The organism is Verrucosispora sp. WMMD573 (assembly GCF_027497175.1).
Classification (GTDB): domain Bacteria; phylum Actinomycetota; class Actinomycetes; order Mycobacteriales; family Micromonosporaceae; genus Micromonospora.
The window spans coordinates 514,619-629,961 of sequence record NZ_CP114901.1 but is presented as its reverse complement, the minus strand read 5'-3'; the positions used below and the strand labels follow the sequence as shown (position 1 = coordinate 629,961).

The 115,343-nt window shown below is 71.3% G+C and carries 97 protein-coding genes and 4 pseudogenes (2 of these 101 running past the window's edge); 58 read left to right on the top strand and 43 right to left on the bottom strand.

What is annotated here, in order from left to right:
* The 3 genes and pseudogenes from O7601_RS02885 to thiC all read left to right on the top strand — a co-directional run.
* A pseudogene (locus tag O7601_RS02885) lies at positions 1-442 on the top strand (thiamine phosphate synthase); its annotated part reaches 251 nt to the left of the window's first position; the annotation flags it as partial.
* 257 nt (positions 443-699) lie between these two features.
* The gene (thiD, locus tag O7601_RS02880; RefSeq protein ID WP_281564747.1) at positions 700-1,488 is read left to right on the top strand and encodes a bifunctional hydroxymethylpyrimidine kinase/phosphomethylpyrimidine kinase; all 789 of its coding nucleotides are present in this window, start codon (positions 700-702) and stop codon (positions 1,486-1,488) included.
* Between the two features lie 14 nt (positions 1,489-1,502).
* Positions 1,503-3,095, top strand: coding sequence for a phosphomethylpyrimidine synthase ThiC (gene thiC, locus O7601_RS02875; protein ID WP_281564746.1), 1,593 nt, complete (start codon positions 1,503-1,505; stop codon positions 3,093-3,095).
* A gap of 156 nt (positions 3,096-3,251) precedes the next feature.
* Here the strand turns inward: thiC and O7601_RS02870 are convergent, their stop codons facing one another.
* The 4 genes from O7601_RS02870 to O7601_RS02855 form a co-directional block, all read right to left on the bottom strand.
* Positions 3,252-5,327, bottom strand: coding sequence for a hypothetical protein (locus O7601_RS02870; RefSeq protein ID WP_281564745.1), 2,076 nt, complete (start codon positions 5,325-5,327; stop codon positions 3,252-3,254).
* A 78-nt stretch (positions 5,328-5,405) separates the two neighbouring features.
* Positions 5,406-5,735, bottom strand: a complete 330-nt coding sequence (locus O7601_RS02865) for a cupin (protein ID WP_281564744.1) — start codon at positions 5,733-5,735, stop codon at positions 5,406-5,408.
* Positions 5,732-6,682: an LLM class F420-dependent oxidoreductase gene (locus O7601_RS02860; protein ID WP_281564743.1), complete on the bottom strand. Its 951-nt coding sequence runs from the start codon at positions 6,680-6,682 to the stop codon at positions 5,732-5,734. The genes O7601_RS02865 and O7601_RS02860 overlap by 4 nt, the downstream gene beginning before the upstream one ends.
* Positions 6,683-6,684: 2 nt before the next feature.
* Complete coding sequence (locus O7601_RS02855) at positions 6,685-7,470, bottom strand: ABC transporter ATP-binding protein (RefSeq protein WP_281564742.1); 786 nt, start codon at positions 7,468-7,470, stop codon at positions 6,685-6,687.
* 267 nt (positions 7,471-7,737) lie between these two features.
* Between O7601_RS02855 and O7601_RS02850 the strand changes: the two genes are divergently transcribed.
* The gene (locus O7601_RS02850; RefSeq protein ID WP_281564741.1) at positions 7,738-8,763 is read left to right on the top strand and encodes an ABC transporter substrate-binding protein; all 1,026 of its coding nucleotides are present in this window, start codon (positions 7,738-7,740) and stop codon (positions 8,761-8,763) included.
* A gap of 98 nt (positions 8,764-8,861) precedes the next feature.
* Positions 8,862-9,722 carry an ABC transporter permease gene (locus tag O7601_RS02845; protein WP_281564740.1) on the top strand — a complete coding sequence of 287 codons (861 nt, stop codon included), beginning with the start codon at positions 8,862-8,864 and terminating at the stop codon, positions 9,720-9,722.
* 16 nt (positions 9,723-9,738) lie between these two features.
* Here the strand turns inward: O7601_RS02845 and O7601_RS02840 are convergent, their stop codons facing one another.
* Positions 9,739-10,920 (bottom strand): ABC transporter substrate-binding protein, encoded by a 1,182-nt coding sequence (locus O7601_RS02840; protein WP_281564739.1) that lies wholly within the window; start codon positions 10,918-10,920, stop codon positions 9,739-9,741.
* A 445-nt stretch (positions 10,921-11,365) separates the two neighbouring features.
* Here O7601_RS02840 and O7601_RS02835 point away from each other — a divergent pair, with 445 nt between their 5' ends.
* From O7601_RS02835 to O7601_RS02820, 4 genes are read left to right on the top strand one after another with little or no spacing between them, the layout of a single operon-like run.
* Positions 11,366-14,461 (top strand): sensor histidine kinase, encoded by a 3,096-nt coding sequence (locus O7601_RS02835; protein ID WP_281564738.1) that lies wholly within the window; start codon positions 11,366-11,368, stop codon positions 14,459-14,461.
* Positions 14,458-14,865, top strand: coding sequence for a roadblock/LC7 domain-containing protein (locus O7601_RS02830; protein WP_099849649.1), 408 nt, complete (start codon positions 14,458-14,460; stop codon positions 14,863-14,865). The genes O7601_RS02835 and O7601_RS02830 overlap by 4 nt, the downstream gene beginning before the upstream one ends.
* Before the next feature lie 42 nt (positions 14,866-14,907).
* Complete coding sequence (locus tag O7601_RS02825; protein ID WP_099849651.1) at positions 14,908-15,270, top strand: DUF742 domain-containing protein; 363 nt, start codon at positions 14,908-14,910, stop codon at positions 15,268-15,270.
* Positions 15,251-15,874: an ATP/GTP-binding protein gene (locus tag O7601_RS02820; RefSeq protein WP_093403661.1), complete on the top strand. Its 624-nt coding sequence runs from the start codon at positions 15,251-15,253 to the stop codon at positions 15,872-15,874. The genes O7601_RS02825 and O7601_RS02820 overlap by 20 nt, the downstream gene beginning before the upstream one ends.
* A gap of 209 nt (positions 15,875-16,083) precedes the next feature.
* On the opposite strand, the gene O7601_RS02815 is transcribed toward O7601_RS02820, so the two are convergent.
* The 5 genes from O7601_RS02815 to O7601_RS02795 are packed head-to-tail and all read right to left on the bottom strand — an operon-like array spanning position 16,084 to position 23,645.
* Positions 16,084-17,172: a uroporphyrinogen-III synthase gene (locus O7601_RS02815; RefSeq protein WP_281564737.1), complete on the bottom strand. Its 1,089-nt coding sequence runs from the start codon at positions 17,170-17,172 to the stop codon at positions 16,084-16,086.
* Entirely contained in the window at positions 17,172-17,519 is a 348-nt protein-coding gene (gene nirD / locus O7601_RS02810; RefSeq protein ID WP_093411477.1) for a nitrite reductase small subunit NirD, read from the bottom strand. The genes O7601_RS02815 and nirD overlap by 1 nt, the downstream gene beginning before the upstream one ends.
* Positions 17,516-20,038, bottom strand: coding sequence for a nitrite reductase large subunit NirB (gene nirB, locus O7601_RS02805; RefSeq protein ID WP_281564736.1), 2,523 nt, complete (start codon positions 20,036-20,038; stop codon positions 17,516-17,518). Before nirB ends, nirD begins: the two co-directional genes overlap by 4 nt.
* Positions 20,035-21,480, bottom strand: coding sequence for an FAD-dependent oxidoreductase (locus O7601_RS02800; protein WP_281564735.1), 1,446 nt, complete (start codon positions 21,478-21,480; stop codon positions 20,035-20,037). Before O7601_RS02800 ends, nirB begins: the two co-directional genes overlap by 4 nt.
* Positions 21,477-23,645: a molybdopterin oxidoreductase family protein gene (locus O7601_RS02795; RefSeq protein WP_281564734.1), complete on the bottom strand. Its 2,169-nt coding sequence runs from the start codon at positions 23,643-23,645 to the stop codon at positions 21,477-21,479. The genes O7601_RS02800 and O7601_RS02795 overlap by 4 nt, the downstream gene beginning before the upstream one ends.
* 215 nt (positions 23,646-23,860) lie before the next feature.
* Between O7601_RS02795 and O7601_RS02790 the strand changes: the two genes are divergently transcribed.
* The 7 genes from O7601_RS02790 (at position 23,861) to O7601_RS02760 (ending at position 29,714) form a co-directional block, all read left to right on the top strand.
* Positions 23,861-24,118, top strand: a complete 258-nt coding sequence (locus tag O7601_RS02790; protein WP_093411463.1) for a DUF6364 family protein — start codon at positions 23,861-23,863, stop codon at positions 24,116-24,118.
* On the top strand, positions 24,096-24,401 hold the full coding sequence (locus O7601_RS02785) for a type II toxin-antitoxin system PemK/MazF family toxin (RefSeq protein ID WP_281564733.1): 306 nt from the start codon (positions 24,096-24,098) through the stop codon (positions 24,399-24,401). Before O7601_RS02790 ends, O7601_RS02785 begins: the two co-directional genes overlap by 23 nt.
* Before the next feature lie 107 nt (positions 24,402-24,508).
* Positions 24,509-25,876: a nitrate/nitrite transporter gene (locus O7601_RS02780; protein WP_281564732.1), complete on the top strand. Its 1,368-nt coding sequence runs from the start codon at positions 24,509-24,511 to the stop codon at positions 25,874-25,876.
* 208 nt (positions 25,877-26,084) lie between these two features.
* Complete coding sequence (gene rplM / locus O7601_RS02775; protein ID WP_093411456.1) at positions 26,085-26,528, top strand: 50S ribosomal protein L13; 444 nt, start codon at positions 26,085-26,087, stop codon at positions 26,526-26,528.
* 20 nt (positions 26,529-26,548) lie between these two features.
* Entirely contained in the window at positions 26,549-27,013 is a 465-nt protein-coding gene (rpsI, locus tag O7601_RS02770) for a 30S ribosomal protein S9 (protein WP_018784602.1), read from the top strand.
* A 134-nt stretch (positions 27,014-27,147) separates the two neighbouring features.
* A complete protein-coding gene (gene glmM, locus O7601_RS02765; protein WP_281564731.1) occupies positions 27,148-28,500 on the top strand; it encodes a phosphoglucosamine mutase in 1,353 nt (450 codons plus the stop codon).
* A gap of 113 nt (positions 28,501-28,613) precedes the next feature.
* Complete coding sequence (locus O7601_RS02760) at positions 28,614-29,714, top strand: hypothetical protein (RefSeq protein WP_281564730.1); 1,101 nt, start codon at positions 28,614-28,616, stop codon at positions 29,712-29,714.
* A gap of 11 nt (positions 29,715-29,725) precedes the next feature.
* On the opposite strand, the gene O7601_RS02755 is transcribed toward O7601_RS02760, so the two are convergent.
* Positions 29,726-30,919 carry a pyridoxal phosphate-dependent aminotransferase gene (locus tag O7601_RS02755; RefSeq protein ID WP_281564729.1) on the bottom strand — a complete coding sequence of 398 codons (1,194 nt, stop codon included), beginning with the start codon at positions 30,917-30,919 and terminating at the stop codon, positions 29,726-29,728.
* Between the two features lie 156 nt (positions 30,920-31,075).
* Here O7601_RS02755 and glmS point away from each other — a divergent pair, with 156 nt between their 5' ends.
* Positions 31,076-32,989: a glutamine--fructose-6-phosphate transaminase (isomerizing) gene (gene glmS, locus O7601_RS02750; RefSeq protein ID WP_281564728.1), complete on the top strand. Its 1,914-nt coding sequence runs from the start codon at positions 31,076-31,078 to the stop codon at positions 32,987-32,989.
* Between the two features lie 45 nt (positions 32,990-33,034).
* Here the strand turns inward: glmS and O7601_RS02745 are convergent, their stop codons facing one another.
* Positions 33,035-34,633 (bottom strand): alpha/beta hydrolase, encoded by a 1,599-nt coding sequence (locus O7601_RS02745; RefSeq protein ID WP_281564727.1) that lies wholly within the window; start codon positions 34,631-34,633, stop codon positions 33,035-33,037.
* Entirely contained in the window at positions 34,630-34,929 is a 300-nt protein-coding gene (locus O7601_RS02740) for a type VII secretion target (RefSeq protein ID WP_281564726.1), read from the bottom strand. Before O7601_RS02740 ends, O7601_RS02745 begins: the two co-directional genes overlap by 4 nt.
* 192 nt (positions 34,930-35,121) lie before the next feature.
* On the opposite strand from O7601_RS02740, the gene O7601_RS02735 reads away from it, so the two are divergent.
* From O7601_RS02735 to O7601_RS02690, 10 genes are all read left to right on the top strand, one after another.
* Positions 35,122-36,591, top strand: coding sequence for an NAD(P)H-hydrate dehydratase (locus tag O7601_RS02735; protein ID WP_281564725.1), 1,470 nt, complete (start codon positions 35,122-35,124; stop codon positions 36,589-36,591).
* Between the two features lie 41 nt (positions 36,592-36,632).
* Entirely contained in the window at positions 36,633-37,751 is a 1,119-nt protein-coding gene (gene alr / locus O7601_RS02730; RefSeq protein WP_281564724.1) for an alanine racemase, read from the top strand.
* Positions 37,748-38,851, top strand: a complete 1,104-nt coding sequence (locus tag O7601_RS02725; RefSeq protein WP_281564723.1) for an alpha/beta hydrolase — start codon at positions 37,748-37,750, stop codon at positions 38,849-38,851. The genes alr and O7601_RS02725 overlap by 4 nt, the downstream gene beginning before the upstream one ends.
* The gene (gene tsaE, locus O7601_RS02720; protein WP_281564722.1) at positions 38,848-39,327 is read left to right on the top strand and encodes a tRNA (adenosine(37)-N6)-threonylcarbamoyltransferase complex ATPase subunit type 1 TsaE; all 480 of its coding nucleotides are present in this window, start codon (positions 38,848-38,850) and stop codon (positions 39,325-39,327) included. Before O7601_RS02725 ends, tsaE begins: the two co-directional genes overlap by 4 nt.
* A 60-nt stretch (positions 39,328-39,387) precedes the next feature.
* A complete protein-coding gene (gene ung / locus O7601_RS02715; protein WP_281564721.1) occupies positions 39,388-40,089 on the top strand; it encodes a uracil-DNA glycosylase in 702 nt (233 codons plus the stop codon).
* Positions 40,090-40,456: 367 nt separating this feature from the next.
* The gene (locus O7601_RS02710; RefSeq protein WP_281564720.1) at positions 40,457-41,548 is read left to right on the top strand and encodes a glycoside hydrolase family 11 protein; all 1,092 of its coding nucleotides are present in this window, start codon (positions 40,457-40,459) and stop codon (positions 41,546-41,548) included.
* Positions 41,549-41,678: 130 nt separating this feature from the next.
* On the top strand, positions 41,679-42,356 hold the full coding sequence (tsaB, locus tag O7601_RS02705; RefSeq protein ID WP_281564719.1) for a tRNA (adenosine(37)-N6)-threonylcarbamoyltransferase complex dimerization subunit type 1 TsaB: 678 nt from the start codon (positions 41,679-41,681) through the stop codon (positions 42,354-42,356).
* Between the two features lie 22 nt (positions 42,357-42,378).
* Positions 42,379-42,831: a ribosomal protein S18-alanine N-acetyltransferase gene (gene rimI / locus O7601_RS02700; protein ID WP_281564718.1), complete on the top strand. Its 453-nt coding sequence runs from the start codon at positions 42,379-42,381 to the stop codon at positions 42,829-42,831.
* Positions 42,832-42,839: 8 nt separating this feature from the next.
* Positions 42,840-43,886: a tRNA (adenosine(37)-N6)-threonylcarbamoyltransferase complex transferase subunit TsaD gene (gene tsaD / locus O7601_RS02695; RefSeq protein ID WP_281564717.1), complete on the top strand. Its 1,047-nt coding sequence runs from the start codon at positions 42,840-42,842 to the stop codon at positions 43,884-43,886.
* Between the two features lie 10 nt (positions 43,887-43,896).
* Complete coding sequence (locus tag O7601_RS02690) at positions 43,897-44,151, top strand: hypothetical protein (RefSeq protein ID WP_281564716.1); 255 nt, start codon at positions 43,897-43,899, stop codon at positions 44,149-44,151.
* A gap of 49 nt (positions 44,152-44,200) precedes the next feature.
* Here the strand turns inward: O7601_RS02690 and O7601_RS02685 are convergent, their stop codons facing one another.
* The 7 genes from O7601_RS02685 to ybaK all read right to left on the bottom strand — a co-directional run bounded on the left by O7601_RS02685 (position 44,201) and on the right by ybaK (position 51,947).
* Positions 44,201-45,874: a copper resistance protein CopC gene (locus O7601_RS02685; protein ID WP_281564715.1), complete on the bottom strand. Its 1,674-nt coding sequence runs from the start codon at positions 45,872-45,874 to the stop codon at positions 44,201-44,203.
* 18 nt (positions 45,875-45,892) lie between these two features.
* A complete protein-coding gene (locus O7601_RS02680; RefSeq protein WP_281564714.1) occupies positions 45,893-46,630 on the bottom strand; it encodes a DUF4142 domain-containing protein in 738 nt (245 codons plus the stop codon).
* Between the two features lie 143 nt (positions 46,631-46,773).
* On the bottom strand, positions 46,774-47,955 hold the full coding sequence (locus O7601_RS02675) for an ROK family transcriptional regulator (RefSeq protein WP_093404906.1): 1,182 nt from the start codon (positions 47,953-47,955) through the stop codon (positions 46,774-46,776).
* Positions 47,956-47,983: 28 nt separating this feature from the next.
* Positions 47,984-49,243 carry an ABC transporter permease gene (locus O7601_RS02670; protein ID WP_281564713.1) on the bottom strand — a complete coding sequence of 420 codons (1,260 nt, stop codon included), beginning with the start codon at positions 49,241-49,243 and terminating at the stop codon, positions 47,984-47,986.
* Complete coding sequence (locus O7601_RS02665) at positions 49,240-50,058, bottom strand: ATP-binding cassette domain-containing protein (RefSeq protein ID WP_281564712.1); 819 nt, start codon at positions 50,056-50,058, stop codon at positions 49,240-49,242. The genes O7601_RS02670 and O7601_RS02665 overlap by 4 nt, the downstream gene beginning before the upstream one ends.
* A gap of 103 nt (positions 50,059-50,161) precedes the next feature.
* On the bottom strand, positions 50,162-51,256 hold the full coding sequence (locus O7601_RS02660) for a substrate-binding domain-containing protein (protein WP_281564711.1): 1,095 nt from the start codon (positions 51,254-51,256) through the stop codon (positions 50,162-50,164).
* A 211-nt stretch (positions 51,257-51,467) separates the two neighbouring features.
* Complete coding sequence (gene ybaK, locus O7601_RS02655) at positions 51,468-51,947, bottom strand: Cys-tRNA(Pro) deacylase (RefSeq protein WP_281564710.1); 480 nt, start codon at positions 51,945-51,947, stop codon at positions 51,468-51,470.
* 279 nt (positions 51,948-52,226) lie between these two features.
* Between ybaK and O7601_RS02650 the strand changes: the two genes are divergently transcribed.
* Positions 52,227-53,411: a methyltransferase domain-containing protein gene (locus O7601_RS02650; RefSeq protein ID WP_281564709.1), complete on the top strand. Its 1,185-nt coding sequence runs from the start codon at positions 52,227-52,229 to the stop codon at positions 53,409-53,411.
* Positions 53,412-53,624: 213 nt separating this feature from the next.
* Here the strand turns inward: O7601_RS02650 and O7601_RS02645 are convergent, their stop codons facing one another.
* Positions 53,625-53,816, bottom strand: coding sequence for a DUF397 domain-containing protein (locus O7601_RS02645; RefSeq protein ID WP_281564708.1), 192 nt, complete (start codon positions 53,814-53,816; stop codon positions 53,625-53,627).
* Complete coding sequence (locus O7601_RS02640; protein ID WP_281564707.1) at positions 53,807-54,607, bottom strand: helix-turn-helix transcriptional regulator; 801 nt, start codon at positions 54,605-54,607, stop codon at positions 53,807-53,809. The genes O7601_RS02645 and O7601_RS02640 overlap by 10 nt, the downstream gene beginning before the upstream one ends.
* 360 nt (positions 54,608-54,967) lie before the next feature.
* Here O7601_RS02640 and groES point away from each other — a divergent pair, with 360 nt between their 5' ends.
* The 3 genes from groES (at position 54,968) to O7601_RS02625 (ending at position 58,940) form a co-directional block, all read left to right on the top strand.
* Positions 54,968-55,282 (top strand): co-chaperone GroES, encoded by a 315-nt coding sequence (gene groES / locus O7601_RS02635; protein WP_089155197.1) that lies wholly within the window; start codon positions 54,968-54,970, stop codon positions 55,280-55,282.
* Between the two features lie 72 nt (positions 55,283-55,354).
* Positions 55,355-57,004 carry a chaperonin GroEL gene (groL, locus tag O7601_RS02630; RefSeq protein ID WP_281564706.1) on the top strand — a complete coding sequence of 550 codons (1,650 nt, stop codon included), beginning with the start codon at positions 55,355-55,357 and terminating at the stop codon, positions 57,002-57,004.
* Between the two features lie 220 nt (positions 57,005-57,224).
* Positions 57,225-58,940: a sulfite oxidase gene (locus O7601_RS02625; protein WP_281564705.1), complete on the top strand. Its 1,716-nt coding sequence runs from the start codon at positions 57,225-57,227 to the stop codon at positions 58,938-58,940.
* A 215-nt stretch (positions 58,941-59,155) separates the two neighbouring features.
* Here the strand turns inward: O7601_RS02625 and O7601_RS02620 are convergent, their stop codons facing one another.
* Positions 59,156-59,539: a WhiB family transcriptional regulator gene (locus tag O7601_RS02620; RefSeq protein ID WP_093405453.1), complete on the bottom strand. Its 384-nt coding sequence runs from the start codon at positions 59,537-59,539 to the stop codon at positions 59,156-59,158.
* Positions 59,540-59,792: 253 nt separating this feature from the next.
* Between O7601_RS02620 and O7601_RS02615 the strand changes: the two genes are divergently transcribed.
* Positions 59,793-60,593 carry a helix-turn-helix transcriptional regulator gene (locus tag O7601_RS02615; protein ID WP_281564704.1) on the top strand — a complete coding sequence of 267 codons (801 nt, stop codon included), beginning with the start codon at positions 59,793-59,795 and terminating at the stop codon, positions 60,591-60,593.
* A 189-nt stretch (positions 60,594-60,782) separates the two neighbouring features.
* On the opposite strand, the gene O7601_RS02610 is transcribed toward O7601_RS02615, so the two are convergent.
* Complete coding sequence (locus O7601_RS02610; protein ID WP_281564703.1) at positions 60,783-61,193, bottom strand: DUF5319 family protein; 411 nt, start codon at positions 61,191-61,193, stop codon at positions 60,783-60,785.
* 194 nt (positions 61,194-61,387) lie between these two features.
* Here O7601_RS02610 and guaB point away from each other — a divergent pair, with 194 nt between their 5' ends.
* The 4 genes from guaB (at position 61,388) to O7601_RS02590 (ending at position 67,424) form a co-directional block, all read left to right on the top strand.
* Positions 61,388-62,950, top strand: a complete 1,563-nt coding sequence (gene guaB / locus O7601_RS02605; RefSeq protein ID WP_281564702.1) for an IMP dehydrogenase — start codon at positions 61,388-61,390, stop codon at positions 62,948-62,950.
* 64 nt (positions 62,951-63,014) lie between these two features.
* Entirely contained in the window at positions 63,015-64,133 is a 1,119-nt protein-coding gene (locus tag O7601_RS02600) for a GuaB3 family IMP dehydrogenase-related protein (RefSeq protein WP_281564701.1), read from the top strand.
* A 190-nt stretch (positions 64,134-64,323) separates the two neighbouring features.
* A complete protein-coding gene (locus O7601_RS02595) occupies positions 64,324-65,688 on the top strand; it encodes a M1 family metallopeptidase (RefSeq protein ID WP_281566771.1) in 1,365 nt (454 codons plus the stop codon).
* A 266-nt stretch (positions 65,689-65,954) separates the two neighbouring features.
* Positions 65,955-67,424: a M1 family metallopeptidase gene (locus O7601_RS02590; RefSeq protein WP_281564700.1), complete on the top strand. Its 1,470-nt coding sequence runs from the start codon at positions 65,955-65,957 to the stop codon at positions 67,422-67,424.
* Between the two features lie 51 nt (positions 67,425-67,475).
* Here the strand turns inward: O7601_RS02590 and O7601_RS02585 are convergent, their stop codons facing one another.
* Positions 67,476-68,588: an LCP family protein gene (locus O7601_RS02585; protein WP_281564699.1), complete on the bottom strand. Its 1,113-nt coding sequence runs from the start codon at positions 68,586-68,588 to the stop codon at positions 67,476-67,478.
* Positions 68,589-68,865: 277 nt separating this feature from the next.
* Here O7601_RS02585 and O7601_RS02580 point away from each other — a divergent pair, with 277 nt between their 5' ends.
* Entirely contained in the window at positions 68,866-70,551 is a 1,686-nt protein-coding gene (locus tag O7601_RS02580) for a GMC family oxidoreductase (protein WP_281564698.1), read from the top strand.
* 207 nt (positions 70,552-70,758) lie between these two features.
* Positions 70,759-72,315: a glutamine-hydrolyzing GMP synthase gene (guaA, locus tag O7601_RS02575; protein ID WP_281564697.1), complete on the top strand. Its 1,557-nt coding sequence runs from the start codon at positions 70,759-70,761 to the stop codon at positions 72,313-72,315.
* Between the two features lie 246 nt (positions 72,316-72,561).
* Here guaA and O7601_RS02570 read toward each other — a convergent pair.
* A pseudogene (locus tag O7601_RS02570) lies at positions 72,562-72,903 on the bottom strand (PspC domain-containing protein); the annotation flags it as partial.
* Between the two features lie 144 nt (positions 72,904-73,047).
* On the opposite strand from O7601_RS02570, the gene O7601_RS02565 reads away from it, so the two are divergent.
* From O7601_RS02565 to O7601_RS02555, 3 genes are all read left to right on the top strand, one after another.
* A complete protein-coding gene (locus O7601_RS02565; RefSeq protein ID WP_281564696.1) occupies positions 73,048-73,995 on the top strand; it encodes an NUDIX hydrolase in 948 nt (315 codons plus the stop codon).
* 168 nt (positions 73,996-74,163) lie between these two features.
* The gene (locus O7601_RS02560; RefSeq protein ID WP_281564695.1) at positions 74,164-75,090 is read left to right on the top strand and encodes an NUDIX domain-containing protein; all 927 of its coding nucleotides are present in this window, start codon (positions 74,164-74,166) and stop codon (positions 75,088-75,090) included.
* 361 nt (positions 75,091-75,451) lie between these two features.
* Entirely contained in the window at positions 75,452-76,399 is a 948-nt protein-coding gene (locus tag O7601_RS02555; RefSeq protein WP_281566770.1) for a CDP-alcohol phosphatidyltransferase family protein, read from the top strand.
* A gap of 193 nt (positions 76,400-76,592) precedes the next feature.
* On the opposite strand, the gene O7601_RS02550 is transcribed toward O7601_RS02555, so the two are convergent.
* From O7601_RS02550 to O7601_RS02540, 3 genes and pseudogenes are all read right to left on the bottom strand, one after another.
* On the bottom strand, positions 76,593-77,840 hold the full coding sequence (locus O7601_RS02550; RefSeq protein ID WP_281564694.1) for a phosphatidylserine decarboxylase: 1,248 nt from the start codon (positions 77,838-77,840) through the stop codon (positions 76,593-76,595).
* A gap of 404 nt (positions 77,841-78,244) precedes the next feature.
* A pseudogene (locus O7601_RS29445) lies at positions 78,245-78,454 on the bottom strand (hypothetical protein); the annotation flags it as partial.
* Positions 78,451-80,157, bottom strand: a complete 1,707-nt coding sequence (locus tag O7601_RS02540; protein ID WP_281564692.1) for a PspC domain-containing protein — start codon at positions 80,155-80,157, stop codon at positions 78,451-78,453. The pseudogene O7601_RS29445 and the gene O7601_RS02540, both read right to left, overlap by 4 nt.
* 172 nt (positions 80,158-80,329) lie before the next feature.
* Here O7601_RS02540 and O7601_RS02535 point away from each other — a divergent pair, with 172 nt between their 5' ends.
* From O7601_RS02535 to O7601_RS02500, 8 genes are all read left to right on the top strand, one after another.
* Positions 80,330-81,595: an ATP-binding protein gene (locus tag O7601_RS02535; protein WP_281566769.1), complete on the top strand. Its 1,266-nt coding sequence runs from the start codon at positions 80,330-80,332 to the stop codon at positions 81,593-81,595.
* Positions 81,595-82,281 carry a response regulator transcription factor gene (locus O7601_RS02530; RefSeq protein WP_281566768.1) on the top strand — a complete coding sequence of 229 codons (687 nt, stop codon included), beginning with the start codon at positions 81,595-81,597 and terminating at the stop codon, positions 82,279-82,281. The genes O7601_RS02535 and O7601_RS02530 overlap by 1 nt, the downstream gene beginning before the upstream one ends.
* A gap of 177 nt (positions 82,282-82,458) precedes the next feature.
* The gene (locus tag O7601_RS02525; protein ID WP_281564691.1) at positions 82,459-83,643 is read left to right on the top strand and encodes a thioester domain-containing protein; all 1,185 of its coding nucleotides are present in this window, start codon (positions 82,459-82,461) and stop codon (positions 83,641-83,643) included.
* Positions 83,644-84,066: 423 nt separating this feature from the next.
* Positions 84,067-85,701, top strand: a complete 1,635-nt coding sequence (locus tag O7601_RS02520; protein WP_281564690.1) for an ABC transporter substrate-binding protein — start codon at positions 84,067-84,069, stop codon at positions 85,699-85,701.
* A 100-nt stretch (positions 85,702-85,801) separates the two neighbouring features.
* A complete protein-coding gene (locus O7601_RS02515) occupies positions 85,802-86,812 on the top strand; it encodes an ABC transporter permease (RefSeq protein ID WP_281564689.1) in 1,011 nt (336 codons plus the stop codon).
* Positions 86,813-86,884: 72 nt separating this feature from the next.
* Positions 86,885-87,820 (top strand): ABC transporter permease, encoded by a 936-nt coding sequence (locus O7601_RS02510; RefSeq protein ID WP_281564688.1) that lies wholly within the window; start codon positions 86,885-86,887, stop codon positions 87,818-87,820.
* A gap of 165 nt (positions 87,821-87,985) precedes the next feature.
* Complete coding sequence (locus tag O7601_RS02505) at positions 87,986-89,023, top strand: ABC transporter ATP-binding protein (protein WP_281564687.1); 1,038 nt, start codon at positions 87,986-87,988, stop codon at positions 89,021-89,023.
* The gene (locus O7601_RS02500; RefSeq protein ID WP_281564686.1) at positions 89,016-90,026 is read left to right on the top strand and encodes a dipeptide ABC transporter ATP-binding protein; all 1,011 of its coding nucleotides are present in this window, start codon (positions 89,016-89,018) and stop codon (positions 90,024-90,026) included. Before O7601_RS02505 ends, O7601_RS02500 begins: the two co-directional genes overlap by 8 nt.
* A gap of 245 nt (positions 90,027-90,271) precedes the next feature.
* On the opposite strand, the gene O7601_RS02495 is transcribed toward O7601_RS02500, so the two are convergent.
* Positions 90,272-90,631: a chorismate mutase gene (locus O7601_RS02495; RefSeq protein ID WP_281564685.1), complete on the bottom strand. Its 360-nt coding sequence runs from the start codon at positions 90,629-90,631 to the stop codon at positions 90,272-90,274.
* Positions 90,632-90,964: 333 nt separating this feature from the next.
* Here O7601_RS02495 and pcrA point away from each other — a divergent pair, with 333 nt between their 5' ends.
* Positions 90,965-93,367: a DNA helicase PcrA gene (pcrA, locus tag O7601_RS02490; RefSeq protein ID WP_281564684.1), complete on the top strand. Its 2,403-nt coding sequence runs from the start codon at positions 90,965-90,967 to the stop codon at positions 93,365-93,367.
* Positions 93,368-93,386: 19 nt separating this feature from the next.
* Here the strand turns inward: pcrA and O7601_RS02485 are convergent, their stop codons facing one another.
* Both O7601_RS02485 and O7601_RS02480 read right to left on the bottom strand, forming a co-directional pair.
* On the bottom strand, positions 93,387-94,163 hold the full coding sequence (locus O7601_RS02485; protein WP_281564683.1) for a peptidoglycan DD-metalloendopeptidase family protein: 777 nt from the start codon (positions 94,161-94,163) through the stop codon (positions 93,387-93,389).
* Positions 94,164-94,440: 277 nt separating this feature from the next.
* On the bottom strand, positions 94,441-95,154 hold the full coding sequence (locus tag O7601_RS02480; protein ID WP_281564682.1) for a M23 family metallopeptidase: 714 nt from the start codon (positions 95,152-95,154) through the stop codon (positions 94,441-94,443).
* A gap of 471 nt (positions 95,155-95,625) precedes the next feature.
* On the opposite strand from O7601_RS02480, the gene O7601_RS02475 reads away from it, so the two are divergent.
* The 3 genes from O7601_RS02475 (at position 95,626) to sucD (ending at position 98,599) form a co-directional block, all read left to right on the top strand.
* Entirely contained in the window at positions 95,626-96,030 is a 405-nt protein-coding gene (locus O7601_RS02475; RefSeq protein ID WP_281564681.1) for a cobalamin B12-binding domain-containing protein, read from the top strand.
* Between the two features lie 499 nt (positions 96,031-96,529).
* Complete coding sequence (sucC, locus tag O7601_RS02470; protein ID WP_281564680.1) at positions 96,530-97,708, top strand: ADP-forming succinate--CoA ligase subunit beta; 1,179 nt, start codon at positions 96,530-96,532, stop codon at positions 97,706-97,708.
* A gap of 3 nt (positions 97,709-97,711) precedes the next feature.
* Positions 97,712-98,599 carry a succinate--CoA ligase subunit alpha gene (sucD, locus tag O7601_RS02465; protein ID WP_281564679.1) on the top strand — a complete coding sequence of 296 codons (888 nt, stop codon included), beginning with the start codon at positions 97,712-97,714 and terminating at the stop codon, positions 98,597-98,599.
* Positions 98,600-98,639: 40 nt separating this feature from the next.
* Here sucD and O7601_RS02460 read toward each other — a convergent pair whose 3' ends face one another.
* On the bottom strand, positions 98,640-98,900 hold the full coding sequence (locus tag O7601_RS02460) for a DUF4190 domain-containing protein (RefSeq protein ID WP_281564678.1): 261 nt from the start codon (positions 98,898-98,900) through the stop codon (positions 98,640-98,642).
* A gap of 177 nt (positions 98,901-99,077) precedes the next feature.
* On the opposite strand from O7601_RS02460, the gene O7601_RS02455 reads away from it, so the two are divergent.
* A complete protein-coding gene (locus tag O7601_RS02455) occupies positions 99,078-100,367 on the top strand; it encodes a DUF6350 family protein (RefSeq protein WP_281564677.1) in 1,290 nt (429 codons plus the stop codon).
* A gap of 262 nt (positions 100,368-100,629) precedes the next feature.
* On the opposite strand, the gene O7601_RS02450 is transcribed toward O7601_RS02455, so the two are convergent.
* A complete protein-coding gene (locus O7601_RS02450; RefSeq protein WP_281564676.1) occupies positions 100,630-101,340 on the bottom strand; it encodes a DUF4190 domain-containing protein in 711 nt (236 codons plus the stop codon).
* Between the two features lie 7 nt (positions 101,341-101,347).
* Complete coding sequence (locus O7601_RS02445) at positions 101,348-101,647, bottom strand: CD225/dispanin family protein (RefSeq protein ID WP_281564675.1); 300 nt, start codon at positions 101,645-101,647, stop codon at positions 101,348-101,350.
* A 155-nt stretch (positions 101,648-101,802) separates the two neighbouring features.
* Here O7601_RS02445 and purN point away from each other — a divergent pair.
* Both purN and purH read left to right on the top strand, forming a co-directional pair.
* Positions 101,803-102,408: pseudogene (gene purN / locus O7601_RS02440) on the top strand (phosphoribosylglycinamide formyltransferase); the annotation flags it as partial.
* Between the two features lie 9 nt (positions 102,409-102,417).
* A complete protein-coding gene (purH, locus tag O7601_RS02435) occupies positions 102,418-103,989 on the top strand; it encodes a bifunctional phosphoribosylaminoimidazolecarboxamide formyltransferase/IMP cyclohydrolase (protein WP_281566767.1) in 1,572 nt (523 codons plus the stop codon).
* Between the two features lie 94 nt (positions 103,990-104,083).
* On the opposite strand, the gene O7601_RS02430 is transcribed toward purH, so the two are convergent.
* The 7 genes from O7601_RS02430 to O7601_RS02400 form a co-directional block, all read right to left on the bottom strand.
* Positions 104,084-106,453 carry an EAL domain-containing protein gene (locus tag O7601_RS02430; RefSeq protein ID WP_281564674.1) on the bottom strand — a complete coding sequence of 790 codons (2,370 nt, stop codon included), beginning with the start codon at positions 106,451-106,453 and terminating at the stop codon, positions 104,084-104,086.
* Between the two features lie 93 nt (positions 106,454-106,546).
* Positions 106,547-107,575 (bottom strand): dipeptide ABC transporter ATP-binding protein, encoded by a 1,029-nt coding sequence (locus O7601_RS02425; RefSeq protein ID WP_281564673.1) that lies wholly within the window; start codon positions 107,573-107,575, stop codon positions 106,547-106,549.
* Positions 107,559-108,596, bottom strand: a complete 1,038-nt coding sequence (locus tag O7601_RS02420; RefSeq protein WP_281564672.1) for an ABC transporter ATP-binding protein — start codon at positions 108,594-108,596, stop codon at positions 107,559-107,561. The genes O7601_RS02425 and O7601_RS02420 overlap by 17 nt, the downstream gene beginning before the upstream one ends.
* Positions 108,597-108,603: 7 nt before the next feature.
* Positions 108,604-109,560 carry an ABC transporter permease gene (locus O7601_RS02415; protein ID WP_281564671.1) on the bottom strand — a complete coding sequence of 319 codons (957 nt, stop codon included), beginning with the start codon at positions 109,558-109,560 and terminating at the stop codon, positions 108,604-108,606.
* Positions 109,557-109,688 carry a hypothetical protein gene (locus tag O7601_RS02410; protein WP_281564670.1) on the bottom strand — a complete coding sequence of 44 codons (132 nt, stop codon included), beginning with the start codon at positions 109,686-109,688 and terminating at the stop codon, positions 109,557-109,559. The genes O7601_RS02415 and O7601_RS02410 overlap by 4 nt, the downstream gene beginning before the upstream one ends.
* The gene (locus O7601_RS02405) at positions 109,681-110,619 is read right to left on the bottom strand and encodes an ABC transporter permease (RefSeq protein WP_281564669.1); all 939 of its coding nucleotides are present in this window, start codon (positions 110,617-110,619) and stop codon (positions 109,681-109,683) included. Before O7601_RS02405 ends, O7601_RS02410 begins: the two co-directional genes overlap by 8 nt.
* Before the next feature lie 81 nt (positions 110,620-110,700).
* The gene (locus O7601_RS02400; RefSeq protein ID WP_281564668.1) at positions 110,701-112,305 is read right to left on the bottom strand and encodes an ABC transporter substrate-binding protein; all 1,605 of its coding nucleotides are present in this window, start codon (positions 112,303-112,305) and stop codon (positions 110,701-110,703) included.
* Between the two features lie 425 nt (positions 112,306-112,730).
* Between O7601_RS02400 and O7601_RS02395 the strand changes: the two genes are divergently transcribed.
* Positions 112,731-113,591, top strand: coding sequence for a bifunctional methylenetetrahydrofolate dehydrogenase/methenyltetrahydrofolate cyclohydrolase (locus O7601_RS02395; protein WP_281564667.1), 861 nt, complete (start codon positions 112,731-112,733; stop codon positions 113,589-113,591).
* 80 nt (positions 113,592-113,671) lie between these two features.
* Positions 113,672-114,622, top strand: a complete 951-nt coding sequence (locus tag O7601_RS02390; protein WP_281564666.1) for a malate dehydrogenase — start codon at positions 113,672-113,674, stop codon at positions 114,620-114,622.
* A 70-nt stretch (positions 114,623-114,692) separates the two neighbouring features.
* On the opposite strand, the gene O7601_RS02385 is transcribed toward O7601_RS02390, so the two are convergent.
* On the bottom strand, positions 114,693-115,343 hold the 3' portion of the coding sequence (locus tag O7601_RS02385; protein ID WP_281564665.1) for a TetR/AcrR family transcriptional regulator. The gene runs 126 nt beyond the window's last position; 651 of the gene's 777 nt are visible here — the last part of the coding sequence; its start codon lies off the right edge, out of view; the stop codon is at positions 114,693-114,695.

Sequence of the window (115,343 nt, the reverse complement as noted above, 5' to 3'; positions counted from 1 at the left end):
CGGCGTCACCGTCGACGCGCCCGGGGCCGACATCACCGATGCTTGTCCCGGCATCCGGGCCGGTGCTGCCGGAGCCAGCCGGTCGCCGGTCGCGCTGCACCTGTCGGCGGCCGGCCCCTACCCGCCGCCCGCCGCCGACCTGATCGGCCGCTCCTGTCACGACACGGCGGAACTACGCCGCCTCACCACCGAGGACTACGTCACCCTCTCGCCGGTCTTCCCCACCCGGACCAAGCCCGGCTACGGCCCACCCCTGCTTCCCGCAGGGCTGGCCGAGCTGATCAGGCGGAGCCCGGTGCCGGCGCTGGCCCTCGGCGGCATCGAGACCCCCGCCCAGGTACACGCCTGCGTCCAGGCCGGTGCCTGCGGTGTAGCGGTCCTCGGCGCCATCATGCGCGCCCACGAACCAGAACAGACCGCAGCCGCCCTGATCGCCGCCTTCCACGCCACAGCCCCGCCGACCCCCTCAAGCAGGCACGTCCCGGTGGACCCGCCCACGACGGGACCGGAGCCCCCGGCGCAGCACGCCCGGACGACCCTGAGCCCCCCAAGCCGGCACGTTCCGGCGGGGGATGACCACGACGGGGCTGCGGCCGACCGTGCCCACGCAGGGATCAAGCCTGATCGCCCGGAGTGGGCACGGTCGGCCGCAGCCCCCGACCGCAACCACAAGACAACCCCAGCCCAAGAGGAACTGCCGTGACCCCAACCACCGTGCTGACCGTCGCCGGTTCCGACTCCGGTGGCGGTGCCGGCATCCAGGCCGACCTGAAGGTCTTCGCCGCCCTCGGCGCGTACGGCACGAGCGTGCTGACGGCGGTCACCGCGCAGAACACCCGGGGTGTGGACGCGGTACTCCCGCTGCCCCCGCAACTGGTCACCGACCAGCTCGACAGCGTGCTGTCGGACTTCGCGGTGCGGGCGGTGAAGACCGGGATGCTGGGCACCCCGGCCGTGGCGGCCGCGATCGCGGACGCGGCGGCGGCCGGCCGGCTACCGCAGCTGGTCGTCGACCCGGTGCTGGTGGCCACCAGCGGGCACCGGCTCGGCGTGGCGGAGGCGGTGGAGCGGTTGCTGCCGTACGCCCGGGTGGCCACCCCGAACAGCGCGGAGGCCGCCGCGCTGACCGGGGCGGCGGTGACCGACGTGGCGGAGATGACCACGGCGGCGCGGGCCCTGGCGGCCGGTGGACCGGAATGGGTGATCGTCACCGGCGGCGACGTGGACGCCGGTGCGGAGGCGGTGGACGTGCTGCACGGCCCGGATGGGACGACGGTGCTGCGCGCCCCGAGGGTGCCGACCCGGCACACCCACGGCACCGGTTGCTCGTTCTCCGCGGCCGTGACGGTGCGGCTGGCGCTGGGCGATCCGGTGCCGGTGGCGGTCCGGACGGCCAAGGAGTACGTGACCCGGGCGCTGACCGGCGCTCGGGACTGGGAGCTGGGCGCGGGCCGTGGACCGATGGACCACTTCGGTTGGTCCGCCTGATCAGGGAGGCTGTCATGCAGGCACGTCGCAAGGTGTACGTCGAGGGATCACGGCCGGACGTCCGGGTGCCGTTCGCGGAGGTGAAGCTGACCGGGGACAACCCACCGGTGCGGCTCTACGACACCTCCGGACCAGGCTCGGATCCGGAGGTCGGGCTGCCGCCGTTGCGGGGACCGTGGATCGCCGAACGGGCCGACGTGGCGCCGGTACGTGGTGCCGGAACCCCACTGGCCGGCTCGGACGGCAAGCGGCCGACGCAGCTCGCGTACGCCCGTGCCGGTGTCGTCACACCGGAGATGGAGTTCGTGGCGATCCGCGAGGGGTTGGCGCCGGAGTTCGTCCGGGACGAGATCGCGGCGGGGCGGGCCGTGTTGCCGCTCAACATCAACCATCCGGAGTGCGAGCCGGCGATCATCGGCAAGGCGTTCCTGGTCAAGGTCAACGCGAACATCGGCACCTCGGCGGTGACCTCGTCGGTGGCCGAGGAGGTGGAGAAGCTCACCTGGGCCACCCGGTGGGGTGCGGACACGGTGATGGACCTGTCCACCGGCAAGCGGATCCACGAGACGCGCGAGGCGATCGTGCGCAACTCCCCGGTGCCGATCGGCACGGTGCCGATCTACCAGGCGCTGGAGAAGGTCGGCGGTGACCCGGTGCAGCTGAGCTGGGAGGTGTTCCGGGACACCGTGATCGAGCAGGCCGAACAGGGCGTGGACTACATGACGGTGCACGCCGGGGTGCTGCTGCCGTACGTGCCGCTGGCGGTGGACCGGGTGACCGGCATCGTCTCGCGGGGCGGCTCGATCATGGCGGCGTGGTGCCTGGCGCACCACGAGGAGAACTTCCTCTACACCAACTTCCGGGAGCTGTGCGAGATCCTGGCCCGCTACGACGTGACGTTCTCCCTCGGTGACGGCCTGCGGCCCGGCTCGATCGCGGACGCCAACGACGAGGCACAGTTCGCTGAGCTGCGGACGCTCGGCGAGCTGACGAGGGTCGCCTGGGAGTACGACGTCCAGGTGATGATCGAGGGTCCGGGGCACGTGCCGATGCACAAGATCAAGGAGAATGTCGATCTCCAGCAGGAGTGGTGCCACGAGGCGCCCTTCTACACGCTCGGTCCACTGACCACCGACATCGCGCCCGCGTACGACCACATCACCTCGGCCATCGGGGCGGCGATGATCGGCATGTTCGGCACCGCGATGCTCTGTTACGTCACGCCCAAGGAGCACCTCGGACTGCCCGACCGGGACGACGTGAAGGCCGGGGTGATCGCGTACAAGATCGCGGCGCACGCGGCGGACCTGGCGAAGGGACATCCGGGGGCGCAGGCCTGGGACGACGCGTTGTCGAAGGCGCGGTTCGAGTTCCGTTGGGAGGACCAGTTCAACCTCTCGCTGGACCCGGACACCGCGCGGTCGTACCACGACGCGACGCTGCCCGCCGAGCCGGCGAAGACCGCACATTTCTGCTCGATGTGCGGGCCGAAGTTCTGCTCCATGAAGATCACCCAGGATCTGAAGGAGTACGCCGCCCGCGGCATGCAGGACAAGTCCGACGAGTTTGTCGCCTCCGGCGGACGGGTCTACCTGCCGCTGGCCTGACCGCTCCGGGCGGCGAACGGGCGAGACGCCAGTGCTCCAGGTCTGGGTGACATGATCATGTCACCCAGACCTGGAGCGCCCCTACCGCTCTCTGACGGTCACTGAAGGTGAACACGCCGCTCGGGACCGGCGGATCCGGGTGCGCGGGCGGGTGCCTCAGCGTCGGTGGTGCCGCCCCGTCGAACGCAGGGAGCGGCGTGGTCCCTTCGGCGGCGTGGGCTCGTCGTCGTCCAACGGCCGGCTGAGCCCGGCGACCCAGTCGACGTACTCCTCGTCCTGAGCGGGCAGCGGTTCGTCCTGCTCGGTCGCGGCATTCTCGGTGGACCGGGACCTGCCGCGTCGGAACAGCCCACGTCGGCTCTTCTCCGCTTCGCCGTCCGGCTGGACGTCCTCGGCCCGGGCCGCAGGCGGCTTCGTGAAGGCGGCCGTAAGGTCACGGGCGGTGGCCGCCGGCTCGATGGAGACCTCCGGGGTCTCCGGCAGAGCCGCGGTGATGCCGGATGATTCGGGCGTAGCGGGCTCGGCCGGCGTGCGACCGAGGTCGGGCAGCGCGAGTCGTTGCCGAGGCTGCGGTGCCGCCTCGGGTGACACCTCCGCCGCCGGGTCTCCGGCACCATCCGCCGGGGCCGGGGCCGGGGCCGGGGCCGGGGCCGGGGCCGGGGCCGGCGGTGCCATCGCTGTCGTGGTCGGCGGGTCCGCTGAGAGGGCCGGCGTGCGGGGGGTGCGGGCGCGGCGGGGCGTCGGAGTCTTCCCGGTGGGAACAGCCGGGGCATCGGCCTCCGCCGTGGCCGGTGCCGGCCGGGGCAGGTCGCTGCCGTCGCCCACCGGGGCCGGGTCGGTGGCCGCCTCGGACTGCCCGGCCGTCTCCCGCACCCCCGCTTCGCGATCCGGCTCCCGCTCGCTCCGCTCGCCGCTGTCTTCGCTGTCGACGGAGCGTGCCGCGTCGTCGGTGCGTACGTCGTCCCGGGACCGTTCGCCGTCGCCGTCGCCGTCGCCGTCGGTCGGCGCGGCTGCCGGTGATGCGGTGACGGCGACGGCCTGGCCGGGGACAGCCGCGTCGCCGGCTACGGACGTGGTCGCGGCGGCGGACGGATCGGTGTGTGCGACCGGCCAGTGCCAGTGCGGCGGTGAGCCGTCGGAGGCGGCGGCCCGAAAACCGTCGTCGGGGCGGTTACCACCGGTCAGGTGGTCGGGCTCGGTGCCGCTGTCGACGGTGACCGGGTGCGTCGAGGTGGGCGTCGCGCCGGTCGAGTCCCCGGTCGACGTGGCAAGCGTTGGGGGCGACGGCAACGGTTGGAGGATGGCGGTCGGCTCGATGACGGTCCCGCTGGTGGGCGTGGCCTCCCCGCTGGTGGGCGTGGCCGCCCGGTGGGTGAGCCGGCCGGTGAGCGGCCAGGGCAGTAGGGCTGCCGCAGCCGAACCGAGCGCGCCGACCAGCACCGCGATCAGCGCCGCGTAGTAGGGGGTCAACTGGTACCGGTCGCCCGTGTCACCCGGGCCGGCGGCCAGATAGGCGAACGCCACCAGCACCGGTCCGGCGACCCCGCTGGGCCCACTGACCAGCGGAGGATGTCCTCGCCACCGGGCCGCCGCCGCGGTCGCCGCGCCGGCCAGCAGGGTGACCATCGGCAGGATCAGCAGCGCCAGTTGCTGTGCGGTGCCGGCGGCGAGCCAGGCCGGCTCCAGCACGCCGAGGCGCACCGGGGTCAGCGGGCCGCTCGCTCCCAGCGACGGCAGCACGGACAGTAACGCCAGTAGCCAGACCGCTGCGGCCACCGCTGCCATGTTCCAGGCGAAGGGCGGCCGGACCAGCACGGCCAGCGCGGCACCGGCACCGACCACCGCGCCGAGTCCGGCACAGATGGCCACGGCCCAGACCGGATCGACCGAGATGAGCTCGGCGTTACGGGCCGGCTGCATGCACAGCGGCGCCACGACCGTGGCGCCCAGCGCGGCGCTGCCCGCCACGGCCAGTTGCCGTGGGGCGCCGGTGAGCTGCCCGCCGTGGCGGGCCAGGCGCTCGGTGAGCACGGCACCGATCACGGCGGCGTTCGTGGCGAACCAGCCGGCCCAGACGAGCTGAGCTGGCCACTGGTTGATGCTCGCGCCGGTGAAGCTTCCGGTGAGTCGGACGATGCCGAAGCCGAAGGCGAGGCCGAGCTGACCGGCGCCGGCCAGCAGGCTGACGCCGAACGCGGTGAACAGTAGTCGGCTCGATGTCCGATGGGCCATGACCGGCACGTTACGGTCCGTCGCCACCGATCGCCACCGGCACGCCGTGGACGAACGTACGACCTGCTCGCGGCGGGTCTACTTGAGCTCGACCAGCCGGGCCAGGTATGTCGTGTCGCCGACGTTGGTGAGCATATGCACGGCGCCCGGATCGCGATAGACCACCCCGCCGGTCGGCTCGTCGGCGTCGATCCGCGCACCGTCGATCGTCTGCACGACGTTCTTGGCGCCCTGGACGGCCACCACGAGATAGGGGTGTTCATGGCGGTGCAACGGCTGACCCTCACCGGGCTCCAGCCGGATGTGCCAGACCCGGACCCGGTCGTTCTCGAAGACGATCTCCTGCCCGACCGGACCGAGCGTCGGCTCGGCGTCCGGCGCGGCAACGTCGGGTGGTGTCTCGGTCATCGGGTTCCGTCCAGTCGGGGGAGCACCTCGGCAGCGATCAGTTCCAGGTGGTCCAGGTCGGTGAGATCGATCAGGCGTAGATGTACCCGGGTGGCGCCGATCGCCGCGAACTCGCCGATCCGATCGACCAGTTGCTGCGGTGAGCCGACCACCGGGTCCTCGGGCGGTAGAGCACTCTTGACGTGCAGCGGGGCCGCTCGCCGGCGAGCCTCGCTGTCGGTACGCCCGATCGCCACCACGATGCCGGCGGAGAGCGTCAACGGCCGACGCCCGGTGCCGGGGCGGTCGATCCGCTGACTGGCCTCCTGGACCCGCTCGTACGCCTCGCGGGCCTGTTCGACGCTGGTGAAGGGGATGTTGAACTCGTCGGCGTACCGGGCGGCGAGCTCCGGGGTGCGCTTGGGGCCCCGGCCTCCGACGATCACCGGAGGGCCGGGGGTCTGCACCGGTTTGGGCAGGGCCGGTGATTCGGTGAGCCGGTAGTGGTCGCCGACGTAGCTGAAAGTCCCGCCGGACGGGGTGCGCCAGAGGCCGGTGATCACTTCGAGCTGTTCGGCGAGGCGGTCGAAGCGTTCGTTGGTGCTGGGAAACGGGATGCCGTACGAGACGTGCTCCCGCGCGTACCAACCGGCGCCGATGCCCAACTCGACCCGCCCACCACTCATCTGGTCGACCTGGGCCACCATCACCGCCAGCGGACCGGGTAGCCGGAACGTCGCCGAGGTGACCAACGTGCCCAGCCGGATCCGGCTGGTCTCCCGGGCGAGCGCCGCCAGGGTCAGCCAGGCGTCGGTCGGGCCGGGTAGGGCGGGTTCGTCCCCCATGGACTGGTAGTGGTCGGCCCGGAGGAAGGCGTCGAAGCCGCCCTGCTCGGCGAGCCGGGCGAAGCGGAGCTGATCGTCGTAGCTGGCACCCCGGTGCGGCTCCGTGAAGACGGCCACCCGCATGCTTATCGTCCCTCCGTACCGGCCGCCGCTGGCTGGTCGCGCTCCATCAGTAGTTCGTGCAGGTCGGCACTGACCTCGGCGACCTCGGCCAGGTGGGCGTTACGGCCCAGGGTGCGAGGGCGGGGAATAGTCACCTCGACGACCTTGCGGACGCGGCCGGGGCGCGGGCTGAGCACCACCACCCGGTCGGCGAGCAGCACCGCCTCGTCGATGGAGTGGGTGACGAAGACCACCGTCGCGCCGCTGCGCATGTGCACCCGCTGAAGTTCGCCGGCGAGTTCCTCGCGGGTGAGCGCGTCGAGCGCGGAGAAGGGTTCGTCCATCAGCATGACCCGGGGTTCGCCGATCAATGACCGGCACAGCGAGACCCGCTGCTGCATGCCGCCGGACAGCTCGTGCGGCAGCCGCTTCTCGAAGCCGGACAACCCGGCCACGTCGAGCAGGTCCCGGGCCCGGTCACGGTGTGCGGCCCGCTTCCAGCCGAAGACCTCCACCGGCAGCAGGACGTTGTCCAGCACGGTCCGCCACGGCAGCAGGGCCGGCCGCTGGAACAGCATGGCGATGTCCCGGCGCGGTCCGGTGACCGGCTTGCCGGCGACGGTGACCGCACCGGAGGTGACCGGGATCAGACCGGAGATCAGCCGCAGCAAAGTGGACTTGCCGCAACCGGAGCGGCCGAGCACCGCGACGAACTCACCCTCGGCAACGTCAAGGTCGATGCCCCGCAACGCCTCGACCCGACCGGCGCGGCCGTCGAAGGTGCGCGACACCTCGGAGAGTCGGATCATCGCCGACGGGCCTCCCCTGAGTGGAAAGTCAGGAACCGGCAAAGGCTACCGGCCTGGGTCCCGTATCGCACCGTCCGGGGTGGACATCACTTTGTATCCGTTCCGCAACCCGGTACGCCTGGCGTCGCAAAGGTGGGGTTCTCGTACGCTGTGCCCGCGAGAGTCCCCCTCGATACGCGGTGTCGGCTTCCATCCGGCTGCCGGTGCCGCCCCGACAACTCCCTTCCGGCGGCCCGACGCCCCGGTTGGAAAGGACAAGGTGCACTGATGAGAAGGCTGACCCGTACGGTCGCCGCGGCCACGATGGCCTCCGCGCTCGCCCTGGTCTCCGCGTGCAGCAGCGGCTCGGACGACGCTGACGGCAACGACGTCGGATCGTCCCTGGAGCAGGTGACCTACCTCACCTCGTTCGGCAACTTCGGGCGCGACTCCTACGCCTGGGTGGCCAAGGAGAAGGGCTACTTCAAGGACGCCGGCTTCGACGTCGAGATCAAGCCGGGGCAGGGCACCGGCGCCGTGATCCAGACGGTCGTCGGTGGTCAGGCGCAGTTCGGCCCGATCGACCTGACCGGTGGGCTGCTCCAGCTCGGCAACGGTGACGCCAAGGACTTCGTCGCGGTGGCCGCCATCCAGCAGCGCACCATGGCGGCCATCGCCACCGTCGACGACAAGGGCATCACCACCCCGAAGGACCTGGAGGGCAAGACTCTCGCCGACACCCCCGGCTCGGTGGTCCGCAACCTCTTCCCGACGTACGCGCGGATGGCCGGCATCGACTACACCAAGGTGAAGTGGGTCAACGGCGAGGCGCAGACCCTGATGGGCACGCTGGCCTCCGGTTCCGTAGACGGCATCGGACAGTTCGTGGTCGGCCAGCCGACCATCGAGGCGGTCACCAAGAAGAAGGCCGTCCTGCTGCCCTACAGCAACGTGATGCAGGACCTCTACGGCAACGTGCTGATCACCTCCAAGCAGTACGCCAGCGAGAAGCCGGAGCAGGTCAAGCGGTTCACCGAGGCGCTGCTCAAGGGCCTGGAGTACGCCCTGGCCAACCCGCAGGAAGCGGCCGAGATCCTGGCCAAGAACGCCGAGGCGGTCGTGCCCGCCGCTGCCGCCGCGGAGCTGCAGCTGATGGCCGGCTACGTCCGCTCCAGCAACTCCGGCACCGCGCTGGGCACGCTGGACAGCGGCCGGGTCGCCAAGAGCATCGCGATCCTGCGCGGTGCCGGCGCCCTGAAGTCGGACCTCACCCCCGACCAGATCATCGACTTCAACCTGGCGCCGAAGGCCTGAGCCGCTCGGTACCGCACGGAGTACGCCGCACCGCGTCGCCGGTGCGGCGTGCTCTGCTCCCCGCTCCCCAGCACGCGCCGAACCCGCAGGAGGAACCGATGACCGACGTCCGTCCACGGCAGCCGGAGGCGACGCTCACCCCCGAGCAGTCCCCGGCCGAACCGCAGGGCCGACGGTGGCGAGCGGGCGGCCTGCGCTCGGGTACGACGGCCACCCTGCTACCGGCCGCTGGGCTGCTGGTCGCGTTCGGTCTCTGGTGGCTGGTGGCCCGGCTGGAGCTGATCCACCCGGCCGCCCTGCCGCCGCCCGGTGACGTGCTCACGGCGTTCTCCGACCGGCCAGCCCGGCTGCTGGAACACACCGTCGCCACCACCGGTGAGATCCTGCTCGGTTTCGCCCTCTCCGCGGTGGCCGGGGTGCTGATCGGTCTGGCGCTGGCGGCCTCCCGGACGGTCGAGCGGATGTTCACCCCGCTGCTGGTCGCGGTCAACGCCGTGCCGAAGATCACCCTGGGCCCGCTGCTGGTGGTGGCGCTCGGTTGGGGTCAGAAGCCGATCCTCACGATGGTCTTCCTGCTCTGCTTCTTCCCGATCGTGCTGTCCACCGCCACCGGTCTGACCACCACGCCGGCCGAACTGGCCGAACTGGCCCGATCCTGGAACGCCTCCCGTTGGCAGACGTTCCGCAAGGTCCGCTTTCCGGCCGCGCTCCCACAGATCTTCGTGGGGCTGAAGGTCGCCATGCCGCTGGCCGCGATCGGTGCGGTGATCGGTGAGTTCCAGGCCGGTGAGGGGGGCCTCGGCTACGTGATCCAGCAGTACGCCGGCATCGGTGACACCGCCACCGCCTGGGCCGCGATCATCCTCGTCGCCCTGGTCAGCATCCTGCTCTACGCCGCGCTGGTTCTCGTCGAGCGGCGCAGCCTGCCCTGGCTGCGGGAAACCACCTCCAGCCGCTGACCGGCCCCGACTCCCCTCAGCTCGCCAGGCGCCAGCGGCCGTTGCGGGCGATCAGAGTCGTCAGCGCCTGGGGCATCAGCCCGGAGTGGTTGTCCGGCGTCATCCGGATCGGACCGGACAGACCATCCATCTGGGACGTCTCCAGCACGTCGCGGAGGCGGTCCCGGTCGACCTCGCCGCTCGGTCCGCCGGCCCGCAACTCCGCGTCGGCGATCAGCTGGATCGCGTCCGCGGCGAACGAGGCGGAGCCGTGGTAGCCGCCGTACCGGGCGGTGTAGTCCTGGAACCACTGACGGCGCGCGGCCTTCGCCGGGGTGGTCGCGATGACGTCATCGATCACCATCGTCTGGGTGAATACCAGGGTGGCCCGTTCCGCCGACCTCGCGGCCGAGCCGAGGAACAGGTCGCCCGCAGCGGAGGCGTCGAAGAACAGGGAGCCGGTGTAGTCGGCCCGCTTGACCGCACTGGAGGCGAGCATCGCCTGCTCCGGCGGGGTCCAGATGACCACGGCGTCGGGGTCGGCCGCGGCCAACCTGCCGGCCTGCCCGTCCAACTCCGTGTCGGTGCCGCGGGCGGACGCCTCGGCCAGCACCTGGATGCCGACCTTGCCGAACTCGCGACGCAGGGCGGTGGCGCCCTCCTGGCCGTAGGCGTCGTCGCTGCGCAGGAGGCCGACCGTGTCGATGTTGCGGCGGCGCAGTTCGACGGTGAGCGCCGCCGCGTTGTCGTCGGCGTTGGGGGCCAGTTTGAACATGTAACGGCGTTCCGCTACCGGGTTCACCACGGCGCCGGCCGCCGCGAGCGCGATGGTCGGCATCCGGTTCTCATTGACCGTACGCACCGCACCGACCGCACATTCGTTGCAGCCGCCCATGACGATGGCGGTGACCCGCTTGTCGTTGCTGAAGTCGACGATGTTCCGCAGTGACTCACTGGCGTCGGAGCGGTTGTCCTTCAACAATAGTTCGACCGTACGGCCGTTGAGTGCTCCCGAGGCGTTCAACTGATCGCGCTTCAGTTCCAGGGCCTGCCGGTACGCCTTGCCGACCCCGGCCGCAGCACCGGACAGTTCCAGGTCGGCGGCGATCACAATCGGGCTCGTGTCCTGTGCCTCTGCGCCGAACTGACAGCCGGCGAGGGTGGTGGCGAGCAGGGTCGACACGAGCGCCGTGGCGGTCGTGGAGCGGAAGGGGGTCAACTCGGTCCTCCTGATGCGGCACGGGCGGGGCCCGGTCACCGGCGGCTCATCCGTCCTCTGTGGATAATGAGACGGCTCTGCCGTACCGTGTGCGCGAAGCCTGCAAAACCTTGCCAATGCCGGGCGCTGTGGTCAAGCGGGCCAGCGAAGGCGTTTCGGGACACCGATCCCACATGTTGGTGTAACCAGATGTTTTCAAATGCTCACTGTGGCGAGTCATATGGCCACTCTGGAGTTACATGCCCTGTTCAGGGGCGCTGTGGAAATGTAGGTATTAGTTGACCGGATCACGGGTTGCGTGCCGTCCGACCGTTTCCTGCCCTCCTGCGGCTTCCCAAACACGATCTCGTCTGATGAAATCGCGGCCGTGCCGCGCGTGGCGCCGGCCGTCGCTCCGCGCACGGGTCGGCGGTCATGGCGGGAAGAAATCGACGGAGGCGATGTCGTGAGCACCGGACCGACGACCCTGCCCGCCCGTGGTGACGCCGCGCAGAAAGACGGCGGTTGGCTGCCCCGGCTGCGTGACGCCCGGATCCGGTCCAAGCTGGCGCTGATCCTGGTCGTGCCCGTGGCGGCGGTCATCGCGCTGGCCACGGTTCGCCTGGTTTCCGTCGGTGAGGGCGCCTACGACGCGAGTCAGTCCCGCGCACTCACGGCGCTGTCCATCGACGTCTCCGCGCTGACCAACGACCTGCACGCCGAACGAATGGCGGCGGCGGCCTACCTCGCCGCACCGCAACAGCGGGCCGACGCGTACAACCTGCGGGTCCGCGAGACCCAGCAGCGAATCGACGAGTACCGCGCGGAGCGGGCTCGGGTCGGCGATGCGCCCGCGGCGGTCCGCGACCGGCTCGCGGCCATCGACGCGCACCTGGACACCCTCGACGGCACCCGCCAGGAGGTGCTCGCCCGCGAGCAGATGGAGGTAGCCGAGGCGGCGCTGCGCTACGGGGTGGTCCTCGACGACCTGGTCGCCTACGGCGACGGGCTGGCCCAGTTGCCCGGCGACGAGGAACTCGGTGACAGCCGCCGGGCGGTCGCCGCCTTCGCCCGGGCGAAGGCGGCCGTCGCCGAGGAGGAGGCGGTCACCTTCACGGCACTCACTGGTGGCCGACTGGACAATGAGCAGTTCTCCGCCTTCGTGGCCACCCTCACCGGGCAGCAGGAGGCGCTGGTGGCCTTCTCGCTCGCGGCCGATCCGGTGCAGCGTGCACTGGTCGAGAGCACCGTGTCCGGTGACGCGGTGGTGCTGGCCGACCGGATCGCGACCGACATCAGCCGGTCGGTCAACCAGCGTGCGCCGTTCACCGCGCAGGAAGCCACGGCGGCGATCGGCGCGGTCAACGAGCTGATGCGGTGGGCCGAGATCGAGCTGCAGAACCGCCTGCTCGCCCAGGCGGAGCAGGCCCGCTCCGACGTCATCCGGCAGGCCGTCGTGGAGACCACGCTGGTGCTGCTCACCCTGATCATCGCGGTGACCCTGGCCGTGGTGCTGGCCCGCTCGCTGAACCACTCGCTGCGTCGGCTGCGGGAGGGCGCCCTCTCCGTGGCGAACCACGACCTGCCGGAGGCGGTGCGTCGGCTACAGGGGATGGGCAACGTCAGCGACGGCAGCGTCGACGAGATCGTCCGCGAGGTACGCGACCCGATCCAGCTCAGCAACCGCGACGAGGTGGGGCAGGTCGCCTCGGCCTTCAACGTGGTCCACCGGGAGGCGGTCCGGGTCGCGGCCGAACAGGCGGCCCTGCGGACCAGCGTCTCCGCGATGTTCCTGAACCTGGCCCGACGCAGTCAGACCCTGGTCGACCGCATGATCGGCGAGCTGGACGCGATCGAGCGCGGCGAGGAGGATCCGAAGCGGCTTGCACAGCTCTTCGAGCTCGACCACCTCGCCACCCGGATGCGCCGCAACGACGAGAACCTGCTCGTGCTGGCCGGGGCGGACTCGGCCGTACCGCGCCGCGACGACGCCCTGCTGGTGGACGTGCTGCGGGCGGCACAGTCCGAGGTGGAGCTCTACAACCGGATCGAGTTCGGCACGGTCGACACCGACGTGTCCGTGGCGGCCCACGCGGTCAACGACGTGGTGCGGCTGGTGGCCGAGCTGCTCGACAACGCCACCCGTTTCTCGCCGCCCAACACCACGGTGGTGGCCGACGGGCGGCGGATCCGGGACTACGTGCTCATTCAGATCGAGGACCGCGGTCTCGGCCTCTCCGACGAGCAGCTGGACTCACTCAACCGGCGGCTCGCCGCACCTTCCGCCGTCGACGTGGCGGCGTTCCGCCTGATGGGTCTGGCGGTGGTCAGCCGGCTGGCGTCCCGCTACGGCATCCGGGTCGAGCTGCGGCGTAACGTCGAGGGCGGCACCGTCGCGCAGATCACCCTGCCCGCCGCCACCGTGGTGCTGCCCAGCCTGCGTGGTCGCGACCAGGCGATCATCCGACCCCGGCAGCCGCTCGCGGTCGAGCAGACCCCGCTCGCGTCGGTCGGTGGCGGCGACCCGGCGGGCGTCACGGGGCGCGGCAACACCGCAACCCTTGTCGACCGGTGGCACAACGGCACCGACTCCGGCACGCCCTGGCCGGGTACGCAGACCGCCCCCGCCGACCCGCCGCCGACCCGTACGCCGCCGCCGGCGTTCAACGGATTCAACGCGGGTACGCCGACGGTCGCGCAGCCCACCCTTGATCCGCTACCGCACCGAGGTGCCGGTGACCACGGGCAGCATGCTCAACCCGGCCTGCCGGTGGGACCGGTCGCGGGTGCGGGCGGCACCACGTCGGCGGGATTCGCCCCGGCCGCCGGTCAGCAGCCCGGCGGCGGCGACTTCGACGGCTCCGGATTCCGTGGGCTGGGCGCCAGCCTGGCCGCCACCGCACCGCCCCCGACGCGGCCGATCACCGTGCCACCCGAGCAGTCCTCCGAGGCGCCGATCTTCCGGGAGATGGAGGCCGTCTGGTTCCGGTCGCACGGCAACGACGTCACCACGATCTTCAGCCGGCCGCAGTTCGACGAGCCGGCTCCGCAGGCGGCCGCCAGTCCACCGGCGGCTCCTGTCGAGCCGAGCAGGGGACGCAGCCCGTTGCCAACGCGCACGCCGGGCGCGGCCGCCGCCGCGACACCCGCGCCGCCACCGTCGTACACTTCCTCGTCCGTCAGCACGGCTGGTCCGGTGCCGAGCGCGCCGCCGACCCCGCCCGCGCCGCCACCGCCGTCCACGCCACCGCCGTCCACCCGGCCCGAAACCGGCCCCTCGGAGGATGACGCCTGGCGCACGGCGGCCGACGAGGGCTGGTCACGGGCCAGCCAGGCGGCCGAGCCCACCCCCTCCGGTAAAACCCGGTCGGGGTTGCCCAAGCGGGTGCCCCAGGCACAGCTCGTGCCCGGTGGCATCGAGCCTCGCGGCGGGCGTGAGCACGGCCGCCGGACCCCCGACGAAGTACGCGGTCTGCTGTCGGCGTATCACCGTGGCGTCCAACGTGGTCGGACGGCCGGCGCCAGTCAGATCAGCACCTCGACCAAGGAGACGAGCCGATGAACAGGCCAGCGGCCATACAGGACATGGGTTGGCTGCTCAGCAACTTCGCCGACAGCGTGGCAGGCATCGCCCACGTGGTGGCGGTGTCCGCGGACGGGCTGTTGCTCGCCTCCTCCCGGGACCTGCCGACGGACCGGGCGGATCAGCTCGCCGCGATCACCTCCGGCGTGGTGAGCCTGACCGAGGGCGCCGCGCGGATGTTCAGCGCTGGCGGGGTGTTGCAGACAGTAATCGAAATGGACAGTGGCTACCTGTTCCTGATGTCCATCAGTGACGGGTCGTCGATGGCGGTGCTCGCGGCGCGTAGCTGCGACGTCGGCCAGGTGGGCTACGAGATGGCGCTGCTGGTGGAACGGGTCGGTGCGGCGCTGGTGCCGCTGCCCCGGGACGCGGTGCGGTCGTAACGGGTGCTTCGGACCGGCGGAAGGCAGGGGAGGTGATCGCGGATGGATCGGCAGCGTGACCCACGGGGTGCGCTGGTTCGGCCGTACGCGGTCACCCGGGGCCGGACCGAGCCGTTGCAGGACATCGCCCTGGAGGCGGTGTTGGTGGCCAGTCCCACCCAGATCGCCGAATCACGTTTCGCCGGGCACGACAAGCATCGCATCGCCATGGTCTGCGAGGGCCGGCCCGAATCGCTGGCGGAAATCGCCGCGTACACCCGGCTACCGCTGGGTGTCGCCCGGGTGCTGGTCGCCGACATGGTGGCCGAGGGCCTGCTGACGCTACAGACGGCCGCTCCCGCCACAGGTTACGAGGAGCGGATGGAAATGCTGGGAAGGGTGCTGAGTGGACTTCGCGAGCTATGACCCCGCCGGGGCCCGCCAGAGCCGGGGAATCATCTCCGCGAAGATCGTCGTCGCGGGTGGCTTCGGTGTTGGCAAGACCACGCTGGTCGGTGCGATCTCCGAGATCACACCGCTGACCACCGAGGCGGTGATGACCTCGGCCGGCGTCGGCATCGACGATCCGTCCAAGGTGCCGGGCAAGGAGACCACCACGGTCGCCATGGACTTCGGCCGGATCACCATGGCACAGGATCTGATCCTGTACCTCTTCGGTACGCCTGGGCAGACCCGGTTCTGGTTCATGTGGGACGAGATCATCCGAGGCGCGGTGGGCGCTGCGGTGCTGGTGGACACCCGCCGGATCACCGACGCGTTCGCCCCGCTGGACTACTTCGAGAACCGTAACCTGCCGTACGTGGTCGCGCTCAACCGGTTCGACGGCGCGCCGCAGTACGAACTGGACGAGGTGCGCGAGGCCCTGGCCATCTCACCGGACGTGCCGTTGGTGATGACCGACGCGCGGCAGCGTGACTCGGTCAAACGGGTCCTGGTGACCGTCGTCGAGCACGCCATGGCCCGACTTCAGGCCGAGCACGACCGCGGTTTCCCGACCCCGGTCGGTTAGGCCCTGTGTCGAAGTCCCTGGCCGGCCTACGGCGGGTCCAGGCGACGGCCGGCCGCGTTGGGGATTGGTCCGGATACAACATCGGTATCCGGACCAATCCCCGCCTTGCCGGACCGCCGCCTGGACTCCGCCTCGGCTCGACCGAGGACTTCGACACAGGGCCTAGGCCCTGTGTCCCGCCGGCCCGGTGACCGCCGGGCCGGCGGGGTTCAGTCGACGCGGAGGCGGTAGCCCCGTTTGACCACCGTCTGCACGACGCGTGGCGCCTTCAGGCCGGCCCGTAGCCGGGCCACCGCCATCTCCACCGCGTGCTCGTCGGCGCCGCGCGGCAGCGTCCGCAACAGGGCGGTACGCGACAGCACCCGGCCCGGCGTCTGCGCCAGCGCCCGCAGCACCGCCATCGGCGCCGGGGCCAGCGGACGCAACTCGCCGTCGACCACCGCGGCGTGGCCGCGCAGGGTGAGCAGGTGTCCGGCGACCTTGATGGTCACCGTGCGGCGGGGCAACTCGTCGACGATGGTGCGGACCAGCGCGCCGAGGCGGGCCCGGGTCGGCGCGCTCACCGGCACCCCGCGCCGGAGCAGCGGCTCGGCGGTCACCTGCCCGACGCAACTGGCCAGCACGTCACTGCGCAGCGCGTCCAGCACCGCGTCCGTGCGGTCGCCGGCGGCCCGCAGCAGCGCCTCCACCGCCGGTGCCGAGGTGAAGGTGACCGCGTCGACCAGCCGCCCCGCCACCAGGTCGACCAGTCGGTGCAGCGGCGCGGGGTCGGTCGGTGGGGCCCAGCGGTAGACCGGGACCTCGATGACCGTGGCGCCGGCCTCCTCCAGCGCGCGGGTGCACTCGGGTTGTCGCTCACCGTGCAGCTGCATGGCGATCACCTGACCCGACACGCCCCGCTGGCGCAGGTGATCGACCACCTCGTCGCAGCTCTCCGAGGCGGGCGACCACTGGTCGAACAGGCCGGCAGCGCGGATCGCCCCACGCGCCTTGGGCCCCCGGGCCACCACGTACGCGTCACCGAGGACGCCGCGCAGCGGCTCGGCGAGCCCCCAGCCCTCGGCTGCCTCCAGCCAACCGCGCATCCCGATGCCGGTGTTGGCCATCAGGATGTCGGGCGGCCGTTCCAGGCAGGCACGAGTGGCCTCGCGTAACTCGGTGTCGTCCGCGAGCGGCACGATCCGCAGGGCGGGAGCGAGCACCACCCGCGCCCCCCGCCGTTGGAGCAGCGCGGCGAGCTCGTCCCGCCGCCGGTCGGCGGTCACCCCGATGGTGAAGCCGGCCAGTTCCTCGCGCATCAGCCCTCCTGTCGCAGCCGCACCTCGACCATGCCGTTGTGGCAACGGATCTGGTGCCGAGCGACCGAAACGCCCGGCAGGTCGAGACAATCCCCCGTGCGCAGGTCGTACACCTGCTTGTGCAGCGGCGACGCGACCGTCGGCACCTCGCCCCGGCTGCCCACGATGCCGCGGGAGAGGACGTACGCCCCGGAGACCGGGTCGAGGTTGTCGATCGCGTACAGCCCGTCCGCGGTCCGGAAGATCGCCACCTGCACCCCGGCGACCAGGGCGGCGACGCCCCGGTCCCGGTCCAGGCGATCCAGCGGGCAGACGGTGACCCAGCTCAGTGTCGTCGCGGCGGTCATCGACGCACCTCCGGCAGGCCGAGCGCGACCGGTTGGCGGCCCTGCGCGCCGGACGGATGGCCGCCGACGGGTACCGGTTGTCCGCGTTCGGTGACGAAGGTGATCGACGGGTCGGGGACCTCCGGCGCGTTGACGAACGAGGTGAACCGGCGCAGCCGGTCCGCGTCGGCCAGGACGTCGCGCCACTCGTCCGAGTACGACACCACGTGCCGGGCCATCGCGGCGTCGAGTTCCTCGCAGAGGCCGAGCGAGTCGTCCACGATCACCGCCCGGAGGTGGTCCAGGCCACCGTCCATCGCCTCGATCCAGGCGGCGGTGCGTTGCAGCCGGTCGGCGGTGCGGATGTAGTACATCAGGAACCTGTCGATCAGCGTGACCAGCGCCTCGGTGGACAGGTCGGTGGCGAACAGATCGGCATGCCGGGGCCGGAAACCACCGTTGCCGCCGACGTAGAGGTTCCATCCGGTTTCCGTGGCGATCACACCGAAGTCCTTGCTGCGGGCCTCGGCGCATTCCCGGGCGCAGCCGGAGACCGCAGATTTGATCTTGTGTGGGGCGCGAAGGCCCCGGTAGCGCAGCTCCAGGGCGACGGCCAGGCCGACCGAGTCCTGTACGCCGTAGCGGCACCAGGTGGAGCCGACGCAGGACTTCACGGTACGCAGCGCCTTGCCGTACGCGTGCCCGGACTCGAACCCGGCGTCCACCAGCCGACGCCAGATCTGCGGTAGCTGGTCGACCCGGGCGCCGAACAGGTCGATCCGCTGCCCGCCCGTGATCTTCGTGTAGAGGTTGAAGTCGCGGGCCACCTCGCCGATGACGATCAGCTTCTCCGGGGTGATCTCCCCGCCCGGAATCCGGGGCACCACCGAGTAGCTGCCGTCGCGTTGCAGGTTCGCCAGGAAGTGGTCGTTGGTGTCCTGCAACGAGGCCTGCTCGCCGTCGAGGATGTGGCCGTTGCCGAGCGAGGCGAGAATCGAGGCGACGACCGGTTTGCAGATGTCGCAGCCCCGCCCTTGGCCGTGCTCGGCGATCAGCCGGGAGAACGTCCGGATGCCGCGTACCCGGATGATGTCGAACAGCTCCTGCCGGCTGACGTCGAAGTGCTCGCACAGCGCCTTCGACTGGACGACGCCGGCCGCGTCGAGCAGCTGCTTCAGCATCGGTACGCAGGAGCCGCAGCTCGTCCCGGCCCGGGTGCACGCCTTGAGGGACGGCACGTCGGCGCAGCCGTCCGCGATCGCCGTGTCGATGTCCGCCCGGGTTACCGCGTTGCAGGAGCAGACCTGGGCGGTCGGGGGCAGGGCACCGGCCGTGGCACCCACCGCCTCGTCGCCGGCCAACAGGGCCAGCGGTGCGGCGGGCAGCGGCCCGCCGACGCTGGCGCGCAGCGTGGGGTAGGCGCTGGCGTCGCCGACCAGCACCCCGCCGAGCAGGGTGGACGCGTCGTCGGAGAGGACCAGTTTGGCGTACACCCGGGCGGCCGGATCGGTCCAGGTGACGTCGAGGCAACCGGGCGTGGCGCCGTGCGCGTCGCCGAACGAGGCGACGTCGACACCGAGCAGCTTGAGCTTGGTGGCGGTGTCCGCGCCGGGGAAGGTCGCCGCGCCGCCGACCAACCGATCGGCCACCACCTCGGCCATCGCGTAGCCGGGGGCGACCAGGCCGTAGCAGGTGCCGTCGACCGCCGCGCACTCGCCGACCGCGTAGATCCGCTCGTCCGTGCTCCGGCAGGCGGCGTCGACCAGGACGCCGCCGCGTGGACCGATGTCGAGTCCGGCCGCCCGGGCCAGCTCGTCGCGGGGTCGGATGCCGGCGGCCACCACCACCAGGTCGGCGTCGAGCACCGCGCCGTCGGCGAGTTCCAGGGCGGCCACCGCCCCGTCCGCGTCGGGTCGTAGCGCGGTGGTCGCCACGCCCAGGTGGCAGGCGACGTCCAGGTCCTCGACGTAGCGCCGGAGCATCGCGCCACCGGCGGTGTCCACCTGCACCGGCATCAGCCGCGGGGCGAACTCCACCACGCTGGTGGTCAGTCCGAGCAGGCGCAGCGCGTTCGCCGCCTCCAGACCGAGCAGCCCTCCGCCGATCACCGCGCCGGTGCGGCGGTCCTTCGCGTACCGGCGGATGGCGGCGAGGTCGTCCAGGGTGCGGTAGACGAAGACGCCGGTCAGGTCCGCTCCCGGCACCGGCGGCACGAACGGGTACGACCCGGTCGCGAGCACCAGGAAGTCGTACGGGTGTTCGCCGGACGTCGTGGTGACCACCCGGCGACTCCGGTCCACGCCGGTGGCCGGCTCGCCGAGGCGCAACTGCACGCCGTCGTGCGCGGTGTGCAGGTTCAGGTCCTGCTCGTCGGCACCGTCGAAGTACGCCGAGAGCCGCACCCGGTCGTACGCCGGCCGGCTCTCCTCGGCGAGCACCGTGACCCGCCACCGCCCCTGGGGGTCGCGGGCCCGCAGCGCGTCCACGAACCGCTGGCCGACCATGCCGTTGCCGATGACGACCACGTTGCCGTCGGTCATCGCCCCACCTCCACGGGATCCGTTCTGGACAACCAGTCGACGATGCCGGCGACCGCGTCGCGGCAGCTGCCGCACCCGGTGCCGGCCCGGGTCCCCGCGACCACGGCGTCGACCGTGCGGGCTCCGTCCCGCCAGCAGCGCACCAGGGCGCCCTTGCTCACCGTGTTGCACTGGCAGACAGTGGCCGCGTCCGGCATCAGCGCCGGTGACGCGGCCGGTGCCGCGACCGCCCCGCCGACGGCCCGGCCGAGCAGCAGCGCCCGCCGGTCGGTCGGCACCGGGTGGCCACGGTCGAACAGTTGGATCACGGTGCCCACCGAGGGGTTGTCGCCGAGCAGGATCGCGGCGGCCAACCGATCGTCGTAAATGCGCAACCGGGCGTACGTCCCCCGGGCCGGGTCGGCGAAGGTCAGCTCCTCGCCGGGGCCGTCCGTGGGGTCGCCCATCGCGGCGAGATCGATGCCGGCCGCCTTGAGCCGGGTGACCACCGGTCGCGGCCGGTACCGGGCCTGCGGGTCCTGCCCGGTCACCAACTGGGCCACCACCCGGGCCTGTGCCCAGGCCGGCGCCACCAGCCCGGTGAGCGTGCCGTCGTGCTGAGCGCAGTCGCCGATCGCGGAGATGCGCTGGTCGCTGGTGCGTAGCCGGTCGTCGACCAGCACCCCCCGTTCCACGGCCAGGCCGGCTGCGCTGGCGAGGACGGTGTCGGGGCGTACGCCGCAGGCGAGCACCAGCAGGTCGGCGTCGAGCGACCGACCGTCGGACAACTCCAGCCGCACTCCCGCGGTGTCGGCGCGTAGCGCGGTCGGCTCCACCGCCAGGTGGGTGGTCACCCCGAGATCGGCGAGCGTACCGGCGAGCATCGCACCGGCGGCCGGGTCGAGCTGACGGTCCATCAGGTACGGCACCCGGTGCACCACGCCCACGTCGAGCCCGCGTAGCGCCAGCCCCCGGGCCGCCTCCAGGCCGAGCAGCCCGCCGCCGAGCACCAGGGCGCGCCGGGCGGTACCGGCGAGGGCGAGGATGCGTCGGCAGTCGTCCAGGGTGCGGAACGGGATCACCCGCTCCGGCAGGCGCTTCGGGTCGAGCCCGGGCAGGGCGGGCACCACCGCCCGGCTGCCGGTGGCGAGGACCAGGTGGTCGTAGGGGATCCGGTCGCCGTCGTCGGTGCGGACCAGCCCGGCGACGCGGTCGATGCCGCTGACCGTCACGCCGGTACGCAGGTCGACACCGCGCCCGGCGACCTCCGCCAGTTCCACCTCCGGCTCGCCGATCTTGCCGGTGAGCAGAGTGGACAGCATGATCCGGTTGTACGCGGGATGCGGTTCCGCACCGAGCACGGTGACCTTCAGGTCCTCGCCCCGGGCGTGCAGTTCCGCCGCCACCCGGGCGCCGGCCATCCCGTTACCGACCACCACGATCCGCTCGCTGTGCCCGGTCATGCCTTCTCCACCCGTACCGCGCAGATCTTGAATTCCGGCATCCCGGAGACCGGGTCGACGGCGTCGTTGGTGACGGAGTTCGCCCGCGCCCGCCCACCCCAGTGGAACGGCGCGAAGACGGTGTCCGGCCGGATGCCCGGGCTCAGCCGGGCCGGTGCCTGGAACTGGCCGCGCCGGGAGAGCACGCGTACCGGCTCGCCGTCGGCGACGCCCAGCCGCTCGGCGAGATCCGGATGCAACTCCACGAACGCCTCGGGGGCGGCCCGGCGCAGCGCGGCCACCCGGCGCGTCTGGGTGCCGGACTGGTACTGGGCGAGCACCCGGCCGGTGGTGAAGTGCAGCGGGTAGTCGGCGCAGACCTCCTCGGCCGCGGGCCGATGCTCCACCGGGTGGAACCGGGCCAGCCCGTCGGCGGTGGCGAAGCGGTCGGTGAAGAGTCGGGGGGAGTCGGGCCCGTCGTCGTCGGGACACGGCCAGAAGACGCCGTCCGCGGCGTCGATCCGGTCCCAGCTGATCCCGGCGTAGTCGGCGATGCCGCCGGCCGAGGCCCGGCGCAGCTCGGCGAAGACCAGGCCCGGGTCCGCCGCCTGCGCTTCGCTCGGTCGTGGGGTCGTGGTCGAGTCGGTGCCGTTCGCCGGCACCGCGCGGAGCGGAGGTGTTCCTCGCATCCGGGCCGAGAGGGCGGCCAGGATCTCCAGGTCGGTGCGGACACCCGCCGGAGGCGGACGGAGCGCCCGCCGGCGCAGCACCCGCCCTTCCAGATTGGTCATCGTGCCGTCCTCCTCGGCCCACTGGGCCGTGGGCAGCACCACGTCGGCCAACACCGCCGTTTCGGAGAGCAGGAAGTCGGCGACGACCAGCAGGTCCAGGTCGCGCAGGCGGCCCTCGACCCGGGCGGCGCGGGGCGCGGAGACCACCGGGTTCGAGCCGAACACCAGCAGCGCCCGTGGCCCCTGGTCGGTGCCGAGCGAGTCGAGCAGCTGGTATGCCGGCACGCCCGGTCCGGGCAACTCGTCGGCCGGCACTCCCCAGACCCGTGCGACGTGGGCCCGGGCCTCCAGGTCGTCGATCTTGCGGTACCCGGGGAGCTGGTCGGCCTTCTGCCCGTGCTCCCGGCCACCCTGCCCATTGCCCTGCCCGGTCAGGCAGCCGTATCCGGAGCCGGGGCGGCCGGGCAGTCCGAGCGCGAGGGCGAGGTTGACGAAGCCGGTGACGGTGTCGACGCCCTTGGCGTGCTGTTCGGCGCCGCGTGCGGTGAGGATGATCGCCCGTTCGGCGGTGCCGAGGGCTCGCGCGGTCTCCTCCAGGTCGGCCACGGGCACGCCGGAGAGCGCTTCGGCGCGGGCGGGCCACCAGCCCGCCACGGTGCGTCGCACGGCGGTGAAACCGGTGGTACGGGCGGCGACGTAGTCACCGTCGACGTACCCCTCGGTCAGGGCGATGTGCAGCAGCGCGCTGGCCACCGCAAGGTCGGTGCCGGGCAGCGGTTGCAGGTGCAGGTCGGCCTGCCGGGTGGTGGCGGTCACCCGTGGGTCGACCACGATCAGCTTGCCGCCCCGCTCCCGTTGCTCGGTCAACCAGCGCACCAGCGGCGGCATGGTCTCCGCCGGGTTCGCGCCGACCAGCAGCAGAGTGTCTGCCTGACCCAGGTCGGACAGCGGGAACGGCAGCCCCCGGTCAACCCCGAAGGCGCGCATGCCGGCGGCCGCGGCCGAGGACATGCAGAACCGTCCGTTGTAGTCGATGTGCCGGGTGCCCAGCGCCACCCGCGCGAACCGGCCCAACGCGTACGCCTTCTCGTTGGTGAGACCGCCCCCGCCGAAGACGGCGACCGCGTCGCGGCCGTGCCTCTCCTGCACGTCGCGAAGACCTGTGGTGATCCGGTCCAGCGCGGCCTCCCAGGTGGCCGGGCGCAGCTCGCCGGTGGCCGGGTCGCGGAGCAGGGGAGTGGTCAATCGTTCGGGATGGCTGAGCAACTCGGCCGAGGTCCAGCCCTTCTGGCAGAGGCCGCCCCGGTTGGTGGGGAACTGGCGAGGTAGCACGCTTACCGCGTCGTCCTCCTCGCGCAGGACCATCCCGCACTGGAGGGCGCAGTACGGGCAGTGGGTCGCCACCTCCCGGGGCTCGCGCCCCGGTCGCGTCGCCGGCCGTGCACCGTCTGTCATGTCGGCAAAGCGTGCCGTTGGGCAGTTTCCGGTCCGCGTCCCGTTTGTTTCGGTCCTGTCAAGAGCCGCTCACACCGCACCTCGGCTGAGGGACGACTCGCGAGGTTCACAATGTGGAACAGCAATCCTGATATGTGGGAGATCGAGATGGCCGTGGCTGTCGCGCGCGGATTGCCGGGATGACTGGAAGTCATACCTGCGGGTAGTCTGCCGGTATGACAGCCAAGGTGACTCTGTCGTTCGCCGACGAGACGATCGCGGATGCCCGGCGGTTCGCCAAGCAGGAGGGGCTCTCGCTCTCCGCCTGGATGGACCAGGCGGCCCGGGAGAAGGCGCTGCGCGAGGTCTTCGCCGCGCATGCCGCCGCGGTCGGGCGGGCCGGGCTGGATCTGGAATCGGCCTCGCTGGCCGATGCCCAGGAGGTAGGCATGGTCGACGATCTGCTCTTCGGTGGTCCGCCACGTGCTGCGTAGGAGCGAGGTCTGGCGGATCGAGGGTGCCCGGGAACGCCTCGGCCTGGTGATCAGTTCCGATGTCTACAACTCGACGGCGGTGCCCATCGTGATCGTGGCCGAGGTGGTGGAGGCAGCGCTGCTGCGCGATTCACCACTTGCGGTGTCGATGGGGGACCGGGTGGTGATGCCCGACCGGATATCCTCGCCGATGAAGAAGTGGTTCACCGAATGCGTGGACGTCGCCGACGCGGAGACGATGCGGCGGGTGGACCGGGCGTTGCGCATCCTTCAGCAGCTCTGAGCCGACACATTCCTCACCGTCGCCGTCGAACCGTGGTGCGATCCACGTTGCCGAGCCGACCCGAACGGCGAACGCCGCGGTAACGGCAGCTCCCTAACTTCTGCGGCATGACCACCACGAGCGAGCAGCCGACGGTAATCGAAGAGGAGAGCCTGGATCGCCGACCAGGTCGGTGGATCGGGCACTGGGCACCGGAGGATCCCGCCTTCTGGCAGCGGATCGGCCGCGGTGTCGCCCGACGCAACCTCATCTGGTCGATCTTCGCCGAGCACATCGGCTTCTCGGTGTGGCTGCTCTGGAGCATCGTCGTCGTCCGGCTCGGCGACTCCGGATGGCAGCTCACCACCAGCCAGGCGCTCTGGCTGACCGCCGTACCCAGCGGAGTCGGCGCCCTGCTGCGGCTGCCGTACACCTTCGCCGTGCCGGTCTTCGGCGGCCGCAACTGGACGGTCATCTCCGCGTTGCTGCTGATCGTGCCCTGTGCCGGACTGGCCTGGGCGGTCGAGCACCCGGAGATCGGATTCGTGTCGCTGCTGCTGATCGCCGCCACGGCGGGGTTCGGTGGCGGCAACTTCGCCTCCAGCATGGCCAACATCTCCTTCTTCTATCCGGAGCGGGAGAAGGGATGGGCGTTGGGGCTCAATGCCGCCGGCGGCAACATCGGGGTGGCCGTCGTGCAGTTCGTGGTGCCCCAGGTGATCGTGCTGGGCGGCGGGCTCGCACTGTCCCGGGCCGGTCTGATGTACATCCCGCTGGCGGTGATCGCCGCCGTCTGCGCGTACCTCTTCATGGACAACCTGGTCGAGGCGAAGGCAGACGTGGGGCCGGTCTGGTCGTCGCTACGGCACCGCGACACCTGGATCATGTCGCTGCTGTACATCGGCACCTTCGGCTCGTTCATCGGCTATTCGGCGGCCTTCCCCACCCTGCTCAACTCGGTGTTCGGTCGGCCGGACGTCGCGCTGGCCTGGGCGTTCCTCGGCGCGGGAGTGGGCTCGCTCTGTCGGCCGTTCGGTGGCCGCCTCTCCGACCTCGTCGGTGGGGCCCGGGTCACGGTGGCCAGCTTCGTGCTGATGGCGGTCGGTGCCCTGGGCGCGCTCTGGTCGGTGGAGCGGCGCAGCATGGGCCTGTTCTTCGTGGCCTTCCTGCTGCTCTTCGTGGCCACCGGCGTCGGCAACGGCTCGACCTACCGGATGATCAGCAGAATCTTCCAGATCAAGGGCGAGGAGCGCGGCGGTGCGCCGGAGGTGATGCTGGCGATGCGGAGGCAGGCCGCCGGTGCCCTGGGCATCATCTCCGCGGTCGGTGCCTTCGGCGGTTTCCTGGTGCCGATCTGTTACGCCTGGGCCCGGTCGACCTACGGAGGCATCCAGCCGGCGTTGCGCTTCTACGTGGGGTTCTTCCTGCTGCTGCTGGTGGTCACCTGGGCGGCGTACCTGCGTCCCGGCAGCCGGATGGCCCGCGCCGGGGTGTGACGGCCGTCATGCAGAACCCGCTCGCCCCGCCGACCGGACCCCGTTTTGACCGGCCGGCGGGGCTGCGGGTATCGTTGCCTGCTGTTGTACGACATCTGTGGGCGTGCCGCCTGAGGTACGCTTGGTCGTTCGTGCGCGCTGGTCCGGCTGGGATGTCCTGGTCACCTCGGCGCGCTACCCCAGACCGACGACGAGACAAGGTAGACCTGTGCGTACGTACAGCCCGAAGCCGGGTGAGATCGAGCGTCAGTGGCACGTCATCGACGCCTCTGATGTCGTGCTGGGCCGCCTGGCCACCCACGCCGCCACGCTGCTGCGGGGCAAGCACAAGCCGACTTTCGCGCCGCACGTCGACACGGGCGACTTTGTCGTCGTCGTGAACGCGGGCAAGGTAGCGCTGACCGGCAACAAGCGCCAGCAGAAGATCGCTTACCGGCACTCCGGTTACCCGGGTGGCCTCAAGCAGGTCGGCTACGAGGAGCTGCTGGCCAAGCGCCCCGAGCGGGCCATCGAGCTGGCGGTGAAGGGGATGCTCCCGCACAACAAGCTCGGCCGTCAGCTGATCAAGAAGCTGAAGGTCTACGCCGGTGCCGAGCACCCGCACGGCGCGCAGCAGCCGGTGCCGTTCGAGATCAAGCAGATCGCGCAGTGAGCGCGGGCGAAGGAAGCAGCATGACCGACATCACCGCCACCGAGGTCGCCCCTGAGGCCACCGAGGCGCCGGCGCCCGTCGCGCGCGCGCCTCGTGGTGACCGCCCGATCCAGACCGTGGGTCGGCGCAAGGAGGCCATCGTCCGGGTGCGCATCGTGCCGGGCACCGGCAAGATCACTTGCAACGGGCGTGACCTGGAGGCGTACTTCCCGAGCAAGGTGCACCAGCAGCTGATCAAGGATCCGCTGGTGACCGCCGAGAAGCCCGAGGCGTTCGACGTCATCGCCAACCTGCGGGGCGGTGGCACCACCGGCCAGGCCGGTGCGCTGCGGCTGGCCATCGCTCGGGCGCTGATCGTCAGCGAGCCCGACGACCGTCCGGCCCTGAAGAAGGCCGGCTTCCTGACCCGGGACGCCCGGGTCAAGGAGAGCAAGAAGTACGGCCTCAAGAAGGCCCGTAAGGCTCCCCAGTACTCGAAGCGCTGATCACCAGCCGCACCTTGTACTTCTGACGGACGGCCGGTCCGCCTCCCCTCGACGGGGAGGTGGGCCGGCCGTTTCCGTCGCCTCACGACAAGGCATTTCTCCTAGTATCGGCAGTTCATCGGAGGTTGGTGGGTATGGGCCGGTTGTTCGGCACGGACGGCGTACGCGGGCGGGCGAACGCCGATCTCACCCCGGAGTTGGCGCTCTCGGTGGCCGTTGCGGCCGCCCACACCCTCGCCGAGTCGGATCGTGGCCGCGCCCCGCTGGCCGTGGTGGGGCGGGACACCCGGGCCAGCGGCGAGATGCTTGAGGCTGCTGTGGTGGCCGGGCTGACCAGCGCGGGGGCGACGGTGATCCGGGTGGGTGTGCTGCCCACTCCGGCGGTGGCGTTCCTCACCGCGGAGGCCAAGGCGGATCTCGGCGTGATGCTGTCGGCCTCGCACAACCCGATGCCGGACAACGGGATCAAGCTGTTCGCGGCCGGCGGGCACAAGCTGCCCGACGAGATCGAGATGCGGATCGAGGCGGCCATCGAGGCCAACGCCACCACCGCCTGGAAGCGTCCGGTCGGCGCGGGAGTGGGCCGGGTGCACGACCTGCTCGATGGCGCTAACCACTACGTGCAGCACGTCGCCGGGACCGCGGCGCACCGCCTCGACGGGATCAAGGTCGTGGTCGACTGTGCCAACGGCGCCGCCGCCGAGGTGGCCCCGGCGGTCTACCGGGAAGCCGGTGCCGAGGTCATCGCGATCAACGCCGAGCCGGACGGGCTCAACATCAACGACGAGTGCGGCTCCAACCACATCGAGGCGCTGCGCCAGGCGGTGGTGGAGCACGGGGCGCTACTCGGCATCGCGCACGACGGTGACGCCGACCGGTGCGTGGCCGTGACCGCCGACGGCGACGAGGTCGACGGCGACCAGGTGATGGCGATCCTGGCGCTGGCCATGCGAGAAGCCGGCACGCTGACCGGGGACACCCTGGTCGCCACCGTGATGAGCAACCTCGGCCTGCGCCTGGCCATGTCCGCGGCGGGCATCCGGCTGGTCGAGACCAAGGTCGGCGATCGGTACGTGCTGGAGGAGCTGCGTGCCTCCGGGCTCGCCCTGGGCGGCGAGCAGAGCGGGCACATCGTGATGCCGGCGTACGCGACCACCGGTGACGGGGTGCTCACCGGGCTGCACCTGATGGCCCGGATGGCGGCCACCGGTCGCTCCCTGGCGGACCTCGCCAGCGTGGTCACCAAGCTTCCCCAGGTGCTGATCAACGTGCCGGTCGGTGACCGCACCGTCGGCGCCGCCGCACCGGCCGTACGCGCCGAGGTCGAGCGGGCCGAGGCCGAGCTGGGCGAGACCGGCCGCGTGCTGCTGCGCCCGTCGGGTACCGAGCCGCTGGTCCGGGTGATGGTCGAGGCGGCCACCGAGCAGCAGGCCCGTGAGGTCGCCGAGCGCATCGCCGACCACGTCCGTACCGCCAGCCCGGCCTGACCCACCCCGCCGGCTGCGATCAGCTCGGCCCGCACCCGCGTCCCCCTACTGTGTAGCGTGCCGTGGGACGATGACCGCCGGCCGCCGTACGGGCGGACGCCACATCTTCGGGGGTGACTGTGTCCCACCCAGGTTCTCCTGGTTCCCTCGGGCCGCCCGCCGGCCAGCTGGCCGAGGCCCCGCCCAGCGCACCACAGAGCTGGATCGGGGCCCACTGGGGTCGCCTGCTCATGATCGTGGTGGCGCTGGGGCTGGCTGTCGGCTCCGTGGCGGCACCGTGGTCCGAGGTGACCCTCAGAGTGCTGGGCCGCACCAGGGGTGACTCGCTCGTCCATCAGGATTCGACCGCCGGGCTCGCGGTCACCGAGATCGACGGTTGGGGATGGGCGTACCTGCTCGTGCTGGTGCCCCTGGTGCTGCTGGCAGTTGCCTCGGCGGTGCTGCCGGGCACCGCGGGGCGGGCCGCAGCCGTCGCGGCGGGCGGCGCGCTGCTGGCCATGTCGACGGTCCTGGTCGGCGCGGCCTACCACCTCTCCTCGGGACCGGACGAGGCCGCTGCCCGCTGGGCCGAGGTGGTCCGCCGGCTGGCGCCGATGCTGGACGGGGACTACGGGTCCATCTCGTACGGCTACGACAGCCCTGGTCTGACGTTCGCGGTGCTCGCCGTCGCGGCCCTCGCCATCGTGGTGCTGACCAGTTGGTGGCCGGGCTCCGGTCGGATCGTCACCGCTGCGGCCGGCTCGTTGGCGCTGCTGGCCGGCCTGGCTCTGCCCTGGTTGACCGTGTACGGCGCAACCGCTGACGAACTGGACCGGCGCAACGTCTGGTGGCCCACCTTCGGCACCGCGTCGGTGCTCACCATGGTCGGCACGCTGGCGCTCGCCGCCCTGACCTGGTGGGCCGCGCTACGCCGCTCGACCCGAGGCCGGCTTCCCCTGCTGCTGATCGCGGTGCCGGCGGCCTGCGCGCTCGTCCTCATGCACGATTACCTCGGTCTGGACCCTGAGGAGTGGCAGGACGCGGCCGAACGTGCCCGCTTCCTGGCGGTCACCGACGACATCCGTGCGGCAGTCGAACTCGCTCAGCTCGCACCCGCGCTCTTCCTCGCGGCGATGGTGCTGGCCTGGTCGGCGGCGCGGCGACGGGCCCGGGCCGCGCGGTCGTCGGTCGTCGCGGCGTCGGCCGACGCCGGGACTGCCCACACCCCGCGCTGACGCCGGGTCGGTCACCGGAACTCGGGCAGCCGGCGCAGCCGGGTCACCGCCTCGGCCAGCACCTCCTGGCGTTTGCAGAAGGCGAACCGGATCAGCCGCCGTCCGGCCTCGGGATCGTCGTAGAAGACCTGGGTGGGCACCGCCACCACGCCGGAGCGCTCGGGCAGCGCACGGCAGAAGTCGACGCCGTCGGTGCCGCCGAGGTCGGTGATGTCGGCGGTGACGAAGTACGTGCCCTCCGTGGCGAACACGTCGAACCCGGCGGCGGTCAGCCCGCTGACCAGTTGGTCACGGCGGGCCTGTAGATCGGCCCGGAAGGCGGTGAAGTAGTCGTCGGGCAGCGCGAGCGCCACAGCCACCGCGGGTTGCAGGGGCCCGGCGTTGACGAAGGTGAGGAACTGCTTGACCCGGAGCACCGCGGACACCAGCGCCGCCGGCCCGCTGGCCCACCCCACCTTCCATCCGGTGCAGGAGAAGGTCTTGCCGGCCGAGGAGATCCGCAGGGTGCGCTGGCGCATCCCGGGCAGCGTGGCCAGCGGCACGTGCCCGCTGACGGCGTCGGTGAAGGCCAGGTGCTCGTACACCTCGTCGGTGACCGCGTACGTGTCGTGCTCCTGGCACAGCTGCGCGACCAGGGCCAGTTCATCCGGGGTGAACACCTTGCCGGTCGGGTTGTGTGGTGAGTTCAGCAGCACCAGCCGGGTACGCGCACCGAACGCGGCCCGCAGTGCCGCCGGGTCGAAGGTGTACCTCCCGTCGGCGTCGGGGCGGAGCGTCACCGGTCGCCGGATCGCACCGGCCAGGGCGATCGAGGCCGCGTACGAGTCGTAGTAGGGCTCGAAGCAGACCACCTCGTCGCCGGGTTCGCAGAGGGCGAGGATGGCCGCGGCGATGGCCTCGGTGGCACCGGCGGTCACCACCACCTCGCCGTCGGGGTCGTACTCCAGCCCCCAGAAGCGGCGCTGGTGCCCGGCCACCGCCGCCCGTAGTTCGGGGATGCCGGGGCCGGGCGGGTACTGGTTGCGGCCGGCGGCCAGGGCCTCCGCCGCAGCGGCGAGCATCTCGGGCGGGCCGTCGGTGTCCGGGAAACCCTGCCCGAGGTTCACCGCCCCGGTACGCGCCGCGAGGGCGGACATCTCGGCGAAGATCGTCGTCCCGAACGGGCGCATCCGGGCCACCAGCGGATCGACATCGCTGCTCGTCACGCCCGTCAGGGTACGGGTGCGACGAGCCGATCCGCCCGGGACCGGATGCGTGCTTTGCGGCACCGATCACCAACATCGCCAGATCGCTCAAATTCAGTGATTGTTTACCCCGCTTTCGAGCAGACATCGTGAGCGGAACTGGTTAGGCTGCGACCCATGTGTGGAATCGTGGGTTACGCCGGCGCCCGACCGGCGCTCGGCATCGTGCTCGACGGCTTGCGGCGGCTGGAGTACCGCGGCTACGACTCGGCGGGCGTCGCCATCGTCTGCGACGGGGTGCTGCTGACCGAGAAGAAGGCCGGCAAGCTGGCCAACCTGGAGAAGGTGCTCTCCGAGCGGGCGGCCGAGGACCCGGCCGGCTGCGGCGCCAGCCCGATCGGCATCGGCGACGGCACCACCGGCATCGGACACACCCGATGGGCCACCCACGGCGGTCCCACCGACCGCAACGCCCACCCGCACCTGTCCCCCGACGGGCGGGTAGCGGTGATCCACAACGGCATCATCGAGAACTTCGCCAAGCTCCGTGCCGAGCTGGAGGACGAGGGCGTCACCTTCACCAGCGACACCGACACCGAGTGCGCGGCCCACCTGCTCTCCGCTGCCCTGACCGACCTGCGCGCGGCGGGCCAGCCGGACGGGCCGCAACTGCTGACCGCGGCGATGCGGGTGGTCTGCCAGCGGCTGGAGGGCGCCTTCACGCTGCTCGCCGTCGACTCGGCGATACCCGGCGCGGTCGTCGGCGCACGCCGCAACTCACCCCTGGTAGTCGGCCGCGGCGACGGTGAGAACTACCTCGCCAGCGACGTGGCCGCGTTCATCGAGCACACCCGGGACGCGGTCGAGCTGGGCCAGGACCAGATCGTACTGATCACCGCCGAGAGCATCGAGATCACCGACTTCGAGGGGCAGCCCGCCAGCGGCAAGGACTTCCACATCGACTGGGACTCCTCGGCGGCCGAGAAGGGCGGCTACGACTGGTTCATGCTCAAGGAGATCGAGGAGCAGCCGCAGGCCGTCGCCGACACGCTGCTCGGCCGGCTGACCGAGAGCGGCGAGATCATGCTCGACGAGGTCCGCCTCAGCGACCAGGACCTGCGTGACGTCGACAAGATTTTCATCGTCGCCTGCGGCACCTCGTACCACGCCGGGATGGTGGCCAAGTACGCCATCGAGCACTGGACCCGGATCCCCTGCGAGGTGGAGCTGGCCAGCGAGTTCCGCTATCGCGATCCGGTGCTGGACCGGTCCACCCTCATCGTGGTGATCTCGCAGTCCGGCGAGACCATGGACACCCTGATGGCGCTGCGGCACGCCAAGGAGCAGAAGGCCCGGGTGCTGGCCGTCTGCAACACCAACGGCTCCACCATCCCCCGGGAGTCCGACGCGGTGCTCTACACCCACGGCGGCCCGGAGATCGCCGTCGCCTCCACCAAGGCGTTTCTCACCCAGGTGATCGCCTGCTACCTGATCGGGCTGCACCTCGCGCAGGTGCGCGGCGTCAAGTACGCCGACGAGGTGGCGGCCGTGGTCGAGCAGCTCCACCGGGTGCCGGACAAGCTGCGCGAACTGCTCGGCCGGATCGAGCCGGTCCGCGAGCTGGCCCGCGAGCTGCGTGCCGAGTCGACGGTGCTGTTCATCGGCCGGCACGTCGGCTACCCGGTGGCGCTGGAGGGTGCGCTCAAGCTCAAGGAGTTGGCGTACATGCACGCCGAGGGCTTCGCCGCGGGCGAGCTGAAGCACGGCCCGATCTCGCTGATCGACACGGGCACCCCGGTGATCTGCATCGTCCCCTCGCCGGTGGGCCGGGGCATGCTGCACGACAAGGTCGTCTCGAACATCCAGGAGGTACGCGCGCGGGGCGCCCGTACCATCGTCATCGCCGAGGAGGGCGACGAATCGGTGGTCCGCTACGCGGATCACCTGATCCAGGTGCCGCGTACGCCGACGCTGCTCGCGCCGCTGGTGACCACCGTGCCGTTGCAGGTGTTCGCGGCCGAGATCGCCGCCGCCCGGGGACACGACGTCGACCAGCCGCGCAACCTCGCCAAGTCCGTCACCGTGGAGTAGCCCGGCGGCCGGCCCCGGCGGTCGACCCGGCCGCCGGGGCCGGCCTCAGCGCCCCAGCATCACCCGCGCCATGCCGTCCAGCGCCGGATTGTCCGGATGCCAGTAGCCGGTGTGGCCGTACCTGCCGCTGGGAAACGTGCGCCCGCCGAAGCCCGGCTCGGCCGGGTCGCGCCCGAACCACCGTTCGTCGCCCGACCCGGTCAGCCAGCCGGCGATCGTGCCGACCGGCGAGACACCGAGCGCCGCCCGCAGGGCCAGCTCTTCCGGTGGGCGGGTCAGCCGGATCACGTCGTCCGGGGCGGTGCTGGCCCAGACCTGCCCGGGTGGCAACCCCAGGTCGGCCGCGTGCGTCACACCGACCCCGGGCGAGCCGACGAAGACCAGCGCGTCGGCGGCGAGGCCATGGTCGCGAGCGGCGGTGCCCACCACCAGCGACCCGTAGCTGTGCCCGAGCACGGTCTGCCGGGCCGGCGGGCCGTCGTGGGTGGCCCGCAGGCCCTCCTGGAACCGGTGCAGCGCCTCTCCGGCCGCGCGGGCCTGCCCGTCCCAGGCCGCCTCGTGCAGGAAGTCCGGGGCGTCGTAATTGAGCCAGAGCACCGCCGAGGTCTGCGCGTCCGGTGCCAGTTCGGCGCCCCGGGCCAGTATCCGCGCCGCCCGGCCCAACTCGCCGGCGGCGTCGTCGAGCCCGGCGGTCATCCCGGGTACATAGGTGAGCACCTCGCCGGCCCGGTCCGGGTTGCCCAGCGCCACCACCGCCCGCCCCTCACCGTCGACCTCCATGCCCAGCAGGTACGCCCGTGGCTGCTGGCCCGACTCCAGCCGGGCGGCGAGTGCGTCCAGGCCGGAGAGCGCGGCCTCGACACCCCGCAGTCCGGCCACTTCCAGCGGGCCACGCGGCACTTGGGCCAGCAACTGCTCCCACCGTTGCGCCAGCGCCGCTCGCCGGGCCGCGAGCAGCATCCGGTTGGCCTGGTCACGGGCATCGGCCGGCACCCCGTCGAGCCGCCCGGTCAGCTCCGGCTCGTGTACCACCAACCAGCGGCGCTCGGCCGGGGTGAGCCCCGCCCACCAGCGCCGCACCAGACCCGGCTCGGCGTCGGACGGCGGCCGGTACGCCGGTGGCCGGGCCGTCCAGCCGGTACCGGCGGCCTCGCTCAGCCGGGCGAGGCGCGTCGCGGCCTCCCCGTCGGCCGTGGCGGCCAGGTCGAGCGCCTCCCGCAGGGCCGTGGCCACCTGGATCACCGTCGCGTCGGCGCGGTCGGACGGCAGCCGGGTGGGATCGGCGCGTACGCCACCCCGGCGGTCGATCAGCACACCGCTGGCGGTGGCCAGGGCCACGGCGGCCGTCAGTCGAGCCCGGGCGGCCACCAACCGGGTGGCGAACTCGGCGAGCACCTGGTCGGTCTCGATCGCGGCCGGCACCAGCGCGACCAGCTCGTCGCGCAGCCCGGTCAGCCGGGCACCGGCCGACTCGGCGGCCCGGCCGGACCAACCGGTGCGCAGGGCGGCGCTGCCGTCGGCGAGCTCACCGGCCCGCCGCTCGGCCACCCCGGCCAGGCTCGCCCAGGCCGATCCGGTGGCCCGCCACGCCGCCGGGTCGACCATGGCGAGCCGGGCGTAACCGACCTGACCTGGTGCGCTCATCGGGGCAGGCCGGAGAGCCGGGCGGCGGCCCTGGCGTCCACCGACTCGTACGCCCCGGCGGCGGCGCGTACCCCGTCGCCGGTCTCCGCGACCCGGGCACCGAGCCGGCCGGACCAGGCGTGCACGGCCGCCTCCAGGCCGGCGAGCGCCCGCGCCGTCGACCATTCGCCCCGGGCCGGTGCGGCCAGCCCTCGCTCGCCGGCCGTCCCGTGCGCCAGCCGGTAGCCGGTGTCACCCAGCGACCGCCCGACCCGGTGCAGCAGTTCCGGCCGTACGGCCAGCTTCTCCTCGGCCATCGTCCCTCCCGTCTGGCGTCGACACGACGCAGACGCTAGGCGGTGGTGGGACCGGCGACGGTGCCCTGTGGACAGCCGGTGGCGGCCGTACCTTCGGTTTGTCCACAGGCGTTGCCGGACGCGTCGCCGACGGCTATCTTGCCGCCGCCGCGCCGGTAGGGTTGGCCGGGTGATCGGGAAACGGGGTGTGGCATGAGGCCGGTCTGGCGGGTCGCGGACGTACGCGCGGCGGAGGCCGCCCTGATGGCCACGGTGCCGCCCGGCACGCTGATGCAACGCGCCGCCGCCGGGCTGGCCCGTCGTGGCGCGTTGCTGCTCGCCGAGCGGGGCGGGGTGTACGCCGCCCCGGTGCTGCTGCTCGTCGGCTCCGGCGACAACGGCGGCGACACCCTGTACGCGGGTGCCCGGCTGGCCCGGCGCGGCGCCGCCGTGTCGGCGTTGCTGCTCACCCCGGATCGGGTGCACGCCGAAGGGCTGGCCGCGCTGCGTGCCGCCGGGGGACGGGTCGTGTCCCGACCGCCGGCCGTGGTCGACCTGGTGCTCGACGGGATCGTCGGCATCGGCGGTCGCGGTGGCCTGCGGGACACCGCCGAGCAGTTGGCGGCGAGTCTGCTGCGGCACTCGGGACGTGACGGCGAGCGGGCGACGGTCGTGGCGGTGGACGTGCCCAGCGGCGTCGCGGTCGACACCGGGGCGGTGCCGTTGACGCCGTCCGGCAGTCCGAACGCGGTGCGCGCCGACGTGACGGTGGCCTTCGGCGCATTGAAGCCGGCCCTGGCGGTCGGCCCCGCCGCCGCGCTGGCCGGCGAGGTGGAGTTGGTCGACATCGGGTTGGTGCCGTGGCTACGCGGCAGCCCCGCGCTGCACGTCGTGGAGTGGTCGGACGTGGCCGACTGGTACCCGAGGCTCGGCCCCGGCTCGGAAAAGTACACCCGAGGTGTGGTCGGCGTGGCCACCGGCTCCGCGACGTACCCGGGTGCGGCGGTGCTCTCCGTCGGCGGCGCGTTGGCCGGCCCGACCGGCCTGGTCCGGTACGCCGGGGGTGCCCGGGACGAGGTGGTCCGCCAGCATGCCTCGGTGATCGCCACCGGCCGGGTGTCCGACGCCGGCCGGGTACAGGCGTGGGTGTGCGGGTCTGGGCTGGGCACCGACGAGCGGGCGGCCACCGAGCTGCGGACCGTGCTCGCCGCCCCGGTGCCGGTGGTGCTGGACGCCGACGCCTTGACCCTGCTGGTCGACGGTTCCCTCGCCGACCAGCTGCGTCGCCGGGACGCGCCGATCGTGGTGACGCCGCACGATCGGGAGTTCACCCGGCTCTGCGGGGAGGAACCGGGCGGCGACCGGGTCGCCGCCACGCTCCGACTGGCCGCCTGGATGAACGCGGTGGTGCTGCTCAAGGGAGATCGGACGGTGGTCGGCACGCCGGATGGACGGGCGTACGTCAATCCGACCGGCACTCCCGCGCTGGCCACCGGTGGCACCGGCGACGTGCTGGCCGGACTGCTCGGTTCGCTGCTCGCGGCCGGCCTACCGGCCGAGCGGGCCGCCGCGGCGGCGGCGTACCTGCACGGGCTGGCCGGCCGGGAAGCGGCCCGGGGCGGCCCGGTGACCGCGCCCGACGTCGCCGTCGCGCTGCGTCCCGTGCTGGCCCGTCTGCCCTGAGTACCTGCCATGGTGATCAGCCTGGAAAGTAGGGTGGGGGCATGTGGCAGGCCGAGGTACGTGTCGACCTAGACGCGATCCGGGAGAACGTGGACCGGCTGCGCGCCGGCACCAGTGCGGAACTGATGGCGGTGGTGAAGGGCGACGGCTACGGCCACGGCATGATTCCGGCCGCCCGAGCCGCGCTCGACGCGGGGGCGGACTGGCTCGGCGTCTGCACCCTGGACGAGGCGTTGACGCTGCGCGCGGCCGGCATCGACGCCCCGATGCTGGCCTGGCTGCTCGCCCCGGGGCTACCGCTGCACACCGGCGTGACCGCCGGCATCGACCTGGGAGTGGCCAGCCTGCCGCAGCTCGACGAGATGCTGGAGGCGAGCCGCACGGCCGGGCGGCCCGCCCGACTGCACCTGAAGATCGACACCGGGCTGGCCCGGGGCGGCGCGACGGTCGCTGACTGGCCGGCTCTGCTCGACGCCGCCGCCAAGGCACAGGCCGACGGGCTGATCGAGGTGGTGGGTGTGTGGAGCCACTTCGTCTACGCGGACCTGCCCGGTCACCCGACCACGGACCGGCAGGTGGCGGTCTTCCACGAGGGGCTGGCCATGGTCGAGCGGGCCGGGCTCCGCCCGCGCTACCGGCACCTGGCCAACTCTGCGGCCACGCTGACCCGGCCGGACACCCACTTCGACCTGGTCCGTCCGGGGCTGGCCGTCTACGGCCTCTCCCCGGTGGCGGGCGAGACGTACGGGCTGCGTCCGGCGATGACCGCCCGTGCCCGGGTGCTGCTGACCAAGCGGGTGCCGGCCGGCGCGGGCGTCTCCTACGGCCACACCTACACGACCGAACGCGAGGCCAACCTGGCCGTGGTGCCGCTCGGCTACGCCGACGGGGTGCCCCGGCACGCCTCGAACTGCGGACCGGTGCAGCTCGGGGGAGCCCGCCGGACCATCTCCGGTCGGGTCTGCATGGACCAGTTCGTGCTCGACTGCGGCGACGATCCGGTGGCCGCCGGCGACGTGGCGACCCTGTTCGGCAGCGGGTCCGAGGGTGAGCCCACCGCCGACGACTGGGCCGAGGCCGTCGGCACCATCAACTACGAGATCGTCACCCGGTTCGGCAGCACCCGGGTCCCGCGCGTCTACGACGGCGACCGGGCATGACCGGTTGGCGCATCCCACGGCCCCGGACCGCCGCCGGGAAGGCCGCCGGTCTGGTCGGTGCGGCGCTGGGGGTGGCCGCCGCCGGGCTGGCCGCCGGGGTCGCCACGGAACGCGCCCTGGTCCGCCGGCTGAAGGCGGACCCCGCCGACCCGTACGCCGAGGAGGTCTTCGGCGACCAGCGGTACGACGAGGCGTACCGGCTGGAGATGCCCGACGGCACCGACATCCACGTCGAGGTGGTCGAGCCGACCCGGCCGGTCGACGGCAACCCGACCGTGCTGCTGGTGCACGGCTTCTGCCTGGACATGGGCACCTTCCACTTCCAGCGCAAACTGCTCGCCGAGCGGGGTGAGCACCGGATCGTCGCGTACGACCAGCCGGGGCACGGCCGGTCGGGGCGGCTGGAGAGCGGCGAATACGACCTGACGGCGCTGGGCCGTACGCTGCGCCGGGTGATCGACGAGGCGGCCCCGGAGGGGCCACTGGTGCTCGTCGGTCACTCGATGGGTGGCATGACCATCATGGCGCTGGCGGAGCTGTACCCGGAAATGTTCGGCGACCGGGTGGTGGGGACCGTGCTGATGGCCACCTCGGGCGGGCTGCTGGCGGAGACGAAGCTGGTCGCGCCCGCCCTGCTGGGCCGGGTCGGTGCGCCGGTGCTCTACATGGCGGGCAATGTCACCCGGTACGGCGGGGCGGTCATCGACCGGGCCCGTCGCTCGACGACGAACGTGGCCTGGTTGCTGACCCGCAGGTACGGCTTCGGCACCCGAGCGCCGAGCCCGGCACTGGTGTCGTACGTGGAGCAGATGAACTCCCGTACCTCCGCCGACACGGTGACCCGCTACCTGCATACCCTGGCGACCCACTCCCGGTTCCCGGCGTTGGCCGCGCTGGCGGACACGCCGGTGCTGGTGATCGTCGGAGACAAGGACATGATCACACCGCTGATCCACTCGGAGGAGATCGTCCGGCGGCTGCCGCACGCCGAGTTCGTCCGGATCCCCGACAGCGGTCACGTGGTGATGCTGGAGCACGCCGACGAGGTGAACGCCGCGTTGCTCCGCTTCCTCGGCACCTGTGGACGGGACGACTCGTGACCGAGGTCGTACTGCCGACGGTCGCGGACACCCACACCTTCGGGCGACGGCTGGCCGGGCTGCTGCGCGCCGGTGATCTGGTGCTGCTCACCGGCCCGCTGGGTGCCGGCAAGACCGCGCTGACCCGGGGAATCGGCGCCGGCCTGGAGGTGCTAGGCGACATCACCTCCCCGACGTTCGTGATCGCCCGGGTGCACCGACCGGACCCGACGAGCGGACGAGGGGTGTCGCTGGTGCACGCCGACGCCTACCGGTTGGGTGACGCGAGCGATCCCCGGGCCGAGATCGACGACCTCGACCTGGACGCTTCGGTCGACGACTCGGTGACCGTGGTCGAGTGGGGTGAAGGACTCGTCGAGCAACTGGCCGACGCCCACCTGCGGGTCCGTCTGCACCGGCACGACGACGACACCCGGACGGCTGAGTTGGAGCCGGTCGGTGGCGACTGGGCGGAGCGCCTATCCGCCCTGGGCTGAGCGCTGTCGTACCCGATACCTACAGTGCCCGCAGACGTTCCGACCGGTGAGAGGTTGCCGATGCCCGACGACGCCCCTGCTCTCGACCTGCTGGCGCTGCTTCCCGACGAGTGGCGGGCGGTGCTCACCCCGCATCTCGATCCAGCCCGCACGGCCGCGCTCAGCGAATTCGTCGCCGGGGAGTACGCTGCCGGCCCGGTCTTCCCGACGGTCGAGGATCTTTTCTCGGCGTACCGGCTCTGCCCGCCGTCGGCCTGCCGGGTGTTGATTCTCGGTCAGGATCCCTACCACCGCGCCGGCCAGGCGCACGGGCTGAGTTTCAGCGTGCGTGAGGGTGTCTCCGTGCCTCCGTCGTTGCGCAACGTCTTCAAGGAACTGGGCGAGGATCTGGGCGTGCCGAGGCCGCCCAGCGGCACCCTCGACGGCTGGGCGGCGCAGGGCGTGCTGCTGCTCAACTCGGTGCTGACCGTGCGCCAGGGCAGCCCCGGGTCACATGCCAACCGGGGCTGGGAGGAGTTCACCGATGCGACCATCCGGGCACTCGACGCGCTGGAGTCGCGGGTGGTGTTCCTGCTCTGGGGCGGGTACGCACGCAGGAAGGCGGCGCTTGTCGGTAACCCGCAGCACGTGGTCCTGGAGGCCGGGCACCCCAGCCCGATGAATCCCCGCGGTTTCCTCGGCAGCCGCCCGTTCAGCGCCGCCAACAAGGCGCTCGCCGACGCCGGCCTGCCGACCATCGATTGGGAGCGCTCGGCCGGCTGAGCCGTGTGCTCCTGCCGCCACGCCGCCCGCACGTACCAGGTGGCGGCATCCACCTGGTTGGTCGGTGAAGCCGGTCGGACGGCATTCCTTGACTGACATCGATCGTTGGATAACGATATCGGAAACATAGATGCCCGCTTACGTCTTCAGTCTGGGGGTCAGTGCCGACGCAAAGTAGCAGTGGAGCACCTATACGACCGACAGTCCGGCAATTCGCACAACCATGGCGCGGCATCGACGCGTGGTGACCGTCCCTTTACCACACGCGCCCCGCCGATTACGTCACACCGCCTCTCGTAAGGAGAAGCACACCACCATGAACGAAATCACCACTCACAGTAAGAGTCGCCGACGCGGTCGCGTCAGGATGCTGGCTGCCGCCGCCTGCGCCGCGGTGTTGGCCACCACCGGCACCGTCGCGATCTCGGCCAGCCCCGCGCAGGCCGAGGCCGACCGGCAGGTCTGCTCGAACACGGAGGGCACCCACAACGGGTTCTTCTTCTCGTTCTGGAAGGACAGTGGCGACGCCTGCATGGTGTTGCGTGAGAACGGTCGCTACACCAGTTCGTGGAGCAGGAGCACCAACAACTGGGTCGGCGGCAAGGGCTGGAACCCGGGAACCCGCCGCACGATCACCTATTCGGGCAGCTACAACCCGGGTAACAACAACAGCTACCTCGCCCTGTACGGCTGGACCCGTAACCCGCTCGTCGAGTACTACGTCGTGGAGAACTTCGGCAGCTACAACCCGAGTAGCGGGGCCACCCGGCTGGGCAGCGTCACCACCGACGGCGGCACCTACGACATCCTGCGCAGCCAGCGGGTCAACCAGCCCTCGATCGACGGCACCGCGACGTTCTACCAGTACTGGAGCGTCCGGCAGCAGAAGCGCAGCAGCGGCACCATCACCACCGCCAACCACTTCGACGCCTGGGCCCGGGTTGGCCTGAACCTCGGCAATCACTACTACCAGATCATGGCTACCGAGGGTTACCAGAGCCAGGGCAGCTCGGACATCACCGTCCGCGAAGGCGGCACCCCCGGCCCTGGCCCGACCACCCCGCCGCCCAGTGGCGGGTCGGGCCAGATGATCGTCGGTCAGCAGTCCGGCCGGTGCCTGGACGTGCCGAACTCCAGCACGAGCAACGGCACCCAGATCCAGTTGTATGACTGCCACGGCGGCTCGAACCAGCGGTTCACCCACACCTCGAGCAGGCAGCTGACGGTGAACGGCAAGTGCCTGGACGTGCCGAACTCCAGCACGAGCAACGGCACCCGGATCCAGTTGTATGACTGCCACAGCGGCGCGAACCAGCAGTGGAACATCAACTCCAACGGCACGATCACCGGAGTGCAGTCGGGGTTGTGCCTCGACGCCGGTGGCAGCGGTAACGGGGCGGTGATCCAGCTGTACAGCTGCTGGGGTGGAGCAAACCAGCAGTGGAGCCGACGCAACTGATCGGTCGTCTCGGGGCCAGGAGGCACGGACCTGGCCCCGTGCCTTCTTGCCAACCACAGCAGAAGTGACCCGGCGGCGATGACGGGCGGGCGTCCAAGGGCCGGAGGCGATGCGGCTAGGCTGGGTCATTGTGCTCGTACTCGTGGTGGACAGCTCGACCCCGGCGGTGACCGCGGCGCTCGTCGAGGTCACCGCGAGTGGCGTCACGACCCGGGCGCACCGGTGCACCGTCGACGCTCGGGCGCACGGCGAACTGCTCGCCCCGCAGATCGACGCGGTGCTCGCCGACGTCGCCGCCCGGCCGGCCGACCTGCACGCGATCGTCGCCGGGGTCGGCCCGGGGCCGTTCACCGGGCTGCGGGTGGGGCTGGTCACCGCCGCCACCATGGCCCAGGTGCTCGACATTCCCGCGTACGCGGTCTGCTCGCTCGACGCGATCGGCCACCCGGCGGCGGCCGGCGAGCCGGTGCTCGCGGCGAGCGACGCGCGGCGCCGGGAAATTTACTGGGCGGTTTACGACGGCGCCGGCCAGCGCCTGGTCGGGCCGGAGGTCGGCGCGCCCGCGGTGGCCGCCGAGCGGGCCCGCGCGCTGGCCGTCACCGTCATGGTCGGCGACGGCGCACACCGGTACGCCGATGCCCTCGGCCTGACGCTGCGACCCGAGCCGCGCTACCCGGACGCGACCGCGCTGGCCACCCTGGCCGCCGAACGGATCCGCACCGGCGTGCCGGGTGATCCGTTGACGCCGCTCTACCTGCGTCGCCCGGACGCGGTGGCGGCGACCGCGCGCAAACCGGTCCTGCCGTGAGCGCCGGGGAAAGTGGTCTTTCGTGAGCGAGGTGCGACTCGGCCGGTTCCGCTGGTGGCATATCGACGAGGTGTTGCCGATCGAGGCGGACCTCTTCGGTGCCGAACAGTGGTCGGCACCGATGTTCTGGAACGAGTTGGCCCACGGACATTTCTACCGGGTCGCGACCGAGGACAAGGGCGCGGTGCTCGGTTACGCCGGGCTCACCGTCGCGCCGCCCGACGAGGCGTGGGTGCAGAACATCGCGGTCCGGCGGGACGCCCAGCGCCGGGGCATCGGCCGGTTGCTGCTGGAGGCGCTGCTCGCCGAGGCCAACCGGGCGGGTGTAGGTACCGTGCTGCTGGAGGTGGCCGCCGACAACGCGCCGGCCCAGCGGCTCTACGCGATGCACGGATTCGAGCCGATCGGCGTGCGGCGCGGCTACTACCAACCGAGCAACACCGACGCGCTGGTGATGCAGCGCACCCGGGACTGAGTAAAGCCATGGCTGACGAACCACTGATCCTCGGCATCGAGACCTCATGCGACGAGACCGGCGTGGGTGTCGTACGCGGCCACACGCTGCTCGCCGACGCGCTCGCGTCCAGCGTGGAGCAGCATGCCCGATTCGGTGGGGTGGTGCCCGAGGTGGCCAGCCGGGCGCACCTGGAGGCCATCGTGCCGACGATGCGGCGGGCACTTGCCGAGGCGGGGGTGACGCTCGCCGACGTGGATGCGATCGCGGTCACCGCCGGGCCGGGCCTGGCCGGGGCCCTGCTGGTCGGGGTGGCCGCCGCCAAGGGGTACGCGATCGCCGCCGAGAAGCCGGTCTACGGCGTCAACCACCTCGCCGCGCACGTCGCGGTGGACACGCTGGAACACGGTCCGCTGCCCGAACCGGCGATCGCGTTGCTGGTCTCCGGTGGTCACTCCTCGCTGCTCATGGTCGACGATCTGGCCCAGGGCGTGACCCCGCTGGGTGCCACCATCGATGATGCGGCAGGCGAGGCGTTCGACAAGGTGGCCCGGCTGCTCGGTCTGCCGTTCCCCGGTGGGCCGTACATCGATCGGGAGGCCCGGGCCGGTGACCCGGCGGCGATCGCCTTCCCGCGTGGGCTGACGGCCGCCAAGGATCTCGTCGCGCACCGCCACGACTTCTCCTTCTCCGGGCTGAAGACCGCGGTGGCGCGGTGGGTGGAGGCCCGCGAGCGGGCCGGCGAGCCGGTTCCGGTCGCGGACGTCGCCGCATCATTCCAGGAGGCCGTCTGCGACGTGCTGGTGAACAAGGCGCTGGACGCCTGCCGTGGCCGGGGTGTGCAGACCCTGGTGATCGGCGGGGGAGTGGCGGCCAACTCACGGTTGCGGGCGATGGCCGAACAGCGGGCCGCCCGGCACGGCATCCGGGTCCGCGTGCCCCGGCCCGGCCTGTGCACGGACAACGGCGCGATGGTGGCGGCCCTCGGCTCGCACCTGGTCGCCTCGGGCGTCGCGCCCAGCCGGCTCGACCTGCCCGCGGATTCGGCCATGCCGCTGACCACGGTCAGCGTCTGAGGAGGACGACGTGATCGTACGGATGTGGGAGGCACGGGCGGAGCCGTACGCGCTCGCTGACCTGATCACCTGGGTCTGTGACAGCGCGCTACCCGAGTTCGAGCACGACCCGCTGCACCTGTCCAGCGAGGTCTTCTCGTCCACCGATCACCGGGTCGTGGTGATCTCCAAATGGCGCAGCAACCCACAGCCGTTGCCCGACCCGCCGGTGATGCTGCTCGCCCGGCAGCCGCACTCCTGGGACTTCACCCAGGTCGACCGCTGAGGCGTCGCCGGGCCGGCCGCCGGTTCGACGGCGGCGTGGAGCGCGCCGATCAGCGGATGGTCACCGTGGTGGTGGCGGTGGAGCGGTCGATCTCGCTGGTCCGGGCGCTGACCCGCAACGTCCAGTCACCAGCGACCGGGAAGTGGATCTCGGCGCTGCCGTGGTGCGGTTCCAGCGCGAACACGTCGACGGTGATCGGCTCGATGCCGGCCTCCGGCAGGGCGGCGGTGACCGTCCACTCCGCCACCGGCAACTCCTTCGCCTGCGGGGTGTAGACGTAGGCGTGCAGGCTGTTCGCGGTGCCGGCGACCGCCGGGTAGATGTCGAACTGCAAGGTGAACAGGTCGGTGGTGAGCGACTGCGCGACACCCTCGCGGTTCACCCCGTCGGCCGCCGTGCCGACGGAACGGCCCGGCGGTGTCTGCACCAGCACCGCCGTCAGCGCCAGCACCACCGCCGTCACGGCGAGTTCCACGCCGGCCGCCCGAGCGATCCAGCGGGGTCGGGCCGCCGCGACCCGCCGCCTGATCAACCGACGTTGCCCGGCCGCCACCGCCAGCACCCCGGCCAGCAGGGCCGCCTTGGCCAGCAGCAGGCGACCGTACGTGCTGCCCCACAGGGCCGAGGGGCGGCCGAGTTCGATCGCGGCCTGGCCGAGCCCGGCGGCGACCAGCCAGGCCACCGCGAGAGTGGCCAACCGGGACCAGGCCGGCAGGATCCGGGCGAGCACCCGCTCGTGGGTGCCCCGGAGCAGAAACACGGTGAGCGCGGACAGTCCACCCAACCAGGCGGTCACCCCGGCGACGTGCAGGGTGCCCAGTGCGATGCTCACCGGCGGCAACGGCGAGGCGACCGGATGCCCGGCCAGTGGCCAGGTGACGAACCCGGCCAGGCCGACCGCCGCCAGTGCCGCAGCGCGTACCCGGCTGGCGACGCCCCGACCGGTCGGCGAGCGCTCACCAGCGCCCCGCATCACCGCCGGCAGCAGGATCGCGGCCAGCCCGACCAGCGCCAGCCGTACGGCCAGCACCACGCCGACGTCGCTGTCCGCCACAGCCCGCAGATCGGCCGGGGAGAGTTGCCCGACCGGCGCACCCACCACCTGAGCTGCCTGCCCGACCCAGGTGCCGAGCGTGCCGATGGCGACCAGGCCGAGCCCGCACAGCGCGGTGGCCGTGGCACCTCGACGGGCGCGACGGCGGGGCCAGATGGTGGCCGCTAGCAGTGGCGGACCGACCGCCAGGAGCAGCCCCAGGTACCCGAGGTACTTCGCGGCCGGTACCAGCACGCCGGCAGGGGACTCGGATTCCGCCAGGGCCGGCTCGGGCGGAGTCGCCGACGGTGCCCCGGCGGCGAAGGTGAAGCTGCCCGCGACCGGGTGGCTGTCCGCCGAGATGACGCGGTAGCTGACCAGGTAGGTGCCGAGTGGACGATCCGAGGGCCGCAGGGCGATCCGGATGGTCCCGTTCCGGACCTCGGGCTCGCCGACGTTGATCCGTTTGCCGTCGGGGGCGAGGACCTGCACCCGGCCGGGAACCACGGTGATGGTCTCGCTGAAGGTCACCAGCACTTCGCGCGGCGCGTACCCGAGCACCTCGTCGCGCTGCGGGGTGGTGGCGACCACCACGGCGTGCGCCGCCGCTGGGCCGGCGGGGCCCAGGGCGGCGCACAGTGCGGTGAGGACCAGCCCGAGCAGGGCAGCGGCTCGGGTACGAACGGTCATCGAATCGGGTGGCGGCCGTCAGCTGCGACGGAACATGCGGTACGTGAGGAAGCCACCGGTGCCGAGAGCGCCGAGGAAGATTGCCCAGATCAGCGTGTTGCTGACGCCGATCTGCGGGCCGGTGTTGGCCTGCGCGGCGGCGAGCAGGCCGTCGTTGCCCGGTGCCGGTAGTGCGGCGGGCGGCAGCTCGGCGTACCGGACCAGGCCGGTGCTCTCCAACATCCGCATGTGGTCACCGACGAACGTGTTGGCCGAGTTGGCCAGGTCGCGGATGACCTCGTTGCGGGTGCTGGCCCGCACCGCGCCGATCACCGGGAAGATCTTGCCGTGGGCGACCCGGAGCCGGGTGACGAAGATCTGGTCGAAGCGGGCGCCACGGGCGTCCTTCATCTCGGTGAGCCAGCCCTGCTGCTCGGCGGTCGGTGCGTTGGGGATGACGGCGCTCAGCTTGTTGGCCGCCTCCACGGTGATCCGGTCAAGCTCCTCGTGCTGCCGGGCGATTTCGGCGCCCACCTCGCGGACCACCTGCGAACTGCCCTTCTCGGCGGCCATCTGCCCGGCCGGCATCTCCCAGAGCCCGGCCAGCCGCACCCCGTCGAGCAGCGCTTGGTCGGCGGCGGCGAGTTGCTGAGCGGCGGGCGCGGCCAGCGCCACACCCGGCAGGACGACGAGGGCTGCGACGATCGTGGTGAGCAGCACCGCCACGCGACGGGACCGGTTGCCCTGCCGGCGACGAGCGGAATCCAGCGGTGCCATGTCTGCGGCGCCTCCTCGGACGAGAACCGATCGTTGAGCGACGGACGTCCGCACCCCGTCGGCCGTCCGCATCCAGGTACGGATTGTTCGGCCAATCAGTTCACCGATTGGCGAAACCGGCTCGCGAAATCTGGAACTGGAGGTCAGTTGACGTCGAGCGGGTCGGCCAGCAACCGGTCGAAGGCGAGTTCGGCCGCGCCGACCAGGGGAGCGTCCTCGCCGAGCTTCGGCGTACGCAGTCGGACATGCTCCAGGCAGGCCGGCAGGCCGTTGGAGTTGAGCCGGCTGCGCACCTGGGCGGCGGCGGCCAGATAGAGATCGCGCATGGTGCCGCCGAAGATGACCATCTCCGGGTTGAAGATGTTGACCAGGTTGGCGACGCCGAAGCCGAGCCAGTCGCCGGCCTGGCGTACCGCGATCTGCGCCTGGGCGTCCCCCCGGTCGGCGGCGTCGAAGACCGCCAGCATCGCCTCCCGGCCCCGGGCGTCGGAGCGACCGGCGGCCCGGAGCAGCCCGTGCTCGCCGATCTCGGTCTCCCAACATCCCCGGTTACCGCACTCGCAGCGGGCCCCGTCGCGGACCACCACCATGTGCCCCACCTCGCCGCTGTAACCGCCGTGCCCGGTCAGCCGTCGGCCCGCGGCGATGATCCCGGCACCGACGCCGACGTCGCCGTAGAGGTAGATGACGTTGTCGCAGCCCGCTGCCGCGCCCCGGGCGTGCTCGGCGAAGGCCGCCACGTCGGCCACGTTCCCGACCGTGACCGGCACGTCGACGCCGAGTTCGGTGCCGAGCGCGGTGCCGATCGGTTCGTCCACCCAACCGGTGGTGGGACCGAGCCGGACGAGGCCGTCGTCGCGGCGGACCATGCCGCAGACCGCCACCCCGGCACCGACGCAGACGGCGTCCTCCGGCATCGCCTGCCGCATCTCCTTGACCGCGCCGGCCAGCAGCGGGGCGGCCTCTGCGGCGGTCAGACCACGTGGCCGGTCCAGCTCCCGGCGGTCGAGCACCGCGCCGCCGAGCCCGACCCGCGCGGCCCGCAGCCGGTCCACCTCGATGCTGTACGCGTACGCGAAGACCCGGTCCGACTCGGGCCGGACGACAAGCGACGGTCGTCCGGCCCGGCCGGTTTCCTTCGGCGCCCCCTCAGTCACCAGGCCGGCCGCGGCGAGGTCGGCGGTGAGCGCGCCGATGGTGCTCCGGTTCAACCCCAGTGCGGTGGTCAGTTCCGCACGTGTGGTGGCACCGTGCACGTGCACGTAGCGCAACAGGGCACCGAGATTCTGTCGACGAATCTCGTCCTGGCTCGGTCCCACGCGCATCGGTTGTGACTACCTTCGGTGCAGCGGATCAGCGGCTGCCGCTGGCGGCGGCTCGTCGGCGCGACAGCGCGTCGACGCTCGCCGCCAGGAGCAGCACCACGCCGGTGACCACGTACTTGACGCCCGAGCTGTAGCCCATCAGGCCCATCCCGTTGTCGATCACCGCGACCACCGCGCCACCGAGCACCGCGTCCAGCACCCGACCCTTGCCGCCGAAGAGGCTGGTGCCACCGATGACGGCCGCGCCCACGGCGTAGAGCAGCACGTTGCTGCCGCCGGTGTTCGGGTCGACCGAGTTGGCCCGGCTGGCGGCGACGATGCCGCCGACAGCGGCCATGGTGGAGCAGATGACGAAGACCGAGATGCGGATCCGGTCCACGTTGATGCCGGCCCGACGGGCGGCCTCCTTGTTGCCGCCGACCGCGTAGATGTGCCGGCCGTAGCTGGTGCGGTGGAGCACGAAGGTCCCGATGATGAGCAGCACGGCGATGATCGGCACCACGATCGGCACGCCCTTGAGCGAGCTGATCAGCACGTTGCGGCTGCGCTCCAGGTTGAGCATGTAGACCGCGAGGCCGAGGATGACAGCCAGCCCGCCGATCCGGGCGAGCACCACCGTCATGGGGTCGGTGACCAGGCCTCGCGCGGCGCGATTGCGGTAGCGGAGCAGCTGGACGGCGGCGTAACCGGCGACGGCCACGGCGGTGAGCGCCCAGCCGAGCAGCGGCGGCAGGTTGCGGTTGGCGATCGCCACCAGCACCGAGTCGCGCACCGAGATGTTGCGGCCCTCCTCCATGAGCAGCAGCACCACGCCCTGGAAGGCCAGGAAGCCGGCCAGGGTGACCACGAAGGAGGGAATGCCGATCTTGGCGACCAGGAGGCCGAGGATCGTACCGATCACCATGCCGGTGAGCACGGCGGCGGCCACCGCGACGTACCAGGGATATCCGAGCACGGTGACCACGTTTGCCAGCACCGCCGCGCAGACGCCGCTGGCGAAGCCGGCCGACAGGTCGATCTCACCCAGCAGCAGAACGAAGACCAGACCCATCGCGATCAGGGTGACCGCCGCGCCCTGGGTGAACAGGTTGGCGAAGTTCCCGGCGCTGAGGAACGAGGGCCGCAGGATCGAGAAGACCGTGCAGAGGACGAGCAGGCCGAGGACGGCGGGCAGGGCGCCGATGTCGCCACCGCGTACCCGTCGCCAGTAGTCGCGGACGTGGCTGCCGACGGAGGGCGTCGACGTGACGGCGGCCGGCCCCTCCTGCTTGACGGCGGTGGTGCTCATGAGACGCCTCCCGTGGTGCTGCCGGCCGGCGCCGCGCCGTTGCCGTTGGTGGCCGGGTCGCCGGTGAGTCCGAGCCCGCCGGAGCGGCCGGCGGTGATCAGCTCGACCACCTGCGCGTGAGTGATGTCGGTGGTCTTCACCTGGGCGACCATCTGGCCGAGGTAGAGCGCGGCGATCCGGTCGGAGACGGCGAAGACGTCGTTCATGTTGTGCGAGATGAGCACGACGGCCAGACCGTTGTCGGCCAGCCGCCGGACCAGTTCCAGCACCTGGGCGGTCTGCGCGACACCGAGCGCGGCGGTCGGCTCGTCCAGGATCACCAGCTTGCTGTTCCAGAGCACGGCCTTGGCGATGGCCACCGTCTGACGCTGGCCGCCGGAGAGGCTGGAGACGAGCTGGCGCAACGACTTGACGGTGCGTACGGAGAGCCCGGCGAGGGTCTCGGCCGCCATCTGTTCCATCGTCGGCTCGTCGAGGACGATGCCGCTGCGCTTCTCGCGGCCGAGGAACATGTTCTGCACGATGTCGAGGTTGTCGCAGAGCGCGAGGTCCTGGTAGACGACCTCGATGCCGAGCGCCGCGGCGTCGCGTGGGCTGTGGATGTTCACCGGCCGGCCGTCGAAGACGAACTGCCCGGCGTCGGTCGGGTAGATGCCGCTGATGCACTTGACCAGGGTCGACTTGCCGGCGCCGTTGTCACCGACGAGCGCGGTGACCTCGCCCGGGTAGGCGGCGAAGGCGACATCGCGTAGGACCTGGACGGGACCGAAACTCTTGTCGATCCCGCGTAGCTCCAGCAGAGGGGTCGCGGACACGGGGTTCTCCTTTGTCACGGAGGGAGATCGGGGCCCGTCCAGCGGCGGCACGCCGCCCGGCACGGGGTTACCGTGCCGGGCGGCGCCGCCTAGGCGGGTGAGGTCAGCTGATGCCCGCTTCGGTGCAGAGCGCGGCGAAGTTGCCGGTGCAGACCTCTTCCTTGGTCACGAAACCGTCGGCGATGACGTCCTTGACGTTCTCCTTGTAGATCGCCTGCGGGGTGAGCAGGACCGACGGCACGTCCCGGCCGCCCTCCGGGTCCTTGACGGTCTGGCCGGTCTCCTTGCGCTCGCCCTTGGCCAGCGCGATGGCCAGCTCGGCGGCGGCGTCGGCTTCCTTCTTGATCGCCTTGTAGACGGTCATGCACTGGTCACCGGCGAGGATGTTCTGCAGGCCCTGCGGGGTGGCGTCCTGGCCGGTCACCGGGACCTTGCCGTTGAGCCGGTTCTTCTTCAGCACCGAGATGGCGGCGTTGCCGAGGCCGTCGTTCGCGGCCAGCACACCGTCGATCTTGCCGCCGGTCTGGGTGAGCATCTGCTCGAAGATCGTGGCGGCCTGGGCGTTGTCCCAGTCCGGCACGGACTGGTCCGGGCCCTTGACGTACTCGTTCGCGTCGAACTTGGGCTTGAGGACCGAGTCGTAGCCGTTCTTGAACAGGGTGGCGTTGTTGTCGGTCGGCGACCCGTTCAGGTACGCCACGACCGGCTTCTCCGCCTTCTGGTCGGTCAGGCACTTGGCCAGGCCCTCGCCCTGGAGGTTGCCGACAGCCTCGTTGTCGAAGCTGACGTAGTACTCCGCCGAGCCGCCGAGGGTGAGGCGGTCGTAGTCGATGGTGGCGACGCCCTGCGACTTGGCCTTGTCGAGAACGGCCTTGCCGGTGCCGGAGTCCAGGTTCACGATCATCAGCGCGGTGACGCCACTCGTGATCATCTGGTCGGCGATGGTCTGGAACGCGGTCTTGTCACCCTGCGCGTTCTGGATGTCGTACTCGACGCCAGCGGCATCGAAGGCGGCCTGGAGGAACTTGCGGTCAGCGCCCTCCCAGCGGGCGGAGGACTTGCTGTCCGGCAGGATCACGCCGATCTTCGGGGTCACGTCGGAGCCGGCCTGGTCGCCGCCGGACTCGTCGCCACAGGCCGTCAGGCTGCCGAGGGCCAGCAGGCCCACGGTGCCGACGGCGAGGAAGCCCTTGCGCATGTGCAGGGTCCTTTCGAGGGTGGGAAGGGTGTCGGTGTTTTGTTTTGTTGTGTCCGGCAACGTATTCCGCGCCACAACGCCAGCACAAGGGTGCGCCGGTCACGAGTTTGTTGTCGGCGGTAACAATTCAGCAACGCCAGCGACACCTCGCCGCCACCGTGCCTGCGACGGCCCTGGTGTCCGGGTCGCCGGTCGGTGGGTACGGGTCGGGTCAGGGGCTGGCGAGCGGGGCGAACCGGGCGTCGGTGAGGGCGGCCAGGTCGGCCGGAGCCAGCTCCACCTGGAGCCCCCGGCGGCCGGCCGAGACGTACACCGTCGGATGCTTCAGGGCGGAGACGTCGAGGACCGTGGGCAGGCGTCGCCGCTGGCCCAGCGGGCTGATCCCGCCGCGTACGTACCCGGTGGCCCGCTCGGCCGTCGCCCGCTCGGCAAGCGTGGCCCGCTTGCCGCCCACGGCCGCCGCCAGCGCCTTGAGGTCGAGATCGCCGGTGACCGGCACCACCGCCACCGTCAGTGCCCCGTCGACCTCGGTGACCAGGGTCTTGAAGACCCGCTCGGGCGTCACCGCGAGCGCGGCGGCGACCAGCGCGCCATAGTTGGGCTCATCAGGCGAGACATCGTACGGATGGGTGCGATGGTCGACCTTCCGCTTGGCCAGCAGCATGGTCGCCGGGGTGCCACGTCCCGCCATGCCCGCCAACGTAGCCCCGGTCCGTTGCCCGAGCCAGCGCCTTCTCATCCGGTGGTTCGGTGCCGGGGCGCCTTCCGGGGCGACCGAAGGCGGGCGACCGGAGGCCCAACATGCCGCAAGTCGCGCCCTCTGGCCGACGTGAGGGCCCAGGATGCCGCAAGTCGCGCCCTCTGGCCGACGTGAGGGCCCAGGATGCCGCAAGTCGCGACCGGCATGCCCGGCGAAAGGCCGGCCTGGGCCTCGGCGGGGCAGGTGGGGGCGGGGCGGAAGAATAGGCGGGTGGATCTGGAGCAGTTCGCCGCGTTGCGTACGCCCGAGGGGTTGGCCGCGCTCGACACGGCAGCCGGGGTGGCCGGCGGTGATCCGCTGGCCGCGGCGGTGGCGCTGCGCTCTGCCGGGGTGCCCGGCGGGCTCGCGGCGGCGGCGCTGACCCAGGCCGAGCTGCGCCGCCGGGCGACCGGCAAGTTCGGGCCGGCGGCGGCCGGCATGTTCTTCACCCGGCCGGGCCTGGAGCAGGCAACCCGGCGGGTCGTCGCCGACCGGCGGGCCCGGCGGCTGCGCGCCGCCGGCGTGCGCACACTTGCCGACCTGGGCTGCGGGCTGGGCGCCGACGCGCTCGCCGCCGCCCGCGCCGGCATCCGGGTGTACGCGGTGGAGGCGGACCCGCTCACCGCTGCGCTGGCCGAGGCGAACGCCCAGGCCGCCGGGCTGGCCGACCTGGTCACCGTCGAGTGCGGCGACGCGACGGCGTTCGACGTGACAGGGGTCGAGGCGGTCTTCTGCGACCCCGCCCGACGCCGAGCCGGCACCGGTCGCCGGATTTTCGACCCGAACTCGTACTCACCGCCGTGGGACTTCGTGACCGGCCTGGCCGGACGGGTGCCGCGCACGGTGGTGAAGGTCGCGCCGGGGATCGATCACGCGCTGATCCCGCCTGGCGCGGAGGCGGAGTGGGTGAGCGTGGACGGCGACCTGGTCGAGGCGGCCCTCTGGTGCGGCGAACTGGCCGATTTCCCCCGCCGCGCGACCGTGCTGACCGGGGAGTCGGTGCACCGGCTCGCGGGGTCGGGCACCCGCGAGGCGCCGGTCGGGGCGGTGCGGCGCTTCGTGTACGACCCCGATCCGGCGGTGGTGCGCGCACACCTGATCGCCGAGCTGGCTGCCGACCTGGACGCCACCCTCGCCGACCCGACCATCGCCTACCTCTACGCCGACACGGCCCAGCGCACGCCGTATGCCCGCTGCCTGGAGGTGACCGACGTGCTGCCGTTCTCCCTCAAGCGGCTGCGGGCGCTGCTGCGGGAACGGCGGGTCGGCCGGGTGGAGATTCTCAAGCGCGGCTCCGCGCTGGAGCCCGAGCGGCTCCGGCGCGACCTGCGGCTAAGCGGCAACCAGCCGGCGAGCCTGGTGCTCACCCGGGTCGCCACCGCCCCGACGGTCCTGGTCTGCCGCCCGGTGGCCTGAACCCCGCCGCGCTGGCCGGGCCGCGGTGCGAGCTGTCATGTGCAGCCGGCGGGCGCGGGTTGCGGCATCCTGGGCTGTCAGCTCGGCGGGAGACCGCGTCATGCCGCAACTCGCGCGTCCCCAGCGCGGGAGGGCGCGCGACTGCATGGCGAGCCCAGCCGGGTGGGGCGGGGCCGGGTCGGCGCAAAGGGGGGAGGGGCGGGTCGGGGTTGGTCAGCGGGTGGGGGCGTGGGGGGCGATGAAGGCGCGCCAGGCGGCGGGGGTGAAGGCGAGCACCGGGCCGGCCGGGTCCTTGCTGTCGCGTACGGCGACCAGGCCGGGCAGGTTGTCGGCGACCTCGACGCAGGCGCCGCCGTTGCTGTTGCTGCGGGAGGACTTGCGCCAGGCGGCGCGGGTCAGGTCCATGACTTCGCCACTTCCTCGATCAGGCGGGCGGACTGCCGGCGCGGCAGCGCCTCACCGGCCACAGTCTCCCAGTGTCGCCCCAGGGCGGCAAGCTCGTTCGGGCTGTCCACGGTGTGCCCCCGGAGCTGGTTGTCCAGGTGGGCCACCTCGGTGCCGTCGGCCAGCCGGGCCAACACGAAGGGACCGTTGAGTCCGATGTACCACGGGGTCTCGGCCGGGACGATCCGCACCTGGATGTGCGGGCGGTCACTGACGGCCAGCAGGTGCTCCAGTTGCTCGCGCATGGTCGCGCGCTCACCGACCTGCCGGCGCAGCGCCTGCTCGTCCAGCACCGCGACGAGCTGCGGTGGCTCCTCGCGGGCGAGCACCTCCTGCCGGGCCATCCGGGCCAGCACCCGCTTCTCGATCTGCTCGTCGGTGAGCGGCGGGCCGGCCCGGAGCATCGCCCGCGCGTACGCCTCGGTCTGGAGCAGGCCCGGCACCACGGCCGGGTCGTACCAGCGCAGCGCGACCGCCTCCCGCTCGATCTCGCCCCACGGCCGGAACCAGTCCGGCTCGGCGTGCAACCGGATCAGCTCCAGCATGCCGACGAAGAGCCCGCCGGTCTCCAGCATCTTGTCGACCCGGGCCAGGTAGTCGGCACTGAGCTGGTTCGGGCCGATCTCCATCGCGCTCACCGCCGAGGTGGAGTAGTTGATCATCTTGCTCAGCTCCTCCTGGCTGAGCCCGCGTACCTTGCGGGCCCGACGCAGCTGGTCGCGCAGGAAACCCAGGGTTGGTACGTCCGCCATCTGTCCGCCCTCCGTGACGTGGTCGCGCCGGAGAGTAAGGGCCGGGCGCTCGGCGGGGAAGTGACTGTCGGCGTGTTGCGGTAAACGCTGGCGAACGACGCCGGAAGAGTGGGTAGAAAGTGGCGGAGGAGCGGCGACACGAGGGCGGCGGATTGGCACTCTCCTTGACGGAGTGCTAGCCGAGGAATAACCTGCGATTAGCACTCTCACCCTGAGGGTGCCAACCTCCGGGCCCTGGTGTCCGGGGGTTGAACGCCAGGCGGACCGGCACCCGCGACGACGGCCCCGCCCGGTGGCATGTGGCAGATTGACGCCGATCGGCATGCCGATCGGCAACGAAACCAAGTACCCCAGGAGGGTATGCCCGTGACTACCGCGACCAAGGTTGCGATCAAGCCGCTCGAGGACCGCATCGTGGTCCAGGCGAACGAGGCCGAGACCACCACCGCCTCGGGCATCGTGATCCCCGACACCGCCAAGGAGAAGCCGCAGGAGGGCACCGTCCTCGCTGTCGGCCCGGGCCGGATCGACGACAAGGGCAACCGCGTGCCGATCGACGTCTCCGTCGGCGACACCGTTCTCTACTCGAAGTACGGCGGCACCGAGGTCAAGTACGCCGGCGAGGAGTACCTGGTGCTCTCCGCCCGCGACGTCCTCGCGGTCATCGAGAAGTAAGACAGACCGATCAGTGTCGTTGCCCCGGTCCGGCTCGCCGGGCCGGGGCAACGTCGCTTCGAAGGGACATTCATGGCGAAGATCCTGAGCTTCTCGGACGACGCCCGGCACCTGCTGGAGCACGGTGTCAACGCGCTCGCTGACGCGGTCAAGGTCACCCTCGGGCCGCGCGGGCGCAACGTCGTCCTCGACAAGAAATTCGGTGCACCGACGATCACCAACGATGGTGTGACCATCGCCAAGGAGATCGAGCTCACCAACCCGTACGAGAACCTCGGCGCGCAGCTGGTCAAGGAGGTGGCGACCAAGACCAACGACGTCGCCGGCGACGGGACCACCACCGCGACCGTGCTCGCCCAGGCCATGGTCCGCGAGGGCCTGCGCAACGTCACCGCGGGCGCCAACCCGGCCGGCCTCAAGCGGGGCATCGACGCCGCCGCCACCAAGGTCTCCGAGGCGCTGCTCGGCAAGGCCGTCGAGGTCTCCGACAAGAAGTCGGTCGCGCACGTCGCGACGATCTCCGCGCAGGACGCCACCATCGGCGAGCTGATCGCCGAGGCGATGGAGAAGGTCGGCCGCGACGGTGTGATCACCGTCGAGGAAGGCTCGGCCCTGCACACCGAGCTGGACGTCACCGAGGGTCTCCAGTTCGACAAGGGCTTCATCTCGCCGAACTTCGTCACCGACGTGGAGTCGCAGGAGTCCGTCCTGGAGGACGCGTACATCCTGATCACCACGCAGAAGATCTCGGCGATCGAGGAGCTGCTGCCGCTGCTGGAGAAGGTTCTCCAGAACAACAAGCCGCTGCTCATCATCGCCGAGGACGTCGAGGGGCAGGCGCTGTCCACCCTGGTGGTCAACGCCATCCGTAAGACCATAAAGGTCTGCGCGGTCAAGGCGCCCGGGTTCGGTGACCGCCGCAAGGCGATGCTCCAGGACATGGCGATCCTCACCGGCGCCGAGCTGGTCGCCCCGGAGCTGGGCTACAAGCTCGACCAGGTCGGCCTGGAGGTGCTGGGCAGCGCCCGGCGCATCGTGGTCGACAAGGAGAACACCACGGTCGTCGAGGGTGGCGGCCAGGCCAGCGAGGTGGCCGACCGGGTCGCGCAGATCCGCAAGGAGATCGAGGCCTCGGACTCCGACTGGGACCGGGAGAAGCTCGCCGAGCGGCTGGCCAAGCTCTCCGGCGGTGTCGCGGTGGTCAAGGTCGGCGCGGCCACCGAGGTCGAGATGAAGGAGCGCAAGCACCGCATCGAGGACGCCATCGCCGCGACCAAGGCCGCTGTCGAGGAGGGTACGGTGCCCGGCGGCGGTGCCGCCCTGGCGCAGATCCTGTCGGTGCTCGACGACGACCTCGGCTTCACCGGCGACGAGAAGGTCGGCGTGTCGATCGTGCGTAAGGCGCTTGTCGAGCCGCTGCGCTGGATCGCCCAGAACGCCGGCCACGACGGCTACGTCGTCGTGCAGAAGGTCGCCGGCAGCGACTGGGGCCACGGCCTCGACGCCGCCGTCGGTGAGTACGTCGACCTGACCAAGGCCGGCATCATCGACCCGGTCAAGGTGACCCGCAACGCGGTCACCAACGCCGCGTCGATCGCCGGTCTGCTGCTCACCACCGAGAGCCTGGTGGTGGAGAAGCCGGCCGAGCCGGAGCCCGCCGCGGGTGGCCACGGCCACTCGCACGGCCACGGTCACAGCCACCAGCACGGCCCCGGCTTCTGAGCCTGCCGTACGCCGGACGTGGGGCGCACCGTCGACGACGGTGCGCCCCACGCGCGTGAGTGGGACGGTCGTGCGCCGGAGCCGGCGGCGGAGGCGGACCCCTCGGGACGTCGGACCCCTCGGGACGTCGGACCCGGTTCCGGGCCGGTGCGCGGTGACGAGAGGTTACGGAACGCCGACGGCGCTACCGGACCGGTGGCCGGTGGGAAACACTGGGCGGGTGAGCAGCACGACACCCCGGTTCGCGGCCCTGGCCGGCATCGCCGCCGCTGCGGCGGCCATCGGCACCGCCGAAGTGGTTGCCGCCCTGACCGGCCCCCGGTCGTCCCCGCTCGTCGCGGTCGGCGGTCTCGTCGTGGACACCGCCCCGGAGCCGGTCAAGCGGTTCGGCATCGAGGTCTTCGGCACGTACGACAAGATCGCCCTACTGGTCGGCACGGCGCTGCTGCTCGGCGGCTTCGCCGCCCTGATCGGCATGCTGGCCGCCCGGCGGCTGACGGTGGGCCTGGCCGGCATCGTCGTCTTCGCCGGGATCGGCGCGGCGGCGGCCCTGACCCGGGCCGGCGCGGACGCCGCCGACGTGCTCCCGTCGCTGCTCGGAGCGGCGGTCGGCGGGGTCGCGCTCTGGGCGTTCGTCGCCGGCCCGCTGGAACTCGACCCCTGGCCGTGGGCCCCACCGACGCCGTCCGGCCCGCCCTCCGTGGCCAATCCCGCCGTGCCCCCCGACCCGGATTCGGCCGGGACCGTCGGGGTCCCCGACGGGACGACGACCGACCCGACCGCGTCGGCCGGCAGTCCGTCGGCCCCGGGAAGCCCGCCGGCCGCCGGTGGCCCATCGGGCCCCGCAGGTCCCGGGCGGCAGGTCGACCCGGACTCGCGGCGGCGGTTCCTCACCGGGGTCGGGACGGTGCTCGGGGTGGCCGCCGTCGGGGGAGTGGCGGGGCGGTGGTTGGCCGGCCGCCAGGGAGTGTCGGCCGCCCGCGAGGCGATCACGCTGCCGGCCCCGGTCGCTGCCGCACCACCGGTGCCGGCCGGTGCCAACTTGTCCGTGCCCGGGCTGGCCAGCTACGTCACGTCGAACCGGAGCTTCTACCGGATCGACACCGCGCTTGTGGTGCCGCAGGTCGATCCGGAGACGTGGCGGCTGCGCATCCACGGCCGGGTCCGCAACCCGGTCACGCTGAGCTACGCCGATCTGCTCGCTCGGCCGATGGTGGAGCGGTACGTGACGCTGGCCTGTGTCTCCAACGAGGTCGGCGGCGACCTGATCGGCAACGCGCGGTGGCTCGGCGTACCGATCCGCGAACTGCTCGACGAGGTGGGGCCGCTGGACGGCGCCGACCAGGTGGTCGGGCGCTCGGTCGACGGTTGGACCTGTGGCACCCCGACCGCCGCGCTGCGGGACGGGCGGGACGCGCTGCTCGCTGTCGGCATGAACGGCGAGCCGCTGCCGGTGCAGCACGGCTTCCCGGTCCGGATGGTGGTGCCGGGCCTGTACGGCTACGTGTCGGCCTGCAAGTGGATCACCGAGATCGAGTTGACCAGTTTCGCCGATTTCGACGCGTACTGGGTGCCCCGGGGGTGGTCGGCGCAGGGGCCGGTGAAGACGCAGTCGCGGATCGACACGCCCCGCCCACGCAACCGCCCGGCCGCCGGCCCGGTCATGGTCGCGGGCGTCGCCTGGGCGCAGCACCGGGGCATCGACCGCGTCGAGGTACGCGTCGACGAAGGGCCCTGGCAGGAGGCCCAACTGGCGCCGACCATCTCGGTGGACACCTGGGTGCAGTGGTCATGGCAGTGGCAGGCGACCCCGGGGGAGCACACCCTCCAGGTCCGGGCGACGGACAGCACCGGCCAGACCCAGACCGCCCAACGGCAGGACGTCGCCCCCGACGGCGCGACCGGCTGGCACTCCGTCACCCTCACCGTCCCCTGACCCCGAGACCCCCACCCCCCACCCCCGCACCGCTTCCCCCCTGCGCCGGTCCCCACCCGCCCGGTTGATCATGAAGTTGTTGTCGCCCCCTCGGCGTGTCGATGACAACAACTTCATGATCAACGGGGCGGGAGTGGTGGGAGTGGGAGTGGTGGGAGTGGGTGGATAGGGTGACGCCGCGTCCGGGGCGGACGCGGCGTCGGTGGTGCGAGTGGTCAGGCGACGTTGCGCTGGATGGGCACCGTCGAACGGTGTGAGCTGCCCAGTCGGGCCTCCAGCCGGTTGATGTCGACGCGGGTCTGGCGACGGTCGGCGAGGTCCTCCCAGCCGACCGCGAGCAGTCGCAGTCGCTCGGACTCGCTGAAGCCGCCCCAGACGCCGTACGGCTCGCGTACCGCCAGGGCGTGCGCGGCGCACTCGGCGCGGACGGGGCAGGCACGGCAGACGGCCTTGGCGGAGGACTCCCGGCGTAGCCGGGACGAGCCCCGCTCGCCGTCGGGGTGGAAGAACTGGGCGCTGTCGCGGCCTCGGCAGGCACCGAGCCGCTGCCAGTCCCAGAGGTCGATGATGGGTCCGGGCAGTCTACGTACGTTCGACATCAGCACCCCTCCTCTCGCGCGGCACCGCGAGACAGCTTGTGGCCGGTTGTCCGGGCGGCGGGCCGCGCAGGCGCACCGTTCCCGGCCTGGCCACTCCCTACCCGGGCGTCCCTCGCCTCACACGTCTTTGATCCAGAACATCCGGCAGATTGCGGCATATGCCCTATCTGTCGGAAAAGTTGGGAGGATTGCCCGGAACCTCCTCCCGACCGGGGCTGGTCATGGTCTGCTCGTCAGCGGAGAGGAGATGCCTGTGCGTACCGTTCTCGTGTGCGTTCGAACGCCGCTCGCGGCGCAGCACCTGACCTCCGCGGCAGCGCGGTTGGGATTGTCGGGTGCCGTCCGGACGGCGGTCTCCGACCCCGAGGTGATGTTGCGGCTGGCTGAACGTCCGGCCGATGTGGTGCTCGCCGACACCGCGCTCACCCGCCCCGACAGCGTCGGCTTCGTCCGTCGGGTGCTGGCCCGCGCTCCGCAGGCCGCCGTCCTGCTGCTCGGCGCCGAGGAGTCCGAGGCGGCGGCGGCGACCATCGGCGCCGGGGCGCGAGGGCTGATCCAGGGGGTCGACCAGGATCTGACCAGCGCCGTCGCCAAAGCGTTGCTGCTGCTCGCCGCGCCCGGACGGACCAACCGGCACCGGATCGCTGACCCCGCCCGGGACGCCGCAGCGGTCGGCAGCCCGGCCCGCCCGGCGCCCGCTGGCCGCACCGGCGGCGATGCGCCCACCGCCTGGCCGGGTACGGACGCGGCGGGCGGTCCGGCGGTCGTGCCGGTGCAGCGGGGCGACGATCCCGCCGAGCCGGGTGCCGAGTCCGAGCCGGGCAAACCCACGTCGACAGCTCGAACCGACCGGTCCGCCATCGGCCTGACCGAGCGGGAGCTACAGGTGCTGCTCGGCATGGCCGAGGGCAAGAGCAACGCCGAGATCGGCCGGGAACTGTTCGTCTCCGAGGACACCGTGAAGACCCACGCCCGGCGGCTGTTCCGCAAGCTCGGTGCCCGCGACCGGGCGCACGCCGTGGCCGCTGGCTTCCGGGCCGGGCTGGTCGCGTAGCAATCCGGCCGGCCCGAGTCCGGCCGAGTTCGCCGGCCCGGACCGGTCTGGCCGAGCGGGCCGGTCTGGCCGAGCGGGCCGGTCTGGCCGAGCGGGCCGGTCTGGCCGAGCGGGCCGGTCTGGCCGAGCGGGCCGGTCTGGCCGAGCGGGCCGGTCTCACCGAGCGGGCCGGTCTGGAAGAACGTGGACTCAGCGGCCCGAGTCGGGCTCGTCCTCGGTGCCTTCGCTGAGGGTGTCGTGCACACCGTCGGCGTAACCCCGCGCGTAGTCCCAGGTGACGTAGTGGTCGGGGTCGGGATCGTAGGCCGGCTCGTGCACCCGTGGGCGCCCGGAGGTGAGCAGGTGCCGAAGGTTTCCCCGGAGCAGGTCCCAGTCGAAGTAGTGCGGCTCCCGGCAGTCCTCACACTCGATGACCAGCCCGCGTACGCCGATCGGCGCGAGCAGTGCCTGGTAGATCTCCAGGTCGGCGAGATCCTCCAGCACGTCCTGGCGCTCGACGTCGGTCAGTGGGTCCAGCGGCGCGTCGTCGTCGGGGGCGTCCAGGTCGGCCGCCGGATCGGTCGGGTCGCCGGTGAACGGGTCGATGGGATCGTCGTGCACCCCCTCACCGTAGTCCCCTGCCACCGCCGACGCGTGTCCCCCGGTCGCGCGAGCCGTTACCGGGGCCAGCGCCGCGCGGTTCAGGGGGTGAAAGCTTCAGTGGGTACGATGAGGCTGACACCCTCGCCCGGCGTTCGCCGGTGCCCCCGTGCCACCTCGCTGAAGCCCGGTTCGAGCAGCTCAGGAGAGCAATCGTGGAGAATTCGCCCCGTACCGACCTTTCCGCCGGCGTCGAGGGTGGCGAGCTGGGCGGCCATCTGCCCGAGCTGCCCGCCGGCTCGGCCAGGGTGGTGCCGCTGGGGCTGACCTTCGACGACGTGCTGCTCCAGCCGGGCGAGTCCGACGTGGTACCGAGCCGGGTGAACACGATCACCCGGCTGACCCGTAACGTCTCGCTCTCCATCCCGCTGCTGTCCAGCGCGATGGACACGGTCACCGAGGCCCGGATGGCGATCGCGATGGCCCGCCAGGGTGGCATCGGCGTGCTGCACCGCAACCTCTCGGTGGAGGACCAGGCGCTCCAGGTCGATCTGGTCAAGCGCTCCGAGTCGGGCATGATCACCAACCCGGTGACCGCGAGCCCGGACGACACCCTGCGCGAGGTCGACCAGCTCTGCGGGCGGTACCGCATCTCGGGCGTGCCGGTGGTGGACGCCCAGGGGCAGCTGGTGGGCATCGTCACCAACCGGGACATGCGCTTCGTCTCCGACCCGGCCCTGCCGGTCCGCGAGATCATGACCAAGGCGCCGCTGGTCACCGCCCGGGTCGGGGTGAGCAAGGACGAGGCGCTCGGCCTGCTGCGCCAGCACAAGGTCGAGAAGCTGCCGATCGTCGACGGCTCGGGCAAGCTGCGCGGGCTGATCACCGTGAAGGACTTCACCAAGAGCGAGCAGTACCCGAGCGCCACCAAGGACGAGGCGGGGCGGCTGCGGGTGGCGGCGGCCATCGGTGTCGGCGAGGACGCATACAAGCGTGCCCGGGCGCTTGTCGACGCCGGCGTCGACGTCATCATCGTGGACACCGCCCACGGCCACCAGCGCGCGGTGCTGGAGATGGTCAGCCGGCTCAAGAAGGACGTGGCCATCGACATCGTCGGCGGCAACGTGGCGACGTACGCCGGGGCGAAGGCCCTCGTCGACGCCGGTGCCGACGGCGTGAAGGTCGGTGTCGGGCCGGGTGCCATCTGCACCACCCGGATCGTGGCGGGCGTGGGCGTTCCGCAGATCACGGCGATCATGGAGGCGACCCGGGCGGCCCGCCCGGCCGGCGTGCCGGTCATCGGTGACGGCGGCATCCAGTACTCCGGCGACATCGCCAAGGCACTTGTCGCCGGCGCGGACACGGTGATGCTCGGCAGCCTGCTGGCCGGCTGCGAGGAGAGCCCCGGTGAGCTGATCTTCGTCAACGGCAAGCAGTTCAAGACGTACCGGGGCATGGGCTCGCTCGGTGCCATGCAGTCCCGTGGGCAGGCCAAGTCGTACTCCAAGGACCGCTACTTCCAGCAGGACGTGACAAGCGACGAGAAGCTGGTCCCGGAGGGCGTCGAGGGCCAGGTGCCGTACCGTGGGCCGTTGGCCCGGGTCGCCCATCAGCTGGTCGGCGGCCTGCGGCTGGCGATGGGGTACGCGGGTGCGGAGAACATCCCCGAGCTGCACCAGCGGGGTCAGCTCATCCGGATCACCGCGGCCGGGCTCAAGGAGAGCCACCCGCACGACATCCAGATGACCGTCGAAGCCCCCAACTACCACACCCGCTGACCCCCGCCCCCCACCCTCGAAGACATCTGGTCCCCCCACCCCCGGAAGACATCTGGAGTGCCCCATGCGTGACGTGGTCGAGATCGGGCTGGGCAAGACCGCGCAGCGCGGCTACCACCTGGACGAGATCGCCATCGTGCCGTCCCGCCGGACGCGGGACGTCGACGACGTCTCCACCGGGTGGCAGCTGGACGCGTACCAGTTCGGCATCCCGTGCGTCGGGCACCCCTCCGACGCGACGATGAGCCCGGCCTCGGCGGTCCGGCTCGGCCAGCTCGGCGGGCTCGGCGTACTCAACGTCGAAGGGCTGTGGACCCGTTACGAGAACCCGAGCAAGGTGCTGGAGGAGCTCGGCGGCCTCGACGAGGACGCCCGCGCCACCAAACGGCTCCAGGAGGTGTACGCCGAGCCGATCCGCCCGGATCTGATCACCGAGCGGGTCCGTGAGCTGCGCGACGGTGGCGGCACCGTGGCGGTGCGCGTATCACCGCAGCACACCCTGGCGCTGGCGCCGGTCATCCTCGACGCGGGCGTCGACATCCTGGTCATCCAGGGCACCATCGTCTCGGCCGAGCACGTCTCGACCACCGACGAGCCGCTCAACCTCAAGGAGTTCATCGCCGACCTCGACCTCCCGGTCATCGTCGGCGGTTGCACCGACTACAAGACGGCCCTGCACCTGATGCGCACCGGCGCCGCCGGCGTGATCATCGGCATCGGCGGGGACGAGTGGTCCACCACCGAGTCGGTGCTCGGCATCCGGGTACCGATGGCCACCGCGATCGCCGACGCCGCCGCAGCGCGGCGCGACTACCTCGACGAGACCGGCGGCCGGTACGTGCACCTCATCGCCGACGGCGACATCCGCACCTCCGGCGACATCGCCAAGGCCCTCGGCTGCGGCGCGGACGCGGTGATGCTGGGCGAGCCGTTGTCGCTGTGCGAGGAGGCGCCGGCCGGTGGGTCCTGGTGGCACTCGGCGGCCAGCCACCCGTCGCTGCCTCGCGGCGCCTTCGAGACCGCCGGTGAGCCCCTCGGCTCGATGGAGCGTCTCCTCTTCGGCCCCGCCGACGAGCCGGACGGCCAGCTCAACCTCTTCGGCGGCCTGCGCCGAGCCATGGCCAAGTGCGGCTACCGCGACCTCAAGGAGTTCCAGAAGGTCGGCCTGATCCTAGACCGCTGACCCCCCGCCCTCCCGCTCCGTCGATCATGCAGTTGTGGCACCCGGTTGGATGGGTAATGCCCGATTCGCCACGTGCCACAACTCCATGATCGACGGAGCGGGCGGCAGTAGGCTCGGGTTGGTGAGCAGCAGGGTTGGCAGGTGGTGGGGGGCCGGTGCGGCGGCGGTGGTCGTTGCCGTGGTGGCGGCGATGGTGCTGGTGGTCGGCGGCATTAGCGACCGGGAGGCGGCGGGACCGGGCGAGTTCCGGGCGGGCAGTGCCGACCTCGGCGACCCGTACGTGCCGGGCAGCGGCAACGGCGGGTACGACGTCGCCCACTACCGGCTCGGGGTGCGCTACGACCCGGCGGACGACCGGCTCACCGGCAGCGCCGAGATCACCGCGACCGCGACCCACGGACTGTCCCGCTTCAACCTGGACCTGTCCGGGTTGAAGGTCGACTCGGTGACCGTGGACGGTGCCTCGGCCGAGCACCGACGGAACGACGATGAACTGGTGGTCACCCCGGCCCGAGGGCTCGACTCCGGCAGCCGGTTCACGGTGGAGGTCGCCTACGGCGGCGTGCCCGAGGCGGACGCCGACGGTGTGCTGGGCAGTGGCGGCTTCCAGCACACCGACGACGGCGCGATCGCCCTCGGCCAACCGCACTCGGCGGCCACCTGGTTCCCGGTCAACGACCATCCGTCGGACAAGGCCACCTACGACCTCGCGGTGACCGTCCCGGACGGGCTCGCCGCGCTCAGCAACGGGGTGCCCGGGGAACGGACCAGCGCCGACGGCTGGACCACCTGGCGCTGGGCCGAGCGCTCACCGATGGCGAGCTACCTCACCACGCTGGTGATCGGCGACTACCGGGTGCAGACCGGCGAGCACGCCGGCCGGCCGATGGTCACCGCCGTGCCGGTTGGACTGCCGGCGACCGGGCCGGCGGCTGCCTCACTGGCCCGCACCGGTGAGATCGCCGACTTCCTGACCACCCGCTTCGGGCCGTACCCCTTCGAGTCGTACGGCGGCGTGGTGGTCTCCGACGGCCGGATCGGGTACGCGCTGGAGACCCAGTCCCGGCCGGTCTACGGACCGGGGTTCTTCCGGGGCGGCGAGCCGAACTACAGCGTGGTCGCCCACGAGTTGGCCCACCAGTGGTTCGGCAACAGTGTGGCGCTGGCCCGCTGGGGTGACATCTGGCTCAACGAGGGCTTCGCCAGCTACGCCGAGTGGCTGTGGGAGGAGCACGACGGCGGGCGCAGCGCCCACCGCAACTTCGAGATCCAGTACGCGGCCACCGACTGGTCCCGGCGCACCCTCGATCCCGGACCCGGTCAGATGTTCAGCACCGCTGTCTACAAGCGCGGGGCGCTGGCCGTGCACGCGCTGCGGCGTACCGTCGGCGATGACGCCTTCTTCGAGATGCTGCGGACGTGGACCAGCGAGCGTCGGGACGGCACGGCCACCACCGCCGACTTCGTCGCCCTGGCCGAGCGGGTCTCCGGGCGTGAGTTGGGCCCGTTCTTCGATGCCTGGCTGACCGGCACCGCCGCACCCGCCCTGCCCTGACGGGCTCAGCCGTCCCAACCATGCCCTGACAGCACCGCCGCACCCGCCCCCAACCCTGCCCTGACAGCACCGCCGCACCCGCCCCCAACCCTGCCCTGACGGGTGCCTCGTCCGCCCGACCAGTGTCGGCCGGCGAACGGCTCGCGGCCACTGCCGGATCGACGTTCTTCCAGTGATCACTTGATCGGTAGGCTGCGGCCTGCGATCGGACGGTCGGTCGCGCGGGCCGACGGTCGGTCGGTCACGTGTCACGGGGAGGACGTGCGATGACAGGTGTGCGGACGCACCTTCGGCGGAGCGTGGCTCTGCTGCTGGTGGGGACGTTGGGGCTGACCGGCTGTGATTCGGCCGCCCCGGAGGAGACAGAGCCGAGCGCGGCAACGCCGAGCGAGTCGGCGACGCCGGCACCGGACTTCCGACCCGGTGCCGCGGGGGCCGGGGATCCGTACTTCCCCAGCTACGGCAACGGCGGCTACGACGTCGCCGGCTACACGGTGAAGGTTCGCTACGACCCGGCGAAGGACCAGTTGAGCGGCGTCACCACGGTCCAGGCCAAGGCAACGGCCGACCTGTCGTCGTTCAACCTCGACCTGGCGCACCTGAAGGTCAGCGCGGTCACGGTGGACGGTGCGCCGGCACAACACCGGCAGGAGAAGAACGAACTGGTCGTCGCTCCGGCCGAGGGGCTGGTGTCCGGCCGGGACTTCACCGCCGAGATCACGTACGCGGGCAAGCCGAAGTCGCTGAAGAACGAGGCGGTCGGTGAGGGTGGCTGGCTGCACACCAGCGACGGCGCGATCGCGCTCGGCCAGCCCGAGTCGGCCAGCACCTGGTTCCCGGTGAACGATCACCCGTCGGACAAGGCCACCTACCGGTTCGAGATCACCGTCCCGAAGGGGCTGACCGCGATCAGCAACGGTGTTCCGGACGGCAAGACCAGCAGCGCCGGCTGGACCACCTGGCGCTGGGCCGAGAACACGCCGATGGCCAGCTACCTGAGCATGGTGGCGATCGGAAAGTTCCGGATCACCGAGGGCAGCCACAAGGGACGGCCGGTGTTCAACGCGGTGACCACGAAGGTCTCCAAGGGCGCAGCGGACGCGTCAATGGCCAAGACCCTCAAGGTGGCCGACTACCTGGAAACCGTCTTCGGCCCGTACCCGGTCGAGGCGTACGGCGGTGTGGTCGTGTCGGACGAGCGGATCCGGTACGCGTTGGAGACGCAGAGCCGGTCGGTCTACTCGGCGGGCTTCTTCCGGCGGGGCGAGAACACCGGCGTCGTCGCGCACGAGGTCGCCCACCAGTGGTTCGGCAACAGTGTGGCGTTGAGCCGGTGGCAGGACATCTGGCTCAACGAGGGTCTCTCGTCGTACGCCGAATGGTTGTGGGCCGAGCACACCGACGAGTTCACCGCGAAGGAGGCGTTCGAGATCCGGATGGCGCGGGTGCCGGCGGAGGTCTGGCGTACGCCGCCGGGCAAGCCGGGGGTGAAGAACATGTTCAGCGAGTCGGTCTACCAGCGCGGTGCGATGACGGTGCACGCGTTGCGGGTGTCCGTGGGCGACAAGGCGTTCTTCGAGATCCTCAAGACCTGGGCGCGGGAGAAGCGTGACGCCAACGGCACCACGGAGGAGTTCGTGGCGCTGGCGGAGCGGATCTCCGGTGAGAAGCTGAAGAAGCTCTTCGACGCCTGGCTCTACGGCAAGAAGAAGCCCGCCACGCCAAAGCGTCTCTAGGTGACCTTCCGCCACCGGGTGAGGCGTTTCATCGCCCGGTGGCGGGTCCGGTCAGCTCTTCACCTTCAGTTTCGGATTGTCGGCCAGGAACGCGTCGACTCTGCCGGCGCGCAGTTCGGTGAGGAAACGGCGGCCGACCGAGGTCAGTTCCTCGCCCCGGTAGGCGCTGCCCCGACCCACCGACGCGCCGGGCAGTCCGACCAGCGTGACCGCCCGCGGCGACAACGAGCCCAGGGCGTACGCGAAGTCCACGATCCGCGGGCCGCCGACGTAGAACAGTGCGTCGCCGAGCGCCGCGACCACCTGTTCGACCCGCTCGGGCTGCCGGGCCAGGTTCGCATCGAGGATCTTTCCGATCAGCGCCCGGATCAGCTGCTGGTGGTGGCGTTGCCGGGCGTAGTCACCACCGGGCAGGTAACGCTGGCGGGCGTAGTCGAGGGCCTGCCAGCCGTTGAGGTGCCGCTCGCCTGGTTCGTAGACCATCTGTGGCCCGATGTAGCCGCCCACCCCCGGGCCCGGCTTCCGGTGCTTGCCGTCGGGTTGCCGGTGCCGCGACACGACCCGCTGGTCGACGCGGATGTCCACGCCACCCAAACTGTCCACCAACTCGTCGAAGCCGCCGAAGGTGAGCACCGCGCCCGCGTCGATGCGCAGGCCGGTGTAGTCGCTTACGGTGCGGCGCAGCAACTCGTACCCCTGGGCGGGGTCGGGCCGCTTGGGACGGTCCGCTACCCGACTGCCGTAGCTCATCGCGTGGGTGAGCTTGGTCCGCCCACCCGGGTAGCCGGCGGGCTTGTAGGCCGGGATGTCCACCACCAGGTCGCGGGGGAGAGAGAAAAGGTACGCCTTGGACAGCCCCGCCGGCACGTGCAGCACGAGTACGGCGTCGGCGTGCGGCTCCCAGTCGGGCACGCTCACCCGGGTGTCCACCCCCACCAGCAGCAGGTTGAGCGGGCCGGTGATGTCGGCGCCCGGTGGCGGACTCGGGCTCGGGGTGGGGCTCGGGCTGGGCGACCCGCTCGGGCCGCCGGTGGCGGCGGTCGGCGTCCGGCGGTCGTCGCTACCGGTACGCGCCACCACCACGCCGATCACCGCGACCACCACCAGCGTGACCAGACCGGCCAGCACAAACGTCAACCGTCTCCGGTCTGCTCCGAGCATCATCCCCCGCCTCCTTAGCGCGTCTGTCGAATCCTGGCCGCCTGCGCCGCCGCCTGCGCCGCCGCCTGCGCCGCCGCCTGCGCCGCCGCCTGCGCCGCCGCCTGCGCCGCCGCCTCGGCTCGACGGAGGACTTCGACACCCGCCCTGGGTCGATATCGGTCCAACGCGTTGAACCGGGCTCATGGTTGCGTCCCGATCGGGCGAGACCGACGTGGTGCGGAGCATGATCGCGTGGAAACAGGGCCTGGCGCGAGATCTACTCACAAGTAATGATGCGTCCATGCGGTACGACGTGGTGGTCATCGGGTCGGGCTTCGGCGGCAGCGTCGCCGCTCTGCGGCTGGCCGAGAAGGGCTACTCGGTCGGCGTACTGGAGGCGGGCCGGCGGTTCGCCGACGACGAGTTCCCACAGACCTCGTGGCGGCTGCGTCGCTTCCTGTGGGCGCCGCGGCTGGGTTGTTTCGGCCTCCAGCGCATCACCCTGCTTCGGGCTGCCCACCGACGAGCCGGCGGCGGCGTGCTGGTGCTCTCCGGAGCCGGCGTCGGTGGAGGCTCGCTGGTGTACGCCAACACTCTCTACGAACCCCTGGACGCCTTCTACGACGACCCGCAGTGGCGGCACCTCACCGACTGGCGGGCCGAACTGGCCCCCCACTACGACCAGGCCAAGCGGATGCTCGGGGTGGCCACGTATCCGATCGCCACGGGGGCGGACCGGGCGATGCGGCGGGTCGCCGAGCGGATGGGAGCGCTGCACACCTTCCATGCCACCCCGGTCGGCGTGCACCTCGGCCGGCCGGGGGAGCGGGTCGCCGACCCGTACTTCGGCGGGGCCGGCCCGGAGCGTACCGGCTGCACCCACTGCGGGGCCTGCATGACCGGCTGCCGCGTCGGCGCGAAGAACACGCTTGTCAAGAACTATCTATGGCTGGCCGAACGGCTCGGCGTCCGGGTGCATCCGCTGACCACGGTGACCTCGGTCCGGCCGGCCGACGGCGGATACCAGGTGCACACCGAGCGCACCGGCGCCTGGCTGCGCCGCAGGTCGCAGGTGATCCACGCCGACCAGGTGGTCTTCGCCGCCGGCGCGCTGGGCACCCAGCGGCTGCTGCACGAAGGACGGGAACGGGGTCACCTGCCCGGCCTCTCGCCCCGGCTCGGCGAGCTGACCAGGACCAACTCGGAGGCGATCCTCGGTGCCTCGGTGCCGCGCCGACGGGCCCGGAAACGCGGCGTCGACTTCACCGAGGGGGTCGCCATCACCAGCTCGTTCCACCCGGATCCGCAGACCCACGTCGAGCCGGTGCGCTACGGCCGGGGCTCGAACGCGATGGGGCTGCTCCAGTCACTGCTTGTCGACGGTGGGCCGCACCGGCTGCGCCGGTGGCTCGGGCAGTTGCTCCGGCAGCCCCGGGTGGCCGCCCGGATGCTCTCCGTCCGACGCTGGTCGGAGCGTACGGTGATCGCCCTGGTGATGCAGTCGACCGACAACTCGCTGACGCTCCGGCTGCGGGGTCGCCGGCTCGTCTCCGGCCCGGGCCACGGCCGCCCCAACCCGACCTGGATCCCGGCCGGCAACGAGGCGGTCCGGTTGCTCGCCGAGGAGATCGACGGTACGCCGGGCGGCGCGCTGACCGAGCCGTTCGACATCCCGGTGACCGCGCACATCCTGGGCGGCGCGGCCATCGGCGCCACCGCCGCCGATGGCGTGATCGACCCCTACCACCGGGTGCACGGCCACCCCGGCCTGCACGTCGTCGACGGTGCCGCCGTCTCTGCCAACCTGGGTGTCAACCCGTCGCTCACCATCACCGCCCAGGCCGAGCGCGCCCTGTCCCTCTGGCCCAACAAGGGCGACCCCGACCCCCGTCCCGCCCCCGGCACCCCCTACCACCGCCTCGCCCCCATCCCTCCCCACCACCCCGCCGTCCCCCCACACGCCCCCGCCACCCTCCACCACCTTTGACAGCGCACACCACACCCCCACACCCCCACACCCCCACACCCCCACACCCCCACACCCCCGCGATCATGCATTTGTGGCACCTCGCAAAGGGCATGGAACGTGGCGAACCAGCTGCCATGACTGCATGATCGGCGCGTGCTGCGGTGGGGCGGGGTGGGCGGGGTGGGGGCGGGGGAGGGGGCGTCACGCTGGGTAGGATTGCCGGCTATGAGCCTGCCGCGTCCTGTCCTCGTGGTCGACTTCGGAGCCCAGTACGCCCAGCTGATCGCCCGCCGGGTACGCGAGGCGAACGTCTACTCCGAGATCGTTCCGCACACCATGCCCGTGGCCGAGATGCTGGCCCGCGACCCCGCCGCGATCATCCTCTCCGGCGGTCCGGCCAGCGTCTACGAGCCGGGTGCCCCGCAGGTCGACGACGGGCTGTTCACCGCTGGCGTGCCGGTCTTCGGCATCTGTTACGGGTTCCAGGCGATGGCCCGCTCCCTCGGCGGCACCGTGGCGCGCACCGGTGGCCGTGAGTACGGTGGCACCCCGCTGCGCCCCCGCCTGCTCGACCCCGGTGTGCTGCTCCGCGACCTGCCGGCCGACCTGCCGGTGTGGATGAGCCACGGCGACTGCGTGACCGAGGCGCCGGAGGGTTTCACGGTGACCGCGGAGTCGGCCGGTGCGCCGGTCGCCGCCTTCGAGGACATGACCGGTCGACGGGCCGGCGTGCAGTTCCACCCGGAGGTGGGGCACACCGCGTACGGGCAGGAGATGCTGACCCGCTTCCTCTACGAGATCGCTGGGATCGAGCCGACCTGGACCGCCGAGAACATCATCGACGAGCAGGTGGCCCGGATCCGCGAGCAGGTCGGCGACAAGGAGGTCATCTGCGGCCTGAGCGGCGGGGTGGATTCAGCGGTCGCCGCCGCGCTGGTGCACAAGGCCGTCGGCGACCAGTTGACCTGCGTCTTCGTCGACCACGGGCTGCTGCGGGCGGGCGAGGCCGAGCAGGTGGAGAAGGACTACGTCGCGGCCACCGGCATCAAGCTGAAGGTGGTCGACGCGGCCGACCGGTTCCTCGGCGCGCTAGCCGGGGTGACCGACCCGGAGCAGAAGCGCAAGATCATCGGGCGGGAGTTCATCCGGGTCTTCGAGGCTGCTGCCCGGGAGATCGCCTCGCACGGTGACGTCGAGTTTCTGGTGCAGGGCACCCTCTACCCGGACGTGGTCGAGTCCGGGGGCGGCACCGGTACCGCCAACATCAAGAGCCACCACAACGTCGGCGGGCTGCCCGAGGATCTGAAGTTCGCCCTGGTCGAGCCGCTGCGCACGCTGTTCAAGGACGAGGTCCGTACGCTCGGCCTCCAGCTCGGGCTGCCCGAGGCGATGGTCTGGCGGCACCCGTTCCCGGGTCCCGGCCTGGCCATCCGGATCATCGGGGCGGTCGACCGGGAGCGGCTCGACGTGCTCCGCCGGGCCGACTTCATTGCCCGCCAGGAACTCAGCGCCGCCGGTCTCGACCGGGACGTCTGGCAGTTCCCGGTGGTGCTGTTGGCCGACGTACGCAGCGTCGGGGTGCAGGGTGACGGGCGCAGCTACGGGCATCCCGTGGTGCTGCGCCCGGTCTCCAGCGAGGACGCGATGACCGCTGACTGGTCCCGGCTGCCCTACGACGTGATCGCCCGGATCTCCACCCGGATCACCAATGAGGTGGCCGAGGTGAACCGGGTGGTGCTGGATGTCACCAGCAAGCCCCCCGGCACCATCGAGTGGGAGTGACGCCGTACCGCTTCGGGGTGTGATGACAGCGCCTCACGCCGGTGGCTGAGGTGCCGGTCGCGGCGCCGGTTCCGGCGTCGTGCCGGTCTCTGACGTGGTATCCGGGCGGGCCGGCGGACCTTCAGGCCGGGCCGGGCCGCTGTCGGCAGGCGTCGACGGCTCGGGTCGTGCCGGCGGAGCGTCGGGGTGCGGGGTCGGCGATGCGGGCGGACTGGTTGCGGGCGGCCAGGTGGTCGGTGCCGCCGGTCCGGCGTGCGGCACCGGACCGGTCGGCCCGGGGAACGGCCAGGCGGGGTGCGGTGTGGTGGCCGGCTGCGGCGGCGTGCCGGCGGGTCCGTGCGGCGCACCGGGCGTCGGGTGCGGCCAGGCAGGTGCGCCGGCCGGCTCCTCGGGCATCAGGAACCACATGATCGGGTACGCGAGCGCGGCGATCCCGCCGGTCACCAGGGTGACGACGGCGAATGCCACCCGGACCAGGGTGGGGTCGACGCCGAAGTAGCGGCCGAGACCGCTGGCCACACCGGCGATCATCCGGTCGGTGGTGGGGCGGCGCAGCTGTCGGTACGGAGCGTGGGGTGTGGAAGTCATGTCTCCACAGTCCTCGTCGCTCAGCGTATCGACCTCGGTGACCGCCCCGATCCCTACCCTGAAGCCCATCTCAGGGGCGAGACATCAGTCAGGAATCCGACTCTTTTCCGCATCGGTAACGGGTGGCGGGGAGAATTTGGCTCCGTGACCACCATGCTGGAGCCGCTGCGCAGGATCGCGGCATACGCAGTCTGTACTGATTCCGTAGACCGAGTGCTGCTGGTCCGCGCATCGGAGCGCTCCGGCACCCCCGGCACGTGGTCCCTGCCCGGCGGGGCGGTCGACCACGGCGAGGACCCGCACCACACCGTCGTCCGTGAGACCGCCGCCGAGACCGGCCTGTCGGTGGCCGTCGCCAGCCTGCACGACGTGCTGGCCGACATGCGGGCACTGCCCGAGCGGGGCATCACCATCCACACCGACCGGTTGGTCTACCGGGTGTCGGTCCGGGGCGGCTCGCTCACCGACCGGGTCGACCGGCCCACCGACCTGGCCCGCTGGTTCACCCGGGAGGAGGCGGCGCGGTTGCCGCTCCGCTCGTTCACCGCCCGCGCGCTCGGGCTGCCCGCCTCGTCGGCGGACATCGTGCCGGACGAGCCGCCGGAGTTCCCCTCCTTCTACGCGGTACCCGGCCCGGACGGGCTGCACCGCGCGCAGCGCTTCGCCGCGTACGCCGTGGTGACCGACCCGGAGGGGCGGGTGCTGCTGACCCGGGTCTCCGACGGCTACCCGGGCGCCGGCTGCTGGCACCTGCCCGGTGGCGGCACCGACTACGGCGAGCAGCCGAGCGCGGCGCTGATCCGGGAGTTGGTCGAGGAGACCGGGCAGACCGGGCGGCTCGTCGGGTTGCTCGGGGTGGCCAGTCACCGGGATGCCGCCTCGCTCGGCCCCGAGGGCTACCCGATCGACTGGCACGGGGTGCGTGCCTTCTACCGAGTGGTGGTGGACCAGCCAGCCCCGCCCACCGTCGGTGACGTCGGCGGCTCCACCTGCGAGGCCCGCTGGTTCGCCCGGGAGGAACTCGGTGCCCTGCCCACCGACCGCCTCACCGAGGTGACCGCCGAAGCCGTCCAAGCCGCCCACCTAACCTGACCCACCCCACCCGCGCCCGCCTGCCCGCCTGCCTGCCCGCGCCTGCCTGCCTGCCCGCGCCGATCATGAAGTTATTGTTCCGACACGCCGCCGGCGAGGGCGATAACTTCATGATCGGCGCGGTTCTGTGGGCGCGGTTTTTGTGGGTGGGGTTTTGTGGGTGGGGGTATGGGGCGGGGGCTTGGGGTTGTGGAGCGGGTGCGGCGGGTGGGGGCGTACGGGGTGGTGCGGGACGCCGGGCGGCGGGTGCTGCTGGTGCGGGGATCCGCGCTGGCGGACTTTCCCGGGGTCTGGTCGCTGCCCGGTGGTGGGCTGGAGCACGCCGAACATCCCGCAGACGCGGTGGTCCGCGAGGTCACCGAGGAGACCGGGCTGACCGTCGAGGTGAGCGGGCTGCGCGCGGTCGTCGCGGACGTGGTGCCGTACCCGGATCTCGGGGTGGCCCTGCACACCGATCGGATGCTGTTCGACGTGACGACGGTCGGCGGACGGCTGGTTGCCGAGCGTGACGGCACCACCGACCTGGCCCGTTGGCTGACCCTGGACGAGGCGGCCGACCTGCCGCTGCTGCCGTTCACCGCCGAAGCGGTCGGTCTGCCGGTCGTTCCGCTGCCGTCCGGTGCCCTGCGCCGTCGAGAACCGTTCCCCGGTCCCGGGGCCAACCGCCGGCAGCGCTTCGGGGCGTACGGGGTGGTCACCGACCCGGACGGACGGGTGCTGCTGACGATGATCGCCGAGGGCTATCCCGGTGCGGGCCGGTGGCACCTCCCCGGCGGGGGCACCGATCACGGCGAACAACCCGTCACCGCGTTGCTACGGGAGCTGGTTGAGGAGTCCGGCCAACTGGGCCGGGTGACCGGGCTGATCGGGGTGGACAACCTGCACAACCCGGCGGCCCTGGGCCCGGAGGGGTACCCCATCGACTGGCACGGCGTCCGGGTCGTCTACCGGGTCGAGGTTGACCTGCCGACCGAACCGGCGGTGACCGAACTGGCCGGTGGCTCCACCGCTCATGCCGCCTGGTTCACCACATCTGAACTGCGGAATCTTCCGCTGACTGAGATCGCCGTGATGGCTCTGGAGGCACCGAGGTGACCTACGGTGGCGGTGCCGGGCTCCTCTTGCCACCGAGCCGGGGCGGACAACCTCCGGTACAGTCGAGGCAGGGCAGGCGTAGAAAACGGGCGAGTGTCCCGGATGGGAATAAGACGGCGGTTCGCGCGGTTAAGGGAGATATAAGTACCGCCGGCAGCTATCGCCATCCCCCACCCCCCTGTGCGATGGTGTACTCCGCAAAACGGCTGCCGGGCCAGGAAGGTCCGGCACGAGACAGCCGGACGCCCGCCACGTGGCGGTAAGCCGATCCGGTGATGGAGGAAGCGTGCCGAGAGCCCCATGGCGCCGGCGTCGTACGACTGACAGCCCGCGTCCCGCAGGGCGAAGCTGGACGGGCCCGCTGCGCCGCAGCGGCACCCTCGCCCGCCAGGTCCTGCTGGTTCGCGTCGGCCGCCGAGGTGCGGAAATGCACGGCGCGACCGACGTGTTGCCCGAGCCCCGCTATCAGGACCGCCCACGTCGCCGATACGGCCTCAGGCGGTCCCACCGCTCCGGGATGGAGACCATCGCCCCGGTCGGCTCGCTGGTCGGCCCGGTCACGGTCAACCCACCCGCCGCGCTGGCTCCGGCGCTTGGCGAGTCGACAGCGACACCGGTACCGCTGCTGCCGGGTGAGCGGACCCCGGCGCGACGGATGAAGTTCGCCCTGGTCAACGCCTGCACTCTGGCCAGCCTGCTGCTCGGCATCAACGCGATCTTCGTCGCCATGCAGGGCGAGGTGCGGCTGGCCGCGTTCCTCCTGATCGCCTGCGTCGCGTTCGACGGCCTGGACGGTGCGTTGGCCCGCAAGCTCGGGGTGTCCAGCCCGTTCGGCGCCCAGATGGACTCGCTGGCCGACATGTGCTCCTTCGGACTCGCCGCGCCCGTGGTGGTCTACGCGTCGCTGGCCGGTTCCGCGCCGACGGCCGCCGCCGCGGTGGCCGCCGCGCTCGTCGCCGCCTGCGCCGCCATCCGGTTGGCGAGGTTCAACGTCTCGCCGAGCGACGGACGGTTCTTCTCGGGCGTACCCACCACCATGGCCGCCGCCGTGCTCGCCCTGATGGTGGTGATCGGTATGCCGGTGCCGGGGGCGGTGCAGATCGCGGGGGTGGCCCTGCTCGCCTTCACCATGGTCAGCAGCTTCCCCTACGCCAAGCTCGCCCGCCTGGTCAAGCTGCCGCCGTGGGTCTGGCTCGCGCCGGTGGTCGGCGCGCTGATCGACGTCCGGCTCACCTTCGGACTGATCGTGGTCGGCTATCTGGTCAGCGGTCCGGTGCTCTGGCTGCGCCAGCGTCGCACCATCGTCTGACCCACTCCACTGCTGAAGAAGGGACGTCGCGGCTTGGCCGCGACGTCCCTTCTTCTTCGCCCCATCTCCGCCAGGCGGCACCCGACTCGCGGCATGTCGCGGCCTCCGGGCGGGCTGAGGGCCCAGGTTGCCGCAACCCGCGTGCGGGCTCACCCGCGTGCGGCCGTGACCCGCGCGCGGTCTCGTATTGGGGTCAGCGCCAGCGGGCGATCACCGTCGATCCACCGATCACCTTGTCGCCCGGGCCGACCAACGGTTCCGCGGCCTCTGCCGGCAGGTAGACGTCGGTACGCGAGCCGAAGCGGATCAGCCCGAACCGTTCGCCCCGGGCCAGCAACGCGCCGATCGGAGCGCGCTGCACGATCCGGCGGGCGATCAGGCCGGTCCGCTGGGCCACCACCACGGTGCCGTGGGTGGTGTCCAGCACCGTGTAGGCGGCCACGTTGTGCTCCGCGTCCGGTTTCATCGCGTTGACGAACCCGCCGTCGGCGACGAAGTAGTCGACCACCTTGCCGGCCACCGGGGAGCGGTTGACGTGCACGTCCAGCACCGACAGGAAGACGGCGATCCGGAGGAACTCGCCGTCGCCGAAGCGCTCGTCGGTCAGGCGCTGCACCGACAACACCTGCCCGTCGGCGGCGGCCACCACGGCCGACGGGTCCTCCGGCACGTCCCGCTGCGGATCCCGGAAGAAGGCCGCCACCGGCGCGGCGGCCAGTGCGGGCAGCAGCCAGAGCTTCGACTTCGGTCGGGCCAGTCGGGCCAGCGCGGCCAGCCCGAGGGCGATGCCGGCGGCGGCGACCCCGTTGGAGTCGATGTGCATGTCTCGGCTGAGCGGCACGCTCGACGGCCGGTACGCGGGCGCGAGCTGCTCCGCCGCAGCGACCTCGGCCGGGGTGAAGCGGAGCCGGTACACGCGTACCGGCGGCTTGTTGAGCAGCACCAGGTCGTTGCCGACGCCGTACAACGCGCCCTGCCGGTCCAACTCGGCGGCGGCGCCGGCGGTCCGGGCGACCGCGGTGGCGACGCTGAGCACCGCGCCGTCGGCCAGGTACTTGGTGAGCGTTCCGATGGTGGTGCGGGCCTCGTCGGCGGTGCCGGTGAACGCTTCGGCGGCGATGACCACCGCGGCGGCCTCCACCTCGGCGAGGCTGTCCACGACCCGGACCCGCTCGGCGACCCAGCGGCCCTGAGCGGTGACGTGCTCCCGCAGCGCCGTGGCGCTGACCCGTTCGGCGGGCACCAGGGTGAGGGTGTCGCCGGGCAGCAGCGCTTCGATCGCCGCGGTCAGCACCGCGGACTCCGGAGCCGCGCCGACCAGCAGGGCGGCCTTCGGTTCGTTGATCCGGGCAAGCTCGGAGACGAGGGTACGGGCGGCGCGCTCGCCGAGGCGGACCGGACCGGATCGGTCGGGCGTACGCACGGCGGGGGACTGGGTCATGTCGAACGGGCTCCTGACGGGTAGAGGCGACTGACGCGATGGCCACCGCCGGCGGCGAGGTCGGCCCGGCCACGGGCGGCCCGCGCGCCGACGACCCTAGGGGTTGCCCTGCGGCGCGGGCCGGCCAGCGCTGGCGGGAGCACACCGGCCAGCATAGGCGGCGAGCGACCGTGCCCGCACAGTCAGGCGTCGCGTCCCCGTCGGCCGGGCGGTGGCGTCTCGTCCGCCCCGCCGAACAGGTCCAGCGTGTGGTCCACCTGCGGATCCGGGTCGGCTGACCGTGCCGAGCTGACCTGGGCCGGCTCGCCCGTCGGGGTGTCGGCACCCGCCGGACCCGGAAGCGGATCGGCGGCGGTCTGCCCAGTGTCCGGTGCAGTGTCGTCCCGGCCGGTGTGGTCAGGGGTGTCGGCCGGTGCGGGCCGAGCGTTGTATCGGCTGGAGCGCAGGGCGCCGATCAGGCCGAGCCCGCCGACCAGGATCAGTCCGCCGGCCAGGAACCAGCCGGCCGGTGGCAGTACCAGACCGAGCACCTGGGCGAGCAGCCACCAGGCGGCGAGGGCGAGAAAGAGCAGCCCGAAGGCGAACGACACCAGGTCGGTGCGGTGGGTCCTCACCGGGTCACCTCCATGTGTCCGGCGTTGACGTGCAGGTTGAGGCGCAGCCTGCCGCCTCCGGCCCCGTCCGGGCCCAGATCGACGATGTCGGTGGACCGGTTGTCCATGCCCTGCGTCCGCTGGCCGAGGACGTCGGCGTCCCCGGCGGTCACCTGGGTCACCGCCGTGACGTCCACGTTCGGCGGCAGCACCACGGTGGCCTCGCCGAAGTTGATGGCGACCGTTATCTCCGTCTCCTGCTGGTCGAAGTCGATCGCCCGCAGGTCCAGCACCGCGTCGCCGAAGCTCTGTTCGTACCGGTTGGCGAGGTCGCGGTGATTCGTCGGCGCCCAGGTGACCGCGCCGTCCACCCCGCGGACCCGGTCGTAGGACTCGACGACAGTGACCACGGCCAGGGCGGCGGCGGTCACCAGCCCGAGCGCGATCAGCCAGCGGGCCCGCCCGAACCAGGTACCCACGAGCAGGCCGAGGCCGATCACCGCGAGTGCCGCGGCGAAGTAGGCCGACGCGCCGATCCCGAAGACGTCCAGCAGGTCGAGCACGCCGACCAGCCCCAACGCGAGAAAGATCAACGAGAAGGTCACCGCGCCCAGGGCGGATCGTTCCCGGGGCTTGCGGGGCGGCTTCGACTTGGGCGGTGGCGGCGGAGCCACCTTCGGCGGCCCGGCGTAAGGGCCGTGCGGGGCGAACGGGGGACGGTAGGTCGGTGCGGTGGCCGGTGGACCCGACGCGGCAGCGCTCGTCGGCCATGCCGACGTCGTCGGCAACTGCATGGTTGGCTCCTCAGGCCCGCCCGGCCCGAAGGGAATGCCCGACGTCGGGGCGGGCGGGTGGAAGGCGGGCGGCGTGACGGTCGTGGTCCGGCCGAATTCCGGGTAGGCGGCCGGCCCGGGATAACTGACCGGCGGCACCGGACCGGATGGCGGGGGTGGACTCGCGCCGACACCGGCGTCCGGCGGTACGGCCGACGCGGGTCGGGCTTCGCGCTGCTGACGGTTCAGCAGCAGCGCACCGCCGACCAGGATGGCCGCGCCGAGCAGGACCGCGCGGAAGGCGTCGGTGACGACGAAGCCGAAGCCCACCGCGACCAACACGCTGAGGACGATCACGGTGACCGGGGACATGCTGGACCGCCCACGGCCCAGCATGGATTCGATGGGCGAGGCGCTGTCGCCCTCGCCCGGGATGATCAGCCAAGCGGCGACGTAGACCAGGATGCCGACGCCGCCGAAGAAGCCCAGGACCGCCAGCAGCACCCGCCAGAGCACGGGGTCGGTGTTGGTGGCTCGGCCGACGGCAGCACAGACGCCCGCCAGGTAGCGGCCCTCGCGTGGCCGGACCAGCCCGTACCGTGAGGTGAAACCGGCGCCGCCGAAGGGACCGCCCGGGCCACCTCCCGGCGGCGGACCGCCCCACCACCCCGGTCCACCGGGTCGGCCCGGCCCGCCCGGCCCCCCCGGCCCGGCGGACGGTGGCGCGGTCTCCCATGCCGTTCCGCCGGTGGGTGGTGGCGCGGCGGCGACGGGTGGCGGTGTGTCGTTCCACGCCGCTCCACCGGTGGGCGCCCGCCCGCCGGCCGGTGCGGCCGGGGCGTCCGCCTCGGCACCGGGGGACTCGGGTACGGCCGGCCCGGTGGCCGCCGGAGGCGTCGGCTCCGGTTCGGTCGGCCCCGGCCGGTGCGGCTGGGCAGCGTCGTCGGTCATGCCTCGATCCTGCTGCGCCCGATGCCCGAGCGGCCTCCGGAGGCGACCCTGACCCCACCCTGAGATCCGGCCCGCCCGAATGTCGGGGGCGTCCCCGTGGTCGGGCGGCCACGCCGCGTGTGACGATCGGAGCGGCGCCGGAAATCCTCGCCTCTCGTCCGGCCCGACCGTCCTGACCAGGGAGCCCGTGATCAGCAGCAGCAGCCAACCACCCCGCCTCTACCGCGCCCCGGAGCATCGGATGGCCGCCGGGGTGGCTGCGGGCATCGCCGAGCATCTCGGAGTTCCGGTGGTCCGGGTCCGGATCGCCTTCATGGTGCTGCTCGGGCTGAGCGGGTTGGGTCTGCTGCTCTATGCCGCCTTCTGGGCGGTCGTGCCGCTGCGACCCGGTGACAACGCCGTACCGGCGCGCCGCGATGTCGGCCAGTTGCTGCCCTTCGTGGCCATCGGGCTCGGCGTGCTGCTGATCCAGGTGATGGTCTTCGACTCGGTCGGCGCGGCCGGCACGGCGGGCTGGTTGGTCGCCATCATCGCGGTCGGCGCCGGCGTGATCTGGCACCAGTCCGCGCCCGAGCGGCGACGGCAGTGGGGCGAGTCGATGCCGGTGCCCTGGCTCGGCGCGGTGATAGAGGAGAGCGACAGGCGAGCTTTCGTGCTGCGCTTCGTCGGGGGCGGGGTGCTGGTCGCGGTCGGCATCATCGGTGTGGCCGCGGTCTACTCCCCGGCGCAGAACCTCGACGCCGTGGTCAACGGAGTGATCTTCGCGTTGGTCGGGCTGGCGGGTGTGGGGGTGGTGGCCGCGCCGGTGCTCTGGCGTACCTGGAACCAGCTCCGCTCGGAGCGCGAGGGGCGCATCCGGGAGCAGGAGCGGGCCGAACTGGCGGCGATGGTGCACGACCAGGTGTTGCACACCCTCGCGTTGATCCAGCGCAACGCCAGCGATGTCAAGACGGTGCAGCGGCTCGCCCGGGGCCAGGAGCGCTCACTGCGTAACTGGCTCTACAAGCCCACCGCGTCACCCACCGAACGCCTCGCCGCCGCGCTGGAACAGGCCGCGGCCGAGGTGGAGGACACCTTCGCGATGACGGTGGAGGCGGTAGTGGTGGGCGACCGGGAAACCGACGAGCGGGTCGGCGCGCTGGTGGCCGCGGCACGCGAGGCGCTGGTGAACGCCGCCCGGCACGCCGGGGTACAGACCGTCTCGCTGTACGCCGAGGTCGAGCCCGAGCAGGTGAGTGTCTTCGTACGGGATCGGGGTGTCGGGTTCGACCCGGATACGGTGGAGGACCATCGGCACGGTGTCCGGGGCTCGATCGTCGGGCGGATGAAACGGCACGGTGGCCGGGCGGAGATCCGCTCCCGGCCTGGAGAGGGGACCGAGGTCCGGTTGATCCTGCCGATCTCCCGGGAGTCGGCCACTGCGGAGAGGGACAAATGATGGCCGAGCAGTCGACACCGCCGGTCGAACCGGAGAGCACCAGGCCCGGACGGCTGCGGGTGTTCCTGGTCGACGACCACGCCATGTTCCGAGCCGGGGTACGCGCCGAACTCGGCGCGCACGTCGAGGTGGTGGGCGAGGCGAGCACGGTGGCCGAGGCGGTCAGCCGGATCGCAGCCACCGGCCCGGACGTGGTCCTGCTCGACGTGCACATGCCCGACGGTGGTGGCCGGGCGGTGCTGGAGGCGATGCGGCGCAGCCATCCCGAGGTCCGATTCCTGGCGCTCAGTGTCTCCGATGCGGCCGAGGATGTGATCGGGCTGATCCGGGCGGGTGCGCGTGGTTACGTCACCAAGACCATCTCGCCGGACGAGTTGGCCGCGGCGATCCGGCGGGTGGCCGACGGCGACGCGGTGTTCAGCCCGCGCCTGGCCGGCTTCGTGCTGGATGCCTTCGCGGCCCGGCCGGACGCTCCGGTCGCCGATCCGGAACTGGACCAGTTGACCAACCGGGAACGCGAGGTGCTGCGGCTGCTCGCCCGGGGGTACGCGTACAAGGAGATCGCCCGGGAGCTGTACATCTCGATCAAGACCGTCGAGACCCACGTCTCCAACGTGCTGCGCAAACTCCAGATGTCCAACCGGTACGAGTTGTCCCGGTGGGCGGCGGACCGGCGCTTGGTATAACCGACCTTCTCGGCATAAGCGGCCAATCAGGCCGCAGGGCGTGACATGTGATCAAGTCGCGGTCAATAATGCCCCTCGCCTTTCCCGCGTGCGGATGCCGCTCATCCCGCGGGAACGGCGACTCCGGCCGCCCGCGCGTACGCGGGTCACTCCCTGCCCGAGAGGTGCACGAAACTCATGATCGGACAACGAGGACGGCGCTGGGCGCGGATCGCGCTCGCCGCCGTCGCCGGCGGCGCGCTGGCGCTCGGTGCCGCCGCACCTGCCGCTGCCGAGGACCCGGCCACCGGCGTGGCGAAGTCGGTGCCGGACAGCACCGTCAAGCTGCTGCTCGACGGCAAGGTCAAGCGGACCTCGGCGCTGGCCATCAAGATCGATGGCAAGCGGCTTCCAGCCTTCTGCATCGACTACCACACGAACGTCGCGATCGATGGCAAGTACCAGGAGGGCACCTGGGACGAGTCCCAGGTGAAGAACCTCGCCAAGGTTCAGTGGGTGCTGACTCACGGGTACCCGAACGCCGACCCCGCCGCGCTGCTGACCGCCGCCGGCGCCACCGTGCCCGCCGGGACGGACGCGAAGGTACGCCGCAACCTGCTGTACTTCGGCACCCAGACCGCCGTGTGGCACTTCAGCGACGGCATCGAGCTCGGCGACTGGGCCGCCGGGCGTGGCCTGATCAACAAGCAGCGGTACGACGTGATCAAGAAGGTTCACGACTACCTGATCGCGAACGCCACCGACCAGCCCGAGCCCAAGGCCGAGCTGAGCATCGATCCGACCACCGCCACCGCGAAGGTCGGGGAGAAGGCCGGTCCGTTCACCGTGAAGGGTCCGGCGGGTGAGATCACGCTGGCGGTCAGCGGCGGGTCGGCGGTCGACGCCGAGGGCGTGTCGGTGACCACGACCGACAACGGCGGCCAGTTCTGGCTGACGACCGAGGAAGCCGGCGACGTCAGCGTGACCGCGTCCGCCGCCGACTCGGTCTCGTTCGGCCGGGTGTTCCTCTACACCGGGCCCAAGGCGGCACAGAAGCTGATCCTGGGCGGCAGCACCGGCGCCACGGTGACCGCCGAGGCGAAGGCCACCTTCACGGCGGCGCCGTCGCCCCAGCCGAGCAGCCCTCAGCCGACGACGCCGGAGCCGACCCCGTCGACTCCGGATGAGTCCCCGTCGCCGAGCGCTCCCGAGGAGTCGCCGGCGAGCCCCGCCCCGTCCACCTCGCCGGCCTCGAACGACGGTGGTCTGCCGCTGACCGGTGCGCCGATCGTCACCGCGGTCGCTGCGGGTCTGGTGCTCCTGGTCGCGGGCGCGGTCACCGTCCTGGTGCTGCGTCGCCGCAGGATCCACTTCACGGCCTGATCATCACGCCGCAACACCTCGTCCGACCCCGGATCCCGCGCAGTACGCGGATCCGGGGTCGGACCGCTTCGGGGACAGGAGCCCTCTACCCGACCAGAACGATCATCCGCTGGTCTGGAATCAGACTCATACTTTCGGATAGGATTGCCGAAGGAGTGGCGGGATTCACGTCGATCTTCCGGCAGATTCGCGGAGTCGTCGGGTCCGCGTCATCCGGCGGTCGGCCGAGCGCGGAAATGTGGTTGACGAGCAGCTCATACCATGCCTCCGACGCGTCGGAGAGGCGCCCGCGGGTGGATGTCGGCCCCGTCCCGGGCGGGTATCGGGTTGATAACACGCCTTCCCGCCTGGGCGCATCGGGTGTCACAGTTGCAGGCACCTCACAACCCCCTCGTGAGCCGAGCGCCCTGAGGAGGCACTCCCATGCGCGGGAAATTCCTGAAGGTGGCGGTCGCGGCGACCGCCACCGCCATGTTGGCTACCGCCTGTAGCAGCGGTGGCGATGACAACGAGCCGGCCGGCGAGTCCGGCGGCACGCTGCGGGTGTACAACGCCGAGCCGGCGTTCCTGACCCCGTCCGGCGGCGACGACGAGCCGTCGTTGTATGTGATCCGTCAGCTGTACCGCGGTCTGGTCAAGTACAACGCCGAGACCTCGGCGGTCGAGATGGACCTGGCCGAGTCGGTCGAGTCGACCGACCAGAAGCTCTGGACGATCAAGCTCAAGAGCGGCTACACCTTCGACAACGGTGAGCCGGTCAACGCCGACGCGTTCCTCCGGTCGTGGAACTACGCCGCTTACGGGCCGAACGCCCAGAACAACGGCTACTTCATGAAGCGGATCGCCGGTAAGGCGGACGTGGCGCCGGCCGACCCGGACGGCGAGGGCCCGAAGAAGGCTCCGGAGCCGGCCGCCGAGACCATGTCGGGTCTCAAGAAGGTCGACGACCTGACCTTCACCGTCGAGCTGGAGGCGCCGTTCTCCGGTTTCCCGACCACGATCGGTTACCCGGGCTTCTTCCCGATGGCCCAGGCCTGCGTCGACGACATCGCGAAGTGCAACGAGACGCCGATCGGTAACGGCCCCTACAAGATTGACGGCAGCTGGCAGCACAACGTCGCCATCAACCTGGTCCGTAGCGAGAGCTGGAAGGGCGAGCCCGGCAAGCCGGACCGCATCGAGTACCGGATCTTCGCCGACATCGACGCCGGTTACGCCGCCTTCCAGGCGGGCGAGCTGGACGTGCTCTACACCCTGCCCCCGGCCCGCTACAAGGAGGCCCAGGCGCAGTACGGCGACCGGATGTACGAGCAGCCGGGTGACAGCTTCACCTACGTCGGCATGCCGCTGTACCAGGACGCCTTCAAGGACAAGCGGATCCGCCAGGCGCTGTCGCTGTCGATCGACCGGCAGTCGATCATCGACGCGGTCTTCGACGGCCGGTTCACCCCGGCCAGCGGCTACGTGGCCCCGACCTTCGAGGGTGCTCGCGAGGGCGTCTGCAAGTACTGCACCAAGGACGTCGAGAAGGCCAAGCAGCTGCTCGCCGAGGCCGGCGGCTGGCCGGCCGGTGAGAAGCTGATCCTGTGGGCCAACGCCGGTGCCGGCCACGACCTGTGGCTGCAGGCGGTCGGTGACCAGATCAAGGAGGCCCTGGGTATCGACTACGAGCTCAAGGTCAACCTGCAGTTCGCCGAGTACCTCGAGACCGCGGACCAGAAGAAGTTCACCGGTGGGTTCCGCCTCGGTTGGGGTCCGGACTACCCGTTCATGGAGACCTTCCTCTACCCGCTGTACGGCACCGGTGCCGGCAGCAACAACTCGGGCTACAGCAACCCGGAGTTCGACGCTCTGATGAAGGAGGGTGACTCGGCCGAATCGATCCAGGCCGCGATCCCGTCCTACCAGAAGGCGGAGGACATCCTCGGCGAGGACCTGCCGGTCATCCCGATGTGGTTCAACAAGGTTGGCGCGGTCTACAGCGAGAACGTCGACCAGTTCGTCTGGAACGCCGTCTCGGATGCCGACTACGGTGCGATTTCGCTGAAGCAGAACTGAGCTTCAGACTCCTGATCCTGCCGTAATACGACGTGGCGGCAACGGTGACCCCACCAGGGTGATCGTTGCCGCCACGTCAGCGCCGAGAGGAGACCCCGTCATGGGGCGCTACGTCATTCGACGGTTGCTCCAGTTCATCCCCACCGTGCTGGGCACCATGTTCCTACTGCACTACATGACCTCGCTGGCGATCCAGTTCAGCGGGAACCCGGTCCGGGCGCTGTTCGGGGACCGGACGCCGCCGCCCGCGCTGCTTCAGGCGATCACCGAGCGGCTCGGCTACGGTGACCCCTGCCTGGACCAGCGGGGCAATCCCTGTTTCGGGCTCTTCCTGGACCGCCTGCAGAACATCTTCTTTCACTTCGACTTCGGCATCAACCTGCGCCAGCGGGAGGTCACCGACCTGGTCGCCGATGCCATTCCGTTCACCCTCAAGCTGCTGGTCATCGCGATCGTGTTCGAGGCGGTCGTCGGCATCGCGGCGGGTGTGCTGGCCGGTCTGCGCGGCGGCAGCTTCACCGACTACCTGGTGAAGATCAGCACGGTCTTTGTCATCTCGGTGCCGATCTTCGTGCTGGGCCTGGTGGTCCGGGAGTTCGTCGGGGTCAAGTTCGGCAACGTGCTGCGGGGCCAGGACTGGATCCCGGACGTGATCTCGTCCGGCATGTTCAGCCCCGGCTTCAAGCCCGACTATCCGTTCGCAAGCCTGATCATTCCCGGCATGGTGCTCGGCGCGGTCTCGCTTGCTACCACCGCCCGGCTCACCCGGACCAGCATCATGGAGAACATCCGTGCTGACTACGTCCGTACCGCCAAGGCCAAGGGGCTGACCAACAAGCGCGTCATCGGCGTGCACACGCTCCGCAACTCGCTGATCCCCGTGATCACCTTCCTCGGCGTCGACATCGGCGCCGCGATGGCCGGCGCGGTCGTCACCGAGACCATCTTCAACGTGCCGGGCATCGGCCGGCTGGTGACGATGTCGGCGCGCACCGGTGAGTCCTCGGTGGTGGTCGGGGTGGTGACCATGCTGGTGCTGGTCGTCCTGCTGGCCAACCTGCTGGTCGACCTGCTCTATGCCGTGCTCGACCCGAGGATTCGCTATGAGTGACCGAATCACGGTGGCGGACGTAGGTCTTCCGACCGTTCCTGATGGCCGGGTGCAGCGAAACGAGGTGTGGACATGAGTGACCTGACGAGCGCGGGCTCCGCCGTCGGCGGTGCGCCGGTGGCCGGTGACGGCCCTACGCCCGATGCGCCGGGCGGCAAGGAGCGCAACGCGAGCCTGTGGGCGGACGCCCGGCGGCAGCTGCTGCGCGACCCGGTCTTCGTGATCGCCTTCGTCTACGTTCTCGCGGTCGGCTCGATGGCGCTGTTCCCGAAGCTCTGGACCAGCCAGGACCCGCGGGCGTGCAGCACCGACAGGTCCCGGGTCTCGCCGAGCTGGGAACACCCTTTCGGCTTTGACGTGCTGGGCTGCGACTACTACTCGCACGCGATCTACGGCGCCCGCCCGTCCATGGTGATCGCGGTGATGGCGACCAGCGGCATCGTGCTCTTCGGTGGCGTGCTCGGCCTGCTCGCCGGCTACTACGGCGGCTGGGTCGACGCGGTCATCTCCCGGGTGATGGACATCTTCTTCTCGCTGCCCTTCCTGCTCGGCGCGATCGTGTTCCTCACCGTGATCAAGCGGCAGAACATCTGGACCATCACCGCGGTGCTGTTCCTGCTGGCCTGGCCGACCATCGCCCGGATCATCCGGGGCAGCGTCATCTCGTCGAAGGACCTGGACTACGTGCACGCCGCGAAGGCGGTCGGCGCCCGCAACTCCCGGTTGATGTTCCGGCACATCCTGCCGAACGCGATCGCCCCGATGCTGGTGTACGCCACCATCGTGCTGGGCTCGTTCGTCGCCGCCGAGGCCACGCTGACCTTCCTCGGTGTGGGGCTCCAGCAGCCAGCGCAGTCCTGGGGCATCATGATCAGCACTCACCAGGTCTACTTCCTGGACGACCCGTGGCTGCTGCTGTTCCCCTGTGGTCTGCTGGTCGGCACGGTGCTGTCCTTCATCCTCATGGGTGACGCGCTGCGTGACGCCCTCGACCCGAAGTTCCGGTGAGTCCGATGAGCGAGTCTCAGCGAGCGAATCATCAGCACAGGGCGACGGTGCCTCATGAGGGCACGGAGCGAAGCGGAGTGCCGGCATGAGCGAGCTTCTGCGAGCGAATCATCAGCACAGGGCGACGGTGCCTCATGAGGGCACGGAGCGAAGCGGAGTGCCGGCATGAGCACTGATGTGAACGTCAAGATGGAGGCGCTGGCGGGTGTCGACCCGGACGCGCTGCCGCTGCAGGTCAAGGACCTGCACGTGGAGTTCCGTACCCGCAACGGCATCGCGCGCGCCGTGAACGGCGTGAGCTTCGACCTGCGGGCCGGCGAGACCCGGGCGATCCTCGGCGAGTCCGGCTGCGGCAAGAGCGTGACCGCTCAGGCGATCATGGGCATCCTGGACACCCCACCCGGCTTCATCACCGGCGGTGAGATCCTCTACCGGGGAGTCGACCTGCTCAAGCTGCCGGAGTCGGAGCGCCGCAAGGTGCGTGCCAACCGGATCGCGATGATCTTCCAGGACGCGCTCTCCGCGTTGAACCCGGTCTTCACCGTCGGTTTCCAACTGGCCGAGCTGTTCCGCAAGCATCGGGGCATGTCCCGGCAGGACGCCAAGGCCCGTGCCGTCGAGCTGCTGGACCTGGTGAAGATCCCGGCGGCGAAGCAGCGGGTGAACGACTACCCGCACCAGTTCTCGGGTGGTATGCGGCAGCGCGTCATGATCGCCATGGCGCTGGCGCTCGACCCCGAGGTGCTGATCGCCGACGAGCCGACCACCGCGCTGGACGTGACCGTGCAGGCGCAGATCATGGCGCTGCTCGCCGAGTTGCAGCGGGAACGGAACATGGGCCTCGTGCTGATCACCCACGACATGGGGGTGGTGGCCGACGTGGCGGACCGGATCTCGGTGATGTACGCCGGCCGGGTCATCGAGGAAGCCGGCGTGAACGACATCTACGCCAGCCCCGCCCACCCGTACACAAAGGGTCTGCTGGAGTCGATCCCGCGTCTGGACCTCAAGGGTCACGAGCTCAGTGCCATCAAGGGCCTGCCGCCGATGCTGACCAACATCCCGCCGGGCTGCGCCTTCAACCCCCGGTGCGGGTACGCGCAGGAGGTCTGCCGGAAGGACCCGGCGCCACCGCTGTACCAGGTGTCGCCGAGCCGGACGGCCGCCTGCCACTTCTGGAAGGAGGTCAAGGGCGATGAGTGACGTGGTACTGGAAACCCGCGACCTGGTCAAGCACTTCCCGCTGACCCGGGGCATCGTCTTCAAGAAGCAGTACGGGGCGGTGCAGGCGGTCGACGGGGTCAACCTGCAACTGCGGCGCGGCGAGACGCTGGGCATCGTGGGCGAGTCCGGCTGCGGCAAGTCGACGTTGGCCCGGCTGCTGGTCGGGCTGGAGACGCCGACCTCCGGCGACCTGTTCGTGCAGGGCAAGAACATGTCCAATGTCGGCGCCGAGGAGCGACGTCGGGGCCGGCGCAACATCCAGCTGGTGATGCAGGACCCGTACACCTCGCTCAACCCGCGGATGACCGTCGGCGACATCATCGGCGAGCCCTTCGAGGTGCACCCGGACGTGCTGCCGAAGGCCAAGCGGCGGGCCAGGGTGCAGGAGCTGCTCGATCTGGTCGGTCTCAACCCGGACCACATCACCCGGTACCCGCACCAGTTCTCCGGCGGTCAGCGGCAGCGCATCGGCATCGCCCGGGCGCTGGCGCTCAACCCGGAGATCATCCTGTGCGACGAGCCGGTCTCCGCGCTGGACGTCTCCATCCAGGCCCAGGTGATCAACCTGCTGGAGAAGCTCCAGAAGGAACTCGGGCTGTCGTACATCTTCATCGCCCACGACCTGTCTGTGGTCCGGCACATCGCCGACCGGGTCGCGGTCATGTACCTCGGCAAGATCATCGAGATCGGCACCGAGGACGAGATCTACGACAACCCGACCCACCCGTACACGCAGGCGCTGCTGTCGGCGGTGCCGGTGCCGGATCCGAAGTTGCGCGGGCATCGGGATCAGATCGTGCTGACCGGTGACGTGCCGTCGCCGGCCAACCCGCCCTCGGGCTGCCGGTTCCGTACCCGGTGCTGGAAGGCTCAGGACATCTGCGCCGAGCAGGCGCCGCTGCTGGAGGTCCGCGACAGTTCGGGCCACCCGAGCGCCTGCCACTTCGCCGAGGTACGCGACGTGGTGCACGCGTCGGAGTAGCCCCACAGACGCCGCCGCCTCCGTCCATCCGTACCGGAAGCAGCGGTGAAGGTAGTGCCTCCTCAGTGATTCGGGGCGTCGGCCGTCACCAGCAGCCGGCGCCCCGGTCCACATCCCACCCACCTCGACGGCTCACCGCCCGCTGGCCCGGCCCTCGGGTCGATCAGAAAGTCTTCGCCTGGAACAGCGCAATTCCGACGCATGATTCTTGGTCAAGGGCGGTTTGAGCTTGGTTGGCGGGTGGGTCAGAGGGGGCCGCGGCCGGCGCGGAGCAGCAGCAGGGCGAGTTGGGTGCCGTCCGCGCCCAGGGCCGACCGGAACCGCTCCAGGATCTCCTGCTCGCGGGAGAGGACGAGCCGGGTGCCGCCCGAGGCCATCCGGGTCGCACCGACCTCCCGGGAGAGCGCGGCACGCTCCTGCCACAACTCGATGAGCGCTCGGTCGATCTCGTCGATGCGTACCCGGATCTCGGCGATCCGGTTGGCGGCATCCGGCTCGGCGGTGCCGGTGGCCGGGGTGTCGCCCTCGGGCCCGGTGGGACCGGTGCCGTTCGGGATCGTGCCGGACCCGGTCGCGCCGCCGTTCTGCTCCATCACGTCTGTCATCTTCAGGTACCCCTCGCGGTGTGGTGCCCGTTGCCCGGATTCCGGGACGCGAAAAGCCCCGGGCTCCGAGAGCCCGGGGCTTTTCGTAGGTCTGATCGATCAGGCGCGACCTACGGCTGCCGGACTCCCGGAGCCGTAGTAAAAGTAGAAGCGCTTGTCGAACACGCTGCCGAGTATGCCGCCGGACAGGGCCGGCGCGCAAGGAAAGGCTGGAGAAGGCTGTCATCCGCTCACCTGTCGGGAAGAACCCATCCCGCCGGTGCGGCCGGGTCACGCCACCGGGCGGTGCCGTCGGCGGGTGATGTCCGGCCGGCGGCATAGACTCGCCCTGCGATGCATCCTCTCTTCGACATCCCCGCGTCCCCGCCCGAGCCCGAGCCTGCCCGGGCGTTGCCGCCCCATCGGCCCGCGCCCGGCCGCCTCGACCCGACCCAGCTGGTGGAGGGGCTCAACGGCCCGCAGCGGGACGCGGTCACCCACGCGGGCTCGCCGCTGCTGATCGTGGCCGGCGCCGGGTCCGGCAAGACCCGCGTGCTGACCCACCGGATCGCCTACCTGCTCGCCGCTCGGGATGTGCACCCCGGCGAGATCATCGCGATCACCTTCACCAACAAGGCCGCCGGCGAGATGAAGGACCGGGTCACCGCCCTGGTCGGCCCACGGGCCCGGCTGATGTGGGTCTCCACGTTCCACTCCGCTTGTGTCCGGATCCTGCGTGCCGAGCACGAGCAGGCCGGCTTGAAGTCCACGTTCTCGATCTACGACGCCGACGACTCCCGCCGGCTGATGCAGCTCGTCGCCCGGGAACTCGACCTGGATCCGAAGCGGTATCCGGCGCGGGGCCTGGCCGCCCAGGTCTCGAACCTCAAGAACGAGCTGGTCGATCCGGAGACGTTCGCCGCGCGGGCCAGCGGGCCTAACGAACGCGCCCTGGCCGAGGCGTACGCCCTCTATCAGCGGCGGCTCCGTGAGGCCCACGCGCTGGACTTCGATGATCTGATCATGACGACGGTGCACCTGCTCCAGTCGCATCCGCACGTCGCGGAGAGCTACCGCCGTCGTTTCCGGCACGTGCTCGTCGACGAGTACCAGGACACCAACCACGCGCAGTACGTCCTGATCAAGGAGTTGGTCTCCGGCACCGAGGGTCTCGACCCGGCGGAGCTGTGCGTGGTCGGCGACGCGGACCAGTCCATCTACGCCTTCCGGGGCGCGACGATCCGCAACATCCTGGAGTTCGAGCGCGACTTCAGCAACGCCCGCACCATCCTGCTGGAGCAGAACTACCGTTCCACGCAGACCATCCTGAACGCCGCGAACGCGGTGATCGACCGCAACACCTCCCGCAAGCCGAAGCGATTGTGGAGCGACGCCGGCCAGGGCGAACCGATCGTCGCGTACGTCGCCGACACCGAGCACGCCGAGGCGGACTGGGTGGCCCGGGAGATCGACAGGTTGGTCGACGACGGGGACACGCGTCCGGGTGACGTGGCGGTCTTCTACCGCACCAACGCCCAGTCCCGGGTCTTCGAGGAGGTGTTCATCCGCCTCGGGCTGCCGTACAAGGTGGTTGGGGGGGTGCGCTTCTACGAGCGCAAGGAGGTCCGGGACGCCCTGGCCTACCTGCGTTCGGTGGTCAACGACGACGACACGGTCAGCCTGCGGCGGATCCTGAACACCCCGCGCCGGGGCATCGGCGACCGAGCCGAGGCCTGCGTGGAGGCGCTGGCCAGCCGGGACCGGATCTCCTTCGGTGCCGCGTTGCGTCGGTCCGGTGACGCACCCGGCATCTCGACCCGGGCGGCCAACGGCATCGCCGACTTCGTGGCGCTGCTCGACTCCGCCCGCGAGCTGGCCGTCGACGGCACCCCGGAGGAGGTGCTGGAAGCGGTGCTGACCCGCTCGGGTTACCTGACCGAGCTGGAGGAGAGCCTCGACCCACAGGACGCGGGCCGGGTCGACAACCTCCAGGAGCTGGTCAGCGTCGCCCGCGAGTACACCGAGCGGGTCGAGGCGACCGGCGCGGAGGGGGAGCGGGCCACCCTGGCCGGTTTCCTGGAGCAGGTCGCGCTGGTCGCCGACGCCGACCAGGTGCCCACCGACGACCCCGAGCATCAGGGTGTGGTCACCCTGATGACACTGCACACCGCCAAGGGCCTGGAGTTCCCGGTGGTGTTCCTGACCGGCCTGGAGGACGGCGTCTTCCCGCACCTGCGCTCGCTGGGCGACACCCGGGAGCTGGAGGAGGAGCGTCGGCTGGCGTACGTCGGCATCACCCGCGCTCGGCAGCGGCTCTACCTCTCCCGGGCGGTGACCCGCTCGGCGTGGGGCCAGCCGTCCTACAACCCGCCGTCCCGGTTCGTCGAGGAACTGCCGCCAGAACTGGTCCGCTGGGAGCGGACCGAGGGCTCGTACACCTCGTGGGGTGGCGGTGGTGGCGGCGTGGGCGGTCGCGCGGAGCGGGCCGCCGGTGGTCGCGGTGGGTTTGCCGGCGGCACGCCCCGGGCGGTACAACTGGCCCGCAAGCTCGGGGTGGACGGCAGCCGGCTGGCCACCGCGAGCGAGCTGCCCCAGGGGCCGAAGGTCGCCGCCGGGGACCGGGTGAACCACCAGCGGTACGGTCTCGGCCGGGTGGTGGCGGTGGAGGGGCACGGCCCGGGTGCCCGGGCGCAGATCGACTTCGGTGACCAGACGCTGTGGCTGGTGCTCCGACACGCTCCGATCGAGAAGATCTGACCCGCGCAGCCGGCTTGGGTCAGCAGGCCACGTCGAGGCCGCGGGCGCGCAGGAACGGCGCCGGGTCGATCTGGCTCCACATCTGCCCCTGGTGCACCTCGAAGTGCAGGTGCGGCCCGGTGGAGTCGCCCGTGGAGCCCTCCAGGCCGATCGTCTGCCCGGTGCTGACCTTCGCACCCAGGCTCACCCTGGCGGTGCTCAGGTGGGCGTAGTGGGTGAGGTAGCCGTTGCCGTGGTCGATGACCACGGAGATGCCGTACCCGTCGCCGACATCGCCGGCCTTCGTCACGGTGCCACCGAAGGCGGCGCGCACGGGGGTGCCGGCCGGCATGGCGAAGTCGATGCCGGCGTGCAGGGTGCCCCACCGGGGCCCGTAGCAGGAGGTGATGGCACCTCCGGCCATCGGCAGGACCCAGGAGGACTTCGGCTTCGTACTCTCCTTCGGCTTCGCCTTGGCGGTCGCCGTCCGGCTGGCCTTCGGCTTCGGCTTCGGGCTGGGCTGCGTGGTGGGGCTGGCGCTCGGCGACGGGCTCGCTGACGGGCTGCCCGAGGCGGCGGGTTCGCGGGCCGACCGGTCGGCCCGCTCGGCCGCTTCGGCCCGGGTCTGGGCGTCCAGTGCGACCGGGCTGGTGGTCGGCCGCTCGTCGCGGTCGGTCAGGACGACACCGCCGACGCCGAGCGCCGCCAGGGCGACCACACCGACAGCCAGCAGACGGGAGTGCCGACTCAGGCGCCGCCGGTGGCGGGCCGGGGCGTGGGGGATCTCGCGGGGCGGGGTGCGGCTGTCGTCCTGCACGGTACGGACCTCATTGGTTTCGAGTGGTACGTGACCTCGAAATCCTGGTGTCGGTCCGGGCGGTGCCGGGTACCGGGGGTGTGGGTGGCGCGGGCGATGGCCGGTGCCGCTGTCCGCCTTCGTGCCGGGCTGTTCTCGACTGCCCGATGCCGATCGGGTCGGCCAATGTGCCGCCGGTCACATTTGCGCAGGTGAGCTGGGACACTTGCCGGCGCAGGGCGCCAAAAAAAACCGCCCGGATCGACAGATCCGGGCGGTCAACAGGCGTTACGGCCGGTCAGGACGCGGCTACCTCGCTGTAGATTGCCTCGACTTGTAGCTTGATGTCCACTCCGCGCTCCTGAAGCCACGGCACCGGGTCGAGCGGCTCGCCCTTGACATGGATCTCCAGGTGCAGGTGGGAGCCGTAGGAGTGGCCGGTGTTGCCGACCAGGCCAAGCTGGTCACCGGCCTTGACCTGCTGCCCCTCGCGGACGTTCAGCGCGGAGGAGTGGCCGTAGATGGCCTCGCTGCCGTCGGCGTGCTGCACGATCACCGCGTGCCCGTAGCCGCCGAACCAGCCGGCCTTGGTGACGGTGCCCTCGTGGATGGCGACGTACGGAGTTCCCTCCGGCGCGACGAGATCGACGCCGGTGTGCAGCTTGCCCCACCGTATGCCGTAGGGAGAGTTGAAGTCGTAGCCCTGTAGGGGGAGCAGCCAGACGCCGGTGTCCTCGGCGCTCTCCGGGCCGCTGCGGCTGTCCCGGGAGGCCCGCTCGGCGGCGTCGGCCCGCTCGGCCGTGCCCTGGTTGCTGATCGACGCCTGCTTCAGCTCGTCGAGTACCGACGGGCTGACGCTCTTGGCGTCCGGCATCGCGCTGGCGCCCAGCGCCACCACACCGGCACCGACGAAGGCGGTGGTGACGACCGCGGCGTAGCGGCTACGCGGAGGGGTGGGTACGCGGCGGCGGCCGCGATATCGATCGGGCTCAGACGACAGGCGCTGGCGCACGCATACCCTCCGTTGTCGGGGTTCCGATGCGGATCAGCCGTCGTCCGGATCTGGTGACCGTGCGTCGGCTGGTCGCGTCGTCACCCGTCCGTAGACCTGATGACAACCGTGGACACGGTAGCCAACCGTCAGTCCTGTCACAAGCCGGAGCGCCGAATTGCTTGCAACCTTCTGTCCGTTTCCGTCCGAGATTGTCCTGGCTCGGGAGCGTAGTGGGGTGTCCTCGTTATCCTCCGTTCGTCGCACACCGTGACCGAACGGCGGAGTCGTCCCGCTTGACGCGTCGCGCGCCGGTCATGCCTGTGCGTGAGGTGCCGATGGCGCCTGGGTGAGGCGGCCGGAGGTCGCGGCGAGTCCGGAGGTCGAATGCCGTTCACCGCTCGCCCGGCCGGCCCCGGTTCCCCGACCCCGGTCGGGCGGGTTACCGTTCGTTCAGGTGAATGCCGCGGAGCCGGTGAAAGGGATGCCCAGATGAGCTCTCGTGTTCGGGTCGTCGTCGCCAAGCCGGGCCTGGACGGCCACGACCGTGGCGCCAAGGTGGTGGCGCGCGCACTGCGTGACGCCGGCATGGAGGTCATCTACACCGGCCTGCACCAGACCCCGGAGCAGATCGTGGAGACCGCGATCCAGGAGGACGCCGACGCGGTCGGTCTCTCGGTGCTCTCCGGGGCGCACATGACGCTGTTCCGCCGGGTCCTCGAACTGCTCGACGAGCGGGAGGCCCGGGACATCGTCGTCTTCGGCGGAGGCATCATCCCGGAGGCCGACCTTCCGGAGTTGGCGCGGCTCGGCGTGGCCAAGATCTTCACCCCGGGCGCCACCACCGCATCCATCGTGGAATGGGTCCGGGACAACGTCGCCCAGCCGGTGGCCTGAGCACAGGGGGAGGGGCCGGACGCACCCCTCACACGTCCGGCCCCTCTATGCACGATGCCCCGCCGCCACCCCTCGACCGACAGGGCATCGGCCGTTTCCGTCTTCGCGCTTTCCAGCGCTCCGACACCTGACTCAACGACGCCCTTCCTGCGGGGTTACGCGGGACCGCCGAGAACCGTCACCGCCCTGACAAGATCGCTCGAACGGGTGACGTCGCGCGTGCCGGTGGACCCGGCGTCGGCCCGGGCTGTGCATTACCGCACACCGCGCACCCGCTCGGTTGCCGGCGGTGCCGGCATCGCTAGGCTGCGCCCAATGAAACCTTTCCCACCTCCCTCTGCGAGCCGGACCGTCAGGTCGGCTGCGGCGCGTGGTCGCGGTGGCGAGGGTTCGACGGCCCGCGTCAACTTCAACTGATGTCGGGCATCACACTGTTTTCTTTCCATACGCTGGTGGCGGCGCGACGGTGCGCCGCAGAGACGGGACGGGACGCGCAATCGTGGACCTGTACGAGTACCAGGGGCGGGACCTGTTCGAGCGGCACGGGCTTCCCGTGCTCGCCGGCGGCGTCGCCACGACCCCGGAGGAGGCCCGCGCGATCGCCGAACGCCTCGGCGGCCGGGTGGTCGTCAAGGCGCAGGTGAAGGTCGGCGGCCGAGGCAAGGCGGGCGGCGTCAAGCTGGCCGAGGGCGCGGAGGAGACGGTGGCCCGCGCCACCGACATCCTCGGCATGGACATCAAGGGCCACACCGTCCACAAGGTCATGATCACTGTGACCGCGGACGTGGCCGAGGAGTACTACTTCTCGTACCTGCTCGATCGGGCGAACCGCACGTTCCTCTGCATCGCCAGCGTCGCCGGCGGCATGGACATCGAGCAGGTCGCCGCCGAGACCCCGGAGAAGGTCGTCAAGGCACCGATCGACGCCGTCAAGGGCGTGGACGAGGCGAAGGCGCGGGAGATCGTCGACGCGGCCGGCTTCCCGGCCGAGGTCGCCGACCAGGTCGTCGAGGCCGCGGTCGGCCTGTGGCGGGCGTTCGTCGCCGAGGACGCCACCCTGGTCGAGGTGAACCCGCTGGCCAAGACCGCCGAGGGCAAGCTGCTGCTGCTGGACGCCAAGGTGACGCTGGACGAGAACGCCGGCTTCCGGCACCCCGACCACGAGGCACTTGTCGACCAGGCGGCGGTGGACCCCCTGGAGCAGGCGGCCAAGGAGAAGGACCTCAACTACGTCAAGCTCGACGGCGAGGTCGGCATCATCGGCAACGGCGCGGGCCTGGTCATGTCGACCCTCGACGTGGTCGCCTACGCCGGAGAGCGGCACGGCAACGTCAAGCCGGCCAACTTCCTCGACATCGGCGGCGGCGCGAGCGCCGCGGTCATGGCCAACGGTCTGGAGATCGTGCTCTCCGACCCGTCGGTCAAGAGCGTCTTCGTAAACGTCTTCGGCGGCATCACCGCCTGCGACGCGGTCGCCAACGGTATCGTGCAGGCGTTGGGCCTGCTGGAGCAGCGGGGCGAGCAGGTCACCAAGCCGCTCGTCGTCCGCCTCGACGGCAACAACGCCGAGGCCGGTCGGGCGATCCTCGACGGCGCGAACAACCCGCTGATCGAGCGGGTTGACACCATGGACGGCGCGGCCGAGCGGGCCGCCGAGCTGGCGGCTGCGGGGGTCTGACACATGGCTATCTGGCTGACCAAGGACTCGAAGGTCATCGTCCAGGGGATGACCGGTTCCGAGGGCTCCAAGCACACCCGCCGGATGCTCGCCGCCGGTACCAACGTGGTGGGCGGCGTCAACCCGCGCAAGGCCGGTACCACAGTCGACTTCGACGGCACCGAACTGCCGGTCTTCGCCGGCGTCGCCGACGCGATGAAGGACACCGGCGCGGATGTCACGGTCATCTTCGTACCGCCGCAGTTCACCAAGGCCGCGGTCATCGAGGCGATCGACGCCGAGATCCCGCTGGCCGTGGTGATCACCGAGGGGGTGCCGGTGCACGACACCGCCGCCTTCTGGGCGTACAACGTGGCCAAGGGGGAGCGGACCAGGATCATCGGCCCGAACTGCCCCGGCATCGCCTCGCCGGGCGCCTCGAACGCCGGCATCATCCCGGCCGACATCACCGGCTCCGGCCGGATCGGCCTGGTCAGCAAGAGCGGCACGCTGACCTACCAGATGATGTACGAGCTGCGGGACATCGGCTTCTCCACCTGCGTCGGCATCGGCGGCGACCCGATCATCGGGACGACGCACATCGACGCGCTGGCCGCCTTCGAGGCCGACCCGGACACCGACGCCATCGTCATGATCGGTGAGATCGGCGGGGACGCCGAGGAGCGGGCGGCCGAGTTCATCAAGGCCAACGTCAGCAAGCCGGTGGTCGGCTACATCGCCGGTTTCACCGCCCCGCCCGGCAAGACCATGGGGCACGCCGGTGCGATCATCTCCGGCTCGGCGGGCACCGCCGACGCCAAGAAGGAAGCGCTGGAGGCGGTCGGCGTGAAGGTCGGCAAGACGCCGACCGAGACGGCCAAGCTGATGCGCGAGATCATGTCCGCGGGCTGAGCGGAACACGCATCGAGGGGCCGACCGGAAGGTCGGCCCCTCAGCGGTTCCAGTACGGGTAGTTGCCGGTCGCCTGCAGGATCAGGCTGACGACGATGTTCAGCACGCCCAGCGCGATGGCCACGTAGCCCAGCACCGGCGACTGGCGGAACCGGCGGGCGTCGCGGATCGACAGCCAGCCGAAGACGATGCCGAGGATGCCGCAGCAGAGCACCCCGGTAACGATGCCGAGCACGCCCCAGAGAGTCGTGCGGTCCCGGCCGGTCGGTGGTGGCGGGGGCGGTGGATACGGAGCGTTCACGACTCCCCTTCCGGTGACATGCTGCCGCGACGTCGGTCACGGCCCCTGAGCCGAGGCTAGATGAGCCGGTGCCCGTCCACGTCGGATCGGGCGAACTGCCTCCTCCGGCGCACCGAGCGTTGGCTGCGAGCGGGTGTCGGGCAGCCAGGGCCGGCACGGCATGCCAGAGTAGAGCCGATGTCCGTCACCCCTGACCAGCCTCGCCGGGCCACCGACGCCCGCGGTGCCGGCGTCCGGCCACCCGGCCGGGCCGGTCCTCCGCGCCGGGTGCCCGCTGCGCGGGCGGCACCCTCGGGGCGCAACCACGCGCCGCTCGCGGTCGCCGCGCTGGTCGCCGCCAGCGGGGCGGCCGTCACCACCTGGCTTCCGGTGGCGCTGACGCTCTGGCTGTTCCAGCTCAGCGAGGGGGCCGGCAGCCTGCTCGACGCCGCCCGTGCGGGGGCGGCGGGCTGGCTCCTCGGCCACGGAGTGCCCCTGGCCACGGCCACCGGCCCGCTGGGCCTGGCGCCGCTCGCGGTGACCGCGCTGGCGGTGTGGCGGCTCAGCCGGGCCGGGGTGCACGCCAGCCGGGCGATCGGTGCCCGCGGCGGCCGGTCGCCGGGCCGTACGCTCGCTGCCGCGACGGCGGTCGGTGTCGCGTACGGGCTGTTGGGAGCGCTCGCCGCCATCCTGGTCGGTGCCGGTGGCCCGGGCGCGTCGCCGGTACGTGCCGGGCTGACGCTGGTGATCGTCGGCACCCTCGCCGCCGGTGCCGGTGCCGCCCGTACGACCGGGGTGGCGGTGGTCTTCGCCGCGCAGACGCCGATACCGTTGCGTGAAGGCGTACGCGCCGGCCTGGTCGCCGCCCTGGTGCTGCTCGGCGCGGGCGCTGCCGTGGCTGGGCTGGCCGTGGCGACCGGTGGTGGTGACGCGGCCGACCTGATCGGCGCCTATCAGACCGGTGTCGCCGGCCAGGCCGGCATCACCCTGGTCAGCCTCGCGTACGCGCCCAACGTCAGCGTGTGGTCGGCCAGTTACCTGCTCGGCCCCGGCTTCGCGGTCGGCACCGACACGGCGGTACGCACCAGCGAGGTGTCGGTCGGCGCGCTACCGGCTCTGCCGCTCTTCGCCGGCCTGCCCAGCGGGCCGGCCGACGGACTCGGCGCGGTCGCCGTGCTCGCCCTGCCCATCCTCGTGGGTATGGCCACCGGCTGGCTGCTCGCGCGCCGCATGCTGCGCCTGGCCGCCGCCGAACGGACACCCCTGTCGTGGCGACGGCTGCTCGTGCCGGCGGCCCTCGCCGGACCGGTGGCCGGCCTGCTGCTGGGCGCGGCGGCTAAGGCGTCCGGCGGGCCGCTGGGCGGTGGCCGGCTGGCGGAGGTCGGGCCGGTCGGTTGGCAGGTGGCGCTCGCGGCGCTGCTGGTCACCGGTGCCGGCGCGCTGCTCGGTGCCGCCGCCACCCGCTGGCTCGCCCGGCTCGCGACCTGAACCTCTCGTCGCACCCCGCGCCTTCGGCACATTGCCCCGCGCCTTCGGCGCATTCCCTTGTGCCGGGTGACTGCAGAATCCCCGATGTTGTGGCCTGTCTGGGTGCGCAAGGCGGCAACATCCCCGATGTTGTCCGTGCATCCTGCGGGGGAGGCGGTGAGGGTGCGATGGATGGGTGGGGGAGTTGGGGAGGGTGGGCGATTCTGATTGGGTAGGGGCGTCCCGGGTGTTCCGGGACGCCCCTGGCGGTGGTTGGGCCCGGTCAGGGATACATTGATCCGCCGACGTCAAGCGCCAACGCCACGATCTGTAGCAGGCCCAGCAACAGCCCCACCGCGCCGCAGATCAGGCCGGCGAGTGCCTGTCCGGAGTTGCCGGCCAGCCCCTGGTCGGCCTTCTGCTTGCCCAGCCAGCCGGTGACGAGTGCCGCCAACCCCAGCGGGATGCCGAGGTAGCAGCAGCTCAGCGGGATCGACACGATACCGAGGATCATCGCGATCAGGCCGAGGGTGTTCTGCTGCCCCTGCGCGCCGGTGAAACCGGCGTGCGGGTACATCGGCGTGCCGCCGTAGGGCTGCGGCGCGTAGGGGTCGGCGTAGGGCTGCCCGTAACCTGGCTGACCGTACGTTGGCTGGCCGTAGCCCGGGTGACCGTACGTTGGCTGCCCGTAGCCCGGCTGACCGTGCATTGGGGGTTGCCCGGCGGCCGGTGGAGGACCGGCCGGCGGCGCGTACGGATCGTAGGGCGCGGGCGGAGCCTCCGGCTGACCCGGAACCGGTGGCTGCTGACCGTACGGATCGGCCGGTGGCTGCTGACCGTACGGATCGGTCGGCTGGGCGTACGGGTTGGCCGGCGGTGGCGCGTACGGGTTGGCCGGGGGCGGCGCGTACGGGTTGGCCGGCTGGGGTGTGGTCGGGTCCCCGTACGGCGGCTGCTGGCCGTACGGGTCCTGACCGGGTTGACCGGGCTGCATCCGGTGCTCAGTAACCGCTGGCGTTGCTGCCGCTCATCGAGCCCAGCAGGCCGCCGCCGAGGCAGCACACCAGGACGATCGCGATCCAGGCGATACCGACGATCAGGGCCCACTTGGACCACTTCTTCGACTCGGCCGCCGCAGCCTGTGCGCCCGCGTAGTCACCCTGCTGAAGCAGCGGGTTGACCTTCGAGGCATTGATGATCGCCGGGATGGCCAGCGGCCAGAAGAGGAAGATCGCGACGATCGACATTGTCATGTTGTTGTCGACCGACTGCGGTGGCTGTGACTGGTACTCGGGCTGCATGACGACGTGCTCCTCACGGTTGTTCGCTGACGGGTGCGGGAACGGACATGCGCCGGTCCCAAGCGACCGGCAGCGTACCCGGTTCCGGCCAGTTCGGTGGTCGCGCGACGCCGCGCTGCCCAGCGGATGGGCACCGGTCGCTGGCCGGATAGGGTGTGCCGGTGACCCAGTCCGCCCGTATCGTCGTCCTTGTCTCCGGCTCCGGAAGCAACCTTCAGGCTCTGCTGGACGCGACCGCCGACCCGGCGTACGGGGCGCGGGTGGTCGCGGTCGGTGCGGACCGTGACGGGATCGCCGGCCTGGACCGGGCCGTCGCCGCGGGGGTGCCCACCTTCGTCGAGCGGGTCAAGGACCACCCGGAGCGCGAACAGTGGGACGCCGCGCTCACCGCGCGGGTCGCCGAGCACCGACCCGACCTGGTCATCTCGGCCGGGTTCCTGAAGTTGGTCGGTCCCCACTTTCTCGCCGCCTTCGGCGACCGGTACCTGAACACGCACAACACCCTGTTGCCGGCGTTTCCCGGCATCCACGGCCCGCGTGACGCCCTCGCCTACGGAGTCAAGGTGACCGGGGCGACCCTCTTCTTCGTCGATGCCGGGATGGACACCGGCCCGATCGTCGCGCAGGTGGCGGTGCCGGTACGCGACGACGACGACGTCGACACGCTCACCGAGCGCATCAAGGAAGCGGAACGGAGCCAGCTCGTCGAGCAGGTGGGCCGGCTGGTCCGGGACGGTTGGACGATCACTGGAAGAAAGGTCATGGTCGGCGTGAACTCCATCCAGGACGGGCGTCGCCCGATCCGGCGAGCACTGGTCAGCGTCTACGACAAGACCGGCCTGGCCGGCCTGGCCCAGGCGCTGCACGCCGCCGGTGTGGAGATCGTCTCCACCGGCAGCACCGCGTCGACGATCGCTGCGGCGGGGGTGCCGGTGACGCCGGTGGAGCAGGTGACCGGGTTCCCGGAGATCCTCGACGGGCGGGTGAAGACCCTGCACCCGGCGATCCACGGTGGGCTCCTCGCCGATCTGCGCAAGGACGCGCACACCGCCCAGCTCGACGAGCACGGCATCGCCGGGGTCGACCTGCTGGTGTCCAACCTGTACCCGTTCCAGGACACCGTCGCCTCCGGCGCCGGTCAGGACGAGTGTGTCGAGCAGATCGACATCGGCGGCCCGGCGATGGTTCGGGCGGCGGCCAAGAACCACGCCTCGGTGGCCGTGGTCACCGACCCGGGCGCGTACCCGATGCTGCTGGCCGCGCTCGACGGCGGCGGTTTCACCCTGGCGCAGCGTCGGGCGCTGGCCGCCCGCGCCTTCGCCGACATCGCCGAGTACGACGTGGCGGTCGCCGAATGGTTCGCCGCGTCGGTGGCCCCGGCCGCCGACGGCATGCCTGAGTTCGCCGGTCTGGCGTTGCGCCGGCAGTCGGTGCTGCGCTACGGCGAGAACCCGCACCAGAGCGCCGCCCTCTACGCAGACCCGGCCGGCCCGGTCGGGTTGGCTCAGGCCGAGCAGCTGCACGGCAAGGAGATGTCCTACAACAACTACGTCGACGCGGACGCCGCCTGGCGGGCCGCGAACGACTTCGCCGACCAGCCCGCGGTGGCCATCATCAAGCACGCCAACCCCTGCGGCATCGCGGTCGGCGCGGACGTGGCGGAGGCACACCGCAAGGCGCACGCCTGCGACCCGGTCTCCGCCTTCGGCGGGGTCATCGCCGTCAACCGACAGGTCTCGGTCGAACTGGCCGGGCAGATCGCCGAGATCTTCACCGAGGTCGTGGTGGCGCCCGACTACGCACCCGGTGCGGTGGAGACGCTGCGGGCCAAGAAGAACATCCGGCTGCTGCGCGCGCCCGCCTTCGAGCCGCGTCCGACCGAGTGGCGGCAGGTCAGCGGCGGCGTGCTGGTGCAGTTGCGCGACGCGATCGACGCCGAGGGCGACGACCCGACCAGCTGGCGGCTGGCCACCGGTGAGCCGGCCGACGAGGCCACCCTGGCCGACCTGGCCTTCGCCTGGCGGGCGGTACGCGCGGTGAAGAGCAACGCCATCCTGCTGGCGGCTGACGGTGCGACAGTCGGCGTCGGAATGGGGCAGGTCAACCGGGTGGACTCGGCCCGGCTGGCGGTCAGCCGGGCCGGTGCCGACCGGGCGCGCGGCGCGGTGGCCGCTTCGGACGCGTTCTTCCCGTTCGCCGACGGCCCGCAGATCCTCATCGACGCGGGCATCCGGGCGATCGTCCAGCCCGGCGGCTCGATCCGTGACGAGGAGGTGATCGCCGCCTGCAAGCAGGCCGACGTCACCATGTACCTCACCGCCACCCGCCACTTCTTTCACTAGCCCGCGCGAGGCGACTGCGAGATCTTGGACAGTTTCCGTTAGCGAAGAACGGAAACTGTCCAAGATCTGGGGGCTGTGGTGACTGAGTGGCCGTTCAGGTCGTCGGTTGGACGGTTGTCACGGGCCGCTGGCGGGCCAGCAGGCCGGAAATGCCTTCGGCGGTCATCGGTCGGGCCAGGTGGTAGCCCTGGCCGCGGGTGTAGCCGAGGGCGCGGAGCACCGCGACCTGCTCGGCGCTCTCGACGCCCTCGGCGACGGTCTCCAGGCCCAGGGCGTGGGCAAGCTGGATCACCGCGCGGGCCACCGCCTGCCGGGCGTCGGCGGCGGCTGCCTGGCCGTCGTCGATCTCGATACCGTCGACGAAGGACTTGTCGAGCTTCACGATCGCGGCCGGGAAGGCCCGCAGCAGGCTCAGTGACGATTCGCCGGTGCCGAAGTCGTCAAGCGACAGGCGGATGCCCATCCGGTCGAGTTCGAAGAGGGTTCGGGAGACCTGCTGACCGCGGAGCACCGCCGACTCGGTCACCTCCAGGACCAGTCGCTCGCAGGGCAGCCCGCTCTCAGCCAGCGCGGCCGTCACGTCGGAGACGAAGTCGGGATCGTGCAGTTGTCGCGCGGAGACGTTCACGCCCGCCTCCCGGAGTGCGTCCGGCCCGAACTCCCGGGACCACGCCGCCGCCTGGCGGCACGTCTCGCGCAGCACGAACCGGCCCAGCGGCACGATCAGACCGGTCCGTTCGGCGGCCGGGATGAACTCGGCCGGGCCGACGAGCCCGCGCGTCGGGTGATGCCAGCGGATCAGCGCCTCGACCCCGACCAACCAGTTGTCGTCGAGCCGCAGGATCGGCTGGTAGACGACCCGCAGCTCGTTGTCGTCCAGGGCCCGCCGCAGTTCGCCGCCGAGCTGCATGTGGGCCAGCACCGGCTCACCCATGCCGTCCACGTACCGTACGAAGCTCGCCTTTCCTCGCTGTTTGGCCGTGTACATGGCGACGTCGGCGTCCCGCAGCACCGAGTCGACGGTGGCACCGGGCCGGGCGTCGGCGATGCCGATGCTGGCCTGCACCAGCAGGCGGTGCTGACTGATCGGCTGGTCGAGCGCGGCCAGCAGCCGGGCGGCCAACTTCTCGGGGTCGGCGTCCGCGCCGGTGAGCAGCACGGCGAACTCGTCACCGGCGACCCGTACCGGTAGGCCCTCGTCGCCGACTTCGGCGCGCAGCAACTGGGCGACCGAGACGAGCAGCCGGTCACCGACGCCGTGCCCGAGCAGGTCGTTGACGGTCTTGAAGTCGTCCAGGTCGACCAGGAGCACCGACGCGGGGGCGGTGGCGGTGAGCGCGGACGCGAGCCGGTCCCGGAAGAGCACCCGGTTGGCCAGCCCGGTGAGGCCGTCGTGGCTGACCTCGTGCTGGAGGCGCTCCTCCTGGATGCGGGTGTTGCGCAGCAGCCGGGCGTTGTCTCGATAGGCGATGAACTGCCGGATGCTGACCAGGGCGGTCACCACCACGGCGGCGATCAGGACCACCCGGACCGGCCAGGTCAGGGGAGCGCCGAAGGCGACGGCGAGCAGCGGCACGTCGACCGCCACCACCGCCAGGTACGGCAGCAGGACGCCGTTGCGGGTCTGATCGCGGCGGACACCGAGATCGGACCGCCACTGCGCCCGGACGCCAAGCGTGAAGAACACCGGAGTCAGCGGCATCACGATCGCCTGGACGGGGATGCCGGCTACGTACCCGTACCGGACCGCCAGCACGGCGACGATCCCGGCGGTGACGCCGCCGCTGGCTGCGACGAATCGCAGGGCGACGCGATCCACCGGTCCACCAGTGACGAACGACACCTTTGTCGCGGCGCCGACCGCGACCAGGAAGGCGAGCCCGACCAGCGCCATCGCCTGCGGGCTCCACGGCTCGTCGGCGGCAAGCATCGGGGCCAGCCCGACGTAGCAGAGCAGGGTCGCGCAACCGAGGAACGCGATCATGCGGTCGAGCAGGATGCGCCATCGCTCGACACCGCCGGTCTCGGCGATCGGCACCCGGGCCACCGCCCAGCTGGCCACGACGAATCCGATCGCCACGCAGGCCGCCGCCGGCAACGGCATGCTCCGGGTACGGGCCTCGGCGGCGTGCGCCAGCATGTCCGACGCCAGCCAGCCGTACCCGATCGTGATGGTGACCGCCGCGACGAGGAGCGCGCGCCAGAAGCGGCGGGTGACCGGGTCGAGGCCGGCGTGGCGGAGCAGGTGCACGACGGACCCGGCGGCCAGGACCCCACCGGCGGGAACGAAGGTGTACGCGAGCGCCTCGGTGCCGGCGCCGACGGTGAAGTTCGCGACGCACCAGACGGCACCGAGGGCGGCGACCGCCAGGGTGGCCTGCACATACCGCACGGTGATCCGACTGTTCGTCGCGGCGCCCCCGGCCGAGGGGCCCGTCGCTGGCCGTAGCGCCACCTGCGTCACGGCTGTAGACCCTAGTGAGTGAGCAGAGGATCGCCATCCGTCATCGGGTGCTTCTTCGGTGCCGCAGTATCCACTAGGGAGGGAGGTCCGGGCTCAGCGTTGCGGACGGAGCTCGGCGAAGTGGCAGGCCGAGGGATGTGGGTCGGCGGCGCGTAGCACCGCCTGCGGATCCTGGGTGGCGCAGATGTCCTGGGCCTTCCAGCAGCGGGTGCGGAAGTGGCAGCCGCTGGGCGGGTCCGCCGGGCTCGGCACGTCGCCGCGCAACCGGATGATGCTGCGGTGTTCCCGGGCGTCCGGGTCCGGCACCGGGGCCGCGGAGAGCAGCGCCTGGGTGTAAGGGTGGGTGGCGCGGTCGTAGATCTCGTCCTCGGTGCCGATCTCCACGATCCGGCCCAGGTACATCACCGCGATCCGGTCGGAAATGTGCCGGACCACCGACAGGTCGTGGGCGATGAAGATGTAGGACAGGCCCAGTTCGTCCTGGAGCTCCTCCAGCAGGTTGATCACCTGAGCCTGGATGGAGACGTCCAGCGCGGAGACCGGCTCGTCGCAGACGATCACCTCGGGTCGTAGCGCCAACGCCCGGGCGATGCCGATGCGCTGTCGTTGGCCACCGGAGAACTGATGCGGATAGCGGTTGATGTGCTCCGGGTTCAACCCCACGACGTCGAGCAGTTCCTGGACCCGCTGCTGGCGGCTGCCCTTCGGGGCCGCCTCCGGATGGATCTCGAACGGCTCGCCGATGATGTCGCCGACGGTCATCCGTGGGTTGAGTGAGGTGTACGGGTCCTGCATGACCATCTGCATGTTGCGCCGGATCCGGCGCAGCTCACCACCGGAGGCGGCGAACAGATCCTGGCCGGCCAGGGTGGCGCGGCCGGCGGTCGGCTTCTCCAGCCGCATCAGCAGTCGGGCCAGCGTGGACTTGCCGCAGCCCGACTCACCGACGATGCCCAGCGTCTCGCCCCGGCGCAGTTGGAAGCTCACCCCGTCGACGGCCTTGACCGCCCCGGTCTTCTTCTTGAACACCACGCCCTGTGTGATCGGGAAGTGTTTGACCACGTGGTTGACGTCGAGGAGGGTCTCACCGCGGACCTTCGTGGGGCTAGCCGGCGCGGTCATCGCGTACCTCCTGGGCGAAATGGCACGCGCTGGTCCGGCCGTCGCCGAGGACCAGGTCGTGCGGCACCACGTCCACACAGACCTGCTGCACGTACGGGCACCGGGGGTGGAAGGGGCAACCGCTGGGGATCCGCATCAGGTTGGGCGGCAGGCCACGGATCGTGGACAGCCTCCCGCCCCGCTGGTCCAGGCGCGGAATCGAGTTCAGCAGACCCTTGGTGTACGGGTGGGCGGGCGCCCGGTACAGCGACCGGACGTCGGCGTGCTCGACGATCCGGCCCGCGTACATGACCGCGATGCGGTCCGCGACGTCGGCCACCACACCCAGGTCGTGGGTGATCAGGATCATCGCCATGTCCAGGTCCCGCCGCAGGTCGGCGAGGAGATCCATGATCTGGGCCTGCACGGTGACGTCCAGCGCGGTGGTGGGCTCGTCGGCGATGAGCACCTTCGGTTCCATCGCCAGGGCCATCGCGATCATCACCCGCTGCCGCATACCGCCGGAGAACTGGTGCGGGTAGTCACCGAGACGCCGCCCCGCGGCGGGGATCTGCACCAGGTCCATCAGCTCCACCGCGCGGCGACGGGCGTCCGCGCGGGACATCCCGAGTCGCTGGCGCAAGGTCTCGCCGATCTGCCAGCCGACCGGGAAGACCGGGTTCAACGCGGAGAGGGCGTCCTGGAAGATCATCGCGATCTCCTTGCCCCGGATCTGCCGGCGTTGCTCCTCCGGCAGGCCCAGCAGGTCGCGACCGGAGTAGCGGATCTCGCCAGAGCTGATGTGGGCCGGCGGAGTGTCCAGGATGCCCATGATGGCCTGGGCGGTGACGGACTTGCCGGAGCCGGACTCGCCCAGCACGGCGAGCGTCTCGCCCGGGTCCAGGTGGTAACTGACCCCGTTGATCACCTTGGCCACGCCCTCGCCGGTGCGGAACTCGACGTGCAGGTCGCGCACCTCCAGCAGGTGCCCGTCGGGTGGGGTGGGCGAGGCCGGCGTCGGCCGGACGGCGTGCTGACTCATGAGGGGATCACCGGAGCTTCGGGTCGAAGGCGTCGCGGATCGCGTCGCCGAGCATGATGAAGGCCAGCACGGTCAGCGCCAGGAAGGTCGACGGGACCACCAGTGGGGTCGCCGACTCCCGCATGTGCACCCGACCGTTGTTGATCTCGATGCCCCAGGAGATGGTCGGCTCCCGCAGCCCGATGCCGAGGAAGGACAGCGTCGCCTCGGCGGCGATGAACGAACCGAGCGCGATGGTCAGCACCACGATGGCCGGGGCGAGTGCGTTCGGCAGGATGTGCCGCCACATGATCCGCCCGTTGCCGGCCCCCAGCATCCGCGCGGCGGCCACGTAGTCCTGCTCCCGAGCGGTGATCACCGAGGACCGGACCACCCGGGCGGCGGTGGTCCAGCCGAGCACCGCCAGCACGAAGATGACCGCGGCGACGCGTACCGTGGCGCTGTCGCTGCCGATGCGCTTGAGCAGGACGATCGCGGCCAGCAGCAGCGGGATGCCGAGCACGATGTCGATCACCCGGGAGAGCACCGCGTCGACCCAGCCGCCGAAGTATCCCGCGAGCATCCCCACGACCAGCGCGATCAGGCCGGTGAACAGCGCGCTCAGGGCGCCGACCAGCAGCGAGGCCCGCGCGCCGTAGACCGCCCGGGCGTACGTGTCGCAGCCCTGGAAGTCGTACCCGAAGATGGCGCCGCCGGAGGGCCCGGCGTGCTGCCGGGACAGCACGCAGTCGGCGGGGTCGTTGCTGGTGAACAAACCCGGCACAGCGGCCATCGCGGTCACCAGCAGCACCAGGAGCAGGCTGATCCAGAAGATCGGCTTACGGCGCAGGTCACGCCAGGCGTCGCCGGCCAGGCTGCGCGGCTTGCGGGGCCGCCCCACCTGGTCCGGTGTGCCCGGCTCCCCGGCTGGCCCACGCCGCGCGGCCTGGTTCTCCGACGCCGCCACCGTCTCGAAATCACTCATCGCCACACCCCGGCCCGGTCGACCCCACCCCAAGCGTCGATCATGAAGTTGTTGTCGGCCCCTCCGGCGTGGCGGGGCAACAACTTCATGATCGACCTGCCGAGGATGGGGGTTGGACGGTCACTCATAGCGGATCCTCGGGTCCAGGACGGCGTACAGGATGTCGACCACCAGGTTGGAGACCAGGTAGACCACGACGAGCACGCTGACGATGCCCACCACCAGCGGGCCGTCCTCAGTGCGGATGCCGCGGAACAGGTTGAAACCGACGCCCGGGATGTTGAACACGCCCTCGGTGATGATCGCGCCGCTCATCAGGTTGCCGACCTCGACGCCGAGGAAGGTGATCACCGGGATGAGCGAGTTGCGCAGCACGTGCACGCTCACCACCCGCCGATTCGGCAGGCCCTTCGACCGCGCGGTGCGCACGTAGTCGGCGCGCAGGTTCTCGGCCACCGAGGTACGGGTCAGCCGCAGCGCGGTGGCCAGGGAGAGCGAGCCGAGCACGATGCCCGGCAGCAGCAGCGCGAAGAAGTCGGGATCAGCGCCGGCGGTGGGCGGGAAGACCTGCCACTTGACGCCCAGGAAGTACTGCGCCAGCGGGGCGAGCACGATTGTCGGAATGCCGAGCACCAGCAGGGTCAGCAGCAGGGTGGCGTTGTCGAAGACGCTGGCCCGCCGGATGCCGGCGAGGACGCCCGCGGTGACGCCGAAGATGACCGCGACCGCGATGGCGATCAGAGCCAGCCTGATCGTGACCGGCCAGGCGGCGGCCAGGATGTCGCCGATCGACCGTCCGGTGAGCGACTCGCCAAGGTCGCCGCGGAGCAGATTCGAGATGTAGTCGAAGTACCTGTAGAAGAAGCCGCCGATCCCGGTGGCGTCGAGGTGGTACTTCTCCGTGAGGTACGCCCGCTGTGCGGCAGTGACCGGGCGTTCCCCGGCGAGGGCCTGGATCGGATCGCCCTGACCGGCGAACATCAGCGCGTAGACGATCAGTGTGGTCCCGAAGAAGGCCAGGACCATCTGGAGCAGACGCCGCACGATGAAGCGGAACATAATTGGCAGTCTCCCTGAAAAGGGGCGAACCGCGTGGCGGGTCGGGTCACCTCGCGGTGACCCGACCCGCCGGCGTGGGTGTTACTTGATCGCTTCGATCTTGGTCAGGTTGACCCGGTCGAAGAGGTCCATCTCGACGTTCTTGACCTTGGTCGAGTGGCCGAAGTTGTTCTGGCCGAACCGCAGCGGTACGACCGGCAGGTCCTCGGCCAGCAGGTCCTCGGCCTCCTGGTACTTCTTGATCGCCTCCTCCTCGCTGGGGGCGCTGGCGCCCTCGGCGAGCAGCCGGTCGAAGTCCGGGTTGCTGTAGCCGTAGTAGTTCGACGAACCGTTGGTGCTGTACAGCGGGCCCAGGTAGTTCTCCATGGACGGGTAGTCCATGATCCAGCCCATCCGGAACAGGCCCACCGGCTGCTTGGCCTTGACCTTGGTCAGCAGGTCGGCGAACTTGGGCTCGGCGCTGCCGACGCAGTCCACGCCCAGGTTGGCCTTGAGCTGGTTGCAGGTGGCGTCGATCCAGTCCTTGTGGCCGCCGTCGCCGTTGTAGGACAGGGTGATCTTCGACGGGCCTCCGGCGGCCTGGTAGAGCGACTTGGCCTTGGCCGGGTCGAACTCGCCCGCGGCGCCCACGGTGTTCTCCCGGTAGCCGGCGACGGCCGGGGAGACGAACGCGCGGGCCGGCTGCTGCGAGTCCTTGAAGATCGACCGAGTGATCTCGTCGCGGTCGATCGCCATCGAGATGGCCTTGCGTACATCCGGGTTGCTGAACTCCTCCTGGAAGGTGGGGAACGCCAGGAAGTGCAGCGACGACGCCGGGCTCTGCAGGAAGCGGTCGCCCAGATCGGTGCCGGCGGTGGAGAGGTTCTCCGTCGGGATGGTCTTGATCACGTCAAGGTTGTCCGACAGCACGTCCGCGTACGCCGCGGTCAGCTGCTGGTAGATCCGGAACTCGACGCCGGCCACCTTCGGCTGCTCGCCGGGGAAAGCGTCGTACCGCTCGACCTCGACCTTGGCGTCGTGCTGCCAGGTGCCCTTCATCTTGAACGGACCCTGGCCGATCGGCGCCTGCTCGAAGCCCTCGGCCAGCTCGCCGGGAGCGCTGAACGCGGCTTCCGGCAGCGGGTAGAAGGCGGTGTAGCCGAGCATCGACTTGAACTCGCTGTACGGCTGGGAGAGCGTGACGGTGAAGGTCAGGTCGTCGACCTGCTTCAGCCCGCTGAGCGTCTCGGCCTTCGGGCTCTCGCCCTGCAGGTCGTCGTAGCCGGCGATCTTCTCGAAGAAGTAGCTGGAGTTCTGCCCGTTCGGCGCGTAGGCGCCGTAGTTCCAGGCGTCGACGTAGTTGTCGGCGGTGACCGCTTCGCCGTTGTGGAACGTGTAGCCGTCCTTGAGTTTGATCGTCCAGGTGGTGTTGTCCTCGGACGTGATCGACTCCGCGGCCACCTCGTACGGCTTGTGGGTCTCGTCGTAGTCGACAAGCGGGCTGAACAGGGCGGCGAGCACCTGGGAACCGCTCGTCTCGTTGGTGTTGGTCGGCACCAGGTGCTGCGGCTCGGCGATCTCGATCCGCACGGCCGCACTGGGGTCGCTCTCGCCGGATCCGCCGTCGCCGCCCGAGCCGCAGGCCACCAGGCCCAGGGTCACCGCGAGCGGGAGGGCGGTCCAGGCAGCGAGCCTACGAACACGCATCTAGCCTCCTCATCTCCATTACGCTGCGCAGTCGGGCCCGGCTTTGGGGTGACGCTGCGCAACGACCGGCAACGGTAGGTCGTATGCCGCGAGTCGGCAACGTAGCGGTTGCGATGGGGTAACGGAACGCCACCCCCGGTCTTGTCGGGCTCTCGGTAGCGTGCTACACGCATTACTGAGATGCCGCCCTGAAGTGCGGAGATATGGAACGATTGGGCGACGTTGACGGCTCGGTGGGTTGCCTGGTTGCGGCCCGTCATGATCGTCGGATTGTGGGCCTTCGTGCCCGGGCGTCCGGAACCGGTGTGTTGGGCTCCACAGATTGTCACGCTAAGTGACGAATGACACCTCACGCAAAGTAGTCTGGCCGGTCGGGTCGCCGAGGTCGGGGGAGCCGGTGGCGGCGGACGTGAGACGATCTGCTCGTGACGGCGACGCTTCTGGACGGCAAGGCGACCGCGGCCGAGATCAAGGACGAGCTGCGGACGCGGGTGAAGGCGCTGGCGGAACGGGGCACCGTGCCGGGGCTCGGCACGGTGCTGGTCGGGTCCGATCCGGGCTCCCAGGCGTACGTCAACGGCAAGCACCGGGACTGCGCCGAGGTCGGCATCGCCTCCATCCGCCGGGAGCTGCCGGCCGACGCCACCCAGGAGCAGGTCGACCAGGTCATCGCCGAGCTGAACGCCGATCCGGCCTGCCACGGCTACATCGTCCAGCTGCCCTTGCCGGCGCACCTGGACACACAGCGGGTGCTGGAGCTGATCGACCCGGACAAGGACGCCGACGGCCTGCACCCGGTGAACCTGGGCCGGCTGGTGCTCGGCTACGACGCGCCGCTGCCCTGCACCCCGCGCGGCATCGTGGAGCTGCTTCGTCGGCACGACGTGCCGCTGCGCGGCGCCAACGTGGCGGTGGTGGGCCGGGGCAACACCGTCGGACGCCCGCTGGGGCTGCTGTTGACGCGGCGGAGCGAGAATGCCACCGTCACCCTCTGCCACACCGGCACCCTGGACCTGGCCGCGCACACCCGGGCCGCCGACATCGTGATCGTGGCGGCGGGCGTACCCGGTCTGCTCACCGCGGACATGGTGAATCCGGGGGCCGTCGTGGTCGACGTGGGCATCACCCGGGTGATCGGTTCCGACGGCAAGGGCCGCTACACCGGCGACGTGGACCCGGAGGTCGCCGAGGTGGCCGGCAAGCTGGTACCGATGCCCGGCGGGGTCGGTCCGATGACCCGCGCCATGTTGCTCACCAATGTCGTGGAGCGGGCCGAAGGCCCATAACCGTCCGCCCCTGGCCCGATCGGTGCCAGGATGGCTGATACGGTCCGGAAAACCGACTGGTATCAGGGAGTGGGACGACCATGGGTAAGAAGGTCACTGTCGTCGGGGCCGGATTCTACGGCTCCACCACCGCGCAGCGCCTGGCCGAGTACGACGTCTTCGACACCGTCGTGATCACCGACATCATCGAGGGCAAGCCCGCGGGCATCGCCCTCGACCTCAACCAGTCGCGTGCTGTGGAGGGCTTCGAGACCAAGGTCGTCGGGGTCACGACCGGTCCGAACGGTGAAGGCTACGAGGGCATCGAGGGCTCGGACGTGGTCGTCATCACCGCCGGGCTGCCGCGCAAGCCCGGGATGAGCCGGATGGACCTGCTGGAGACCAACGCCAAGATCGTCCGTCAGGTCGCCGAGAACGTGGCCAAGTACGCCCCGAGCGCCGTCGTCATCGTGGTCTCCAACCCACTCGACGAGATGACCGCGCTGGCCCAGATCGCCACCCAGTTCCCGCGCAACCGGGTGCTCGGCCAGGCCGGCATGCTGGACACCGCCCGGTTCACCAACTTCGTCGCCGAGGCGTTGCAGGTGCCGGTGAAGTCGGTGAAGACGCTGACCCTGGGCTCGCACGGCGACACCATGGTTCCGGTGCCGTCGCAGAGCAGCGTGAACGGCAAGCCGCTGCGCGAGGTGATGCCGGCCGAGCAGATCGAGGACCTGGTCGTGCGTACCCGCAACGGCGGGGCCGAGGTGGTGGCGCTGCTCAAGACCGGGTCGGCGTACTACGCCCCGTCGGCGGCGGCGGCCCGGATGGCGAGGGCGGTCGCAGAGGACTCCGGCGAGGTCATGCCGGTCTGTGCCTGGGTCGACGGCGAGTACGGCATCGCCGGTGTCTACCTGGGCGTCGAGGCCGAGATCGGCGCCCAGGGCGTCAAGCGCGTGGTGGAGACCGACCTCGACGCCGACGAACTGGCCGCCCTCAAGGAGGCCGCCGAGGCGGTCCGCGCCAAGCAGGCCGACGTCGCGTCCATGTGACCGCGACGAGCTGAGTTGACCAAGAGGTTTGCGTCTCGGGAGGGTTGATCCCGAGACGCAAACCTCTCGGTCAATGTGGCGGTTCGGGGGTGGTGGCGATCAGGGTGGTGAGGGCGTCGAGGACGCGGGCCAGGCCGAAGTCGTACGCGTGGTCGGGGTGGTACGCGGCGTTCTGAGCCGCTCCGGCCGCGGCGCCGACCCGGACGGCGGTCGGAAAGCGTCGCTCATCGAGGACCTGCGCCAACAGGGGTGCGTTCGCCGTCCACCACTGTTCGTCCGTCCAGGCGCTCTCCTGCTGGGCGGAGCGTGCCTCGGCCGCCGAGCGGGCGGCAGCCCGGACGAAGTCGAGGACGTAGGTGAGCGCGGCGTCGCGGGTCACGTCGTCCAGCCCGGTGCCGTCGAAGGCGCGCAGCTCGTACTCGTACTTCGTCATCTGGCCCGGCCCGAGCGGTGGGCGGCCGGTGGCGATCTCGGCCGCCCAGGGGTGAGCGGTGAACAGTTCCCGGTTGTCCGTCGCCAGCGCCGCCACCCGGGCTCGCCACGGGTCGCCGGAGCGGTCCGGCCTGGGCATGCCGGTGTAGATCGCGTCGAGCATCAGGTCGAGCAGTTCGGCCTTGCCCGGGACGTACGTGTAGAGGGTCATCGGTGCCACGCCGACGGTCTGGGCGAGCGCCCGCATGGTCACCGCGTCAAGCCCTTCGGCGTCCGCCAACTCGATCGC

What these genes read in the sequence shown, in the direction of transcription:
- O7601_RS02425 (WP_281564673.1), bottom strand. Translation starts at nt 107,575, where the DNA reads ATGACCGCGCCGGCTAGCCCCACGAAGGTCCGCGGTGAGACCCTCCTC.
- O7601_RS02620 (WP_093405453.1), bottom strand. Translation starts at nt 59,539, where the DNA reads ATGTCGAACGTACGTAGACTGCCCGGACCCATCATCGACCTCTGGGAC.
- O7601_RS02405 (WP_281564669.1), bottom strand. Translation starts at nt 110,619, where the DNA reads ATGTTCCGCTTCATCGTGCGGCGTCTGCTCCAGATGGTCCTGGCCTTC.
- O7601_RS02415 (WP_281564671.1), bottom strand. Translation starts at nt 109,560, where the DNA reads ATGAGTGATTTCGAGACGGTGGCGGCGTCGGAGAACCAGGCCGCGCGG.
- O7601_RS02475 (WP_281564681.1), top strand. Translation starts at nt 95,626, where the DNA reads ATGAGCTCTCGTGTTCGGGTCGTCGTCGCCAAGCCGGGCCTGGACGGC.
- O7601_RS02815 (WP_281564737.1), bottom strand. Translation starts at nt 17,172, where the DNA reads ATGCGCGAGGAACTGGCCGGCTTCACCATCGGGGTGACCGCCGACCGG.
- O7601_RS02860 (WP_281564743.1), bottom strand. Translation starts at nt 6,682, where the DNA reads ATGCGGGTGGCCGTCTTCACGGAGCCGCACCGGGGTGCCAGCTACGAC.
- O7601_RS02600 (WP_281564701.1), top strand. Translation starts at nt 63,015, where the DNA reads ATGCGTGACGTGGTCGAGATCGGGCTGGGCAAGACCGCGCAGCGCGGC.
- O7601_RS02685 (WP_281564715.1), bottom strand. Translation starts at nt 45,874, where the DNA reads ATGACCGTTCGTACCCGAGCCGCTGCCCTGCTCGGGCTGGTCCTCACC.
- O7601_RS02390 (WP_281564666.1), top strand. Translation starts at nt 113,672, where the DNA reads ATGGGTAAGAAGGTCACTGTCGTCGGGGCCGGATTCTACGGCTCCACC.
- O7601_RS02725 (WP_281564723.1), top strand. Translation starts at nt 37,748, where the DNA reads ATGACCGGTTGGCGCATCCCACGGCCCCGGACCGCCGCCGGGAAGGCC.
- O7601_RS02455 (WP_281564677.1), top strand. Translation starts at nt 99,078, where the DNA reads ATGTCCGTCACCCCTGACCAGCCTCGCCGGGCCACCGACGCCCGCGGT.
- O7601_RS02740 (WP_281564726.1), bottom strand. Translation starts at nt 34,929, where the DNA reads ATGGCCGAGGAGAAGCTGGCCGTACGGCCGGAACTGCTGCACCGGGTC.
- tsaD (WP_281564717.1), top strand. Translation starts at nt 42,840, where the DNA reads ATGGCTGACGAACCACTGATCCTCGGCATCGAGACCTCATGCGACGAG.
- O7601_RS02525 (WP_281564691.1), top strand. Translation starts at nt 82,459, where the DNA reads ATGATCGGACAACGAGGACGGCGCTGGGCGCGGATCGCGCTCGCCGCC.
- O7601_RS02505 (WP_281564687.1), top strand. Translation starts at nt 87,986, where the DNA reads ATGAGCACTGATGTGAACGTCAAGATGGAGGCGCTGGCGGGTGTCGAC.
- O7601_RS02850 (WP_281564741.1), top strand. Translation starts at nt 7,738, where the DNA reads ATGAGAAGGCTGACCCGTACGGTCGCCGCGGCCACGATGGCCTCCGCG.
- O7601_RS02870 (WP_281564745.1), bottom strand. Translation starts at nt 5,327, where the DNA reads ATGGCCCATCGGACATCGAGCCGACTACTGTTCACCGCGTTCGGCGTC.
- O7601_RS02675 (WP_093404906.1), bottom strand. Translation starts at nt 47,955, where the DNA reads ATGCGCGTGGGACCGAGCCAGGACGAGATTCGTCGACAGAATCTCGGT.
- groL (WP_281564706.1), top strand. Translation starts at nt 55,355, where the DNA reads ATGGCGAAGATCCTGAGCTTCTCGGACGACGCCCGGCACCTGCTGGAG.
- O7601_RS02510 (WP_281564688.1), top strand. Translation starts at nt 86,885, where the DNA reads ATGAGTGACCTGACGAGCGCGGGCTCCGCCGTCGGCGGTGCGCCGGTG.
- O7601_RS02515 (WP_281564689.1), top strand. Translation starts at nt 85,802, where the DNA reads ATGGGGCGCTACGTCATTCGACGGTTGCTCCAGTTCATCCCCACCGTG.
- alr (WP_281564724.1), top strand. Translation starts at nt 36,633, where the DNA reads ATGTGGCAGGCCGAGGTACGTGTCGACCTAGACGCGATCCGGGAGAAC.
- ybaK (WP_281564710.1), bottom strand. Translation starts at nt 51,947, where the DNA reads ATGGCGGGACGTGGCACCCCGGCGACCATGCTGCTGGCCAAGCGGAAG.
- O7601_RS02520 (WP_281564690.1), top strand. Translation starts at nt 84,067, where the DNA reads ATGCGCGGGAAATTCCTGAAGGTGGCGGTCGCGGCGACCGCCACCGCC.
- glmS (WP_281564728.1), top strand. Translation starts at nt 31,076, where the DNA reads ATGTGTGGAATCGTGGGTTACGCCGGCGCCCGACCGGCGCTCGGCATC.
- O7601_RS02680 (WP_281564714.1), bottom strand. Translation starts at nt 46,630, where the DNA reads ATGGCACCGCTGGATTCCGCTCGTCGCCGGCAGGGCAACCGGTCCCGT.
- O7601_RS02410 (WP_281564670.1), bottom strand. Translation starts at nt 109,688, where the DNA reads ATGAGTGACCGTCCAACCCCCATCCTCGGCAGGTCGATCATGAAGTTG.
- O7601_RS02865 (WP_281564744.1), bottom strand. Translation starts at nt 5,735, where the DNA reads ATGACCGAGACACCACCCGACGTTGCCGCGCCGGACGCCGAGCCGACG.
- O7601_RS02795 (WP_281564734.1), bottom strand. Translation starts at nt 23,645, where the DNA reads ATGACAGACGGTGCACGGCCGGCGACGCGACCGGGGCGCGAGCCCCGG.
- glmM (WP_281564731.1), top strand. Translation starts at nt 27,148, where the DNA reads ATGGGCCGGTTGTTCGGCACGGACGGCGTACGCGGGCGGGCGAACGCC.
- O7601_RS02800 (WP_281564735.1), bottom strand. Translation starts at nt 21,480, where the DNA reads ATGACCGGGCACAGCGAGCGGATCGTGGTGGTCGGTAACGGGATGGCC.
- O7601_RS02590 (WP_281564700.1), top strand. Translation starts at nt 65,955, where the DNA reads ATGACAGGTGTGCGGACGCACCTTCGGCGGAGCGTGGCTCTGCTGCTG.
- O7601_RS02550 (WP_281564694.1), bottom strand. Translation starts at nt 77,840, where the DNA reads ATGACCCAGTCCCCCGCCGTGCGTACGCCCGACCGATCCGGTCCGGTC.
- O7601_RS02710 (WP_281564720.1), top strand. Translation starts at nt 40,457, where the DNA reads ATGCTGGCTGCCGCCGCCTGCGCCGCGGTGTTGGCCACCACCGGCACC.
- thiC (WP_281564746.1), top strand. Translation starts at nt 1,503, where the DNA reads ATGCAGGCACGTCGCAAGGTGTACGTCGAGGGATCACGGCCGGACGTC.
- O7601_RS02500 (WP_281564686.1), top strand. Translation starts at nt 89,016, where the DNA reads ATGAGTGACGTGGTACTGGAAACCCGCGACCTGGTCAAGCACTTCCCG.
- nirB (WP_281564736.1), bottom strand. Translation starts at nt 20,038, where the DNA reads ATGACCGACGGCAACGTGGTCGTCATCGGCAACGGCATGGTCGGCCAG.
- O7601_RS02530 (WP_281566768.1), top strand. Translation starts at nt 81,595, where the DNA reads ATGGCCGAGCAGTCGACACCGCCGGTCGAACCGGAGAGCACCAGGCCC.
- O7601_RS02580 (WP_281564698.1), top strand. Translation starts at nt 68,866, where the DNA reads ATGCGGTACGACGTGGTGGTCATCGGGTCGGGCTTCGGCGGCAGCGTC.
- O7601_RS02845 (WP_281564740.1), top strand. Translation starts at nt 8,862, where the DNA reads ATGACCGACGTCCGTCCACGGCAGCCGGAGGCGACGCTCACCCCCGAG.
- O7601_RS02495 (WP_281564685.1), bottom strand. Translation starts at nt 90,631, where the DNA reads ATGACAGACGTGATGGAGCAGAACGGCGGCGCGACCGGGTCCGGCACG.
- guaA (WP_281564697.1), top strand. Translation starts at nt 70,759, where the DNA reads ATGAGCCTGCCGCGTCCTGTCCTCGTGGTCGACTTCGGAGCCCAGTAC.
- ung (WP_281564721.1), top strand. Translation starts at nt 39,388, where the DNA reads ATGCCCGACGACGCCCCTGCTCTCGACCTGCTGGCGCTGCTTCCCGAC.
- O7601_RS02445 (WP_281564675.1), bottom strand. Translation starts at nt 101,647, where the DNA reads ATGCAGCCCGAGTACCAGTCACAGCCACCGCAGTCGGTCGACAACAAC.
- O7601_RS02400 (WP_281564668.1), bottom strand. Translation starts at nt 112,305, where the DNA reads ATGCGTGTTCGTAGGCTCGCTGCCTGGACCGCCCTCCCGCTCGCGGTG.
- O7601_RS02735 (WP_281564725.1), top strand. Translation starts at nt 35,122, where the DNA reads ATGAGGCCGGTCTGGCGGGTCGCGGACGTACGCGCGGCGGAGGCCGCC.
- O7601_RS02670 (WP_281564713.1), bottom strand. Translation starts at nt 49,243, where the DNA reads ATGAGCACCACCGCCGTCAAGCAGGAGGGGCCGGCCGCCGTCACGTCG.
- nirD (WP_093411477.1), bottom strand. Translation starts at nt 17,519, where the DNA reads ATGACCGCCGCGACGACACTGAGCTGGGTCACCGTCTGCCCGCTGGAT.
- O7601_RS02640 (WP_281564707.1), bottom strand. Translation starts at nt 54,607, where the DNA reads ATGGCGGACGTACCAACCCTGGGTTTCCTGCGCGACCAGCTGCGTCGG.
- O7601_RS02420 (WP_281564672.1), bottom strand. Translation starts at nt 108,596, where the DNA reads ATGAGTCAGCACGCCGTCCGGCCGACGCCGGCCTCGCCCACCCCACCC.
- O7601_RS02540 (WP_281564692.1), bottom strand. Translation starts at nt 80,157, where the DNA reads ATGACCGACGACGCTGCCCAGCCGCACCGGCCGGGGCCGACCGAACCG.
- O7601_RS02790 (WP_093411463.1), top strand. Translation starts at nt 23,861, where the DNA reads ATGACAGCCAAGGTGACTCTGTCGTTCGCCGACGAGACGATCGCGGAT.
- O7601_RS02595 (WP_281566771.1), top strand. Translation starts at nt 64,324, where the DNA reads ATGGTGCTGGTGGTCGGCGGCATTAGCGACCGGGAGGCGGCGGGACCG.
- O7601_RS02745 (WP_281564727.1), bottom strand. Translation starts at nt 34,633, where the DNA reads ATGAGCGCACCAGGTCAGGTCGGTTACGCCCGGCTCGCCATGGTCGAC.
- O7601_RS02830 (WP_099849649.1), top strand. Translation starts at nt 14,458, where the DNA reads ATGAACAGGCCAGCGGCCATACAGGACATGGGTTGGCTGCTCAGCAAC.
- O7601_RS02660 (WP_281564711.1), bottom strand. Translation starts at nt 51,256, where the DNA reads ATGCGCAAGGGCTTCCTCGCCGTCGGCACCGTGGGCCTGCTGGCCCTC.
- O7601_RS02560 (WP_281564695.1), top strand. Translation starts at nt 74,164, where the DNA reads ATGGGGCGGGGGCTTGGGGTTGTGGAGCGGGTGCGGCGGGTGGGGGCG.
- pcrA (WP_281564684.1), top strand. Translation starts at nt 90,965, where the DNA reads ATGCATCCTCTCTTCGACATCCCCGCGTCCCCGCCCGAGCCCGAGCCT.
- O7601_RS02780 (WP_281564732.1), top strand. Translation starts at nt 24,509, where the DNA reads ATGACCACCACGAGCGAGCAGCCGACGGTAATCGAAGAGGAGAGCCTG.
- groES (WP_089155197.1), top strand. Translation starts at nt 54,968, where the DNA reads ATGCCCGTGACTACCGCGACCAAGGTTGCGATCAAGCCGCTCGAGGAC.
- O7601_RS02450 (WP_281564676.1), bottom strand. Translation starts at nt 101,340, where the DNA reads ATGCAGCCCGGTCAACCCGGTCAGGACCCGTACGGCCAGCAGCCGCCG.
- rpsI (WP_018784602.1), top strand. Translation starts at nt 26,549, where the DNA reads ATGACCGACATCACCGCCACCGAGGTCGCCCCTGAGGCCACCGAGGCG.
- O7601_RS02825 (WP_099849651.1), top strand. Translation starts at nt 14,908, where the DNA reads ATGGATCGGCAGCGTGACCCACGGGGTGCGCTGGTTCGGCCGTACGCG.
- O7601_RS02855 (WP_281564742.1), bottom strand. Translation starts at nt 7,470, where the DNA reads ATGATCCGACTCTCCGAGGTGTCGCGCACCTTCGACGGCCGCGCCGGT.
- O7601_RS02585 (WP_281564699.1), bottom strand. Translation starts at nt 68,588, where the DNA reads ATGATGCTCGGAGCAGACCGGAGACGGTTGACGTTTGTGCTGGCCGGT.
- sucD (WP_281564679.1), top strand. Translation starts at nt 97,712, where the DNA reads ATGGCTATCTGGCTGACCAAGGACTCGAAGGTCATCGTCCAGGGGATG.
- O7601_RS02645 (WP_281564708.1), bottom strand. Translation starts at nt 53,816, where the DNA reads ATGGACCTGACCCGCGCCGCCTGGCGCAAGTCCTCCCGCAGCAACAGC.